This window comes from Actinomadura syzygii (assembly GCF_008085905.1).
In the GTDB taxonomy this organism is placed as follows: Bacteria; Actinomycetota; Actinomycetes; order Streptosporangiales; family Streptosporangiaceae; genus Spirillospora; species Spirillospora syzygii.
This window is the reverse complement of record NZ_VSFF01000016.1, coordinates 173,015-286,260: the sequence shown is the minus strand read 5'-3', so window position 1 is coordinate 286,260 and position 113,246 is coordinate 173,015. Positions and strand designations below refer to the sequence as shown.

At 70.0% G+C, this 113,246-nt stretch carries 111 protein-coding genes, 3 pseudogenes and 3 CRISPR repeat arrays (1 of these 117 cut by a window edge); of the genes and pseudogenes, 43 read left to right on the top strand and 71 right to left on the bottom strand.

Going from position 1 to position 113,246, the window contains the following annotated elements; all coding sequences use genetic code 11:
* Positions 1-21: 21 nt before the first annotated feature.
* Positions 22-759 carry a hypothetical protein gene (locus FXF65_RS38215; protein ID WP_187412748.1) on the top strand — a complete coding sequence of 246 codons (738 nt, stop codon included), beginning with the start codon at positions 22-24 and terminating at the stop codon, positions 757-759.
* A 177-nt stretch (positions 760-936) separates the two neighbouring features.
* Here FXF65_RS38215 and FXF65_RS38210 read toward each other — a convergent pair whose 3' ends face one another.
* The 4 genes from FXF65_RS38210 to FXF65_RS38195 all read right to left on the bottom strand — a co-directional run bounded on the left by FXF65_RS38210 (position 937) and on the right by FXF65_RS38195 (position 4,473).
* A complete protein-coding gene (locus FXF65_RS38210) occupies positions 937-1,407 on the bottom strand; it encodes a hypothetical protein (protein ID WP_222868962.1) in 471 nt (156 codons plus the stop codon).
* A gap of 30 nt (positions 1,408-1,437) precedes the next feature.
* On the bottom strand, positions 1,438-2,166 hold the full coding sequence (locus FXF65_RS38205) for a phytanoyl-CoA dioxygenase family protein (protein WP_148355122.1): 729 nt from the start codon (positions 2,164-2,166) through the stop codon (positions 1,438-1,440).
* A 130-nt stretch (positions 2,167-2,296) separates the two neighbouring features.
* Positions 2,297-3,496, bottom strand: a complete 1,200-nt coding sequence (locus tag FXF65_RS38200; protein WP_148355120.1) for a helix-turn-helix domain-containing protein — start codon at positions 3,494-3,496, stop codon at positions 2,297-2,299.
* Between the two features lie 5 nt (positions 3,497-3,501).
* The gene (locus FXF65_RS38195; protein WP_246199366.1) at positions 3,502-4,473 is read right to left on the bottom strand and encodes a recombinase family protein; all 972 of its coding nucleotides are present in this window, start codon (positions 4,471-4,473) and stop codon (positions 3,502-3,504) included.
* 209 nt (positions 4,474-4,682) lie between these two features.
* On the opposite strand from FXF65_RS38195, the gene FXF65_RS38190 reads away from it, so the two are divergent.
* Both FXF65_RS38190 and FXF65_RS44935 read left to right on the top strand, forming a co-directional pair.
* Positions 4,683-5,396: a hypothetical protein gene (locus FXF65_RS38190; RefSeq protein ID WP_148355118.1), complete on the top strand. Its 714-nt coding sequence runs from the start codon at positions 4,683-4,685 to the stop codon at positions 5,394-5,396.
* A 210-nt stretch (positions 5,397-5,606) separates the two neighbouring features.
* Positions 5,607-6,101, top strand: coding sequence for a hypothetical protein (locus FXF65_RS44935; protein WP_222868961.1), 495 nt, complete (start codon positions 5,607-5,609; stop codon positions 6,099-6,101).
* 17 nt (positions 6,102-6,118) lie between these two features.
* Here the strand turns inward: FXF65_RS44935 and FXF65_RS38180 are convergent, their stop codons facing one another.
* The gene (locus FXF65_RS38180; protein ID WP_148355116.1) at positions 6,119-6,778 is read right to left on the bottom strand and encodes a hypothetical protein; all 660 of its coding nucleotides are present in this window, start codon (positions 6,776-6,778) and stop codon (positions 6,119-6,121) included.
* A gap of 552 nt (positions 6,779-7,330) precedes the next feature.
* Between FXF65_RS38180 and FXF65_RS38175 the strand changes: the two genes are divergently transcribed.
* The 3 genes from FXF65_RS38175 to FXF65_RS38165 all read left to right on the top strand — a co-directional run bounded on the left by FXF65_RS38175 (position 7,331) and on the right by FXF65_RS38165 (position 9,064).
* Complete coding sequence (locus tag FXF65_RS38175; protein ID WP_148355114.1) at positions 7,331-7,981, top strand: DUF4360 domain-containing protein; 651 nt, start codon at positions 7,331-7,333, stop codon at positions 7,979-7,981.
* A 48-nt stretch (positions 7,982-8,029) separates the two neighbouring features.
* Positions 8,030-8,668, top strand: a complete 639-nt coding sequence (locus tag FXF65_RS38170; protein ID WP_246199365.1) for a DUF4360 domain-containing protein — start codon at positions 8,030-8,032, stop codon at positions 8,666-8,668.
* A 96-nt stretch (positions 8,669-8,764) separates the two neighbouring features.
* Complete coding sequence (locus tag FXF65_RS38165) at positions 8,765-9,064, top strand: hypothetical protein (RefSeq protein ID WP_148355110.1); 300 nt, start codon at positions 8,765-8,767, stop codon at positions 9,062-9,064.
* On the opposite strand, the gene FXF65_RS38160 is transcribed toward FXF65_RS38165, so the two are convergent.
* The 3 genes from FXF65_RS38160 to FXF65_RS38150 form a co-directional block, all read right to left on the bottom strand.
* Positions 9,039-9,299, bottom strand: a complete 261-nt coding sequence (locus FXF65_RS38160) for a coenzyme F420-0:L-glutamate ligase (RefSeq protein ID WP_222868960.1) — start codon at positions 9,297-9,299, stop codon at positions 9,039-9,041. The two genes, FXF65_RS38165 and FXF65_RS38160, sit on opposite strands and share 26 nt — an antisense overlap.
* 149 nt (positions 9,300-9,448) lie before the next feature.
* Positions 9,449-10,279, bottom strand: coding sequence for an SDR family oxidoreductase (locus tag FXF65_RS38155; protein ID WP_148355108.1), 831 nt, complete (start codon positions 10,277-10,279; stop codon positions 9,449-9,451).
* A 20-nt stretch (positions 10,280-10,299) separates the two neighbouring features.
* Positions 10,300-10,860 (bottom strand): hypothetical protein, encoded by a 561-nt coding sequence (locus tag FXF65_RS38150; protein WP_148355106.1) that lies wholly within the window; start codon positions 10,858-10,860, stop codon positions 10,300-10,302.
* On the opposite strand from FXF65_RS38150, the gene FXF65_RS38145 reads away from it, so the two are divergent.
* Positions 10,841-11,092, top strand: a complete 252-nt coding sequence (locus tag FXF65_RS38145) for a hypothetical protein (RefSeq protein WP_148355105.1) — start codon at positions 10,841-10,843, stop codon at positions 11,090-11,092. The two genes, FXF65_RS38150 and FXF65_RS38145, sit on opposite strands and share 20 nt — an antisense overlap.
* A gap of 65 nt (positions 11,093-11,157) precedes the next feature.
* On the opposite strand, the gene FXF65_RS38140 is transcribed toward FXF65_RS38145, so the two are convergent.
* Positions 11,158-11,544 (bottom strand): hypothetical protein, encoded by a 387-nt coding sequence (locus FXF65_RS38140; protein ID WP_148355103.1) that lies wholly within the window; start codon positions 11,542-11,544, stop codon positions 11,158-11,160.
* A 251-nt stretch (positions 11,545-11,795) separates the two neighbouring features.
* On the opposite strand from FXF65_RS38140, the gene FXF65_RS38135 reads away from it, so the two are divergent.
* Positions 11,796-12,200, top strand: coding sequence for a hypothetical protein (locus FXF65_RS38135; protein WP_148355101.1), 405 nt, complete (start codon positions 11,796-11,798; stop codon positions 12,198-12,200).
* Here FXF65_RS38135 and FXF65_RS38130 read toward each other — a convergent pair.
* Positions 12,194-13,018, bottom strand: a complete 825-nt coding sequence (locus FXF65_RS38130; RefSeq protein WP_148355099.1) for a glycosyltransferase — start codon at positions 13,016-13,018, stop codon at positions 12,194-12,196. The two genes, FXF65_RS38135 and FXF65_RS38130, sit on opposite strands and share 7 nt — an antisense overlap.
* A pseudogene (locus FXF65_RS46345) lies at positions 13,008-13,427 on the bottom strand (glycosyltransferase); the annotation flags it as partial. The gene FXF65_RS38130 and the pseudogene FXF65_RS46345, both read right to left, overlap by 11 nt.
* Before the next feature lie 93 nt (positions 13,428-13,520).
* Here FXF65_RS46345 and FXF65_RS38120 point away from each other — a divergent pair.
* Complete coding sequence (locus tag FXF65_RS38120; protein ID WP_148355095.1) at positions 13,521-16,004, top strand: tetratricopeptide repeat protein; 2,484 nt, start codon at positions 13,521-13,523, stop codon at positions 16,002-16,004.
* A gap of 12 nt (positions 16,005-16,016) precedes the next feature.
* On the top strand, positions 16,017-16,457 hold the full coding sequence (locus tag FXF65_RS38115) for a hypothetical protein (RefSeq protein WP_148355093.1): 441 nt from the start codon (positions 16,017-16,019) through the stop codon (positions 16,455-16,457).
* A gap of 150 nt (positions 16,458-16,607) precedes the next feature.
* Here the strand turns inward: FXF65_RS38115 and FXF65_RS38110 are convergent, their stop codons facing one another.
* The 11 genes from FXF65_RS38110 to FXF65_RS38065 all read right to left on the bottom strand — a co-directional run bounded on the left by FXF65_RS38110 (position 16,608) and on the right by FXF65_RS38065 (position 25,970).
* Complete coding sequence (locus FXF65_RS38110) at positions 16,608-18,002, bottom strand: hypothetical protein (RefSeq protein WP_148355091.1); 1,395 nt, start codon at positions 18,000-18,002, stop codon at positions 16,608-16,610.
* A gap of 74 nt (positions 18,003-18,076) precedes the next feature.
* Complete coding sequence (locus FXF65_RS38105) at positions 18,077-18,826, bottom strand: hypothetical protein (protein ID WP_148355089.1); 750 nt, start codon at positions 18,824-18,826, stop codon at positions 18,077-18,079.
* On the bottom strand, positions 18,823-19,809 hold the full coding sequence (locus tag FXF65_RS38100; RefSeq protein WP_148355087.1) for a hypothetical protein: 987 nt from the start codon (positions 19,807-19,809) through the stop codon (positions 18,823-18,825). The genes FXF65_RS38105 and FXF65_RS38100 overlap by 4 nt, the downstream gene beginning before the upstream one ends.
* Before the next feature lie 66 nt (positions 19,810-19,875).
* Entirely contained in the window at positions 19,876-20,694 is an 819-nt protein-coding gene (locus FXF65_RS38095) for an exonuclease/endonuclease/phosphatase family protein (RefSeq protein WP_148355085.1), read from the bottom strand.
* On the bottom strand, positions 20,687-21,226 hold the full coding sequence (locus tag FXF65_RS38090) for an HAD family hydrolase (RefSeq protein WP_148355083.1): 540 nt from the start codon (positions 21,224-21,226) through the stop codon (positions 20,687-20,689). Before FXF65_RS38090 ends, FXF65_RS38095 begins: the two co-directional genes overlap by 8 nt.
* A complete protein-coding gene (locus FXF65_RS38085) occupies positions 21,223-22,170 on the bottom strand; it encodes an endonuclease/exonuclease/phosphatase family protein (protein WP_148355081.1) in 948 nt (315 codons plus the stop codon). Before FXF65_RS38085 ends, FXF65_RS38090 begins: the two co-directional genes overlap by 4 nt.
* A gap of 76 nt (positions 22,171-22,246) precedes the next feature.
* Positions 22,247-23,062, bottom strand: coding sequence for an SAM-dependent methyltransferase (locus FXF65_RS38080; protein WP_246199363.1), 816 nt, complete (start codon positions 23,060-23,062; stop codon positions 22,247-22,249).
* Entirely contained in the window at positions 23,049-23,924 is an 876-nt protein-coding gene (locus FXF65_RS38075; RefSeq protein WP_187412744.1) for an SAM-dependent methyltransferase, read from the bottom strand. The genes FXF65_RS38080 and FXF65_RS38075 overlap by 14 nt, the downstream gene beginning before the upstream one ends.
* A complete protein-coding gene (locus FXF65_RS44220) occupies positions 23,921-24,136 on the bottom strand; it encodes a hypothetical protein (protein WP_187412743.1) in 216 nt (71 codons plus the stop codon). Before FXF65_RS44220 ends, FXF65_RS38075 begins: the two co-directional genes overlap by 4 nt.
* A gap of 86 nt (positions 24,137-24,222) precedes the next feature.
* A complete protein-coding gene (locus tag FXF65_RS38070) occupies positions 24,223-24,651 on the bottom strand; it encodes a hypothetical protein (RefSeq protein ID WP_148355078.1) in 429 nt (142 codons plus the stop codon).
* Between the two features lie 134 nt (positions 24,652-24,785).
* On the bottom strand, positions 24,786-25,970 hold the full coding sequence (locus FXF65_RS38065; RefSeq protein WP_148355076.1) for a helix-turn-helix domain-containing protein: 1,185 nt from the start codon (positions 25,968-25,970) through the stop codon (positions 24,786-24,788).
* A 117-nt stretch (positions 25,971-26,087) separates the two neighbouring features.
* Here FXF65_RS38065 and FXF65_RS38060 point away from each other — a divergent pair, with 117 nt between their 5' ends.
* The 4 genes from FXF65_RS38060 (at position 26,088) to tgmC (ending at position 28,642) form a co-directional block, all read left to right on the top strand.
* Entirely contained in the window at positions 26,088-26,642 is a 555-nt protein-coding gene (locus FXF65_RS38060) for a GNAT family N-acetyltransferase (protein WP_148355074.1), read from the top strand.
* Between the two features lie 146 nt (positions 26,643-26,788).
* Positions 26,789-27,199 (top strand): protein-L-isoaspartate O-methyltransferase family protein, encoded by a 411-nt coding sequence (locus tag FXF65_RS38055; protein ID WP_148355072.1) that lies wholly within the window; start codon positions 26,789-26,791, stop codon positions 27,197-27,199.
* Positions 27,183-27,359: a hypothetical protein gene (locus tag FXF65_RS38050; protein WP_222868958.1), complete on the top strand. Its 177-nt coding sequence runs from the start codon at positions 27,183-27,185 to the stop codon at positions 27,357-27,359. Before FXF65_RS38055 ends, FXF65_RS38050 begins: the two co-directional genes overlap by 17 nt.
* Before the next feature lie 5 nt (positions 27,360-27,364).
* The gene (tgmC, locus tag FXF65_RS38045; RefSeq protein WP_148355069.1) at positions 27,365-28,642 is read left to right on the top strand and encodes an ATP-grasp peptide maturase system methyltransferase; all 1,278 of its coding nucleotides are present in this window, start codon (positions 27,365-27,367) and stop codon (positions 28,640-28,642) included.
* Positions 28,643-28,668: 26 nt separating this feature from the next.
* Here tgmC and FXF65_RS38040 read toward each other — a convergent pair.
* The 3 genes and pseudogenes from FXF65_RS38040 to FXF65_RS38030 all read right to left on the bottom strand — a co-directional run.
* Positions 28,669-29,384: pseudogene (locus tag FXF65_RS38040) on the bottom strand (IS110 family transposase); the annotation flags it as partial.
* A gap of 274 nt (positions 29,385-29,658) precedes the next feature.
* Entirely contained in the window at positions 29,659-30,300 is a 642-nt protein-coding gene (locus FXF65_RS38035; protein ID WP_148355067.1) for a fasciclin domain-containing protein, read from the bottom strand.
* Between the two features lie 50 nt (positions 30,301-30,350).
* The gene (locus FXF65_RS38030; RefSeq protein ID WP_342787797.1) at positions 30,351-32,066 is read right to left on the bottom strand and encodes a molybdopterin-dependent oxidoreductase; all 1,716 of its coding nucleotides are present in this window, start codon (positions 32,064-32,066) and stop codon (positions 30,351-30,353) included.
* A gap of 101 nt (positions 32,067-32,167) precedes the next feature.
* Here FXF65_RS38030 and sigK point away from each other — a divergent pair, with 101 nt between their 5' ends.
* Positions 32,168-32,746 (top strand): ECF RNA polymerase sigma factor SigK, encoded by a 579-nt coding sequence (gene sigK / locus FXF65_RS38025; RefSeq protein WP_148355065.1) that lies wholly within the window; start codon positions 32,168-32,170, stop codon positions 32,744-32,746.
* Positions 32,743-33,462 carry an anti-sigma factor gene (locus FXF65_RS38020; protein WP_148355063.1) on the top strand — a complete coding sequence of 240 codons (720 nt, stop codon included), beginning with the start codon at positions 32,743-32,745 and terminating at the stop codon, positions 33,460-33,462. The genes sigK and FXF65_RS38020 overlap by 4 nt, the downstream gene beginning before the upstream one ends.
* An 868-nt stretch (positions 33,463-34,330) precedes the next feature.
* Here the strand turns inward: FXF65_RS38020 and FXF65_RS38015 are convergent.
* On the bottom strand, positions 34,331-34,702 hold the full coding sequence (locus FXF65_RS38015; RefSeq protein WP_246199373.1) for an STAS domain-containing protein: 372 nt from the start codon (positions 34,700-34,702) through the stop codon (positions 34,331-34,333).
* A 791-nt stretch (positions 34,703-35,493) separates the two neighbouring features.
* Here FXF65_RS38015 and FXF65_RS38010 point away from each other — a divergent pair.
* The 6 genes and pseudogenes from FXF65_RS38010 to FXF65_RS37980 all read left to right on the top strand — a co-directional run.
* The gene (locus FXF65_RS38010) at positions 35,494-36,903 is read left to right on the top strand and encodes a DUF4331 domain-containing protein (protein ID WP_246199362.1); all 1,410 of its coding nucleotides are present in this window, start codon (positions 35,494-35,496) and stop codon (positions 36,901-36,903) included.
* Positions 36,904-37,021: 118 nt separating this feature from the next.
* Positions 37,022-38,308, top strand: coding sequence for a tetratricopeptide repeat protein (locus tag FXF65_RS38005; RefSeq protein WP_148355060.1), 1,287 nt, complete (start codon positions 37,022-37,024; stop codon positions 38,306-38,308).
* On the top strand, positions 38,305-39,981 hold the full coding sequence (locus tag FXF65_RS37995) for a High-affinity nickel-transporter (RefSeq protein WP_222868955.1): 1,677 nt from the start codon (positions 38,305-38,307) through the stop codon (positions 39,979-39,981). Before FXF65_RS38005 ends, FXF65_RS37995 begins: the two co-directional genes overlap by 4 nt.
* A 150-nt stretch (positions 39,982-40,131) precedes the next feature.
* Positions 40,132-40,602: a hypothetical protein gene (locus tag FXF65_RS37990; protein ID WP_148355056.1), complete on the top strand. Its 471-nt coding sequence runs from the start codon at positions 40,132-40,134 to the stop codon at positions 40,600-40,602.
* Entirely contained in the window at positions 40,599-41,231 is a 633-nt protein-coding gene (locus FXF65_RS37985; protein WP_148355054.1) for a class I SAM-dependent methyltransferase, read from the top strand. Before FXF65_RS37990 ends, FXF65_RS37985 begins: the two co-directional genes overlap by 4 nt.
* A gap of 153 nt (positions 41,232-41,384) precedes the next feature.
* Positions 41,385-41,897: pseudogene (locus tag FXF65_RS37980) on the top strand (IS5 family transposase); the annotation flags it as partial.
* On the opposite strand, the gene FXF65_RS37975 reads toward FXF65_RS37980, so the two are convergent.
* A complete protein-coding gene (locus FXF65_RS37975) occupies positions 41,894-42,145 on the bottom strand; it encodes an SEL1-like repeat protein (protein WP_148355052.1) in 252 nt (83 codons plus the stop codon). The pseudogene FXF65_RS37980 and the gene FXF65_RS37975 sit on opposite strands and share 4 nt — an antisense overlap.
* Between FXF65_RS37975 and FXF65_RS37970 the strand changes: the two genes are divergently transcribed.
* Positions 42,140-42,937 carry an IS5 family transposase gene (locus FXF65_RS37970; protein ID WP_425458765.1) on the top strand — a complete coding sequence of 266 codons (798 nt, stop codon included), beginning with the start codon at positions 42,140-42,142 and terminating at the stop codon, positions 42,935-42,937. The genes FXF65_RS37975 and FXF65_RS37970 overlap by 6 nt on opposite strands.
* A gap of 22 nt (positions 42,938-42,959) precedes the next feature.
* Here FXF65_RS37970 and FXF65_RS37965 read toward each other — a convergent pair whose 3' ends face one another.
* Both FXF65_RS37965 and FXF65_RS37960 read right to left on the bottom strand, forming a co-directional pair.
* Complete coding sequence (locus FXF65_RS37965; protein ID WP_246199361.1) at positions 42,960-44,567, bottom strand: alpha/beta hydrolase; 1,608 nt, start codon at positions 44,565-44,567, stop codon at positions 42,960-42,962.
* On the bottom strand, positions 44,567-45,679 hold the full coding sequence (locus tag FXF65_RS37960) for a serine hydrolase domain-containing protein (protein ID WP_148355051.1): 1,113 nt from the start codon (positions 45,677-45,679) through the stop codon (positions 44,567-44,569). Before FXF65_RS37960 ends, FXF65_RS37965 begins: the two co-directional genes overlap by 1 nt.
* 143 nt (positions 45,680-45,822) lie before the next feature.
* On the opposite strand from FXF65_RS37960, the gene FXF65_RS37955 reads away from it, so the two are divergent.
* The 4 genes from FXF65_RS37955 (at position 45,823) to FXF65_RS37940 (ending at position 50,350) form a co-directional block, all read left to right on the top strand.
* Complete coding sequence (locus FXF65_RS37955; protein ID WP_148355049.1) at positions 45,823-46,959, top strand: sensor histidine kinase; 1,137 nt, start codon at positions 45,823-45,825, stop codon at positions 46,957-46,959.
* Positions 46,956-47,630, top strand: a complete 675-nt coding sequence (locus FXF65_RS37950) for a response regulator (RefSeq protein WP_148355047.1) — start codon at positions 46,956-46,958, stop codon at positions 47,628-47,630. The genes FXF65_RS37955 and FXF65_RS37950 overlap by 4 nt, the downstream gene beginning before the upstream one ends.
* A gap of 535 nt (positions 47,631-48,165) precedes the next feature.
* Positions 48,166-49,506: a cytochrome P450 family protein gene (locus tag FXF65_RS37945; protein WP_148355046.1), complete on the top strand. Its 1,341-nt coding sequence runs from the start codon at positions 48,166-48,168 to the stop codon at positions 49,504-49,506.
* Between the two features lie 58 nt (positions 49,507-49,564).
* Positions 49,565-50,350: an IclR family transcriptional regulator gene (locus FXF65_RS37940; RefSeq protein WP_148355044.1), complete on the top strand. Its 786-nt coding sequence runs from the start codon at positions 49,565-49,567 to the stop codon at positions 50,348-50,350.
* A gap of 8 nt (positions 50,351-50,358) precedes the next feature.
* Here FXF65_RS37940 and FXF65_RS37935 read toward each other — a convergent pair whose 3' ends face one another.
* The 12 genes from FXF65_RS37935 to FXF65_RS37880 form a co-directional block, all read right to left on the bottom strand.
* Entirely contained in the window at positions 50,359-51,114 is a 756-nt protein-coding gene (locus FXF65_RS37935; RefSeq protein WP_187412742.1) for an SDR family oxidoreductase, read from the bottom strand.
* Positions 51,101-52,828, bottom strand: a complete 1,728-nt coding sequence (locus FXF65_RS37930; RefSeq protein WP_148355042.1) for an IlvD/Edd family dehydratase — start codon at positions 52,826-52,828, stop codon at positions 51,101-51,103. Before FXF65_RS37930 ends, FXF65_RS37935 begins: the two co-directional genes overlap by 14 nt.
* Positions 52,818-53,747 carry a beta-keto acid cleavage family enzyme gene (locus tag FXF65_RS37925; protein ID WP_148355040.1) on the bottom strand — a complete coding sequence of 310 codons (930 nt, stop codon included), beginning with the start codon at positions 53,745-53,747 and terminating at the stop codon, positions 52,818-52,820. Before FXF65_RS37925 ends, FXF65_RS37930 begins: the two co-directional genes overlap by 11 nt.
* Positions 53,744-54,412, bottom strand: coding sequence for a dihydroxyacetone kinase subunit DhaL (gene dhaL, locus FXF65_RS37920; RefSeq protein WP_148355038.1), 669 nt, complete (start codon positions 54,410-54,412; stop codon positions 53,744-53,746). The genes FXF65_RS37925 and dhaL overlap by 4 nt, the downstream gene beginning before the upstream one ends.
* A 14-nt stretch (positions 54,413-54,426) precedes the next feature.
* Positions 54,427-55,422: a dihydroxyacetone kinase subunit DhaK gene (locus tag FXF65_RS37915; RefSeq protein ID WP_148355188.1), complete on the bottom strand. Its 996-nt coding sequence runs from the start codon at positions 55,420-55,422 to the stop codon at positions 54,427-54,429.
* Between the two features lie 461 nt (positions 55,423-55,883).
* Positions 55,884-56,240, bottom strand: coding sequence for a hypothetical protein (locus FXF65_RS37910; protein WP_148355036.1), 357 nt, complete (start codon positions 56,238-56,240; stop codon positions 55,884-55,886).
* A 58-nt stretch (positions 56,241-56,298) separates the two neighbouring features.
* The gene (locus FXF65_RS37905) at positions 56,299-57,189 is read right to left on the bottom strand and encodes a 3-keto-5-aminohexanoate cleavage protein (protein ID WP_148355034.1); all 891 of its coding nucleotides are present in this window, start codon (positions 57,187-57,189) and stop codon (positions 56,299-56,301) included.
* On the bottom strand, positions 57,186-57,944 hold the full coding sequence (locus tag FXF65_RS37900) for an SDR family NAD(P)-dependent oxidoreductase (RefSeq protein WP_148355033.1): 759 nt from the start codon (positions 57,942-57,944) through the stop codon (positions 57,186-57,188). The genes FXF65_RS37905 and FXF65_RS37900 overlap by 4 nt, the downstream gene beginning before the upstream one ends.
* Positions 57,941-58,489: a VOC family protein gene (locus FXF65_RS37895; RefSeq protein WP_148355031.1), complete on the bottom strand. Its 549-nt coding sequence runs from the start codon at positions 58,487-58,489 to the stop codon at positions 57,941-57,943. The genes FXF65_RS37900 and FXF65_RS37895 overlap by 4 nt, the downstream gene beginning before the upstream one ends.
* Positions 58,490-58,646: 157 nt before the next feature.
* Positions 58,647-59,558, bottom strand: coding sequence for an MBL fold metallo-hydrolase (locus tag FXF65_RS37890; RefSeq protein ID WP_148355029.1), 912 nt, complete (start codon positions 59,556-59,558; stop codon positions 58,647-58,649).
* Between the two features lie 26 nt (positions 59,559-59,584).
* Positions 59,585-60,925 (bottom strand): MFS transporter, encoded by a 1,341-nt coding sequence (locus FXF65_RS37885; RefSeq protein WP_148355027.1) that lies wholly within the window; start codon positions 60,923-60,925, stop codon positions 59,585-59,587.
* Between the two features lie 88 nt (positions 60,926-61,013).
* Positions 61,014-61,253, bottom strand: a complete 240-nt coding sequence (locus FXF65_RS37880) for a hypothetical protein (RefSeq protein WP_148355025.1) — start codon at positions 61,251-61,253, stop codon at positions 61,014-61,016.
* 162 nt (positions 61,254-61,415) lie between these two features.
* Between FXF65_RS37880 and FXF65_RS46155 the strand changes: the two genes are divergently transcribed.
* On the top strand, positions 61,416-61,784 hold the full coding sequence (locus tag FXF65_RS46155; RefSeq protein WP_342787795.1) for a histidine kinase dimerization/phospho-acceptor domain-containing protein: 369 nt from the start codon (positions 61,416-61,418) through the stop codon (positions 61,782-61,784).
* Positions 61,785-61,960: 176 nt separating this feature from the next.
* Here FXF65_RS46155 and FXF65_RS37870 read toward each other — a convergent pair whose 3' ends face one another.
* From FXF65_RS37870 to FXF65_RS37790, 18 genes are all read right to left on the bottom strand, one after another.
* Entirely contained in the window at positions 61,961-62,251 is a 291-nt protein-coding gene (locus FXF65_RS37870) for a hypothetical protein (RefSeq protein ID WP_148355021.1), read from the bottom strand.
* 465 nt (positions 62,252-62,716) lie between these two features.
* Entirely contained in the window at positions 62,717-63,103 is a 387-nt protein-coding gene (locus tag FXF65_RS37865; RefSeq protein ID WP_148355019.1) for a hypothetical protein, read from the bottom strand.
* Between the two features lie 1,522 nt (positions 63,104-64,625).
* Positions 64,626-65,963 carry a tetratricopeptide repeat protein gene (locus tag FXF65_RS37860; RefSeq protein WP_148355018.1) on the bottom strand — a complete coding sequence of 446 codons (1,338 nt, stop codon included), beginning with the start codon at positions 65,961-65,963 and terminating at the stop codon, positions 64,626-64,628.
* Between the two features lie 408 nt (positions 65,964-66,371).
* A complete protein-coding gene (locus FXF65_RS37855; protein ID WP_148355016.1) occupies positions 66,372-67,763 on the bottom strand; it encodes a hypothetical protein in 1,392 nt (463 codons plus the stop codon).
* Between the two features lie 285 nt (positions 67,764-68,048).
* Positions 68,049-69,095: a hypothetical protein gene (locus FXF65_RS37850; RefSeq protein ID WP_148355014.1), complete on the bottom strand. Its 1,047-nt coding sequence runs from the start codon at positions 69,093-69,095 to the stop codon at positions 68,049-68,051.
* Positions 69,096-69,305: 210 nt separating this feature from the next.
* On the bottom strand, positions 69,306-69,752 hold the full coding sequence (locus tag FXF65_RS37845; RefSeq protein WP_148355012.1) for a hypothetical protein: 447 nt from the start codon (positions 69,750-69,752) through the stop codon (positions 69,306-69,308).
* Between the two features lie 61 nt (positions 69,753-69,813).
* Entirely contained in the window at positions 69,814-71,052 is a 1,239-nt protein-coding gene (locus FXF65_RS37840; RefSeq protein WP_148355010.1) for an acyl-CoA dehydrogenase family protein, read from the bottom strand.
* Positions 71,053-71,130: 78 nt separating this feature from the next.
* Positions 71,131-71,799, bottom strand: a complete 669-nt coding sequence (locus FXF65_RS37835; protein ID WP_148355003.1) for a GAF domain-containing protein — start codon at positions 71,797-71,799, stop codon at positions 71,131-71,133.
* The gene (locus FXF65_RS37830) at positions 71,796-72,476 is read right to left on the bottom strand and encodes a GTP-binding protein (RefSeq protein ID WP_148355001.1); all 681 of its coding nucleotides are present in this window, start codon (positions 72,474-72,476) and stop codon (positions 71,796-71,798) included. The genes FXF65_RS37835 and FXF65_RS37830 overlap by 4 nt, the downstream gene beginning before the upstream one ends.
* Positions 72,473-72,850, bottom strand: a complete 378-nt coding sequence (locus FXF65_RS37825; protein ID WP_187412741.1) for a DUF742 domain-containing protein — start codon at positions 72,848-72,850, stop codon at positions 72,473-72,475. The genes FXF65_RS37830 and FXF65_RS37825 overlap by 4 nt, the downstream gene beginning before the upstream one ends.
* A complete protein-coding gene (locus tag FXF65_RS37820) occupies positions 72,840-73,433 on the bottom strand; it encodes a roadblock/LC7 domain-containing protein (RefSeq protein ID WP_187412740.1) in 594 nt (197 codons plus the stop codon). Before FXF65_RS37820 ends, FXF65_RS37825 begins: the two co-directional genes overlap by 11 nt.
* A gap of 76 nt (positions 73,434-73,509) precedes the next feature.
* Complete coding sequence (locus tag FXF65_RS37815; protein WP_148354996.1) at positions 73,510-75,054, bottom strand: sensor histidine kinase; 1,545 nt, start codon at positions 75,052-75,054, stop codon at positions 73,510-73,512.
* 220 nt (positions 75,055-75,274) lie between these two features.
* Positions 75,275-75,829, bottom strand: coding sequence for a hypothetical protein (locus FXF65_RS37810; protein ID WP_148354994.1), 555 nt, complete (start codon positions 75,827-75,829; stop codon positions 75,275-75,277).
* Positions 75,826-75,954, bottom strand: a complete 129-nt coding sequence (locus FXF65_RS46065; protein WP_281288996.1) for a hypothetical protein — start codon at positions 75,952-75,954, stop codon at positions 75,826-75,828. Before FXF65_RS46065 ends, FXF65_RS37810 begins: the two co-directional genes overlap by 4 nt.
* The gene (locus FXF65_RS37805) at positions 75,941-76,780 is read right to left on the bottom strand and encodes an SAM-dependent methyltransferase (RefSeq protein WP_148354992.1); all 840 of its coding nucleotides are present in this window, start codon (positions 76,778-76,780) and stop codon (positions 75,941-75,943) included. Before FXF65_RS37805 ends, FXF65_RS46065 begins: the two co-directional genes overlap by 14 nt.
* Positions 76,777-77,622 carry an SAM-dependent methyltransferase gene (locus tag FXF65_RS37800; protein WP_187412739.1) on the bottom strand — a complete coding sequence of 282 codons (846 nt, stop codon included), beginning with the start codon at positions 77,620-77,622 and terminating at the stop codon, positions 76,777-76,779. The genes FXF65_RS37805 and FXF65_RS37800 overlap by 4 nt, the downstream gene beginning before the upstream one ends.
* Before the next feature lie 11 nt (positions 77,623-77,633).
* Positions 77,634-78,482, bottom strand: coding sequence for an SAM-dependent methyltransferase (locus FXF65_RS37795; RefSeq protein WP_148354988.1), 849 nt, complete (start codon positions 78,480-78,482; stop codon positions 77,634-77,636).
* The gene (locus FXF65_RS37790; protein ID WP_148354986.1) at positions 78,479-79,006 is read right to left on the bottom strand and encodes a hypothetical protein; all 528 of its coding nucleotides are present in this window, start codon (positions 79,004-79,006) and stop codon (positions 78,479-78,481) included. Before FXF65_RS37790 ends, FXF65_RS37795 begins: the two co-directional genes overlap by 4 nt.
* A gap of 289 nt (positions 79,007-79,295) precedes the next feature.
* Here FXF65_RS37790 and FXF65_RS37785 point away from each other — a divergent pair, with 289 nt between their 5' ends.
* Positions 79,296-80,654 carry a helix-turn-helix transcriptional regulator gene (locus FXF65_RS37785; protein ID WP_148354984.1) on the top strand — a complete coding sequence of 453 codons (1,359 nt, stop codon included), beginning with the start codon at positions 79,296-79,298 and terminating at the stop codon, positions 80,652-80,654.
* The gene (locus FXF65_RS37780; RefSeq protein ID WP_222868953.1) at positions 80,638-81,219 is read left to right on the top strand and encodes a GNAT family N-acetyltransferase; all 582 of its coding nucleotides are present in this window, start codon (positions 80,638-80,640) and stop codon (positions 81,217-81,219) included. Before FXF65_RS37785 ends, FXF65_RS37780 begins: the two co-directional genes overlap by 17 nt.
* Positions 81,220-81,233: 14 nt before the next feature.
* On the opposite strand, the gene FXF65_RS37775 is transcribed toward FXF65_RS37780, so the two are convergent.
* Positions 81,234-81,809, bottom strand: a complete 576-nt coding sequence (locus FXF65_RS37775; protein WP_246199360.1) for an NUDIX hydrolase — start codon at positions 81,807-81,809, stop codon at positions 81,234-81,236.
* Positions 81,810-81,964: 155 nt separating this feature from the next.
* On the opposite strand from FXF65_RS37775, the gene FXF65_RS37770 reads away from it, so the two are divergent.
* The 6 genes from FXF65_RS37770 (at position 81,965) to FXF65_RS37745 (ending at position 87,030) form a co-directional block, all read left to right on the top strand.
* A complete protein-coding gene (locus FXF65_RS37770) occupies positions 81,965-82,405 on the top strand; it encodes a hypothetical protein (protein WP_148354980.1) in 441 nt (146 codons plus the stop codon).
* A complete protein-coding gene (locus FXF65_RS37765) occupies positions 82,386-82,892 on the top strand; it encodes a DUF6879 family protein (protein ID WP_148354978.1) in 507 nt (168 codons plus the stop codon). The genes FXF65_RS37770 and FXF65_RS37765 overlap by 20 nt, the downstream gene beginning before the upstream one ends.
* A gap of 211 nt (positions 82,893-83,103) precedes the next feature.
* A complete protein-coding gene (locus FXF65_RS37760) occupies positions 83,104-83,808 on the top strand; it encodes an XRE family transcriptional regulator (protein WP_222868952.1) in 705 nt (234 codons plus the stop codon).
* A complete protein-coding gene (locus FXF65_RS37755) occupies positions 83,805-85,001 on the top strand; it encodes a M20 family metallopeptidase (protein WP_187412738.1) in 1,197 nt (398 codons plus the stop codon). The genes FXF65_RS37760 and FXF65_RS37755 overlap by 4 nt, the downstream gene beginning before the upstream one ends.
* 159 nt (positions 85,002-85,160) lie before the next feature.
* Positions 85,161-85,352: a hypothetical protein gene (locus FXF65_RS37750; protein ID WP_148354976.1), complete on the top strand. Its 192-nt coding sequence runs from the start codon at positions 85,161-85,163 to the stop codon at positions 85,350-85,352.
* Positions 85,353-85,458: 106 nt separating this feature from the next.
* Complete coding sequence (locus FXF65_RS37745) at positions 85,459-87,030, top strand: asparagine synthase-related protein (RefSeq protein WP_148354974.1); 1,572 nt, start codon at positions 85,459-85,461, stop codon at positions 87,028-87,030.
* Here the strand turns inward: FXF65_RS37745 and FXF65_RS37740 are convergent.
* Positions 87,014-87,559: a GNAT family N-acetyltransferase gene (locus FXF65_RS37740; RefSeq protein WP_342787788.1), complete on the bottom strand. Its 546-nt coding sequence runs from the start codon at positions 87,557-87,559 to the stop codon at positions 87,014-87,016. The genes FXF65_RS37745 and FXF65_RS37740 overlap by 17 nt on opposite strands.
* Before the next feature lie 145 nt (positions 87,560-87,704).
* Positions 87,705-88,028 carry a hypothetical protein gene (locus FXF65_RS37735; protein ID WP_148354972.1) on the bottom strand — a complete coding sequence of 108 codons (324 nt, stop codon included), beginning with the start codon at positions 88,026-88,028 and terminating at the stop codon, positions 87,705-87,707.
* A 409-nt stretch (positions 88,029-88,437) separates the two neighbouring features.
* Between FXF65_RS37735 and FXF65_RS37730 the strand changes: the two genes are divergently transcribed.
* Both FXF65_RS37730 and FXF65_RS37725 read left to right on the top strand, forming a co-directional pair.
* Positions 88,438-90,375 carry an ATP-dependent nuclease gene (locus tag FXF65_RS37730; RefSeq protein ID WP_148354970.1) on the top strand — a complete coding sequence of 646 codons (1,938 nt, stop codon included), beginning with the start codon at positions 88,438-88,440 and terminating at the stop codon, positions 90,373-90,375.
* Positions 90,376-90,833: 458 nt separating this feature from the next.
* Complete coding sequence (locus FXF65_RS37725) at positions 90,834-92,057, top strand: methyltransferase domain-containing protein (protein WP_148354968.1); 1,224 nt, start codon at positions 90,834-90,836, stop codon at positions 92,055-92,057.
* Between the two features lie 268 nt (positions 92,058-92,325).
* A CRISPR array of direct repeats spans positions 92,326-92,657; the repeat unit is 28 nt; unit sequence GAACCATCCCCGCGTGCGCGGGGCCGAC.
* Positions 92,658-92,750: 93 nt separating this feature from the next.
* Positions 92,751-94,487: a CRISPR direct-repeat array (repeat unit 28 nt; unit sequence GAACCATCCCCGCGTGCGCGGGGCCGAC).
* Positions 94,488-94,944: 457 nt separating this feature from the next.
* Here the strand turns inward: FXF65_RS37725 and FXF65_RS37720 are convergent.
* A complete protein-coding gene (locus FXF65_RS37720; RefSeq protein WP_148354966.1) occupies positions 94,945-96,381 on the bottom strand; it encodes an NsdA family TPR-like regulatory protein in 1,437 nt (478 codons plus the stop codon).
* Positions 96,382-96,562: 181 nt separating this feature from the next.
* Here FXF65_RS37720 and FXF65_RS37715 point away from each other — a divergent pair, with 181 nt between their 5' ends.
* Positions 96,563-97,003 carry a hypothetical protein gene (locus FXF65_RS37715; protein WP_222868951.1) on the top strand — a complete coding sequence of 147 codons (441 nt, stop codon included), beginning with the start codon at positions 96,563-96,565 and terminating at the stop codon, positions 97,001-97,003.
* Between the two features lie 49 nt (positions 97,004-97,052).
* Here FXF65_RS37715 and FXF65_RS37710 read toward each other — a convergent pair whose 3' ends face one another.
* Together FXF65_RS37710 and FXF65_RS37705 are read right to left on the bottom strand one after the other, a co-directional pair.
* Complete coding sequence (locus tag FXF65_RS37710; RefSeq protein WP_148354965.1) at positions 97,053-98,315, bottom strand: MFS transporter; 1,263 nt, start codon at positions 98,313-98,315, stop codon at positions 97,053-97,055.
* Between the two features lie 750 nt (positions 98,316-99,065).
* A CRISPR array of direct repeats spans positions 99,066-99,520; the repeat unit is 28 nt; unit sequence GAACCATCCCCGCGTGCGCGGGGCCGAC.
* 58 nt (positions 99,521-99,578) lie between these two features.
* Positions 99,579-99,926, bottom strand: coding sequence for a lantibiotic dehydratase (locus FXF65_RS37705; RefSeq protein ID WP_378230310.1), 348 nt, complete (start codon positions 99,924-99,926; stop codon positions 99,579-99,581).
* A 691-nt stretch (positions 99,927-100,617) separates the two neighbouring features.
* On the opposite strand from FXF65_RS37705, the gene FXF65_RS37700 reads away from it, so the two are divergent.
* Positions 100,618-101,790, top strand: a complete 1,173-nt coding sequence (locus FXF65_RS37700) for a cytochrome P450 (RefSeq protein WP_246199359.1) — start codon at positions 100,618-100,620, stop codon at positions 101,788-101,790.
* Here FXF65_RS37700 and FXF65_RS44930 read toward each other — a convergent pair.
* A complete protein-coding gene (locus FXF65_RS44930) occupies positions 101,777-103,363 on the bottom strand; it encodes an SAM-dependent methyltransferase (protein ID WP_222868950.1) in 1,587 nt (528 codons plus the stop codon). The genes FXF65_RS37700 and FXF65_RS44930 overlap by 14 nt on opposite strands.
* A gap of 653 nt (positions 103,364-104,016) precedes the next feature.
* Here FXF65_RS44930 and FXF65_RS37690 point away from each other — a divergent pair.
* Complete coding sequence (locus FXF65_RS37690; RefSeq protein ID WP_148354960.1) at positions 104,017-104,871, top strand: AfsR/SARP family transcriptional regulator; 855 nt, start codon at positions 104,017-104,019, stop codon at positions 104,869-104,871.
* Between the two features lie 544 nt (positions 104,872-105,415).
* On the opposite strand, the gene FXF65_RS37685 is transcribed toward FXF65_RS37690, so the two are convergent.
* Together FXF65_RS37685 and FXF65_RS37680 are read right to left on the bottom strand one after the other, a co-directional pair.
* Positions 105,416-106,222, bottom strand: a complete 807-nt coding sequence (locus FXF65_RS37685; RefSeq protein WP_148354958.1) for an AfsR/SARP family transcriptional regulator — start codon at positions 106,220-106,222, stop codon at positions 105,416-105,418.
* Between the two features lie 289 nt (positions 106,223-106,511).
* Positions 106,512-106,877, bottom strand: a complete 366-nt coding sequence (locus FXF65_RS37680; RefSeq protein WP_148354956.1) for a hypothetical protein — start codon at positions 106,875-106,877, stop codon at positions 106,512-106,514.
* A gap of 953 nt (positions 106,878-107,830) precedes the next feature.
* On the opposite strand from FXF65_RS37680, the gene FXF65_RS46060 reads away from it, so the two are divergent.
* Positions 107,831-108,994 (top strand): pentapeptide repeat-containing protein, encoded by a 1,164-nt coding sequence (locus tag FXF65_RS46060; protein WP_148354954.1) that lies wholly within the window; start codon positions 107,831-107,833, stop codon positions 108,992-108,994.
* 378 nt (positions 108,995-109,372) lie between these two features.
* Here the strand turns inward: FXF65_RS46060 and FXF65_RS37670 are convergent, their stop codons facing one another.
* From FXF65_RS37670 to FXF65_RS37660, 3 genes are read right to left on the bottom strand one after another with little or no spacing between them, the layout of a single operon-like run.
* Positions 109,373-110,245 carry a TSUP family transporter gene (locus FXF65_RS37670; protein WP_148354952.1) on the bottom strand — a complete coding sequence of 291 codons (873 nt, stop codon included), beginning with the start codon at positions 110,243-110,245 and terminating at the stop codon, positions 109,373-109,375.
* Positions 110,242-111,375 (bottom strand): alpha-hydroxy acid oxidase, encoded by a 1,134-nt coding sequence (locus FXF65_RS37665; RefSeq protein WP_148354950.1) that lies wholly within the window; start codon positions 111,373-111,375, stop codon positions 110,242-110,244. Before FXF65_RS37665 ends, FXF65_RS37670 begins: the two co-directional genes overlap by 4 nt.
* Positions 111,376-111,390: 15 nt before the next feature.
* Positions 111,391-112,518 (bottom strand): VOC family protein, encoded by a 1,128-nt coding sequence (locus FXF65_RS37660; RefSeq protein ID WP_187412737.1) that lies wholly within the window; start codon positions 112,516-112,518, stop codon positions 111,391-111,393.
* A gap of 555 nt (positions 112,519-113,073) precedes the next feature.
* Between FXF65_RS37660 and FXF65_RS37655 the strand changes: the two genes are divergently transcribed.
* Positions 113,074-113,246: the 5' portion of a hypothetical protein gene (locus FXF65_RS37655; protein WP_148354947.1), read on the top strand. The gene runs 34 nt beyond the window's last position; only the first 173 of its 207 coding nucleotides appear in the window; its start codon is at positions 113,074-113,076; the stop codon falls past the right edge of the window.

The window sequence follows — 113,246 nt, the reverse complement described above, 5'->3', positions numbered from 1 at the left end:
AGCTGCCGTCCCATCGGGGTTGTGCGCAGTGCGGAGTCGACGGTCGGCGAGAGCGAGGGGCGCATCGTGGTTGTTGCAGGGTTGCGAGTGGACGCGGGCACCCGGCAGCGGCAGGGCGGCGGGTTGGCGGAGGTCACCGACTGCCTGTGGGCCAAGGACTGCCAGAGTTGCGGGCAGCCGCTGGCCGACGGGAACCGGGCACCGGCTCTGGCGGTCGACGACATGGGCGAGTTCGCGCTGGCGAGCCTGCACCACGACCGGTGCCGGCGGTCGGGGTGGAACGACTCGGGGCACGTCAGTGGAGCGCCGTCGTCGATGCCGACGCTGAGCAACGCCAGCCAGATGCTGGTGTTGTCGTTTCCCGGCCGTCCCGGCCAGTGGGCGATGATGGTCACCAACCCCGCCCTGGAGGCGATCCCGATCCGCCCAGCCGGTGACGGCTGGGCGGTGAGCCTGCGGCCCCTTACCGACGTCGGTCTCAAGGCCGCAGAGCTGGAGATCGGGGCCGCGGCCGCCGTCCCGGGCGCGACCGCCGCCGCGGGCGCCGGATCGGCCACCGTGACGATGACGGTGCTGCCCTTCGATTCCTACACCGCCCCGGCCGGAGCCCCCGAGCTGCGGCTGGCCCGCGAGCAGGGCGGCCTGGTCTGGGGTGTCTCCTACGCACTGCACCCGGCAAACCTCACCGACGCGGCGATGGGAGCGGAGATGAAGTCCGGACGCCTGATCGCCGGGTGGGTTGCCCTGGGCCGCGACTGAGCCCGCCACCGACCTGATCATCAACGTGATCACCGCCGTCGGGCAAGCCCAACTCGACCTGCACAACTGACCGCCGGAGGGATCGCCGCTGCCGAAGCCGAAGGCCGCTGTAGATAACAGCGAAGACCCCCGCCGGCCCCACGTCGGGGCCGCCGGGGGTCGCGCGCGAGGCGGCTGTCAGGCGGCGGGCTGTGCGTCGGGGACCGCGGTCCAGTGGGTGACGGTGATGTCGTCGAGCGGGATGCCGAGGTCGGCGTAGATCTTGGTGTGCATGCGGCCGAACCAGGCGTCGCGCCGCTCGGCGAAGAACTCGGCGTCGAACCAGGCGACGCCGAGGATGACGGTGCCGCCACCGGCAGAGTTGCCCGGCTCGGGTTCGAGCCAGGTGCATTCCCAGTCCCACAGCATCTGCTCTTCGGGGCGCGAGCGCAGCCGCTCGTCGGAGGCGCGCAGCGCCTCGATGCACGCCTGGGCGGTCTCGGCGTTGGGGCAGTAGTAGGAGCAGTCGGACTTGGCGATCGGGACCTTCCCGGCCAGCCGAACCGGGTCGGCGTCCGACCCGGTCAGCACCCGGACCCGGGTGACCGGGCCCTGCCCCTGCGGGTCGTGGGTGCTCAGGCTCTCGGCCTGTTCCAGCAGATTCATCATCGGAGGTGCTCTCCTTCCATCGTGGGGCGGCTACCAGGCCGTCCCGCTGATCGGATCGAGGATCGGTACGGAACCGTCCCTGGTATCGGCGGCGCCGGGCGCGACGTAGCGGATGTTGAGGCCGATGCGGACGTGCGGGCTGGTGTTGGCGCCCGAGCGGTGCAGCAACGCCACGTCGAAGGCGATCGCGTTGCCCGCCGCGACAGGGACGGGGACGGCGCCCTCCCCCAGCCCGCGTTCGCCGAGTACGGCTTGGCCGGCGCGCCCGCGCCGCCCGCCGTGGTTGTCCTCCAGTTCGTAGGGCAGGTAGCCGAGCGCGTGCGAGCCGGGGACGATCTGCAGGCAGCCATTGGCGACGGTGGCGTCGGTGAGGGCGAGCCAGGCCGACACCGACCGGGCGGGGTCCAGGTGGATGCGCCGGTCGATACCGTCCTGGTGCCAGGGCACCTCGAACACCGCGCCCGGCCATTTGAGGACCAGGAAGGTGTTCTCGATCGCCACGTCCTCGCCGAGCACGCCGCGGACGATGTCCAGCAGCGCGCACGCCGCCGACCGCGCCCACTCCTGGTCCCGGTGCGGGTTCCTGACGACCTCGGTCCGGTCGGTGGCGTGCTCGGCCTCCAGCCGCGCCGCCAGGTCCCGGGCCGTCGCCGCGTCCGCCCACCACAGCGGGTACGTCGCGCCCTGAGAACGCAGATCCTGCACGGCCCAGCCAGCCGAGATATCCGGCTGTGCGGTCTCCGGTGGCGTGTTCGACATGCCCTTTACTGTGAGCGGCGGCTCACCGAAGGTGAAGGCACGTCACGTATCGGTGCCGCGACTGCGGTGCGTGAGGGTGATACGCCGCATAGCGCAATGGCACCCGCTGCAGGTGCCGGTGCGCATTCGCTCAGCGGATCGCCTGCGAGGTGCCCAGGATCGCGGCGAGCTTGCGGTACCGCGAGGTGGTGGTGTTGGCACGGCCCGCACGGCGGGCGATCACATCGGGCAGTGCCTGGTGGCGGGCCCAGTCGGGGTGGGCGGTGCACACCTCCAAAAGGGTGTCCAGGGAGTCGTCGAAGCGTTTGGTGTCGCACTGGGCGAGTGCGACGTCCAGCATCAGCCGGTTACGCGCGGCCGGGGTGAGCACGCTCTGGTCGCCGATGGCGGCGTAGGTCTCCAGCGCCTTGGCGGGCCGCCCGGTCGACACCTGGATGCCGACGGCCTGGGCCTGCACGGTCGCGGGCCCGAACGCGGTCCCGTTGACCGACACGTCCCGGCCCATCCGGGCGGCGACCGCGTGTCCCTGCGACAGCAGATCATCGGCCAGCGCGATGTTGCCGTCGCGGGCGGCGACCACCGCAGCGAACGTGACGTGCCACCCGTAGGTGGCCAGCAGCGGCAGGTCCCGATCGCCGTAGCGGGGCTCGATCATCCGGTAGGACCGCTCGGCGGTCGCCGACGCCTGGTCCAGCCGGGCGTCGCGCAGGTAGATCCAGGACCTGCCCGAGGCGACCATCGCAGCGCGCACGTCGTCGCCGGCCAGGTCGGCCTGCTCGGCAGCGTGCCCGATCGCGGCGTAGGCCAGGTCGCGGGCGCCGAACTGGTTGGCGACATAGGATGCCAGCCGGTAGGCGTCGGTCATCACCACGAACATCGCGGCCTGCCGCCCGTCCGGGGCGGCGCGCTGCGCGGCGGCGTTGTGCCAGATGGCGATCGCGGCGAGGGCGCCCGCCGTCGCGAACTGGCCGCTGCGGTACCGGTCCCACGCGGCCGCAAGGCCCCCAGCCGCGCCCGGCTCCGGTTCAACGTCGGTCCCGACCCCGGCGGCGGTGTCGTGCACGGCGCGCGACAGCTCGCGCAGCATCGCGCGGTCGTCGCGGCGCATCGCCCGCCGTGGTTCCTGCTGCCCGAGCACCACCGACACGTCGGTGTGCAGCGCGGCCGAGATCCGCAGCAGCGACGGCAGCCCGACGCCCAGGTCGCGTTCGGCCTTGCGGATGGTCGCCACCGACAGCCCGGCGGCCTCGGCGAGGCGTTCCTGGGTCAGGCCCGGCCCGCGCAGGATCTTGATCCGCTCACCGGTCGTGTAGTCACTCCACCGAGCCATGATCGTCAGCCTCTCGTGCTGCCCGCCACTGAAGAATCCCAGCCCGCAAGCGCCATGCCTTCATCGATGTCGTCGCCCAGACCGTCGGCCGCGCCGAGCCGCTCGGCGGCGTCGGCGTCGGCCAGGGCGCGGTAGACCGAGGCGACCGAGGGGTTCTTGCCCGCGTTCGCGCCGGTCTTGATGGTGAGCTTCTGGGCGATGTCGGGGACGGCGACGCCCTTGGCGCGCAGCGCCAGCGCGAAGATGAGCATGTCCTCATCGATCACCTTGGGGCGGCCGCCGTGGTTGCCCCGGGCGGCCGCAGCCTGCTGGCCTTCCAGGGTCTTGTCGCGGATGTAGTCGCGGTCGAGCTGCGCGGCCACCGCTAGCACGGCGAACAGCATCGCGCCCAGCCCGTTCGGATCGTAGATCCCGGTCAACGGCCCCGACAGCAACTCCAGCTGGATCCTGGCCCCCTGCAGCCCGGCCGCGAGCGTCATCAGCTCGGCGGCGTTGCGGGCGGGCCGCTTGAGCTCGTGCACGGTGAAGATGACGCTCTGCCCGGGCGCGGCCGACTTGATGTCCCGGCACAACCCCAGCGCCGCCTCCAGCTCCGGCCGCACCCTGACCCGGGTGGAGATCTTCTCGGAGAAGATCCGGCTGCAGCCCGCCGCGCGCAGCGCGAGCACCTGGCTGTCGAGCTCCTGCCCCTTGGTGGAACAGCGCGCGTACCCGATCCGGATCGGCTCGGCCGCCGGGCCCGGGTCGGCGGCCGCCACCGGCGGCAGCGCCTGCCACGGCCGCCCCGGGAACCGCCCGCCGGGAACCGGCACCTCCAGCAGCTCACGCAACGCCGGCACCAGAATGAATCGCGCGGTGTGATACTTGGCGGCGACCTTCCCGCCACGTGTACGGCACGGCGAGGGCGCCATCACCTCACACGTCGGGCAGTCATGACGTTCAACAGCATCGGCGGCCTGGTCCGGTGTGAGCTCCACCCCGCCAGTCTCGCAGAACCCCTTCGCACAACCATCATGTTCTGCGAGACATTCCGAGAACGACCACCTGCGGCGACGCGACCACTCGCAAGGCGGTCGGCCGCCTCTCACAACCGCGTTCATTTCTGCGAGCCGACCGACCAGGGGCCGATCGAGATCACGGCCACACCGCACCGCCGCCCTACCGCTTGCGCTTCTTCTTTCGCTTCTTGTTGGTGTTCGTGGTCGCCGACGACTGGCGGCCCTGTTCCCGCGTGGACATGGTCAGCTCCGCCCTCCCTGACCAGCCACGCCAACGCGCGGGCGACCCGCTGTACGCCCGCTACGCGGGCTTCGCCGACCTCGACGCCCTGATCTACGTCCGCGTCCACCTCGCCCGGAACTTCCCGGCCGCGACCATCCGCGACTTCCACCCCGGCGAGTACTACAACGCCGAACCCGACAGCCTGGTCATCCTCGGCGCCCCCGACCGCAACACCGCCTACGCCGAGTTCGGCCCCCACCTGCCTTACCGCTTCACCCCGCCGCCGGAGCCGGCCATCGCCTTCCCCAGCCACGGCGACCTCCGCCTGGCCCCCCTGTGGGCGCCGGAGGGCGAACTGCTCGCGGACCTCACCGTCATCACCCGCCTGATCCTCGACCAGGGCACCACCGTGATCCTCCTCGGCGGCTGCCTGACCCTCGGCGTCCTCGGCGCCGCCAAATGTCTGCTGAACGGCGAACGCGGCTGGCGCAACACCGCCTACCTCGACGACCTCACCCGCGGCGGCGACCTCATCGCCGTCACCGCCACCCGCAAGATCGGCGGTATCACCGACACCCCCGACCTGACCGCCGTCGAACCGCTGCTGCTGCTCACCCGCGACATCGCGGGCGGCTTCACCACCCGCCTGGACAACACCGCCCGCTACGCAGGCCGGTGACCGTCGTCAGCCGCGCGCGCCGTGGTGACGGCATGGTGTGCGTGATCTTCTGGGAGGGCTCGGTGAGTAGGCGGCGGAGGTGCCCGCTGACAGCCGGCCCGGCGTCGTCCAGGCGCGGCGGCGCGCCCTGCGGGCACTGGTGACGGTGGATGAGATGGGCGAGCGGCTCGCCTAGTCTCCAGCTGGGGTCTTCGGGGGCACCATGGTGGGGTGGCGGTTGACGGCGGGAGGCGGGCGGCGCGGCAGCTCGCCGGACAGGCTGACCAGGTTGGGCGAGTATCGGGGCGGGAGCCCTGGCGCGAGTTTCTGCGGTGGGCGAGCCGGGGCCGCCTAGGACAACGGCGCGGCTGGCCGATCGTGCCCGAGCTGGAGACGCCGTGGCAGGACACGGTTTCGGCTGAGCGGCCCGGATGGCGCCAGCGCGCCGCCCGCCTGGAGGATGAGGCCGAGTTCGTGTTCGCGGTCGATTACCAGGTCTGCCGCCGGTGCCAGCGGGGCTGGGTCGAACAGCCCTACACGCTGCTGGAGTACCAGCGGTGCGGGCTGGCCAGCGCCGGGCTGGCCGCGCTCCGGCAAGAGCAGCCGGGCCTGGCCTGGCACACCCTCGGTGGGCACTTCGCCGAGTCGAAGGCGTTCTGGGACGTGGTCGGCGTTGGCGTGCCCGGTGGTTACCGGCAGCACCCGCCGTGTGCGCACATCGGCTGAGATCTGCCGCTCCGCCTTCACCCGCGCCGAGCTCGGCACCGGGCTCGGCCCTTCCACGACCCCGCTCGCAAGGTGCCGGCCGGGGATGCCGACATGCCCGTGCCGGTCAGGTGGTCGGGCGGCGGGCGGCGGGCGGTGACGCTGGTGCAGGGCTCGTCCTGGGTGTCGGGGGTCACCTGGTATCCGGCACCGGTGAGGACCTGGATGAGCGCGTTTAGTTCGGCGTCGAGGTCGATGCCGGTCATCATGCCGACCAGGGAGATGAGGACGTCGCCGCCGGGGTTGCTGTCGAGGGAGAAGCCCAGGGCGTGGCGGCCGGTCGCTTGCGCCGCGTCCAGGGTCTTGCGGAGGTCGACGGTGCGGGACAGGTGCTCGATCTCGCCGTGGATCTCCTCGACATGGGCGGGCTGGTCGAGGATGAGGGCGAACTGGGTCATGGCCGGCCAGACCAGCGGTGAGCCGTCGTCCAGGTCGGGGTCGGCGGTGACGGCGCCGGCGAGACCGGGGACGCGCTCGGCGAGCCGGTCGAGAGGGCAGACGCGGATCCAGCAGTCCTCGACGTCCTCCTGCAGGAGGTGCTCGACACGCGGATCGCTCGCGACCGTGTGGACCCAGTCCCAGCCGCCCTCCAGGTAGTTGGCGAGGTTCAACCCGAGGTCGGGATTGTCCTGGTCCACGCGGTGCTGCCCGATGGTGTTCTCGCGCGACGGGCGCCTCGGCGAGTCGGTGGATTCCGGAGGCCATCGTGGCGGCGCTAGCCGGGTCGAGCGGACACGGATGCGCTACGGACACGGACGGCTTTCGCTGTCCGGCGGTCCAACCCGAAAGCGACCTGGACTTCAGCCGCCCACTCCGGATGAGCCCGCCGGAATCCTCCGCCGTACACGGCCCCTGTGGCGCGATCACTGTGACATGTCGTGACCGCCCCGCCCCAGTCCGAATCCCTCTCGCGCGGCGAACGTTTCCAGCGGAACGATCGCCATTGAAATTTCAACTGTTTATTCGATTATCGGTGATCAGATGGAAATCTGCATGCCAGTCCGTTGAAAACATCCAGGTAAAGAAGAGTTAAAAATCAGTGATTGACTGTTTCGAATTCGATAGTTACGCTCCCTTCACGCCTCCGGAACCATGCCCCGCCAGTGGCGCCGCTGATTGAAGCCATATTTCCGGGCATCCGCCTCTTCGATCCCCGAAGAAAGCGCCCATTCCCAGCGAAGAGGAATCCCATGCGTAAAGGCATCGCGGTTTCCGCTGCGGCAGCGGCCGCAGCAGCCCTGACCGCCGCGTCGGCCGCCCCCGCGGCCGCGTCCACGCCTCTGCTCGTACCTGGCCCCAATGGCGTCACGGTCGAAATCGCCACCGTCAACGGCTCCGGCTGTCCGATCGGCACCGCCGCGGTCGCCATCTCGGCCGACAAGGAAGCCTTCACCGTCACCTACAGCGACTATATGGCCCAGGCCGGCGGTTCGACCAAGCCCACCGACTTCCGTAAGAACTGCCAGATCGCCATGAGGGTCCACGTTCCGCAAGGCTTCACCTACGCCATCTCGCAGACCGACTACCGCGGATACGCCAACCTGGCCAAGGGTGCCAAGGGCACCCAGAAAGCCAGCTACTACTTCCAGGGCAACTCCCAGACCGGCGCGATCACGCACTCACTCCCGGGCCCGCTGGACGACAATTGGCAGTTTACCGACAAAGTGCCGGTCGCCCAGCTCATCTGGAAGAAGTGCGGCGAGGAACGCAACTTCAACATCAACACCGAGTTGCGTGTCGACAAGGATACTTCGGACGCGTCCAAGACCAGCTTCATCGCCATGGACTCCACCGACGGCACCATCAAGACGACCTACCACTTCGCCTGGAAGAAGTGCTAGCAACCCCATAACCCCCTCCCGGAAGGAGAACGATCCATGCGTAATGGGATGACAATTTCGGCTGCCTGCCTGTCGGGCCTGGCACTGACCGCGGGCCTGGCGCCATCGGCGTCGGCCGCGGCGGACCCGCCGCCCCCCGGCAACATCACCATGAACGTGCTCACGGTGAACGGCTCCGGCTGCCGCGCCGGGACCGCCGCTGTGGCCCCGTCCAGCGATAACACCGCCTTCACCGTCACCTACAGCGACTACCTGGCCCAGGCAGGCGGGAACTCCAACCCGACCGACATGCGTAAGAACTGCCAGCTCAGCCTGGCCGTCCACATCCCGCAGGGCTTCACCTACGCGATCGCCAGCGCCGACTACCGCGGCTACGCCAACCTGGCCAGCGGCGCCACCGGCCTAGAGCAGGCCAGCTACTACCACCAGGGCATGTCCCAGACCACGCCCATCGGCCACACGATCAAGGGCAGGTACTCCAACAACTGGCAGTTCACCGACCGCACGGACTTGGCCGAACTGGTCTGGAAGCCCTGCGGCGAGGACCGCAACTTCAACATCAACACCGAGCTCCGCGTGACCCCCGGCTCCGACAAGTCCAAGACCAGCTTCATGGCCTTCGACTCGGCCGACGGCAGCGTCAAGACCATCTACCACTTCGCCTGGAAGAAGTGCCCCGCACGCTGACCCGGGGAACATCGGGCCGCGCCCCGCCAACACGCGCCGCGCGGCCCGTCTTCCCCACCGCAGGCAAGGTCCCCCCGCCTAGAACGCGGGAGTACTTTGCCTCCCGTCGAGGCCGAAGCCGTCGCGCATCGGCGCGGTGACCCAAGCGGCATACTCCTGCCCGCTCCGGCCACGCGCCCGAACCGCTGGTGGGAAGGATCGCTGAACATCGACACGATCCACGTCGACCAGCCCGAGTCGCACGCCTGGAACGTCGCCGAGCCGCGGTGGGGCTCCCGGTTCCGGTCCGGCGGCCCGGGGAATTGGCCCGACACCGGCCAGTGGGAGGAGGGGTTCGACATGACCGAGGCCGACGAGGTTTACGCCGAGGTCAACCCCTACGCCGACCCCAAGTAGCGGTTCTCGCGGTTGCGGCGGGTCGTGCGCTGTGCCGGGTCATCGTACCGACGTACCGCTTCTCCGCGATGCTCACGACCTTAGAGGCCACTACCACTACGTCCCCGTCCTTCAGCTCGGTGCCGGTGCGGGTGAGAACGTCGGTGATGGTGCCCGCCAGGTCGTCGCCTGGCTGGAGTTCGGGGAAGGGCTCCAAGGCGAAGGCGGAGAAGCCGGAGGTCGGGGCGGCGGTCATCGGCGGGCTCTCAGTTGGTTGCGCGGGGGGGACCAAGGCCGAGCACCGCGCCGACATCGAGCTGGTGGGCGCGGCTGTCATGAGCGATGCCTGGGCGAGCTGTTCAGGGACCTTGCCGAGGCTGTCGCCCGGCATCGGCGCTCCTAGCTTCAGCAGTTCTGGGCCGATGTGAGGAACTCATGCGCGCCTCGTAGGCGGGTGGTGAGTTCTTTCTGCGTGCGTGTCCCGTCGAGGCGGATGTCCAGCGCGCCTGGCCTTGCTGAGTCGGCGCGGCGGCCAGGCCGTAGCAGGCCCGGGTCGATTCCGTCGCGGCGGGCGAGGAGAACGCCGAGTTCATGTCGGCTGACCGCGTCCACTCCGGCGAGATGGACGGTCCCGGCAATGTCGGTGGCGGTGATCTCCAGGAGGGCAGCTGCGAGGTCGTCGGCGTGGACCGGGCAGCGGATGTCGTCGACGAACAGTTCACCCTCGCGCTGCCCGGTCGCGAGATCGCGGACGAGGGTCTCGTGTTTGGAGTCCCCGTCTCCGATGATCAGGGAGGTGCGGGCGATGACCGCTGAGGGGGTGAGCGCGCGGATCGCCGTTTCGGCGGCGGCCTTCGCAGCGCCGTAGGGGGTGACGGGGTCGGGGAGGGCGTCCTCGTCGTAGTGAACGTCGCTGCCGGAGAAGACGGCGTCACTGGAGACGTGCACCAGGCGGCACTCGTGGTCGCCGATCATGGCGGCCAGGCGGGCGGCTCCGTCGGCTGTGGTGGCCCAGTCGGCTGCCCGGACCGCAACGTTGATCACGACCGACGGGCGTGCGGCGGTGAGGGCGGCGGCGATCTGGTCGGGGACGCGCAGGTCGACGGGCAGCCAGTGGACGGAGGCGTCGCCGGGGCGGCTGGCGTAGGTGGCCGCCACGGTGTGTCCGGCCGCGACCGCTTGCCGGACGACGCGGCGGCCCAGGTGACCGTTTCCGCCCACGATCAGGATGCTCATGGGCGGAAACGCTAAGGCCATCACGCTGGGCGGGGAGGGTTCTCCTGGAGATTGAGCAGGCGCAGCAGCCGGGTCAGCGCGGGAACCGCCGCGCTCTTCACCACGATGTCGCCTTTCCTCGCACCCTCAATCGGGTAGGACCGGAATTCGCCGTTCTCGATCAGGCCCTCGGGATCGACGTAGAAGATCTTCAGGCCGCGTTCCCTGGCGCGGGCCTGGACGGCGCGCCGGTCGGCGTGCAGGCCGATGACCAGCAGGGCGCGGGCCTGCTGTGGCGTCGGTACGGGTGGGATCTTCTGGTCGTACCACCGGACGAACGCCTCGTCCAAGCTGACTCGGGCGGGGAGCGCGTCGAAGTTGTGGGTGATGATCGGGCCGATGAGGTGCCCGGCGTCCCGGAGACGGCGCAGCGCGTGGTGGGCGGGTGTCGGCTCGGCCTGGAAGCACTCGCGGTACATGCGGACCAGGTCGGCGGCCTTGCCCTCGGCGTCCAGGAGCAGCTCGCGGATCAGCGGGTCCTCGCCCGGGTCCAGGATGAACCGGTAGGTCTGGCCGAGGGCGTTGTCGGCGCGGTCGGTCACCCGGTACACCTCGTGCCTGGCCGTGCCGGAGCTGTCGCCGGACCTGCGGTTCCTCGACACCGGCGCGGCGGGTCCGACCGAGGCGGAGATCGAGGAGGCCTTCGCCGCCGCCGGGTTCGAACCCGCCCCCCGTCCTCCAGCGGCGCAGCACAGTCTCTCGGCAGAGGAGGTGGAGGCCACCTTGGCCGCACAGGGCACGCCCGACACCCCACCACAGGGACAGACCGAGTAGGCGCGAAACAGGTGAGGCGGCTCGGCCAGGCCGGGGTCGGTCAGGCCGGGGTCGGTCAGGCCGGGTCAGCGCGCGTGCCGCTCGACCGCGCCGGTGAACGCCTCGATCTGGTGCGCGGAGAAGGTGTGCTGGTTGGCCTCGGTCACCATGTAGCCGCACTCGGCGAACGCCAGCAGGTACGCCCGCATCCGCGGGTCGGGCATCCGCTCGGCCGCCCGGCGGATCTCGGCCAGCATCGTGCCCTCGTCGAGTGGGACCGGCTCGTCGGCGTCGGGGTCGAAGAACACCGGATCCCCCGGCCCCATCTGGCGGCCGAACTTGGCGCGGAACAACTCCTCCTGCTGCCGGAGCGCATCAGCGACCTGCGGCCCCTGGCCGGGCATCACCGTGCCCCGCCCCTGCGCATCGGTCGCCTGCTGCACGAACCGCCGATCACCGGCACGCCGGTTCACCAGCGCCGCATGCCGCTCGAACCGCTCGAACCGCTCGAACCGCTCGGCCCGCTGCGCCAGCCGCTTGGCCCGACGCCGCTGCTTTTCTCGCGGTCACAACCACCCCCACCGATGAACTCCAGAGCCACGACACCCTCCACCCTTTGTGCAGGACTCCACACGCCTGTCAGACCCACGAGTTTGTCGGCACCCACATCTCACGTTGAAGGGCGCCGCGGTAGCGCGCAATATCGCGTTGAGAAACTGGTGCATTGTTCATCCAGAGCCTTGATGTCGATGACGAGCTGGAATCCGACTTCCTGAAGAGTCTCCATGATGCACTCGGCATGCATACCTCCGCCGGGCTCGTCGCCGGACAGGCACGCTACCTGCTCTCTGACGGCATTTCGCTCGAGGCCCACTTGATATGCCCCGAGGGGCCATCCAGAAGAGCACACCGGAGCGTGCATGACCAGCCGGCGCGGAAGGCTTCTATTGCCGCATCCACCATCGGCAGGCGTTGGTGTCAAATGAGGAACTCACTCGAGGGAAAGAGATTTCCTTCGTTCGAGCGAGAGTGTGTCACCTACACGACCTACGGTGGCCATGGCTACTTCATTGCCCTCACCTGCGGTCGTGCTGGACCTGCCTGGCACGTGGAAGCAGCACCCTATTGAGGTTCAAGTAGGGACCGGTAGGCGGTGAGGATCTGGTCGGTGACGGCGGGCCAGGAGTAGCGGTGGGCGTTGGTGGCCCCGGCTGTTCCCATGTTGCTGCGTGTGCGGGAGTTGCTGAGGAGGGTGCTCAGGGCGGAGGCGAGGGCATCGGGGTCGGCCGGTGGGGTGAGTATTCCCGTTCGCCCGTGTTGAACATGCTGTTGGAGGCCGCCGACCGCGGTTGCGATGACAGGGATACCACAGGCTGCGGCTTCGAGCGCGGCGGTGCCGAAGGGTTCGTAGTGTGGCGCACAGACGAAGATATCGGCGGAGCGTAGGAGCCCCGGGACGCGTTGGTGGGGTATGCGTCCGAGGAATTCGATTCTGTTGGCGACTTCGTGGTGTCGGGCGAGGTCACGCAGGTGCCGCACGGTGGGGTCGGCGGACAGGGCGTCTCGGGCGGGGCCACCCGCGATGAGCAGTTCGGCATTGAATGCTTCGGCAATTTCCGCGAAGCCTTCGATGACCGTGTTCACGCCTTTGCGCGGGACCAGGCGTCCGATGGTCACCACGCGGAGGCGGTCATTACGGGAGAAGGCGTCACCTTGGGGTGTGAAGTGGTCTAGGTTCACTCCCACCGGAACTGTCGTGATCTTGCTGTGCGGGATGCCGTTCGGGCCGGTGAGGTAGGCGACCTCTTCGGAGGTGAGGGCGACGACGGCGTCGGTGACCTGACCAACGGTGCGTTCGGATCCGACTCTCTCTCTCTCTCTCTCTCTCTCGTTGATCGTTCTTGTGGGGGGCGGGATGGTGGGCGATCCGTTCCAGTCCCAGGGCATGGAATGTGGTGACGACGGGGATCGCGGTGCGGCGTGTTCCGGCGAGAGCTGCGATGCCGCTCATCCAGTAGTGCGCGTGAACCAGGTCGGGTGGTTCTTCCTGCCAATGCAGGGCGAGTTGATCACCGAAGTCGCCCATCAGCGGTGCCAGGTCTTCCTTGGGGAGTTGCCGAGCCGGGCCGGCGGGGACATGGATCACCTGGACACCGGGAGCCATGCGAACGCGTGCGGGTTGATGCGCGGAGGTGCGCCGGGTGAACACCGTGACGTGGTGGCCCTTGGCGGCCAACGTCAGGGAGAGTTCACGGACGTAGATGTTCTGGCCCCCCGCGTCGGTGCTGCCGATGTCCTCGGCGAGCGGGCTGGCATGCTCCGATACCTGGGCGATGCTGAGCGGGAAATCGGGCATGCAGGCAGTATCGCCCACCCTGGACTCAGGAGGCGCGGCCGTCCCGAGCGGATCGCGTAGACAAGGCGTGAGGCGATCGCCGAGACTCGTGCCATGGCGAACCCGGTAGATCCGAACGAGTCCGGTTCCGGTGCGTCAGCGGGCCGCGACTTTCACCAGGACGGGCAGTTCGTCGCGGGCCGTGATACTCACATCGGCACGATGAGCATTCACTACCATCAGGGTGACGGTCCGCGGTCCAGAGGCCCGGCCACTGGGTTACGCCGCGGGCTGACGACGTTCATTGGTCGGACCAGGCAACGCGAGAATCTGCGCGACCTACTGGATTACCAGCGCAACCCGTTTCCATTGGTGAACGTGCTCAACGGGCCGGGGTGCGGGAAGACCTCGCTGGCGATTCAGGTGGCGCAGGACGTAGCCTCAGGCTATCCCGGTGGGCAGCTGTTCTTGGAGTTGAGTCAAGCGGGCCTGCCGGAGCTGGATGCTTCGGAGGCCCTGTTTCGGCTGCTGCTGCAACTCGGCCTTCCCGAGAACCGGATTCCTGAAAGCCTCCCTGGCCGCATCGAAGTCTTCCACGCTGAGCTGCGCAAACCGACGTTGCTTCTGCTCGACAGTGTGACGTCGGTCAGGCAGGTCATGGAGTTGTTGCCTAACCGTCCCGACTGCGGGGTACTCATGACATCCCGGCGAAGCTTCTCCGAGTTGGAGGGTATTCGGGAGATGGATCTGGGGAGCATGCCCGATGACGAGGCCCGCGCCTTGTTGGAGACGCGCATCGGCGCGGATCGTGTCGCCGCGGAGCCGGACGCGGCGGGCAGGATCGTCCAACTATGCGGAGGGCTGCCGTTGGCCCTGCACATGGCCGGGGCTCAGCTCACCAAGCCGGCGAACAAGCGGCTGCCATTGAGTAGATTCGCTGATCGTCTCGCTGCGAAACGGCTGGATCTGCTCAAGACCGACCACCTGGACCTGCGGACGAGTTTCTCGATCAGCCATCAGGAACTCAGCCCGCAAGCTGCCCGGCACTTCCGGCTGTTGAGCCTGATCGCGGTTCCGGACTTCGGGACCGCATTGGCGGTGGCCGTCGACGGCACCGCGGCAGGGGAGGACACACTCGCTGAACTGCTCAACACTCACCTGATCGAACCAGTTGACCAGGACCGTGGCCGTTTCCACGATCTGGTCAAGGTCTTCGCGCAGGAAAGAGCCGAGGCTGAGGAGAGCAACGTTGAACAGGAGGCGGCTCTAGACCGCGCCTTGGCCTGGGCTGTTGACACTGTCACTCACTGGGGCCGCAATATCGGTGTCGATGGTCGGCGTACGGCCGACGATGCCGCATACGAGGTGGCGCTGCGCGAACTCGACACCGAGCACCGGGTCTTGATGGCCCTTGCACGGCAGGCCGCCGCCACCGGGCGTGACGATGTTCCCTGGCGTGTCGTCTCCCACCTGGCGGGTTACTTCGAAATCCGGGGGGACTGGTCGGATTGGCTGGAAGGCGCGGAACTGGCGATCGAGTCGGCGTCCAACCTCGCCGACCCCGTGGCACTTGGCGTTGCGCGGCACATGCGCTCGTGGCCGCTGCGCCAGAATCGGCGGCTGACCGAAGCGATCGAGGAGAGCGTGGCGGCACTGGCTCTGCTGCGACCTGTCTCCGCTGCGGAGGTGCAGTGTGCCGATGTGCTGTCGCACCTGGGCACGCTGTACCGCGAGACCCACCGCTACGACGAGGCTGAGCGCTGCCTGAACCAGGCGGCCGAGATCTTCCGTGCAGTTGCCGACCCCCATGGCGAGGGCCTGGTCCTGCGCACGTTGGGGCACGTCCAATTCTGGCGCCGTGACCTGGACGGTGCGGACGCCACCCTCACCCGCGCGATCAGCCTGCTCCACGACGTGGGAGACCAAGCGGCCCAAGCCTGGACGCACAACAACCTGTGCTCAGTGCGAGGCGCGCAATGGCGCTATGAGGACGCCGAGCACCATCATCGTGAGGCGTTGCGCATCTTCCAGCGCATCGAACACCGGCAAGGCCAGGCATGGGCTCATAACCATCTGGGTCGGATTCTGCGCCAGTACGGCCGGATCAGTGAGGCGATCGAGCACAATAGGCAAGCCTTGGCGCTGTTCACCGAGATCGGCGATCTCTACGGCCAGGGCTGGGCGCTGGCGCATCTGGGTGCGGCGGGCCAGGACGTTGAGGCTTTGCAGGAGGCGCAGCGCATCTTTGCCGCCATGGACGTTCCTGAAGAGGACGGCCTCGGCACCTCCCTGCTGTGGCAGGGGCATGTCCAGCGCGATCCCGCGTTGCTGGAGGAAGCGATCGGTCATTTCGAGGTTGTCGGCAGCCTCCTAGGCCAGGGAAACGCGCTTCGGGAACGCGCCGATCTAGAACGCCGCTGCGGAGACGACCGGGCGGCGGCACGCTCCTATGAGGACGCGTTGGCCTTCCTGCGCCGGGCCGCCGACCCGTACGGTGAGGCGCTCGCGCTGCTCGGCCTCGCCGAGATCGATCCGGCCACGGGCCACGCCGCCGCAGCCGAAGCGATATTCACCCGCCTCGGCCTCAACCGACCCTGATGAGGAAGCATCATGGAACCAGTCACCCTTGCCGCCGCCGCGGTCGGTGCGCTTGTCCCCTACCTCGGCCAGATGGCCGGTGGAGGTCTGGCCCGCCTCGGCGAAGCCGCCTCAGACAGCGCCTCCCAGCACATCGTTGAGCTCTATCGGGCGATCCGTAGCCGGGTGACCGGCGCTCCTTACGAAGAAGCCGTTCTTGACGGTGCCGAGGCCCAACCCGACAGCGAAGGTCGACGGACCGCCCTGCAAAACGCTCTCGCCGAACTCCTCGCATCCGACCCCGACTTCGCCGCCCACCTGGAACAACTCCTCGAACAGGTCGACCAAGCCGAAATCCGCCAACTCCAGATCACCGATTCTGGTGCCGTGGCTGCCAATGACCTCCATCAATCAGGCACCTACGTGGCAGGCCGCGACCTCCACATCGGGGATACGGCTAACCCTGGGGCCTAGCCGCCAACCAAACCGCGGCGCAAGCGGTCACGAGGGCTATTCGAGCGCGTCTTCCTCCGGCGATCCACCGGAACCGCTCTGAACGGGACGGGGCCGCCCGCGACCCGCCGCTGCGCACGCACGGGTGACCTTGCGATGCCTGCTCACAGGTCACGATCGTCCCTCTCCGTTCAACCGTTCGGTCCAGGCGGTGTCAAGTGCCTCGGTGGCCAGAGTCACCGGGCCGGGATGTGGTGTTCGCTCCTTGTCCTCACAGTCGAGGGCGAGGACCAGTTCGCGGCGCCCGAGCGCGAGTAGGTGATGGACGGCCTCTAGCGAGTCGCGTCCGATGCCGAGGCTCACCAGTCCCGAGTCCACGTGCTTTGCTGCCTCTTCGCCGCCCTGGTCGATCAGTTCCCGATGGAGGTGCGCCGCACGGTTGTTCACCGCCGAAACTGTCGGTAGGAGCAGATCGATCGTGTCCGTCAGCGACTCCAGCGCCTCGGCGAGCCCGCTCAGGGGCGCGTCGCTGGCAGCGCCGTCGGCCAGGATCTTCATCGTGTGCTGGGCCTGGTTGGCTAGGGCGTCCAGGGCGCTCAGCATGGCGCGGGTTCGCTCCTTGGCAGCCTGGTCCTTGGCGGAGTGGTCTTCGTCGGTTTGTTTCCAGGCGGCCTGCTCTTGGGGCGAGGGCGTTCTTTTGCGGACGAGTGCCGCTGGGGGAGTGGTGGACAGGTGCTGGATGAGGTGTGTGTCGATGGGGCCGGTGGCGAGGGTCGCGGGACGCGGCTTGAGCTTGTTGAGGGGGGTGCGGACGGTCTTGCTCTGGTCGGGGCCGCAACCGGTCTCGCTCTCGTCCGGTTCGCGGGTGAACAGGTGAGCGGCGCCGGGGGCGGTCAGCAGTGCCCACGAGGCCAGGACTGTTGCCGTTAACGCCAGAAGTTCGGGGTCGAGGTCATCCGCGGGCGCGACGTCGGGCAGGGCGACGGGCGGGACGGCGTCTGGGTGGGGGGCGAGGATCGTGGCGATCTTGCTGAAGCCCAGCGGCCCTAGCCTTCGCAGGAGCCCCTCGTGATGGCGGGCGGAAGAGGCCGATGTGGAGGGGATGGCGATGCGCTGGTCGCACCACCAGTACAGCCACGTCCCATCGGGAGCAGGGCCCCAGTGGCAGGCGATCAGCGGCACTCCCTTGCGGTCGTAACCGACCTCGCTGGCCCACCGTAGGAGCCCGGCCTGGACGGGCGGCTTGGCCGCCCAGGCCCACGCCCGGCTGCTCGGTGCGGCCCTGTCGGTGGGCGCGGTGGAGGTGTCGGCGGCAGCGTGGGCGTGGGCGTGGGTGAGCATGTCGGTGCCGAGGGTGAGGGCGGCGGTGGTGGCCGCCTCGTCCAGAGCGTACAGGTGCGCGTCGGCGAGGCGGGCGGCTTCATCGACCACCAGCGCCTGGGTCTGCTGATCGGCGGGCAGGGCGGTGATGTGCGGTGGTGCGGTGAGCCGTCCCGTGTGCCCCTGCTCCTGCGCATACAGCATGTCGCCCCAAAACTGCACGTAGTGGTGGGCGGCGTCGCGCATGCGGTATAGGCGATCGATCTGCGAGGGGGGATCGGTGACTGCGAACGGGTCGAAGCGGAAAGGGTCGTGTGGAGTCATCGAGCGGCTCCCCCGCGCGGCGGGTGGGGCAGGTCGGGGCGGAGGCTGGAAAGGATGGGGTGGGTGCGGGGCCGGGTGTGGTCCCATCCCTCCACGGTCCAGCCGGGCGGAATCACTGCGGCGGGCCCGTGCTCGTAGTCGTCGGCGATTTGGGCGGCGCCGTCGGCGGTCAGGTCGCCCAGGTCGTGGGGGAGTCCGCCGTCTGGGTGGGCGCGGAGGGTGTCGCGGATGTCGTCTCTTGCGGAGCTGTGCAGGGCGGCGGTCACGCCGTAGCAGGCCGTCCACCGCAGGAAGGCGGCCTGCATCTCGGTGAACCGGGCGGGCCAGTCGGTGGGGGATTGGATGCGGCGGGCGTGGGAGTCGACAAGGTCGGCCAGCTTGAACACCAGGTCCTCCCAGCGCCGCAGCAGCATCGTGTCGTCGCGTCCGGTTCCGCCGAGCAGGTGCCCGGCGGCGCCGGTGAAGGAGTCGGGGGAGCGAACCCACACCACACCGAGTTTTTGGTCACTGCCGAGTTCGTCGTCACCGCCGAGTTCGGTGAGCAGGATCTCGTCGACGGGCTCGGCTCCGGGCTCGGGCGCGGCGCAGGCGTAGGCCCACACTTGCGAGGGATCGTCCATGGCCGGGGCCAGCAGGCGCCGCGCCTGCTGGTCGTCCAGGGCCGTGGTGCCCAACGGCGGGACGGGCCGGTCGCACGGTGGCCGGGCGTCCGGGCCGGGCTGGGGGAGCGGACCGGTGTGGGTCATAGCGCGGGCCCTTTCACCTTGACGGGACGATCACTGCGGGAGGACTTGCGCCGGAGTCGCTTGCGGAGCCATGTGGGGGTGGCGTTGGGGGCGTCTGCCAGGAACAGTCCGGCGATCGCGGGTGTAGCGAGCAGTGCGGCGTTTCCTGCTGGGCCGCCGAACAGGGCGATGGCGTTGAACAGGGTGTGGCCGATGATGACCGGGCCGATGCGGCGGGTGGCCCTATACGTCCACCAGGCCGTCGCGGCGAACACCGCGGAGGTGAGGGCCGGGGTGCCGAGGTAGGCGTGTGGGATCACTCGCAGGACGCACACTACGGCGAGGATCTGCCAGGCCGGGCGGCGTGCGGCCATCATCAGTGCGGCGGGCAGCGCGAGCAGCGGGATCTCTTCCCGCACCCCGGCGGCCAGGGCTTGGGCGGCGAACAGGACCGGGTTGTGCAGGCCGGTCGGGTCGGCCTGCTGGGCTTGGTCGGTCACGGCCGGGCCCAGTCGGGTGACCCAGTCGTCCAACAACATCGCCACCGTGTGCCCGGCCAGCACGACGGCGCAGGCCGCGACCGCGTCGGTGTCCCAGCGCCGGGCGATCTCACCGGCCAGGCGGCCACGCCACAGCGGCGCTCCGGCGTCGGCGGCGAGTCCGGCGCACAGCCACGCACCCGCCGCGGCCAGCAGCACCGTCGCGACGGTGTCGGTGGCCTGGCCGGTCAGCGGCAGCAGCACGGCCCCGGCGACGGCGAGCGCGGCCGCGCCCCCAATCGCAGGCCAGGCCACACGATCGTTTACCGGGTGGCGAGCGCGAACCAGCAGCCAGATCCCGGTGGCGGTGAGGCTGAGCGCCGAGACGTTGACCGAGGCCGCAAGGCCGGGCCCGGCGAGGTCGGCTCCGGCCAGTTCCGCGGCGGCGTACAGGGCGGTGGCCGCGTGCGGGCCGAACAGGACGGCTAACGCCGCGGCACCGCGCCAGAGAGGAGATCGGGTCATCGGTAAGGGGGCTTTCGTGTGAGGTAGATGGACGGGGACGCGGCTGGCCGGGGACGCGGCCGGGGGCTATCCGCCGAGGGTGAATTCGGCCCAGACGATCCGGTGGTCGGACAGCGCGTCGCCGCCGAGTTCGACGCCGTACCCGGTGATCGTCTTGGTGGGCAGCGTCGTGTAGATCCGGTCGCTGCGGAGCGCGAGCGCGCCGTCGTCCTGGTTCGGGGCGCGGTGCCCCGTGGTCGGGGTGGGGTCGCCGACGATGTGGCCGACGTCGTGGAATCCGGCGGCGGCGAGCGTCTCGGCGGGGCGTTTGTCGAGCTTGCTCCCAGCCGTGGCGTTGTCGATCCCGGTGGTGTCGGGGTCGTCGTCCACGGCGGCCGCGTTGAAGTCGGCGAGGTAGATCAGGTCGTCGTGCCGGTGGGCCGTGGCCGTTTCGGCTTCGGCCAGCCGGATGGTGGCGCTGGAGGGGGCGCAGTGCCCGACCAACACATGCACGGGGCGGGGATGCCCGGCGATGGTGAGGGTGACATGGGTGAGGCCGTGGGCGAACGGCGGCCCGGTCAGGTGGGTGACGTCCCTGTCCCCGACGCTGATCTTGTCGCCCCTGCGGATCAGCGTGGCGAGGTTGCAACCGTAGAAGTTGGAGCGGCCCAGGAACCTCCAGGACATCCCGAGGTCGGCGGCCACGTTGTCCAGGCGGTTGTCACCGAACATGCCCCAGGAGGCGTCTTGCAGCCCGATGAGGTCCAGGTTGAGCGAGGCGAGCAGCTCGACCTGTCGGCGGAGGCGGGAGTCGTCGCGGCTGAAGTGCTCGGGGTCGTCGCCGTCCAGGCCCCCGGCGTGCAGGTTGTAGGTGGCGACGCGGAGGGTGGTGGGCTCGTCAGGCATGAAGGGTTCGCTTTCCGGTGAGCAGGTCGGGTAGGTCGCCGATACGGGTGATCAAGGTCGTGTTCGGGGGCAGTTTGTAGCGGGCCGTTTGAGACCCGAGCAGGACGGCGCGGATGCGTAGACGTGCTGGGACAGCGACGTCGGTGCGCAGGTTGTTGCCGCAGACCAGCAGCTCGCCAGGCTGGATTCCGAGGTCGTCCAGCACGTGCCGGTAGAACAGGCGGCTGGCCTTGGTCAGGCCCAGCTCGTGAGAGAGGTAGACCCGGCCCTCGAAGAGGGCGTCGAGTCCGGCGGCGCGGAGGGCGGGGCGCCGGTCACGGCCGGGCCCGGTTTCGGAGACCAGCGCCAGGGTGACGCCGACCTCGTCCAGCGCCCGGACGGCGGCCTTGGCCTGGGGGGTGACCGGCCGCATGCCCGTCATCAGGTCGACGGGGTCGAGGCTGCTGGTCAGCGTGAGGCCGTAGTCCAGGGCGACGTGGGTGATGGGGCCGCCGTACCCGCGGGCATGCCACTGGGCCCGACGCGCGGTCATCGCCCGCCTTCCCGCATCCCTGCGCGCGAGGAGACGATCCGGCGAAGGGCGGCCAGGTTGACGTCGAAGACCACCGCGTCGTGGTCGCTACCGACGCGCACCTGCCAGTAACCGGTGGCGGCCCCGGCCACCTCCGGCGAGGCGTAGAGCCGGTCGACGCGGGCCCCGCCGCGGCCGGTCGCCCGCAACTCGGGCGGGTTGCGCAGTTCGGCGGGCAGGCTGAAGGCCAGGTCGAAAAGCCCGGCTCGGCCGAACACATCATCGACGTCGTAGTTGGCTTCGAGAGCGCCGTCCGCGCCTTCCCGGCACCGGGTCACGCGCAGGTGCGGCGGCAGGCGCTCCAATTCATCGGCGGTGACGGCCGGGCCGCCGCGCGGGTAGCCGTTGAAGTCGCCCCCGACCAGGACGAGCCGCTCGGGGGCGGTGAGCAGGGCGGCGAGCGTCTGGGCTTGGGAGAGCTGCTCCACCGCCGAACGCGCCGGAAGATGCACGCTGTAGCAATCCAGGTCCTGGTCCAGGTCCTCCAGGCCGGGGAGGCGGAGCTGAACGCCGCACCAAGATTCGTGCTGGGTTCCACCGAACCGCGTGTGGGTGTAGGGGACCTCGGCCTCGATGCTCACCCCGGTGGTGCGCGTGTCGACCAGGATCGCGGTGTGCAGGGCCGAGCGGGCACCGGGAGGCACCGGGCCCAGCACCGCCTCCGAGCCGAGGGCGTTGGCGGTGCGCTGCACGTGCCGGGACTGCCGCAGCGCCGGTTGCGCCACCCCGAACTCCTGGCACAACACCACCTGCGCGCCGACCTCGCCGAGCACATCAACGGTCTGGCGCCAGCGCACGTCCGACCCGTCGTCATCGAGCCCGCCGTAGTGCCAGTTGACCGAGGCGATCCGGAGGGTGTCGTCGGCGGCCGCGGGAACGGCCGCGGGCAGGGGAGAGCGGGTCATCGTGCTCGTTTCCGGGGAGGCATCGGGGGAGTCATCGGTGGTCAAGGAATCGCGGCAGCGGCAGCGAAGGCGCGCGCTAGGTCTTGCGGGCGACGCCGCAGAGCTGGAGGACAGGCGCTCGGGGCCGCGGCCACGGTTCGGGCCGCCAGTGCGAGCAGGACACGACACCGGGGTCCAGCAGCTCCAGGCCCTCGAAGAAACCCTCGATCTGCTGCAGGGTGCGGGCGGTCACGGGGGCCCCGCCCATTTCCATCACGGCCCGCATGGCCTGGTGCACCCGGTCGCCGTCCAGCTCGGCGGTCGGGTGGGCGATCACGACGTGGCTGCCCGGTGCCAGCGCAGCGACCAGCCCTTTCACCGTCCCTCGTGCTTCGGCGTCGTCGACGATGTAGTTCAGGACGTCCAGCAGCAGCAGTCCGACCGGGCGGGCGAAGTCGAGCGTCCGCGCGGCCTCGCGCAGGACGATGTGGACGTCGCGGGCGTCGGCGTCGACGACCTCGCAGACCCCTTCCGGGCGGCTTGGGAGGAGGGCACGGGCGTGGGACAGGACCAGGGCGTCGTCATCGATGTAGACGACGCGGGCGTCGGGTGTGACGCGCTGCGCGATCTCGTGGGTGTTGTCGAGGGTGGGCAGGCCCACGCCGACGTCGAGGAATTGCCCGATCCCCGCATCAGCGGCCAGGTACCGGACGGCTCGGTCGAGGAACGCCCGATGGTGGAGGACCGCCTGGAGCATCTCCGGCAAGATCTCAGCGACCTTGTCCCCGGCCTCGCGGTCCACCGCATAGGTCTCCTTGCCGCCCTGCCAGTGCTCCCACATCCGAGCGGAGTTCGGCACTCCCGTGTTGATCTTGTCGGTGCTGGAGACGGCGGGCGCCTCATCCCACGCCACGCGCCACCTCCACCGTCGCGGAGGCTCCGGGGAGAACGGCGGCCATGCCGACGACGCGGACCGTCTCGTACGGCTCGCCGTGATAGGTGCCGTCGACCGACCAGCCCTGCACGGGGACCAGGCCGGGCGGACGCACGATCTCCCACCCGTCCGCGAGGGCCGCTATCTCCTCCTCGGGCCGGAAGACGATCGAGCTGGCGCCGCGCTCGTACGCCGCCGTCATCGCGCCGACGCGGTCCTCGCCGGTGTGCGAGGTGGTCGCGTGCGAGACGATGGCGACACTGCCGGGAGCAAGACGCTCCCGCAGCCCCGCCATCACGGCGGCCGGGTCCTCGACGAAATGCAGGACGGCGGCTAAGACGACGACCGCAGGCTGGCTCAGGTCGATGCGGCCGACCAGATCGGGATGGGCCAGGCCGGGGTTCTGGAAGATCGTGTCGAGGTCGCGGACGTCCCCGCGGAGCACACCGCCGTACCCGCGGCGGAGCGCCCGCGCATGGACAAGGACGACGGGGTCGTTGTCGAAGGCGAGCACCGTGGCGTCGGGGGCGACGGCGCGGACGCAGCTCTCCACCGAGTCCAGCGGCACATCGTCCACGATTCCGACACCGATGTCGAAGACCTGCCGGATACCGAATCGGCGGACGGCCCACGATGCGGCGCGACCGGCGAAGCGGAAGTTCTCGCGCGCCACCGCCGGTGCGTCCGGCGAGGCCGCGGTGATCGCCTGGGCAGTCTCCCGGTCGGCGGCCGTCGCGCTCTTGCCGCCGAGAAGATCGTTGTAGACGCCGGCTCGTGACACCTGACCGAAGTCCAAGGCGAGACCAGGCGGGAAATCGTCTGGGAGATCGGGCGTGGTCACGACTCGACCTTCACGAGCAGGTCGTGCAACTCCAGGGGCGTGTCGGCGTTCACGTCGGTGGTCCGGACGGGGACTGCGTCCTTCCCGCGCTGGTCCATGTCGAGAAAGGCCCACCAGCGGTGCCTGTCCGTTTCGACGATGCTCCAGTGCGGATGCGCTTTCCTCAGCCATGCTTTCCACCGCTCGGCGGCGGGGACGGTCGTAGCGGTCATGACGAATTCCCTGGTGGCGATTCCGATTGCGGGAGTGGTCTGACGGTGGCGAGGATCCGGTGAGGACCGTCTCCCCGCCGCCGCAGTCAGGGGAGGGCGGGGTCGGTCGCGCCGTCCCGTTCGCTCAGGTCGGCGGCCGCTCTGGCCAGGCTCTTGAGGGCTGGCGGGGCGGGAGGCGGCTTGGTGCCGTGCACGAGTTCCAGCGCGTGGACCGCACGGTCGAGGTCATCGACCGGGGCGATCGGCCTCCGCGGGGCGGCGGCGTAGGCGAAGTACGGTCCGTGACCGCGATCGCGGATCACAAGGTCCACGTGGCGGCCTGACTCGACGTCGACACCCGGCGGCCGGAGCCGCAGCAGCGTGTCGTCCCCGTCGGCGACGAGCTCGTATCCCCAGCCGCGCTGTTCGAGACGGCGGGCAAGAGCCCTCAGCGGCAGGGCAGAGGCATCCAGAGGGACAGCGGGCCCGATGGGTAGTGGCGCGCTCAGCCCGCCGGAGGTCTGCGCTTGTGGCATGCGACACAGCGTTACGTCGCGTAGCGACTAGTACCACCGGCGAGGCGTCCGGATCCGCATGTCCGTATTCGGCCACACCCGGACGTGGCGTCCTACCGAACTCAGGACCGCCCATCCCACTAGGACAGGGCGTCCTAGTCGTCGAGGGCCAGAGCCTTCACCAGGGTGCGGGTCTCCGGGCTCAGACGACGCTCATGCTCGCGGATCTCGGCCGTCACCGACCGCGCGATCCGCTGATGCCGGAACCACACCTCGCTCACCTCGCGCGCAGCCAGCAACGTCTGGGACGCCTTCCGCCGGTGCCCCGCGTCCAGGTGCGCCTGGGCCACGTCCATCAGGTGCGCGCCCCACGAGATGCCCTCCAGGTCGCCCGGCCGGATCTTCTTCGACGCTTCCAGGACCTTCCCGGGCTGCTTGAGGATGGCGTAGCCGTAGCCCGCCTGCATCGCGACCTTCGCCGGGCTGAACGACTGTCGATAGAGCGGCACTCGCCGCCCGATCCGCTCGGCCGCCGCCCCCGCCAGCCGCAGGTACTCGCCGGGATCGCGGTCCTGCGCGACCGTCGGAGCGACCGCCGTTGTCAGCAGCGTCCCCCATACGGCGACCTCCTGGTCGCTGCCACGGAACCCCGGCTCGATCTTCTCGGCCACCTTCACCAGCAGGTTCTCAGCATCGGTGTAACGGTCCTGATGGAGCAGCACCCACGAGTAGACGGATTGCATCCACGCCCACAACAGCGGATTCTCGCTCTGGTAGGCGGTAGCGACAGCGCGTTCGGCAGCGATGACGCCCAGGTCGGTCCGGCCGATCTGCGTCAGCAGAGAGCTGGCCACCTCGTAGGTCTGGGCGAGGCACTGCACAGCGGGAGCACCGAGCGCCGAGTGGGTAACGCGTGCCTCGCCGATCAGGCCGGGTAGCGTGGCGAGCAGGGCGCCAAAGTTCCCCGCCCAGTACTGCGTCGACGCCTGGTCGACAGCGCGTTCGAGTTGGTGGATCGGCGTCGGTTCGCCGTCGTCGTCGGCATCCATGCCAGGCAGCAGCGACGGGGAGGTGAGCACGTCACGCAGGGCGAGGACGCTGCCGCCGTCACGGTCGGAGCCGAGCCGGTCCCGCTTGTCGATGAGCGCGGAGATCTCGACGTCGAGGCTGACGGCCAGCTTTGCAAGCGTGGTCATGCGCGCCGTTGCTCGGCGGCCCTGCTCCAGCTTGCCGATCACGTCGACGGACAATTCGGCTGCTTCCGCAAGTTGCTCCTGAGTGAGTCCGCGCTCTTTTCGGAGCTTCTGAAGCTGAGTGCCGATGCTTGTAGACTCGGGCATGGCCCCGTCCTTCCTGGGTTGTCTCGACAGCTCCCAGGCTAGGCGCGGGGCCCGCGCATTTAACCGGTGTTCGCTGAGAAGAACACCGCCGGAACTCTGGCCGCTAGCCTCCTGCCCATGTATCCCTTGTCGATCGCAGGGGACGGCGTGGGCCTGCGCGAGTTCACGGCTGACGACGTCGACGCGATCTTGGCGGTGTACGGCGACCCGGTGGTGGTTGAGCACCTGTCCTTCGAGCCGCGCACCCGCGAGCAGGTGGCCAAGACACTGACTGGTGTGATCGAGGCCGCGGAGCAGGACCCGCGCCGCGAGTACTCACTCGCCGCTGTGGCCGGTGGCGAGGTGATCGGGTTCGCCCGGCTCGCCGTCGATGCCCAGCATCCCGGCCAGTCCAGCGGCCAGCTCGGCTTCGCGCTGCGCGCTGACCGGTGGGGCCACGGCATGGGGTCGGAAACCGTCCGGCTGCTGCTGCGGCTCGGCTTCGAGGAGCTGGGCCTGCACCGGCTTTGGGGCGCGCGCAGTCCCGACAACGCGACCTCGGCGCGGGTGATGACCCGGCTCGGGATGGTCGAAGAGGGCCGGATCCGCGGCCACATCCGCGTACGCGGCGCGTGGCGGGACTCGGTGATCCATTCCATCCTTGAGCATGAATGGCGCCCTGAGCGGAACTGATAATCACAATTCGGTAGGCAACTGCTGATCCTTGACATCAGATAGATGAAGGAACGACGAGATCACGCGCCGAAGGAGCCTCACAATTGGATACTCCAAAGTTAGACCTAATTGCGCATTCGCTGGACGGCGAGTCCAGAGGACAGATGTTCCGGGTGGGGGACTCCGACGCTTCGATCATCACCCAGCGCGAAGACGGCCGTGGCAACCCCTTGCAGATTTCGGACGGGATGGCCTCAAGCTCGATCTCCGCGCCTGGTATCGCCTTTCAATGCCTGGATCTGCTGGCGCCGCGCGACCACGACCGCGTCCTGGAGATCGGGGCGGGGACCGGGTACACGGCCGCAGTTCTCTCGGCGCGCGTCGGCGAGAAGAACGTCACCACGATCGAGGTCGACGCCGGCATCGCCGAGCAGGCCGAGGCCAACCTCGCCAAGGCCGGGTTCGCGCCCCGCGTGATCGTGGGAGATGGCCAGAAGGGCCTCCCGGACAGCGCGCCCTACGACCGTGTGCATGGTAACCCAGTACGGCGAGCGGCGATTGTGGGACGAGCTTGAGGACGCGTTCGAGTGGTGGGTCCGCCATGGCGAGCCGGGCGTCGAACGGCGCACCGGACAACTCGTCTGGATCGAGTGCAACGCTGTCGGCCAGTGGGGATTCCTGCCGGACTCTGACGCCATCGCCGACGCCTTCGCCGCAGTATTGCAGGCAGGATGACACCCATGACCAGCACTGACCACGACGCCGGCCTGGATGACGCCGGCCTGGATGTGGATGCCGCGGCCGAACCGCTGCGCCGCGCCCTCGCCCGGCATCTCGCCGACCATGGGCTGCTGGCTGATTCCCGATGGCGGCGCGCGGTCGAGACGGTGCCGCGGCACCGGTTCGTGCCCGGCTTTTACGCCTCCACCGGCCGGCGTGACGAGCAGGGCCTGCCCGTGTGGGAGCCGGTCACCGAGCAGATCGACCGCGAGCGGTGGCTTGCCAGCGCCTATACCGACACCACGCTGATCACCCAGTTCGATGCCGAGGAGCCCGACTGGGACGATCCGGCCCCGCGCGCTGGCGGCGGCCCGACCTCCTCTTCCACGCTGCCGTCGCTGGTGCTGCGGATGTGGCTGGACGCCGACCTTGAGGAGGGGCACAAGGTGCTGGAGATCGGCACCGGTACTGGCTACTCCACCGCCCTGGCCTGCGAGCGGCTCGGCGACTACGGCGAGATCACCTCGATCGAGGTCGACGATCGACGCCTTCACCAAGCCGCGAACGCGCTGTACGGCATCGGATACGCCGTAAACCTGGCGGTCGCCGACGGCTTGTACGGGTACTGGCCCCACGCCCCTTACGACCGCATCGTCGCCGCCTGCTCGCTCCGGGCCGTCCCTGTCTCCTGGCTCGCGCAGACCCGGCCCGGCGGCAAGATCCTGGCGACCTTGTCCGGCTGGGTGTACGGCTCCGCCCGGGTTCTGCTCACCACCGCCGTGGACGGCACCGCCGAGGGGCCGCTGCTGCCCGGCACCATCTCGTTCATGGCCGCCCGCGCTCAAGAACGGCCCGCACCTGGGAACCCTGCCGACTGGGACGCCCTCACCCGCAGTGCCCCAGGCCGCCCGGCCCGCTACGCGCCTGGACGCCTGGACGAGGCGACCGACGAGGCGTTCTTCGGCCGGTTCCTCGCCCAACTCGCCGCCCCCAACACCCAGCAGCTCACCAGCCCCGACGGCGACACCATGCACCTGATCGACATCACCACCGGGTCGGCCGCCACCCTCACCTCCGGCGGCGACGGCTACACGGTCCGGCAGGCCGGGCCCCTGCGACTGTGGGACGCGGTGGAGACCGCGTGGGACACCTGGGACCGGGCCGGACGGCCGGGTCCCGAGACATTCCGTATGCACGTCCAGCCCGGACGGCAGTCCATCACCCATGTGGGCTCAAACGATCTGGATTTCCTCCTGCCCGTGACCGAACCTGCCCCAACCCGAACCAGCTACCACTAGCCCACTGGCAATGTCCCTCTGGCGGAGCGCAGCGAACGGGCCAGGTGCGGCAGGAGGGTCGCGGCCGCGGTGGTATCGGGAACGATCACGGTCTGGGCGTCCAGCGCGGTCTTGATCGCCTCAACGAGCCGTCCGGCCATGCGCGGTGCGAGAGGACGGGCGGTGGCCAGGAGCTGGTCGGTGGCGGTGGCGCGTAGACCGTCCGGGCCGCCGTGCTGGATGAGCAGGTCCAACGCGGCCGGGTGGTGCAGCTTGGGCCGATCGCCCGCTCCAGGGCGGGGTGGATGGTGACGAGTAGGCCGCGGATCCGGTTGGTCAGCCTGGTCGACTCGGCCGCCAGGTCGTCGTCGAACCCGACCAGCACCTCCAGCTCGGCCATCGCGTCGTCACCGACGTCGACCCGCCGCAACGTGTGCGGCAGAGTGCGAGCTGCGTCGGCGATGACGTAGGCGTCGCGCGCGTCGGTCTTGGCGTTGCCGGGGTGAACGTCGGCCAGCCGCCGCATCGTCAGGCCGGGCAGGTAGGCGACCTGGCAGCCCTCAGCGCGAACGGCCGCGACCGGCAGCGCCCCGATCGAGGCCGGCTGGTCGACCACGACCAGGACTGGGCCGCGCTTGCCGAGCTCGGTGAACAGAGCACGGAGTCGCTGCTCGTCGTTGGGCAACGCCTTGTCGTGGAGCTTCTTGCCAGCGGTGTTCAGCCCGCACGCGTGGTACTCGCCCTTGCCGACGTCCAAGCCCAAAACACCGCCGCGTACTCGATGCTCACGTCTACCTCGATCAGGGGGTTATGCCAGGTCGGCGGTCTGGCCGCGGTGCCCGGCATCCACGTTACGGCGAGACGATCTTCCTCGTCACAGACGGCGCCTTGTCCCTATGAGCGGTCCACCGACGCCACCCGAACCCGGTGACAACACCCCCCGGATCATGCCTACGACAGGGGCTTGAGTCATGCCGGGCCGGGTGACCTGACTCCCCGCCCGGTGTGGGCGGGGACGTGAAAACGGTGACGGGGCGTCACTTGGGCGGCATCAGGACCGAGTCGATGATGTAGACGGTGGCGTTGGCGGTCTGGACGTTGCCGCAGACCACGTTCGCCTTGTCGGTGCCGACCGTGTAGGAGTCGCCCGAACCGCTGGTGGTCAGGGCGGCGCTCTGCAAGGTCTTGAAGCTGCCGGCCGAAAGTCCGTCCGGCGTGATCTTCTGGCCGACGACGTGGTAGGTCAGGATGCTCTTCAGCGTCTCCTTGTCGGCCATCACCTTGTCGAGCGTGCCCTTGGGGATCTTCTTGAACGCGTCGTTGGTCGGCGCGAACACGGTGAGGTTCTGGGCGGAGTTGAGCGTGTCGACGAGCCCGGCCTGCTTGACTGCGCTGACCAGTGTGGACAGCACCGGGTTGTTGGACGCGGCGGTCGCGACGGGGTCGGTGGACATGCCGCTGAAGCTGCCCTTGCCGGACGCGGGGACGGCCGAGCACGCCGGGCCGAACGGCTTGTCCGTCGCGGGCGCCGCGGCTCCGGTGCTGGACGGGGCGGGAGCGGACGTCCCGGCGGACGCGGTGCTGGAGCCGTTGTCGTCGTCTGCGCCGGAGCAGGCTGCGAGCCCGGCGGTCAGGGCCGCCGCGGACAGGACGCCGAGGGCGATTCGGGTGCACTTCATGATGGGTTCCTTCGGGATAGGTGAACTGTCGGTTTCGGCGGCTGCCGCGGTCAGGTCACGGTGACCACCACCGAATGCCAGCCGGTGGCCCCGTCCGGGACGGGGGGCGACCGGTGCTCGGGTTGGGTCGTTCCGGTCTTGTCGGTGGCGCGGACGCGGAGCGTGTGCGAGCCCGGCAGGGCGTCCCACTCGGCGACCCACTGCCGCCAGGTGTCGATGCCGGGGACCGGGGCGAGCCGCGCCGGACGCCAGGGCCCGTCGTCGACCTGCCATTCGACGGCGTCGATGCCGCGGTGCTGAGCCCAGGCGGTGCCGGCGACGGCGATGGGCCCGGCTGTGAGGCGGGCGAACGGCTTGGGGACGTCGATCCGCGAGAAGGTCTTCACGGGCGCGCGTTCGGCATAGCCGCGTTTGGTCCAGTACGCCTGGTCGGTGGCGAACCGGGTGACCTTGAGGTCGACGACCCACTTGGTCGCCGACACGTATCCGTACAGGCCGGGCACCACCATCCGGGCGGGGAAGCCGTGCGCCACCGGCAGCGGCTCGCCGTTCATCCCCACGGCCAGGAGCGCGTCGCGGCCGTCCAGCACGCTCTCCAACGGGGTGCTGAGCGTCATGCCGTCGGACGAGCGGGACAGGATCTGGTCGGCCCCCGGCCGCACCCCGGCCCTGCGCAGCAGCGGCGCCAGCGGTACGCCGAGCCAGCGGGCGTTCCCGGCCAGGACGCCGCCGACCTGGTTCGACACGCACGAGAGGGAGATGTCGCGTTCGATCAGCGGTTGGCGCAGCAGGTCGTCGAACGTCAACTCGACGGGGTGGGCGAGCATGCCGTGGATCCGCAGCGTCCAGTCCCGAGGATCGACCTGGGGCAGGACGAGCGCGGTGTCCACCCGGTAGAAGTCAGCGTTGGAAGTACGAAACGGCGTCATGCCCGGGACCCGGACCTGGGCGCCCGCCGGAACCGGTCCGGCCTGGCTCACCGGTGCTGGCAGCCGCAGCCGTGTGCGGATCTTGGAGACGTTCTCGCGGCGTAGTAGCGCCCGCCCGCCGATGCCGCCGACCGCAGCGACGCCGACCACTCCGGCGCCGGTCAGCAGCACACGCCGCCGATCGATGCCGGCACCGGCCCCGGGAGCCGGCTCGGGGGCGTCTTTGGAGCGGTGTTCCGGCCAATTCTTCCACTCCGACCGGGGACCGGTTGCCTGGTCGCCCCCCAGGGGGGCGGTGCTGTGGGCGACTTTGCCCTTAGCGGTTGTTTCGGGATGTCGGATAGGGGACGCGCGGTGCCTCGGGTGGGGCTTCGGGCGGGGCTTGGGGCGGACGCTGCGTGCCAGCAGGGCCAGGGCGGCCATGCCGGCGAGCGCGCCGACCGCCGATGGCAGGGCGTCGATCGGCTCGGCGACCGGCCGGGTCAGCGCCGCGGTGCCCCCGACGGTTCCGAAGGCGGCGAGCCCGATCAGGCCGAAGACCAGCCGGGGCGTGCTCAACAGTCCGATGACCAGCGCCGCGATGGTGATCCCTGCGCCGAGCCCGATCAGCAGGACGGTCTTGTCGTTGGAGCCGAAGGTGCGGATCGCGAAGTCCTTCAGCCAGACCGGGGTGAGATCGATGAAGCCGGCGCCGATGGCGAGGATCGGGGACGCGGTCGCCCGCCCGAGCGCACCGGCCGCCAACTCCGCGGTACCCATGGCGGCGGCTGCGGCCAGCAGGCCGCGCACCGCGGCGGTGACCCACTGCGGTGGCCCGGTCGCTCTATCGCTTGTCACACCGGGTGTTCGGTGCCCTACGGTGAGCGGATGGGCCGAACTTTCCGGGACGAGGATTCACCCATCCGATCCCGGTTCGGCGCCGAACACGTGGTGTGAAGATGACTGACCCGCTGAGCGGCGGTGCCGCGCCGTCCGGTGTCTCGGACCTGGGCGCGCTTCTCGTTCTGGTCGCGCGGGGCGACCAGGACGCCTTCGAGGTGGTGTACCAGCGGTTGTCGGGGCCGGTGTACGGGCTGGCGTTGCGCGTGGTCCGCGACCCGGCGCAGGCCGAGGAGATCGCCCAGGAGGTGCTGGTCGAGCTGTGGCGCAAGGCGTCGCACTACCGGCCCGGCAAGGGCGCCGCCACCGCGTGGGCGCTGACGATGGCGCACCGCCGCGCCGTCGACCGGGTCCGCTCCACCCAGGCCGACCGCGACCGCGAGGAACGCACCGCCGCGCCCTCGCCCGACTACGACGAGGTCGCCGAAGAGGTCGGCACCCGGCTGGAACACCAGCAGGTGCGCCGCTGCATGCGCGGCCTCACCCAGACGCAGCGCGAATCGATCACCCTGGCCTACTACGGCGGCTACACCTACCGCGAGGTCTCCGAACTGCTCGGCGTCGGCCTCGCCGCCGTCAAGACCCGGATGCGCGACGGACTCATCCGGCTGCGCGACTGCCTGGGAGCGCAGCCATGACCCACGACCCCCACGACCTGGCCGGCCCCTACGTGTTGGACGCGCTCGGCGACACCGAACGACGCCGCTTCGAACACCACCTGCCGCGCTGCGCCGCCTGCGCCGACGAGACCGCCGGACTCCGCGAGACCACGACCCGGCTGGCGCTCGCCGTCGCCCACCCCCCGCCGCCCGAGCTCCGCGCACGCGTCATGACCGAGATCGCCCGGACCCGCCAGTCGCCGCCACCACTGCGCCGCCGCCTGCCGTCCCCCCGCGGCCGCGGAGGGAACTGGCTCGCCGCCGCGGCATGCCTGGTGCTCGCCGTCGTCGGCGCGATCACGGCCGCCCACTTCCACGGCGACGCCGAACACGCACAAGACCTCAACCGGCGGATCGCCGCCGTGATGACCGCCCCCGACGCCCAGACCTCCACCGCCCAGACCCGGGACGGCGCCACGGTCACCATCGTGTCGTCCCGGTCGCTGGACAAGGCGGTGATCACCTCCTCCAGGCTGAAGCGGTTGCCGACGGCCAAGACCTACCAAATGTGGTTCCTGGCCACGTCCGCCGCGCCCCGCTCGGCGGGCATCATGCGGCCGCCGGCAGACAGGCCATCCTGGCCCATCATCGCCACCGGGCTCGGCAACGCCCAGCAGATCGGTATGACCATCGAACCCGCGGGCGGCTCCCCCCAGCCGTCCAGCGCCCCCTTCCTCACCCTCCCCCTGGCCTAAAGCGCTGGCCTGAAGGGCTGGCAAGCCGGGGTGCCCGACGGCCAACCGCGGCCGACCCGCGGGGCTGCCTGGTTCCTTCTCCCGCACATGCCTCAGCCGGGCGTGTCGCCCTCAGTGATGGCGGACGGCGATGAGGTAGGCGACATCGATGATCTTGTCGCGGTAGTGGCCGGTGGAGCGGTTGAAGGTGCCGCCAGGTGATCAGGCGCCACAACGGCCGTGCGCTGGCCGCCGGCGGTACCGACGACAGCGATCACGGCGACCTTGCGACGAACGTGCCCAGTTAACGGGAGCTTCGGAAGACTGGAGAGCAGCGGTTCTGACAACGCTCACCATGCCCTCAGCAGTCCCGGTGCAGGCGACGGCGCGGGTGTGTCGTGGGACGTAGGGAGACTGTGGCTAGGGAGGGTCGCGAAGACGACGGGTGCGGTCGGTACAGCGGCGGGTGCGGGGTGTTGAAGTGGCCGCCGCAGGTGATCAGGCGGAGTGAACCCGCGGCCTGAGTCCCCGGTGCCGACAACGCCCGGCCCACCACCACAAACCAGACCCAAAGACCAAGGCTCCTGCCGCGCGTCTGTCCCCTTCGGCCCCTGCGGTCACAGAAGACTGGCCTCTGTAACGACGAAGAGCCCGAAGCTTGCTAGCTTCGAGTCGTCACTGCGGGGCTAGGACTCTCGTCTGTACCCCAAGGCCGTGAGGCCGTCCACCGCGGCGGCATATTTCTCGCTGGAGCGCTTCGCTTGCGCCGCCGCTGCGACCCGCACGCGGGCGAGCAGTATTCCGCGACAACCGCGCCTTCCGGCACCAGCCCGCGGTTCACGCGCGACCGCACATCCCTACGCGCGCCCACACCCACGATTCTCCCCAGTCACGGCAAACCGTCGGAAGCCGCGGGGAGCGTGTCACGGACGCGGATGTGACGATCTAGACCGGTCCGATCCAACGACGCGGCCAGCCGCGGAGGCGGGCGCAACAGCACCAGTTCCCCGCTGGCGGCGGCCGCGCGCTTCCACAGCCGCACGAACGCGTTCAGCCCCTCGGAGTCGCAGAAGGCCACTCGGGACAGGTCCAACGCTATCCGCGGCGGGATCTCCTGGGCGATCAGCGCGCTGGCCCGGCCGAGCAACGCCGGAACGTGGAATCTGTCCAGCTCTCCGCACAGCTCGACCGTCAGCCACTGCCCGACCGGCACCACATACACGCTGAGCCTCGGCCCGGACGGCGAGATATCCGGCGTCATGGGCACCCCCGCACCTTGGTCTGAAGACGTCCAGACTATGCCCACAACCGCTTGGGAACGGGTACCCGGCTCGGCCCGGCATCAGATGAGCGTCCCGGACGTCGTCGCGCACCCCGCCGCCGACATCCCAGGCGTCGAAGTTCAGCAGCCACTGCATGCCCCCGGCCCGGCATCCCCGCCACCTCCGCCATCTGCGTCAACGTCCACCCGTACTTCCGCTCGGTCTCACTCAGCAGAGCCCGCAGGTAGGACACCATCCGGCGGCAGCGGCACTAGCGGCACGGTGCCGAGCACCGACGTCAGCCACGGCCCGCGCAGTGGGCTGCGCCACGCGCCGCGCCGGCCGAAACCGGGCGGGCAGGCGCGTGCCAACCCGCGCCGCAGCCCGGCCGGGAAGCCGTACGCGCTGGTCTCGTCCGGTCCGGCGCCGTCCGGACGAGGGGCGGGTGGATGCGATCGTGATGCGCTTCCGGTCAGCGAGCCCGCGATCGCACGGCCGGTCGGATCGGCGGTCTCCTGCGCTCATGACGTCCTCCTGATCACTGCGGCCGAACCGCGCTCGTACCCCGCTCGACGGCCCTGGAGATCCCCGGTCGGCCGCAATCGCGCAAGCCGCGGTGCGGCCGCACGGCTCTACTTTTAATTCGTTTGCCAAATAGCGAATCTTCTTTACGGCTATATGCCCGTCCGCGTGGCGGTGATTCTCGAATGTTGGGGGACGACACCCGTGCAACGGCATCGAGGTCTGTTTCAGGGTGATAGTGAAAGGAATTTGCGACATCGTGATCAGAGTGAGAAGACCGGTGGCCGTGGTCGCCGGTATGGGACTGCTCGCGGCCAGTGGAATGGTCGCCGCGCTGGGGCCGGAGGCCTCCAACGCGTCCAGCCACCGCGAGGCGCCGCTCATCGCGGGCGACCCGCAGGCCGACAACACCGACCTGTACGCCTTCACCAGCCCTGACAGGTCCGACACGGTGACGCTGGTGGCCAACTGGATCCCGTTCCAGGAGCCCACCGGCGGACCGAACTTCTATCCGTTCGCCACCGGAGCGCGTTACAACATCAAAATAGACAACGACGGCGACGCCGAACCCGACATCACCTACCGGTGGACGTTCCGCAACGAGGACCGCCGCGGCAACGCCACGTTCCTGTACAACAACGGGCCGGTGACCTCGCTCAGCGACCCCAACCTGCTGTTCCGCCAGCACTACACCCTGCAGCGGATCACCCGTAAGGGCACCCGTACGCTGATCCGCGACGCCGTTGCCGCGCCGTCGCAGACCGGGGCCGCGTCCATGCCCGACTACGCCAGGCTGCGCAGCCAGGCGATCACCCGGGTCCCCGGCGGCGGCCGGAGCTACGCCGGCCAGGCCGACGACCCGTTCTTCCTCGACCTTCGGGTCTTCGACCTGCTCTACGGCGGGAACCTCAAGGAGACCGGGAACGACACCCTGCGCGGCTACAACGTCAACACTCTCGCGCTGCAGGTGCCGAAGACCGACTTGGCGCTGGGGCGAGACCCCGGCCGTAACCCGGTCATCGGGATCTGGTCGACCACCGACCGCCGAGGCGCGTCGGCCAAGCTCGGCCACCACAGCGCCGACGGCTACCACCAAGTCTCGCGGCTGGGCAACCCGCTGGTCAACGAGGTCATCTCGCCGGCCGGGCTGAAGGACGCCTTCAACCGGCTCGCCCCGGCCAAGGACCACACGGTCGAGCCGCTGGTGCAGCGGGTCCTCAAACCGGAGGTCCCGGAACTGGTGCAGAAGATCTACGGGATCAAGGCACCGCCGGCCCCGCGCCGGGATCTGTTCGAGATCTTCCTGACCGGCCTGGCCAAGAACTCCGGCGGGCCGCTGGGCACCGACCTGAACTCCCAGCTGCTCAACAAGGACGTCCACCGCAAGCGGTTCACGCCCGCCGAGATGCTGCGGCTGAACATGGCCGTCCCGGTCACCCGGGATGCGAACCGGCTCGGGGTGCTAGCCGGTGACCTGCAGGGATTCCCGAACGGGCGGCGGCTGAGCGACGACGTCGTCGACATCGAGTTGCAGGTCCTGGAGGGCGCCGCCCAGACCGGGCGCCCCGTCCCGGCCCTGGCGGCCGGCGACCGGGTGAACTACAACGACGCGGCGTTCGGCCGCTGGTTCCCCTACGTGGCACTGCCGCACACCGCCGCGGTCAACCAGGCCGGCTGAACAACCAGGCCGGCTGAACAACAGGGCCGGCTGAACAGCCAGGCAGGCCGGGCAGGTGGGGTGCGGGAGACGGCCGCCGTCTTCCGCACCCCTGTGACAACAGACCGAAAGGAAACGCGTGCTGTCCACACCCCCGCTGAAACGCACCGCCGTCCTGCTGCCGGCGGCCGCGGCGCTGGCCATCGCCTCGATCGTGGTCGTCGGGGTGTTCCGCGGGCCCCAGCCGACCGAGCCCGATCCGGTGCGCCCAACGGCCGCCCCGTCGGGGGTCATCGCCCGCTACCAGCGGATCCTGCGCGACACACCGGGCGACTATGCAACGTGGGCCGCGCTCGGTGCCGCCTACGTGCAGCAGGCCCGGATCACCGTCGACCCCGCCTTCTATCCCAAGGCCGAGGGCGCGCTGCGCCGTTCCCTGCGGCTGGACGGCGGCGACAATTACCAGGCGATGATCGCGATGGCCGCGCTGGCCAACGCCCGCCACCAGTTCGGCGACGCCGTCCGCTGGGGGAAGCGGGCCGAGCGGATCGCCCCGTCCAACCCCCAGCTGTACGGCGCCCTCAACGACGCCTACACCCAGCTCGGCGACTACCCCGCCGCAACCGCCGCCGTCGCGCGGATGAACGAGCTGGGGCCCGGAGTCGCGGCGTTCACCCGCGCGTCCTACGAACTGGAGACGCACGGGCACCCGGCCGGGGCCCGCCGGGTCCTGCGGCAGGCGCTGGACAGCGCCTACACCCCTTCCGACGTCGCCTACTGCCGCTACTACCTGGGCGAACTGGCGCTGCACTCAGGCGGTCTCGACGAAGCCGCCCGCCAGTACCAGGCCGCCCGCACCGCCGACCCCGCCTACGTCCCGGCACTGCAGGGCATCGCCAAGACGGCCGCGCTGCGCGGCGACCTCACTGCGGCCATCAGCGGCTACGGCGAGGTGGTGAGCCGCGTTCCGCAGCCGCAGTACGTCGCCGAGTACATCGAGCTGCTGGGCGCCGCCGGACGCACCCGCGAGGCCGCCGCCCAGCGGCGGCTGCTGGCATCAGAGCGCAAACTGATGGCCGACAACGGTGTCGTGGACGACCTGGGCGCGGCCGAATACGCCGCCGACACCGGCGACGCTGTCGGCGCGTTGCGGCATGCCCGCGCCGAATGGGCACACCGCCACAGCGTCATCGTCGCCGACGCCCTCGCCTGGGCCCTGCACTTGAACGGCCACGACCGTCAGGCCCTGCGATACGCGCGGCAGGCGACTCGGCTGGGTTGGCGCAACGCGCTGTTCTACCGGCACCGCGCTGACATTCACGCCGCGCTCGGCCAGGGCGCCGCCGCCCGCCGCGACCGCGAGACCGCCCACCGCATCAACCCCCGCCTCGACCCGAGGATCCCCGCGATCGGAAGAGCCTCATGACCCGAACCGACCCCGCCCCGCAGCGGTGGCCGATCCGACCCCGCCGGCCCGCCCGGCGACGGGCTGACCACGGCCGCCTCGCCACGGGGCGAGCAGGCGGCTTCCTGTCAGCCGTCCCGGCCTTGCTCGCCGGGCTCGTCGCGGTGATCTGCTGGGGACCGGCCGTGCCCGCCCACGCCGGCGGCATCCACACAGGCGGCATCCACACAGGCGGTGTCCACACAGGCGGTGTCCACACAGGCGGTGTCCACACAGGCGGTGTCCACACAGGCGGTGTCCACAAGAGCGCCGTCGGCACCACCCATCCGCTGGGCAACTTCACCGTCAACCACTACGACGGGCTGCGGCTGACGGCCGACCATGTCACCGACACCGCGATCGTCGACTCCGCCGAAATCCCCACACTGCAGGAACGTGACGCGGTCGACACCGACCAGGACGCGACGATCAGCATCCCCGAGGCAAGCCGCTACGCCCGGCAGCAATGCGCGGCCCTCACCCAAGCCGCGCGGCTCACCGTGGAAGGTGAGCCGGTCGCCTGGCGGACCACAGCCTCCTCCTACACTCGGGCCCCCGGCTCGACCGGACTGCCGACCAGCCGCCTGACCTGCAGGCTCTCAGCCCCGGTCGTGCTGACCAAGGCCACTTGGATCCACTTCGCCGACACCTTTCGCGACGACCGCATCGGCTGGCACGAGATCACTGCCGCCGCCGAAGGCGTGCGCATCGACCAGTCGCCCGTCCCCGCGCGCAGCGTCAGCGACCAACTGCGCCACTACCCCGGCGACCTGCTCACCTCACCCTTGGACATCCGTTCGGCGACCCTAAAGGTCCGGCCCGGCAACGGCTCGACCATCGCGCGGCTGCCCGGACCGCCTACCGCCGGGCCCTTCACCAACGCTCTCGGAGACCTCACCGCCCGCTTCAACTCCCTGGTCGGCGCCCGGCACCTCTCCCTGGGCGTCGCGCTGCTCGCCGTCCTGCTCGCGGTCGTCCTCGGCGCCGGGCACGCAGCGCTCCCCGGCCACGGCAAGACCGTCATGGCCGCCTACATCGCCGGACGTCGGGGCCGCACCCGCGACGCCCTCATCGTCGGCGCCACCATCACTCTCACCCACACCGGCGGCGTCCTGATCCTCGGGCTGCTGCTTTCGGCCTCGGCGTCCCTGGCTGGCGAATCCCTGCTGGCCTACCTCGGCGTCGCCGGCGGCTTGCTGGTCACCGCCATCGGCATCGGCCTCCTCCGCACAGCCCGGCGACCCCACCCCGGCCACGAGCACGGGCACGGCCACGGCCACGGCCACGGGCACGGGCACGGCCACGGGCACGGGGGAGGGGGAGGGGGCGGGCGGCTCGGCAAGGCCGGACTCATCGGACTGGGCCTATCCGGTGGCCTGGTACCAAGCCCGTCCGCGCTGGTGGTCCTGCTCGGCGCGATCGCACTCGGCCGGACGATCTTCGGAGCCTGCCTCGTCCTGGCCTACGGCCTCGGCATGGCCGCCACCCTCACCGCGGCCGGCGTCGCACTCGTCCGCCTCCAAGGGATGCTGGACGGAACCACCCTCGCCCGCAAGGCCGACCGCCTGGGCCGGCTCACCCCGGTGGCCACCGCCGCTCTGGTCATTGTGGTCGGCCTCGGGCTCACGCTGCGCGGCCTCAACGGTTCGGTCTGATGCCCCAACAACACACAAACCACCGTCAGAGTCCAGTTCATCACAAATAGTAACGTCAGGGCTGGTGATCGACGTGATTCTCCCGTGCCCCAACGAGGCCGAAGCTTTGCCGCAGCGCTGTCACGGATCCTCGCGGGCCTACCTCCCCGAGTGGTCGGCAACGCCTCCACCGACGGGTCCGCGCGCATTGCCACCGACTACGGCGCCGACGTGGTGTTCCCCGCGGCCCCGGCGCCGCCTGCCGCGCCGGGCTGCCGGCCGCGGACCGCGTCGGTGGGGTGCGCCATGAATGCCGACGCCTCGCCGGACCCTGTCGAGCCGCCGCTTCTGGTCGCCGAGCTCGACCGGCTCACCGCCGCCGACGACGGGCGAGAACTGGTGCTGCCTCGCCCTGACGCGCGGCCGCTGCTGGACGAGCCGGTGTCGTGTCCCAACACTGGACCACGTCAGCCCGCCCGCCTGCACCCCGACCGCCTCACCGCCGCGGTGATGCCGGTGCCGGGCGACATGGACACCCCACACGCCGCCGAGGCCGTCGCCGAGCAGGTGCCCCGCGGTCGATTCACTGCAGCAGTCTGCGTCCTCGGGAGCAGGAGCGCCAAAGGGAACGTCTCGGCATGATCGGCGAACTGTACGAGGAGGCGTTGCGCGGCACCGCGCCGGTGGAGATCGAGCACGCCGACGGCCGCCGACGGCCGCTGCCGGTGCAGGACTGGCTGGCCCTGCGCCCCGGCGACGCCGGGGTCCTGGACCGCTGCCGGGGCGCGACGCTGGACGTCGGGTCGGGCCCGGGACGCCTGACGGCAGCGCTGGTCCGCCGCGGCCTTCCGGTGCTGGGCATCGACGTGGCACCGCGCGCGGTAGCGCTGACGATCGCGGCGGGCGCGCCGGCCCTGTGCCGAGATGTGTTCGGGCGGGTGCCGGGTGCCGGGCGGTGGCGGACGGTGCTGCTGGCCGACGGCAACATCGGCATCGGCGGCGACCCCGCCGCGCTGCTGCGCCGCGTCCTGGCGCTGCGGACGCAGGGCGGGCGGGTGCTGGTGGAGGTGGACCCGCCTGGATCGGGGTCGCGGACCGAGCCGCTGCGGCTGCGGTCGGGCCACGCGGTCGGCGAGTGGTTTGCCTGGGCGCACGTGTCCGCCGACGGCGCCGACGCGCTGGCCGCCTCGTGCTCGGCGGCCGTCACCGAGCGGTGGGAGGAGGCCGGCCGATGGTTCGTCTCCCTTGGCCGTCCACCTTCGCTCTCATGAGCCCACCACCTCTGCTGCCTGGTGTGGACACCGGACGTGCTCGACGCGGCGCCGGTCCGGCAGCGGAGGTGCAGCCCCTCGTCGTCGAGCGGAAGACGGGAGCGGAAGAGGAGCCATTGACCAGATCAGCGAGCACGCAGCGACAGGCCCACCGAGTCGGCCGATCATGCGATGGGATGCTCGCGCGGCGGGTTGTCAACCAAGGTGCATCTGGCCTGTGCGCAAGGCCAGATGCCGTTATCGCTGGTGGTGACCGCCGGGCAGCGCGGGGACGCCCCGCAGTTCCCAGCCGTGATGGCCGGCGTCGGTGTCGCCCGCGCCGGGCCGGGGCGTCCCCGGACCCGCCCGGATCGGGTGCGGGCCGACAAGGCGTACTCGTCCCGGGCGATCCGGGCCCACCTGCGTCGTCGCGGTATCGCGAGCACGATCCCGGTTCCGGCTGACCAGGCCGGGCACCGGTCCCGGCGGGGAAGCCGCGGTGGTCGTCCACCCGCCTTCGACCCGGTCGACTACCGCAGCCGCCACACCGTGGAGTGCGGCATCAACCGCCTCAAGCGCCACCGGGCCGTAGCCACCCGATACGACAAGCTCTGCGTCCGCTACCAGGCCATCCTTGAAATCACCGCCATCAACGAATGGCTCCACTTACTCCGAAACACGCCCTAGGTCCAGGGTTCCTCGACGTCTCCGGCGGCGGTCAGGCCGAAGCGGCGGAGCCGCTCGGCGCTTGCGATGTCGTCGGTTGCCTCCCGCAGTCGGGCCAGGCCCTGCAGCGCGTGGGTGTGTCCGGCGTCGACGGCCTGTCGGTAGAGCTGCGCAGCGCTCTCGCGGTCACCGGCCCCGTTTCGGTGCTCGGCCAGTAAGAACAGCGCGTCAGCGTCCCCGGCGGCACTGGCCCGCTGGTAGCAGTGCACGGCGTGGCGGTAGCGGCCTCTGATCTCTGCCTGCCGTCCCAGGGCGGTGAGCTCGTCGGGAGTGCGGGCGTGCTGGGCGGTGGTCGGCGCCGGTACGGGGGTCGTGAGGTGCTGGCGGCGATCATCTTTGTGGCGACCACTGGTTGTACGTGGCAGCAGTTGCCGCCGGTGTTCGGGCCGTCGGGTCCTACCGCGCACCGGCGTTTCACCGTGGAGTGCCGCGCGGGTGTGGGCCAGGCTGCACCGGCTCGTGCTGGACGAGCTGGGTGCGCGCGGCGAGCTGGACTGGTCGCGATGCGCGATCGACTCGGTCAGCGTCCGGGTCGCCAAAGGGGGGAGCTGACCGGCCCGAATCCTGTCGACCGCGGCAAACGCGGGTCGAAGATCCATCTGCTGACCGATCGTGCCGGACTGCCGCTGTCTGTCGGGATCTCAGCGGCCAACACCCACGACAAGCTCGCGCTGCAGCCGCTGGTGCGGGGCATCGCGCCGGTCCGTTCGCGGCGCGGGCCGCGCCGGCGCGGCCCGGCCAAGCTGCACGGCGACAAGGGCTACGACTACGCCGACCTGCGGCGCTGGCTGCGCAGCCGCGGCATCACGCCGCGCATCGCGCGCCGCGGCATCGAGTCCTCCGACCGGCGGGGCCGCTACCGCTGGGTGGTGGAACGGACGGTGTCGTGGCTGAGTGGCTGCCGCCGACTACACCGCCGCTACGAACGCACGCCCGAGCGCTTCCTGGCGTTCGTCGGCATCGCCGCCACCCTGATCTGTCACCGCCAGCTAGCCAAATGAGATGACGTCTTCGCTGACCCAGTCAGGGTTCCCGGTCGCAGGTCACGTCAGTGTTGGGCTGCCTGCCGGACGCCAGGTAGGCGTTGACGGCGTCAGTGACGCAGCGGTTCGGGTACAGCCCGTAGAGGCCGTGGCGCCGGACGTTCCGGAGCGTGACCATGCGGGAGGCGGGCAATGCGCGGTGCAGGGCCATGGCTCCCTCGTACACGGTCCGGGTGTCGCCGGTCGACTGGACGATCATCGCTGGGTGGCCGTTGCCGACCCTGGTCGGGGCCTCCAGAGGCTTTCTCGGCCAGAAGGCGCAGGGGAACACGGTGTTGGCGAGCGGACCGTAGACCGGCTGCGTCGCCCGGCTGTGCTGGACGTTCCGCCAGTACCAGCCGAGGTCACGGGGCGCGGACGCGTCGCCGCAGAAGATGGCGATGTTCATCGACAGCGCGTTGTCGAGCTCCCCGTCGGGCGGGCTGAGGTACTCGCGCAGCAGCTCGGACGGCTCGAACCGTTCGCCCCGCGCGGCCCGGTGCAGCTCGCGCACGATTCCGGCCTGCTCGGCGAAGTAGCGGTCATCGGCGAGGATCCCGGCCAGGAGTGAGGGGATGATGTGCTCGTCCGCCTGGTACTTTCCGATCTGGAGTGGCCGCCGGGCCGCCCGCGCGATGATCCGCTGCACGGTGGCGCGGACCTCGTGTCCGGTGCGGCCGAGGCCGTACTCGGCGTTGCGGCCGGCCGTCCAGCGGGCCCAGTCATCGAGGTACCGCTCATTGGCCGCGCCGAGGGCGGGAAAGGCCTGCGCGGGGGTCCGGGCGGGGTCGAGCGCGCTGTCGAGCACGACGCGGTCGGCCCTGCCGGGGAACATCTGCGTGTACACCGCACCCAGGTAGGTGCCGTAGGAGATGCCGATGTAGGAGATCTTCGGGGTCTTCAGGAGCGTTCTGATCAAATCCATGTCGCGGGCGGTGTTCCGGGTGGTGAAGTACGGCAGCAGGTCGGGGTACTTCCGCTGGCAGCGCTCGACCTGCTGTTTCTCGTAGGTGACCGATTCGTCGAAGCCCGCGCGGTCGAGCCCGGCCGACCTGAACCATTCGCCGGTCAGGCCGCAGTTGATGCGCGTGCTGCGGCCGACGCCGCGCGGGTCCATGCCGATCAGGTCAAAGCGTCCGGCGAGCGCGGGGCCCATCGCAGCGGAGGTGAGCAGCGGGCCGTTGAGCCCGCGTCCGCCGGGACCGCCGCCGGTGCCGTGCAGTAGCACGCCGAGCCGGTCCGGGCGGGTGGCCGCGAGCCGCGAGACGGCCACCTTGATCGTCCGGCCGCGGGGGTGCCGGTAGTCGAGCGGGACGGAGATGTCGGCGCAGCTCAGGCCCGCCTTGGCGAGATCCTGGTCCGGGCAGGCCGCCCAGCGGACGGGCTGATGGGTGAAGCGTGCCAGCGCCGCCGGGGCGGCGGCACCGGCGGACGGACCGGGCGCGGGCGCGGCGGCGAGGGCGCCCAAGGCGAGCGCCGAGACGAGCGCGGCGGTCAGCGCGGCGCTGCGGGCGGTGGAGCGGGCGGGGCCGCGCGTCGCCTTGCCGGCGGTGGCACGTGCGGCGCTGGGAGTCGCGTTGCGGGCCATCTCGTGGTGGGCGTTGTGCATCAGTGGCTCCTCAAGATGGTGGCCGCCGCGTCCAGGAGGTGCTGTGATCCACGCGGATCGGCGGCGATCTCGTTGACCGCGACGGTGACGGCCAGGCCCGTGCCGGTGACGCCGCCCCGTGTGCGGGTGCCCTCGATCGTCCCGCCGTGGCCCCAGAAAACTCCGCCTCCGGGCAGGGGGAAGCCGGCGAGGCCGAGGCCGTATCGTGCGCCTTCGGCGATGTCGGCGGGAACGGTACGGCGCATCTCGGCGAGCATCGCGGGCGGCAGAAGGCGCCCGCCGAGCAGGGCGCGGAAGAACGTGTTCAGCTCGCGGCCGGTGGAGACGAGCGCTCCGGCGGTCCCGACGACCGAGGTGTTGATCCAGTTGACCTCGGTGTGGCCGGGCGGCATGTACGCGTGGGCGTGCGGGCCGCGCAGGCCCTGCTCCGGGTAGCGCGGCCAGAAGGTGTGCCGCAGCCCGAGCGGGCGGATGACCCGCCGGGTGATCTCGGCTTCGGCCGGACGGCCGGTCACGGCCTCGATGAGCAGTCCGGCGAGGACGTAGTTGGTGTTGCAGTACTCCCAGCGTTCCCCCGGCTCGAACCGGGACGGACGGCGCAGGGCGTCCCGGGCGAGGTCACGGGCGCGGTAGTGGCCGCGCGCGTGCTCGTTGACGTCTTCGGTGAAGTCGTGGAAGCCGCTCTGGTGCCGCAGGACCTGCCGGACCGTCGCCTTTCCCGGCACCCGCGGAAGGTGGCGGGAGATCGGCTCGTCCAGGGCGAGGCGTCCCTCGGCGACCAGTTGCAGGACGGTGGTCGCGGTGAACGTCTTGGTGTTGCTGGCGATCCGGAGCCGCGCGTCATGCGGGTACGGCCGCCCGGTGCGCAGGTCCCCGGCTCCGGCGACGACCTGCGTGGTCCGTCCTCCGGGACGGGTGATGACGGCTTGAGCGCCGGGCAGGCCATCGCGTGCGATCAGGCCCGTCAGAACACGCCGGGCTCCCTGCTCATCGTCGACCGCCCGTGTCGCGGCGCCGTCAGTGGCCCGTGCCGGGGCGGCGGACACCGCGAGTATCGGCAGGGCCGCCGTGCCGGCGAGGAACCGCCGCCGTTCGATCAGAGGTGTGCGCAAGACGCCTCCCTGTGGTCATCCATGCGAGATCGGACCTTGCCGACGTTAGGGACGCGCCCTCGCCCAGGGCGTCGAGCGCGAGGACCAACCAGCGCGCGACTTTGGTCGCGCCCGCCCGTCCGTCCCGTGATAGACCACCAACGATGACGAGCCACCCTTTTCGGACCGACGCCGCGCTGGCCGTGGCCTGCTCGGCCTGGCAGATCGTGGGCTGGCTGGCGTCCGGATCGGTCCCGGTCGGCTGGGGGGCGCTGCCGGTCGGCGTGGCCATGTGCCTGCCCGCCGCCCCGCTGGCGTGGCGGCGCACGAGGCCGTGGGCGTCGTTCTGCGGGGTCGCCGCCGGTTACTGCGTGTGGCTGCCGACCGTCGGGCACCGCACGTCGGTCCAGATCGCGACGGTCTTCGTGCTGATCTCGCTGCACTCGGTCTCCCGCTGGGCGGTCCCGCGGTGCGGCCGGGCCGCCGCCGGGGTCGCCGCGGCCGTCCTGGCCGTCCCTGAACTCGCCCGGACGTTCGGGCGCGACCGGGACGCCGTGGAAGGCGTGGTCCTCACACTGTTCCTGGCCGGCATCCCGCTCTGCGTCTGGCTGGCCGGGGACGGGCGGCGGCGCGCCCAGGAGGACGCCGCGAGGCTGCGCGAGTTGGCGGCCCGTCTGCGCGCCGAGCGGGAGCGCAACGCGCGGCAGGCGGTACGCGTCGAGCGCGCCCGCATCGCCGGTGACCTGCACGACATTGTCGCGAGCCAGGTCAGCGCGATCGCGATCGCCGCCCGCACCGGCCCGCCCGGCGAGCACGCCCGGCTGATCGCGGCCACCGCCGACCAGGCCCTCGCCGAGATGCGGCGCATGATCGGCCTGCTCGCGGACGGCGCGGAGCGGACCGAGCCCGCCGCCTCGCTCGCCGACCTGGACCAGCTGATCAAGGTCGTGAAGGCGTCCGGTTGCCGGGTCGCCGGACCGCCGAGCCTGCCGACCGGGCTCGGCCCTGCGACGGAGACCTCGGTCTACCGGATTCTCCAGGAGGCGCTCACCAACGTCGTCAAGCACGCGGGACCCACCGACGTGGAGATCACGATGACCGAATCCCCGCTCACCGTCACCGTCACCAACGGCCCCCAGGCCCCCGGCCACCGGCCCGAGCCCGACTCCGCACACGGCTCAGGGCTCGGGCTCATCGGGATGAGGGAGCGTGCGGCGCTGTACGGCGGGATACTGGAGGCGGGCCCGCACCAGGGCGGCTGGCGCGTCCGGGCCATCCTGCCCACCGCGGGGACGCCGTGATCCGAGTGCTGATCGCCGATGACCAGGAGATGGTCCGCAGCGGCCTGCGTATGGTCGTCGACCGCCACGACGACCTGCGCGTGGTCGCGTTCGCCGGCGACGGCGAGCAGGCCGTCGCCGCCGCCTTCACGCACCGCCCGGACGTCGTCGTCATGGACGTGCGGATGCCGCGCCTGTCCGGCGTCGAGGCCACCGGCCGCCTGCTGCGCGACTGGCCGCACCCCGGACCGCCGCCGCGCGTGATCGTGCTGACCACCTTCGACCTGGACGAGTACGTACACGCGGCGCTGCGCGCGGGCGCGAGCGGATTCCTGCTCAAGAACACCTCACCCGACCACCTCGCGGGCGCCGTCCGCGCGGCCGTCCAGGGCGAGACCACGCTCGCGCCGTCGATCACCGACCGGCTGGTCCGCAGCTACGTCGCGTCCCCGCCACCCGTCGAGGACGACCCGCTGGAACTGCTCACCGCCCGCGAGACCGACGTCCTGCTGCTGATCGCACGGGGCCGATCGAACGCCGAGATCGGCGCGGAACTCGGCCTGTCCGCCCCGGCCGTCAAGAGCCGCGCGAACCGGATCTTCGCCCGCCTCGGCGTCACCAACCGCGTCCAGGCCGCGCTGCTCGCCCACCGGGCGGGCCTCTTGGACCACGACGACGGCCCGGCACCCTAATCGAGACCGGAGGGGAGGCGGCAATGTAGTGGGTGAGGCCGTCGCCACGGTCATGGCCGGACGCGGGCGGCTGGTAAGGGCTGCGAGTGCGGTCACCGCCGTGGCGCCTCGCCGAACCATCCCCGCGTGCGCGGGGCCGACAAGAAACGGCCCTTGTGGGGCATCTGGGTGCCGGAACCATCCCCGCGTGCGCGGGGCCGACACTTTCTGACCTGCGACGTTATCGGCGAGAGGTGGAGTTTTCGTTCGGTTGGTTTGTGATCATGCTCGGTGAGAGGGCCTGGGGTCGGCGGTGTTGTCGTGGGGTGGGGTTGGTGGGGCGGGTGGTTCTGTCGGTGGGTGTGGCCAGCTTACGTTGTGTGAGTACCGGGTGATCGGGTCGAGTGCGGGGAACCCGCGGGCGGTGCTGTGGGGTAGGAGTGCGGGCAAGGCCCGAGTGGCGCGACGTTCCCATCCCAGCAGATAGGACACCAGCGAGGCCACAGCGCGGCGAAGCCGCCGCTCGGAGACATCGCCGATGGCCATGAGGTGGTCGATGAGGACGCTAGCCGCGCCGACCTTCGGTCCGGCCCAGATCGCCTCGATGGAACCGGTGATCGCGCGAATCGCCCGATCATACCTGGACTCCGCGCTGGAGCGCGGCACCTTCGACTTCGTCACCGACCTGGCCGCGAAAGTGCCGATGGACGTGGTGTCCGAGGTGTTGGGCATCCCGCCCGCCGACCGCGAGACCGTACGCGACCTGGTGCTCCTGGCCGCGGACCGGCCGCCGGGCTCCCGCGACGTTCCCGCGGAGGGGACCGAAGCGCTGGCGAGGTTGATGGAGTACCTCCTCGACCTGATCGCTGACCGGCGCCGCCGCCCCCAGGAAGACCTGACCAGCGTGCTGGTCGCATCCCAGGTCGGTGGGCAGCCCCTCACTGACGCGGAGATCATCCCGTACCTGGTGCTGCTGATCGCCGCCGGGTACGAGACCATCACACGCCTCCTGGCCGCCGCCTGGTACTGGGCGTGGCGCAACCCGCTGCAGCGGGAGATCGCCTTCTCCGGCCGGATCGGAGCCTGGGTAAATGAAACCCTCCGGTACGACGGCCCGGTGCAGTACGAACTCCGCACGACGACCCGGGCCGTGAAGGTCGCCGGGACGGTCCAGAACGGCGACCGGCGACCCGTCCGACAGATCCAGTCGGGCGTCGAGCGCGGCCAGCCACCGGGTCGTCGGCGCCTCGCACAGCTCCTGACGCGTGCGATCGCCAGCACACGCCTTGGACACGACGAGGACGAACTCGTCGTGCTGGCCTGCCAGCACCGCGCAGCGTTCAGCGATCAGCAGCGCGCCGAGCGGATCCACCATGGGCTTCTCCGGTGCGCGGTGCCGCGCCTTGCCCGTTCGGCTGCCTCGCCCCCGAGGACGGGGCACCGGGTTGAAGTCGATCTTCTTCTCCGTCGGATCGGCAGCGTCGCTCATGACGACGCTCAAGACCTCCCGCTAGGTGCGTATGGAGTCGGGCTTGTAGCCGTCCCCGGCCAGCTTCCGCTCCCATTTCCGGACGCGGTCGGCGTCGATCTCGCCGAGGGCGATCGTCCTGGAATTTCGGGAGCAGGATCGTCTCCAGCGTCAGCTTGTAGTCTCCCATCGTCTTGGGCGCGAGATCCTGAGGTGCGTACCAGCCTCACCCTGTCCACCAGGCGTCAGCATGCGGCTACGCACCGGTGTCGGCGTTCGGTGGCGCGCCGAGGATCTCGATGGCGGTCGATTCCTGTTCAGTGGGAATTGCTGCTTCTCGTGGACGTGGTATGCCGCGCAAGCTCACATCGCAGGCCGAGTTGGAGGGATGCATTGTGGGTTCAACAGGTGGCGCGACGCATGCGATGACAGCGGCAGACCCGGATTCGACCTGGACATTCATGCCTTCCGTGAGCAGAATCCCGGCATGAGCCCCGCTCATCGGGACACCGGGGAGATCACCGCGGTCGGCCGCGCGGCCGAGATCCTCAAGCAGTTCGCGCGCAGCCGCGGGGCGCTGAGCGCCGCCGCGCTGACGCAGCGGACCGGCCTGCCGAAGACGACGGTGTACCGGATGGTGGGCGAGCTGGTCCGTGTCGGACTGCTGGAGCGGGACGGGCAGGACTACCGTCCGGGCCTGCTCTTCTTCGAGCTCGGCGAGACGCTGCCGCAGCAGCGCGACCTGCGCGAGGTCTCGAGGACGCACCTGCTGACGCTGCATGAGGCGACCAGGCAGAACGTAGGGCTGGCCCTGCTCGACGGGTTCGACGTCGTGCACTTGGAGGTCTTCCGCGGCGCGGAGGGACCGCGGCTGCCGCAGCACTCGGGCGGACGCTGGCCCGCGCACGCCAGCGCTTCGGGCAAGGCGATGCTGGCGTTCATGCCGGAGGAGAAGGTGGTGATCCCGGACATCCTGCAGCGGTTCACGCAGCACACGATCGTGGAGAGCGGCGCGCTGCGGGACGAGTTGCGGCGCGTCTGGCGGCGCGGCGTGGGGTTCGACCGGCAGGAGGCGCTGAACGGCATCGTCGGCATCGCCGCCCCCATCGTCGGCCCGGACGGCGAGGTGCTGGCCGCGGTGTCGATGTCCGGGGTCTTGGGCCGGATCGACACGGCCCGGATGGACGTCGCTGTGCGGACGACCGCCCTGACGATCTCGCGTGACCTGGAGCAGGCGCGCTCGATCGTCCGGCCGGTCCTGCGGCGGCGCTGACCGGCGCCTCAGCCGCGGCCCGCGTAGGGCATCGCCCGCGCCATCACCGTGAGGGACGGGACGTTCACCTCCAGCGGCAGCGACACGACGTGCGTGACGGACCGCGCGACGTGTACGGGGTCGATGGTCGGTTCGGCGCGCCGCGTGCCGTCGGGCTGGAGGGCCTGCACGCCGATCCCGGCGGTCATCGCCGTCGCGGCGTTGCCGACGTCGAGTTGGGTGCAGGCGATGCCGTGGTCGCGCAGGTCGAGGTTCAGCGCGGCGGTGAGCCCGCTGATCGCGTGCTTGCTGACGGTGTAGGCGACGCTGCGCGGGCGCGGCACGTGCGCCGACAGCGACCCGTTGTTGATGATCCGGCCGCCGGGCGGCCGCTGGTCCTTCATGACGCGCACCGCCTCGCGCGCGCAAAGGAACGAGCCGGTCACGTTGGCGGCGAGCACCTCACCCCACGCCTGGTCGCTCACTTCGTCGACGGCACCGTGCGGTCCGAACACGCCCGCGTTGTTGACCAGGACATCGACCCGTCCGTGCAGGTCACGTGCGGCGGCGAACAGCGCGCGGACCGACGGCGGGGAGGTCACGTCGGCCTGAACGACGTAGGCGCGCGGACGGCCCGCCGCCGTCTCCTCCAGGGCCGCCCGCGTCCGTCCGGCGAGGACGACCACGTGACCGGCGTCGAGGAGCGCGTGCGCGATGGCCCGGCCGAGTCCGCTTCCCGCGCCGGTCACCACGGCCACCGAGGGCGGCGGGTCAGTGGTTGTCACCGTGCACCGCCGCTCCGCGCCGTCCGACCAGGAAGTCGAAGTCAGCGCCCCGGTCGGCCTGCAGGACGTGCTCGACGTACAGGCTCGCGTAGCCGGTCGTCGGCGGGTTCGGCGGCGTCGCCGCGGTGAGCCGCCGTTCGATCACCTCCGCGTCCACCAGCAGGTTCAGCGTTCCGGCGGCGACGTCGAGGGCGACGAGGTCGCCGTCGCGCACGGCCGCCAGCGGACCGCCCGCCGCGGCCTCGGGCGCGACGTGCAGGACGACCGTGCCGAACGCCGTCCCGCTCATCCGGGCGTCGGAGATCCGGACCATGTCGCGGACGCCCGCCTCCAGCAGCTTCCGCGGCAGCGGCAGGTTGCCGACCTCGGGCATTCCGGGGAAGCCGCGCGGCCCGGCGTGGCGCAGGATCAGGACGGTGTCCGCGTCCACCGGCAGGGCGGGGTCGTCGACGCGGGCGCGGAAGTCGTCCATGCCGTCGAAGACGAGCGCGGGACCGGTGTGGCGGAGCAGGTGCGGCGAGGCGGCCGCGGGTTTGACGAGGGCCCCCGACGGCGCGAGGTTCCCGCGCAGCACGGCGATGCGGGCGTCGGGCAGCAGGGGCTCGTCGACCGTCCGGATGACCTCGCGGTCCCAGGCGACGGCGTCGGCCGTGTTCTCGCGGAGAGTCCGGCCGTTCACGGTCGGGGCGTCCCCGTCGAGCAGGTCGCCGAGTTCCTTCACCACGACGGGCAGGCCGCCCGCGGCGTGGAAGTCCTCCATCAGGAACTTTCCGGCGGGCATCAGGTCGACGAGGAGCGGCACGTTCCTGGCGACGCGGTCGAAGTCGTCCAGGCCCAGGTCGATTTCCAGCCGTCCGGCGAGCGCGAGCAGGTGCAGGACCGCGTTCGTCGACCCGCCGATCGCCGCGTTGACCTTGATGGCGTTGTCGAAGGACGCGCGGGTGACGATCCGCGACATCCGGACGTCCGCGCCGACCAGCGCGACCGCCCGGTGCCCCGACTCGCGGGCGAGCAGCCGGCGCCGCGCGTCGACCGCCGGGATCGCGGCGTTGCCGGGCAGGGTGAGGCCGAGCGCCTCGGCCATGCACGCCATCGTGGACGCCGTCCCCATCGTGTTGCAGTGCCCGGCCGAGCGGGCCATCGCGGCCTCGGCGGCGCGGAACTCGCATTCGCCGATCCGGCCCGCTCGCACCTCCTCGCTCATCTCGAACAGGGACGTGCCGCTCCCGACCGCCCTGCCCTGCCAGCGGCCGTTCAGCATCGGGCCGCCGGACACCACGATCGTCGGCAGGTCGCAGCTCGCGGCGCCCATGAGCAGCGACGGTGTGGTCTTGTCGCAGCCGCACAGCAGCACGACGCCGTCCAGGGGGTTGGCGCGGATGGACTCCTCCACCTCCATCGAGACCAGGTTGCGGTAGAGCATGCTCGTCGGCCGGATGATCGTCTCGCCGAGGGACATCGCCGGGAACTCGACGGGGAACCCGCCCGCTTCGAGCACGCCGTTCTTCACATGGTCGGCGAGTTCCCGGAAATGGGCGTTGCACGGGGTGAGGTCGGAGAAGGTGTTGCAGATCCCGATGACGGGACGGCCGTCGAACATCCGGTCCGGGACGCCCTGGTTCTTCATCCACGAGCGGTGGATGAAGCCGTTGATGTCCGACCCGCCGAACCATTCCCGCGAGCGCAATGTCGCACGATCCTTGTCATGCGGCATGTGAAGGGTCCTTTCGCGTGGGCAGGCCGAGGATCTCGCGGGCCTCGGCGGGGGTGGCGGGTTCGAGGCCGACGCTCTGGACGAGCGCGACCGCGCGCTCCACGAGCCGGACGTTCTCGGCGGGCTCCCCAGGGGCGAGGCAGGGATTGTCCTCGATGCCGACCCGGATGTGCCCGCCGAGCGCGAGCGCGTGCGCGAGGCCCCTGAACTGCTGTTCGCCGTTGACGGTCACGGTGAACACCGAGCCGCCCGGGAGCGCGTCCGCCATGTGCTGCAGGTTGGACGGCGTGTAGGGCAGGGCGTTCTGGAACGCGCCGTCCAGGCCGAGCACCAGGTTTACCTGGTAGGGCTCGGTGTCGAACCCGAGAGCGGTCAGCCGGGCGACCTCCCGCACCAGATGGGACGGGTTGAACGCCTCCCATTCGGGCTTGATTCCGCGCTTGAACATCGCCGCCGCGAGCTCGATGGCGCGCTCCATCGGCGTGTCCATGAGGACCTCCCGACCGCCGGGCCCGCTGATGTAGGCGGTGATCGCGTCCAGCGTGCAGGTGTCGGCGCCGCCGTCCACGCCCGCCATCCGGGCGTCCCAGTCGATCACCCTGGAGCCGTCCGGGCGCACCCGCAGCAGGTCGCCGTCGATCCCGCCGCCGGTCGAGTTGTTGACCACCACGTCGCACGCGGCGCGGACCCGCGCGTTGATGTCACGGTAGATCGCGGCAGAGCAGGTGGCCCGTCCGTCTGGGCGCCGCGCGTGCAGCGCCGCGACGCTCGCGCCCGCGTCGGCGCACCGTGCGACGTCGGCGGCGATCTCGTCCGGTTGCGTCGGGACGTACCGATGCTCGACCCGGGTGAGGAACCCGCCGGTGGGTGCGACGGTGACGATCACCTTGCCGGTGTGACCGGCGGCCGGGGCGGTCACGCCGCCGTCCGCTCGACGTTCGCGGCGGACTCGAAGAACCAGGCGACGGCCAGCGCTCCCGGGTCGACGACCCCGCGGGCGTGCTCGCCGACGTAGCTGGCCCTGCCGCGGCGGGCGAGCATGCTCCGGGTCGACTCGGCGCCCTCGGCGGCGGCGCGGGCTGCTCGGGCGACCGCGGCGCGCCACTCCGGTTCCGGCTGTTCGGCCTCCAGGGCTTCCACCGCGGGGACCATCGCGTCGACCATCGTTTTCTGGCCGACGTCGGCGCCGCCCAGGCGACTGACGGCGTCCACCGCGTCCCGGAATGCGCGCGCGAGCTCGCGGCCGGTCCACGGTTCGCGCGGGCCCTTCGCCAGCCGTCCGAACCAGAGCCCGAACAGCGGGCCGCTCGTTCCCCCCGCCCCGAGGTGGGCGTCGGAGACGGTGGCGAAAACGTCGGGTGGACCGGCGGTGCGGTCAAGGTCGAGTAGTGCCGTCCTCGCCTTGCCGAGTGCGGTGGCGACGTTCCAGCCGAAGTCTCCGTCGCCCGCTCTGCGGTCGAGGTCGGTCAGCTCGTCGGCGTCGCGCAGGACCCGGTCGGCGTACGCCAGGAGCCAGGCGCGTGCGTCCGCGCCGGTCAGGAGCGTCCTTTCGGCAGGCTTTTGGGAGGGGTTGTCGGCGGTCATCGTGAGTTCCCTTCTCACCAGGTCAGCGCCGGTGTGCGGACCGGTGCGTCCCACAGGTCGACCAGGTCGCCGGTCAGCGCCGTGAGGGTGACCGACAGGCCCCGCATGTCCAGCGACGTCACGAACGAGCCGGCGAGGGCGCGGACCGGGACGACGCCGTCCCCGGCGAGCACCCGGCGCACCTCCCGCAGCGCGACCCCGAGCTCCAGCGCGTGCGTCGCCCCGAACCCGTTCACGATCGCCAGGACCTCGTCGCCGCGCCGCAGCCCCAGGTGCCCCAGCAGCGGGCGGACGAGCGACGCCACCAACTCGGCGGCGGACCCGGCGGCACGGGTGCCGATGCCCCGCTCGCCGTGGATGCCGACGCCGAACTCGACCTCGTCCGGCCGGAGGTCGAACGAGCGCCTGCCGGTCATCGGATTGGTGCACGCCTCCAAGGCCAGGCCCAGCGTCGCCGAGCGGGCGGCCACCTCGCGACCGAGCGCGCCTACCCGGCCCAGCGGGGCGCCTGCTTCGGCTGCCGCGCCGCAGATCTTCTCGACCGCGAGGACGGCGGCGGTCCCGCGCCGCCCAGGTCCGTCTTCGTCGGTGGACGCGGTCGCCAGGTCGTCGTCGACGACCACCGTTTCCAGCCGGTGGCGGTCCGCGAGCAGGTCGGCCGCGATCCGGAAGTTCAGGACGTCGCCGGTGTAGTTCTTCACGATCAGGAGGGCGCCCGCGCCCGTGTCGACCGCCGCCACCGCGTCCCGCACTTGCAGGGCCGTCGGGCTGGTGAACACGGCGCCCGGCACGGCGGCGTCGAGCATCCCCGTGCCGACCATGCCGGTGTGCAGCGGCTCGTGTCCGGAACCGCCGCCCGACACCAGCGCCACCTTGCCTGCGACGGGCGCCCGGCGGGTGACGAACAGCGGGTCGGCGTGTACCCGCACAAGGGCGGGGTGCGCCGCCTCCAGCCCCTCCGCCGCCTCCCGGACGAAGGCGTCGCGCTCGTTCAGCAGATACCGGTTCACGCGCCCGCCTCCGCGATCCGGGCCTTCGCGTCTCGGGCTCTTCGGGCTTTGGGTTTCCGCGATCCGTGCCTCCGCGAAAGCGATCAGGGCCGGCGCGGCGCGGACGCCCGGCGCGACTCCCGCCGCGCGAGCGGCTGTGTTGACGTGCGAGATGACGCCGTTCTCCCACGTGTCCGCGCCGTCGGAGATCTCGGCGGTGTCGTGTCCTACCGCCACCGCCGGGATCCCGGCCGCGTCGAGGACGTCGAGCCCGGCGATCCCGGCCCCGTCCTTGCCGACCCCTGCGTCGTTGAGCAGCACGAATCCGCAGCGCGCCGCCGCGCCGACGCGTCCGGACTCCTGGCCCCCGTTGGACGCGGCGACGACGATCGCGCCCGCGTCGCCGTCCTCGACCTGGGACATGCTGTCCATCACGACGACGCGCACGCCGTCCCGCGACCACACCGTCGCTCGGTACACGGTCAGATTTCCTCTCGCTCGATGAGCGCCACGAGCTGGTCCTTGAGCGGCTCGCCGACGCGGACGCCGAGCGCCCGGCCGCGCTCGTTCACGAAGCTGACGACGCCGTTCTCCCAGGTGTCGAGGCCGTCGCCGATCCGCGCCGAGTCGTGCGCGACGCCGATGGCGGCGATGCCGGAGGCGTCCAGGCCCCGCAGCCCGGCTATGCCGGCGGCGTTCTTGCCGGAGCCCGCGTCGTTGCAGGCGACCACCGCGACGCCGTAGGACGCGGCGTACTCGGCCGCGCTGGTCCCGCCGTGGGAGCCGGTGACGATGACCTCGCCGCGCAGCGCGGGCGACCCGAAGGCGATGGAGTCCATCGTCCAGATCGTCCGACCCGCGGACCGGTGGACCGGCTCAGGCGCCGTCGCGTTCCCGTCAACGATGCGCATGCGCGGGCACCCCCAGGATCCGCCGGGCGGCGGCCGCGGTCGCGGGACGGCGGCCGTGCCGACGGCCGATGGCGGCGACGCGCTCGACCAACTCGGCGGTCGTCGGATGCCCGAGCCCGGTGTGCGGATGGTCGCCGATCCCGATCAGCAGATGCCCGCCAGCGGCGATCACGTCGTCGGCGACCGCCAGGACGTCGCCGCGATGGCTGGAGACCAGCCATTCGACCTCCAGCCCGGCAGGCAGCGCGTCCAGGTGGGCGCGCACCCCCGCCCACGTGGTGGGATGCGCGGCGACGAACTCCTCGCCGCCGAGCACGAACGCCACGATGAGCGGCGGCATGAGCCGTCCGGCGCGCTCGTGCGCGATGATCGCGCGGGTCCAGCCGAGGTTGAACGACGCCAGGTAGGGGCGCATCCCCAGTTCCGGCGCCCGTTCCAGGAACGTCCGCTGGGTGCGGACGTCGTTGACGAAGACCCGGTCGTCGGAGGCGTACTCGCCTGCGCCCGGATCGAACAGGTCCATGTTGGCGCAGCCCATGTCCACCGGGAGCAGGTCCGCCGCGGTCTCGGGATCGCCCTGGTTCGGGAGGAGGTTGGACAGCCGCCGCTCGGCGTCGTATCCGGGGACGTTCGCCATCGACGGCGCGAGGAGCAACGAACTCGTCTGGTGCGTCCGGCGCGCTATGGCGGCGTAGGTCGCGGCCGTGTGGTCGGCGCGCCCGTCCGGGGTGCGGCCGTGGTAGTGCATGAGCGAGGCCCCGACCCGCTCGCAGTCGCGGGCGACCGCGGCGATCTCGTCCGGGGTGAACGGGACGTGCGGGTTCGGGTCCCGGCCGGTGCCTTCGTTGACGTTCACGCCGATGATCAGCGGCTTCATCGGACCGCCTCCGGACGGTCCCAACCGGCGCCCGCCATCTGCCCGCCGTCCACGCCCCACACCTGCCCGGTGACGAACCCCGCCCGCTCGCCCGCCAGGAAAGCGATCACCTCGGCGATCTCCCAGGGTTCGGCATGGCGGCGCAGCGGGATCGCCGCCAGCACGGCGCGGCGGACCCGCTCGTCTCCTTGCACGGCCTCGACCAGCGGTGTCCGGGTGGAGCCGGGCGCGACGCAGTTGACGCGGATCGCCTCGGCGGCCAACTCGAACGCGAGCTGCCTGGTCAGCGCGACGACGCCGCCCTTGGACGCCGAGTACGCCGCCCGGTCCGGGCTGCCCCGCAGCCCGGACACCGACGCCACGGTCACGATCGACCCTCGCGCGGCGGCGAGGTCGTCCACGAACAGCTGGCACAGCGCGAACGTGGCGACCAGGTTGACCGCGAGGGTGTGGGTGAAGCGGGCGGACGTCACCTGGCGGAGCGGTCCGTTGTCGGCGATGCCCGCACAGGTCACGACCGCGTCGACGCGGCCGAAGCGGTCGCGTGTCCGCCGGGCCAGCCGATCGAGGGCCGCGTCGTCGGTGACGTCGGTGCGCACCGACAGCCGGACGGCCCCGGAGGCGTCCTTCGCCTCGCCGTCCGCGCTCTGGAGGTCAGCGACGACGACGTCCCATCCTCGTGCGAGGAACAAGCCGGCGGTGGCCGCGCCGATGCCCGAGGCTCCGCCGGAGACGACGGCGGTCCGCGCGGTCATCGGGTCACCAGCGCGGTCATGTCGCGGACCGGGCCGGTGCCGTCCCAGGCCGCGGCGGCGGCCGCGACGGCCTCGAACAGTGCCGCCTTGCGCCCGGCGACCTCGGAGATCTCGACTACCGTGCCGGCGTGCCCGCCCGCGGTGAAGTAGGCGAAACGCTCGTCCGGCCCGCCGCTGCCGGAACGGCCGCGCTGCAGCTCCGCGTATCCGAGCGCTGCCGCCCGGCCGGTGAGGGCGTCGAAGGCGTCCGTCCAGTAGGCGATGTGCTGGAGGCCCTGGCCGCCTGCATCGGTGAACTCGCGGAACGCCGACGGCGCGTCGTTGTGCTGCTGGATCAACTCCACCTGCACGTGACCGGCCTGGGCCAGAGCGACGCTGAACTCCGGCGCGCTCGGCGCACCGCGATAGGTGAAGTCGGCGACGGGCTGGCGCTCGATGTAGAAGAACGGCCCGACCTCCAGCCGCTCGGTCCAGTGGGTGATCGCGGACGCGATGTCCGGGACCACGTAGCCCAGTTGCCGGATGACGCCGAAACTTCGGCTCACTTATCCTCCTTGGATGCGGTCGGTCGGCCCGGTGGCTTCGGTCGGCCTGATATCGGCGTCGATCGTGCCGCGCCGACCGCGAGCCGCCCACGCCTTAGACCCGTTGATCGGGAAGACCGGTCGGCGGGGCGCGCCGCGCCCTCGTCCCGCCGACCGCTCACGGACGCTCCACGGGCGCGAGCCGGAAGCGGCCGCCCTCGCGGGCCACCGCGAACGGACGGTCGGCGGGGAAGTGCGCGGGCAGCAGGAGCAGCCCGTCGCGCGCGCAGCGGTCCAGGAGGTCGTCGCGGGTCCGCCGGGCCAGCGCGGGATCGGCGTCGCCAGCCTGGCTCAGCTCGGGACAGCACTGTTGGATCGGGTGGTGGACGACGTCGCCGCAGATGACCGCGCCGCCGTCGCGCGACCGGATCTCGGCGACGACGTGCCCGGCGGTGTGGCCGGGTGCCGCCCGCAGGACGAGCACGGTGTCGCCGTGCTCCGCCAGCACGTGCCCGTCGTCGGCGGCCTCCCAGCGCCCGGTCTCCAGCACCGGACGGACGCTGTCGTCGTACGCGCGCACCAGGTCCGCCGGAACCCCGTCGGCCGGGGACTTGGCGGCGAGGGCCTGCAGGGACGCCAGTTCGGCGCGTCCGAACAGGTACGTCGCCCGCGGGAACGTCGGCCGCCAGCGGTCGCCGTCGAGTCGCGTGTTCCAACCGCAGTGGTCGGGATGCAGGTGGGTGCTGACGACGACGTCCACGTCGTGGAGCGCGGTGCCGGTCCCGACGAAGCGGTCCAGGAAGTCGGTGTCGAACCGGTGGTGCGGCAGCAGATTGGGACGTTCCTTCTGGTTCCCGTTGCCCGCGTCCACGACGACCGTTGTGTCGCCGAGCCGCACGACGTAGCTGTGGATGGCGAGCACGAGTTCGCCGGTGGCCGTGTCGGCGTAGCCCGGCCCCAGCCCGGCCGCGTCCCGGACGGCCCGCTCACCGTCGACGCCGGGGAACAGGTCACGCGGCGGGAACGGCCAGGCCGCCAACTCGGTCACCTGGGCGACGCTCGCCTCGCCCACCGTGATCTGGAAGGTCATCATTGTGCCCTTCGGGGTCGTGGCGATCAGGACTCGGTGGCCGGTTTGACGGCGGCCGCGGCGCGGACCGGCGGCGGCGTGCGCAGGACCGTGGCGCGGAGCGCGAGGACGATCGCGGCGGCGAGACCGAGGGCGACCGCGTATCCGCCGATGGCGGCGGTGAACCCGCCGGTGGTGTCCCGGACCCAGCCGGTGACCTGCGGTCCGAAGTAGCCGCCGAGGTTCCCGGCGCCGTTGATGACGCCGAACCCGGCGGCCAGCGCCGTCCCCGTGAGGAAGGACGACGGCATCGTGATGAACACGCCCATCGCGCCATACAGGCCGACGCCCGCCACGCAGAACCCCGCGATCGCGAGGGCGGGCACGGAGAAGGAGACGGCGGCGAGCCCGAACCCGGCCGCCGCGACGGCGGCGGCCACCGCGAAGTGGACCATGCGTTCCTGCTGCCGGTCCGAGCGTCGCATCCACCACAGGACGGGCCCGATCGCGGCGAGCGCGGGCAGCGCCGCGACCCAGCCCACCTCGTTCCGCGACAGCCCGAACTGCGCCAGGATCTGCGGTATCCACAACTGGAAGCCGTTCAGGCTGAAGGTGACGCAGATGAACACCGCCACCAGCACCAGCACGCGGGGATGCACCAGCGCGCGGGCGAACCCGTGCTCGCCGTGCGCCCCGGTGGTCTCCCGGTCCTCCGCGCGGAGTTCGGCGACGAGCCAGTCCCGCTCGGCGGCCGTGAGGAACGCGGCGTCCTTCGGGCTGTCCTTCAGGACCTTGACGCAGACGAGGCCGAGGACGACCGCTGGGATTCCCGTCAGCACGAACACCCAGCGCCAGCCCGCGAGGCCGAGCAGGCCGTCCAGGTCGAGGATCCGCGTCGTCACGGGCGTGGTGAGCGACGACAGGCAGATGAACGCGACGATCCACGCCATCGCCTGGCCGCGCTCCCGCCGCGGGACCCACCGCGAAACGAAGTAGAGCATCCCCGGTGAGAACCCGGCCTCGGCGACGCCCAGCAGGACCCGGGCCCAGGCCAAGGTGGTCGTCCCCTGGACGGCTGCGGTGGCCATGGTCACGACGCCCCAGGTCACCATGATCCGGCCGAGCCACCGCCGGGCGCCGACCCTGGTGAGGATGTAGTTGCTGGGCGGCTCGCAGACCGTGTAGCTCCAGAAGTACACGCCCGCCGCGAACCCGAACGCCGACGCCGAGATCCCCAGGTCGCCGTTCATGGTCAGCGCCGCGACGCCGATGTTCAGGCGGTCGAGATACACCACCACATAACACAGCCCGACCAGCGGCATGAACCGCGTCATCACCTTGCGGACGGCACTCCGGCCCACGTCCGCCCGGGTCGACAACTCCTGCATCCTTCGCACCTCGATTCCGCGACGGCGTCCTGTGACGCCGACCACAGAATGAGGCGGTCCTACATCCTCCACCACGGCCACGTGCCGTTCATCGGGAATCTACCTGCGACTTCGCGCCGCAGCTCACACACCCCTGAATGGTCAGGAGCGCGCTCTCCTCGTGCGCGACGCCGCAGTGCGCGGCGAACTCGCGTTCCAGGGTGTGGACCTTCTGGGTGAAGCCGGGGTCGTCGCCGGAACCGTACCGGGAAAGGTGCCCGCCTCTGAGGACGTCCTCGACCTCGCGCCTCTCCTCGTCGCCGAACACATAAGCCCCTGGACCTGCCATGGAGCGCCTCCGCATCCTCCAATGACCATGATCCACAAGGTTTCCTGATCTTTCGGTAGGAGCCGGATAGGTACCTGGATGGGTAGTCCTCCCGGTGTCGTGGGTGCTGGCGGACGTGAGAGTGGGTGATGTAAGGACTAACGCCCATGTGGAAAGAGACTGATGATGTCGACTAGTTCGACGATCGAACCGGGGCCGGGAGCCTGCTGTTGTGCCGAGAGTCCCGCTCGTGAGGCCGGTCCGGGTGCCGGAGAGCGGGTAAGGGCCGAGAGGCGGCGCCGATGCGCCGGTCAGGCCGCGCACGAGATGCGCACGCCGCTTGCCGCGCTCCGACTGGAGTTGGAGGAAGCGCTGATCCACAGGGACACCGCTGACCCCTTCGCGGCCCTGACGGAAATGCTGCGCAGCGTTGAACGCCTGGAACACGCGGTGATCGCTCTGCTCTGGTTGCTCCAACGGGAGGCTTCCGGCCAGACGCGCGGGCGGCACTGCGGGCTGGAGCATCGGGAACCAGGCCCGACCGGCCTCTGAGCGGCACGAGGTGACGACGTCTTGTCCTCTCGGCGGTACTCGCCGCCGGACGCGGACCTGGCGTGGGCGCCCGGCCGCCGCGCCTCGATGAGGGGGAAGAACGTGCCGGGTGAACAACTCCTCCTGCTCCAGGGGGGGTCAGGAAGTGGTCGCGGTGGTCGCGACTGGGCGGGGCGTCAAGGCCGGTGCTGGGTGAGGTCGCGGAGGCGGGCGGGGTAGTCGGCCAGGATCTGTGCGACCTCGGCCCGGTCCACCACGCGCAGGCGCTGGCGCTGTTGGGCGTAGCGCAGTTCCTCGGCACGCAGCCGCTCGGCTTCCTCACCCGCGCGCGCTCTCGACAGCGCCGCCAGCGCGGTGACGAGTTCGTTGAGCAGGTGCACCGCACGGCCGAACTGGTCGGCGTCGGTTCCGTCCCACTCCGCGTCGCGGTCAGGTGGGCGGGGGTTTGTCGGGTCCTGGTCCATCATGCTCCGAATCTGCCGGCGAACCGGAGGTGCGCGGTCGACCATCTCGCCGAGGGTCGGCCCGCTGGCCTGGGCGGTGGCGCTTTCGAGGCCGGAGGAGGCCGTCTTCGATCGCTACCGGGATGGCTTTCTCGTGCGCTGTGATCTTCTGCGGGCCCGCAGCGCCGCCGGCCAGGTGGAGCCGGACCGCCACCCGCGTTTCCCCGCCACGGCGTGGCTGGCTGTCGGCCGGGCCGTCGACCCGCGGGTGAGCCTTCTCCCACCGCCTGCGTGCAACGTCATGGTCCCTTCATCAGCGTTTCGATCCAAAGCGGGCTCCACGCTCGCGGTAGCAGAGCCGGGGGTCTTGGGCCGTCGACGCCGCAGCGCCGCATGTCCGGGGCGACCCCGCCCCACAGGCGCCACCTGCGGCTTGCCTCGGCTACTGGCGCGCGAACGCCGGTTGCTGGTGTCCGCGGCGGCGGGGGTTCATCCGCCGGTGATGGCGCTGCCGCCGACCTGGTTGGAGCACCGGTTGGCGTCCTCGCGCACTTTGAGGAGCTGCTGCCGGCTCATGCCGTTGGCGTTGCTGGGGGCGAAGTCGAAGCCGGGGCCGGAGGGTTCGGACATGTCGTAGCCGAGACCGCGCATGCAGGCCACGAACCTGGCGGCGATCTTCAACTGGTCGGGGTCGAGGGTCTGGTTGCCCTGGACGCTGCCGCCGCCTCCGGGTTTGGTCGACACGCTGGCGCCCTCGGGCACCTTGACGCCGTTGACCGTGTCATCGGAGCCGCCGCAGGCGCTCAGACCCAGCAGCAGGCCCAGCAGGACGACGACGGCGGTGGCGGTGGCGGGAACGGCCGGGAGCTTGGTCATGATCCTCGTCTCATTCGTGTCGGTCTGGGAGGCGTTCGGGGGGCGTTCGGTTCGGTCGTGCATCGGCGGGGGCCGCCGCCGACGCCGTTCATCGCGGCGGCGGGTTTTGTGCCCTCAGCGTGAAATGTAGAGGAGGCGGTGTCACCGCGAATGTCATCGACAAAAAGGCGAATTCGCGGTGCCCGGATCCGCGGCCGCGTTCGAGCCCGCCGCGGGTCGCGCGCGCCGGCAAGCTCGCGCAATCACGCCACGGCCCCCCTTTAAAAAAGGGGGGCCGGATCGTGATTGCTTGCGGTGGTGATTGCCCGTGATTGCGACCGTGATGGTGTGACCTGCAGAAACACCGGGCCCGTGATTGCCGTGGTTGGCGCGTGATTGGCGGGCCGTGTGATTGTCCGTGATTGCGTGCGTGATTGGCCTGACCAGGCACTTCTTGTCAGACAGTGGTGCGGGCGGGGACCGGGGGCGGGCTGCTGTCGGCGCAAGGAATCATGTCTTCTCTCGCCTCTGGTGGTCGCCGAAAAACGCGCGCCAAGTACCGCCAGACCGCCACGGTGAGGTGTCCCAGAGTGGTCTTCACCTCCGCCAGCCGGGCCGCCAGCCGGGCCGACGGGCTGTCGGGCTGTCGGGGAGGGCGCGGTGGGCGGTGCCTGACGGCGGAAGACACCGCGATCCCCACCCGCCGGCCGCTGCCCCGGCCAGGCCGCCCCCAGCCCGCCCTGCAGTGCTCTCCTGGCGGCTGGGGGCCTTCGCACAGTCGCACGCTACACACCGACTCGGTGCCCCTTCCGGACCGGCCAACCTCGCTGCCGCCGCAACCGGCTGCCGACACCTCAAGATCCACCGAATTTGCAGAGTAAGTCTGAACAAAATCAGCAACCGACGCCCGGACCTACTTTTCAACCCGCAGGTCTCCACATCAGGTGAGTACAACGTTCACACGGAAACGGACACACGGCACGGTCGACATACGCCACTAGAGGGCCTGCGGAACCACGCGTACGCGGCAGATCAAGCGGCACGCCCGAACCGCCGCACGAGTTCCACCACCAGACCGTCCGGACGCCGGAGGAAACCGCGCGCCCGCCACGCCAAACGAATACGGCACAGTCGAATACGGCAGGGCACCGGTCTCGACGCGCTCAGATGTCGGACTCACCTGTGACTTTACGGCAGCGCAGCTCGCGGCTGGCGATCGCGGCGATTCCGTTCCCGGTGTTGATCAGCGGGGGCAAACATCCCGGGGATGTTCCCGGCGAACTCCACGAACCCCTCCCTCGGGGCCGGCCGCCCATCGGTAGAAGATCTCCAACGCGGTCTCCCAGGCCGGACGCTCGGACAGGTGCCGGTCGTCAGGGGCTTACCCCACCGGCCCCCCCGCCCAGTCCGCCTCACACGTGCCGCGACCTGGTGCCGCTCGTCCTGGCGAGCTGGACGGAGTACCGGAACTCGCTGGTCATGCTGACGCGCGCGCCGCTGTGCGCCGTGACTGCGGGGGCCTCCAGCGCCTGGGGTGCGGTGTTCAGGATGTGGTGGGTCTGTCGTCTGGGCCCGGCTCGGGGGCGGGGGTCGTGCTCGGGGCTGGGGACGCGGCGGTTCGGCGGGATCCTGAGGCCATCGTGTCCACGAGCAATGCGGTGGGGTGGTCGTCGGGCAGGTGGCCGCGGTAGTCGAGCGCGATGGTCAGGGCGCGGTCGGCGGCATCGGTGTGCCCGGCCTGCCGGTGCACCTTGGCGTACAGGTAGTGCAGGTGGGCGTCGTCGGCGGAGGACCGGTCGGGCAGGACCCGAGCGGCCTTGCCCAAGTGCTCCAGCGCCTGGTCCAGGTCACTGCGTGCGATCGCGGCCTCGGCGAGGTCGAGGGCCAGGCGGGCGATCAGATACGGCTCGCCGAGGTCGGTGAACACGCCCTCAGCGGCGTCGAAATGAGTGTAGGCCTGGGTGTGGTGCCCGAGTCGGGCCAGCGCGATGGCGAGTTGGCGTCGCAACAGCGCCTGTCCGCGGGGGTGCGGCGGCGCAGCGCGGTACAGGTCGAGCCCGCTTTGCAGCACCGTGACCGCCTCGCTCGGCTGGCTCAGCGCCAGCAGCGTCGCGCCGAGGTGTTCGGCGGCGGCGGCCGAGCCGAGGGTGTCTCCGCTGCGCTCGAACAGCTCACCGGCCTGGTCGTGGTGATCCATCGCTTCGGGGAGGTGGCCCTGGCGGCGCGCCAGCGCGCCGGCGAGCATGTGCGCGCGAGCCTGGGCGACCAGGTCGGCGCAGCGGTAGGCCGAGTCCAGCGCGGTGGCGCAGACCTGCTGCCCCGCAGCGTAATCCTGCCGGCGGAGCACGTATCCCCACAGCGCCTCGGCGAACTGCCAGGCCAGGGCGTGCAGGCCGGCGTCGGCGGCCGCGGCTTGCGCGGCCAGCAGCACCGGAACCCAGGGCTGCATCATGGTGATCGCCGCCTGGTCGTCGGCCGCAGCCGGGGGGAGTTCGGGGTGCCAGGCGAACACGGCGGCGTAGCGGCGGCGGCCGGGCGCGATGACGGTGTCGAGCCGGGCCGCCCACATCAGATAGTGGTGGACGGCGCGGGCCAGCACGGCGGCGCGCTCGCCCGCGCTGTCGCCGACCTCGCTCAACGCGCGGGCGTGGGCGGCGGCCGGTTCGGGCATCCGCCACTGGTCCAGCTCGGGCCCGAACTGCACCAGGTTCACGTCGCTGAGCCGCGCCAGGAAACTGTCGATGGCGGTGTCGTCGGCGGCGAGGGCGGCGGCCGCCGCGGCCGCGCTGAACATCGGCCCTGGCAGCAGCGCCAGGTGCCGGTAGGCCCGCTGGAGAGGGTCGGGTAGGTCGGCGTAGACGGCGTTGAGCGTGATGGTCACGATGGTGTCCTCCTCGGTGCGGAACCTGGTGCTGCCGGTGTGGAGCCGGGCGTCATCGAGCTGGTTGTGGTCGTGAGGCCGGGCCTGCGGGAGTTGGGTGGCGAGCGCGCCGATGGGGCGGTGAGGGCGGGCGACCGCATCGGTTGCTGCGGCGGCCCTGGGCCTGCCAGGAGGGAGGTCGGCGGTGGCAGGGGTGGTTCGTCGGCGGAACGGTGGGGGATGCGGTGCGGCCGATCACCCCGGGGGGAGTGACCGGCCGCACCTGGCGTCCTCGCACGGCGCAGACGAGCGCGGCCACCAGACGGCCCGTATCAGCGACGCTTTCGAACCTGGACGGCAGGCCTTCACTGAACTCGATCACCTGTGAGCTCTCGTGTTCCGGTTGCCCGCTATGGGGTCGATGACTGATCAACGCGGCTTCGTGCGGGCGCCTCGGGTGGGCGGCCGGGTCGTCGGTCTGGGTTTGGAGCGGTCGCTGCGGCGCTGGTTTCCGGCCAAGCGCATGAGTGCGCATGCCTGGAAGAGCCCCAGCGCCCAGAGCAGATCAGTCGGGGAGATGGCGGGGGACGGCAGCATCGGTTCTTGGCGCTGGGATAGCAAGAGGTGTCGCAGCGCGGGCCATGCCCGGTCCTCGAAAGGCATGTCCCTGCCGGGTGCAAAGGTCTTCAGGATCTGGGCGAGGACCTTCTTGCGAGTGGTGCCGGTTGCGACGGTCAGCGCGCGCAGCACCTGCTGGCTGGCGTGGTAAGAAGCCATCATCGCCACCTCGGGTTCATATCGGGCCAGCAGATCGGCGATCACTTCATCGGGCGAGGGGCCCTCGGGCGCGTCGGGCGCGACGAGAGCGACGATCCGCATGCGCAGGCGATCGAGGTCGTCGTCCACTCCCTCGGTGCGGAGGGTGGGGGCGCTGACCACCGTGACGTGGCGTGCGGGCGGTAGCCCGGCCTGCCGGTCGGCCTCGGCCTCCCGCGCGGGGACGGGGAGCCGGGCAAGGTGCGGCGGCCTGGTCGGCTCGTCTGGGGCGGGGGTGAGCATCGCCCACGACGCCAGGACGAGGTAGGTCAAGGTGGTGCCGGGATCGAGCCGGTCGGCGGTCAGCGAGGTGAGCGGCAGAAAACGCAGCATCGTGAACGGGAACGTGGCGGGGGACGGATCGGCGGTGGCACCGGGACCTGGCGGCATGTCGAGGTCTCGCAGGAAGCATGACCCGTCGTAGTAACCCGGGCCATGCTCGGTCAGCATGTCGTTGGCGAGCTGCGGGGTGAACCAGCGCGGTGCCGCGACGTCGGCAAGTCCACGTACGAACAGGCCGGACAGATCGCCCCAGAACGCCAGCCACACTCCGGAGGTTTCCGGGGTGGTGACGCGGCCCCAGTGCACACCGGTGATCGGCGGTTCGTCGCTGCCGCGGGTGATCGGTGTTGCCCAGCGCAGGAACCCAGTCGCGGCGGGCGGGACGATGCCGTCGGGGTGGATGATCGTCGCGCTGTCTGCCGGTGCCTCCGCGGCGGCGCGGGCCTGAAGGCGGGCCCCATAGGAGATCGCGGCCACGGTGGCGCCGGGGTCGAAGGCGAACAGTTCGGCGTGCCCGAGCCGCTTGGCCTCGTCGGCCGCGAGCGCCACCGAGCGCTCCATCGGCTCGGCGTCCGGGACCAGGGGCAGCGATGGCGGCGTGAGCATCGGCCCGGTGGAGTCCTCCTGCGAGGCGAACCAGAGCGGTCCGTAGCCGACCAAGAACTGGTGCGCGCGGCGGCGTATCCGCAGCGACTCCGCGATCAGCTCGCCGTTGATGGTCACGTGATGCTCCCGGTGCGGCCGTTCCTCGGTTCGGGGCGGCCAGGTCGCGGTCGGTGGTTCACAGTTGGCTGGGTCTGGAAGGGCGTAGCCGAGCGGAAGCCGCGCCATGGCCGGAGCCGATAACCCCGCTCCGCCGCCCCTGGCGGTGCCCCCGTTGCGGGTGCAGCGCTGCGGCCAGGTGTTACCGCTGGCCGGGTCCCTGGTGAGCACGTGCGAGGGCGTCCAGCAGCCGACTGGCGTCACCGATGGCGCCGACACCCGAGATCGAGGCTTCAATGAACTTGATCACTGTTGTTCGTGCCCGTTTCTGGGTTGAGAGAGGGCCGCGCGGCTCGTTGGGCTCGACGCCGGTGATCTGGGGGTACCTGCTGCCGGGCGTGGCCTAAGTGCTTCCTGTGAAGCGTCTCGGCTGCCCCGGATCCACCTGCGGAAGTATCGGGGGGCGGCGTTGGGCGCGTTTGCCAGGGCAACGCAGGCCCAGACCGATGCGCTCAGCAACGCTGCGTACCCCACCGGGCCGCCGAATATGGCGATGGCGTTGAACAGGGTGTGGCCGACGATGATCGGGCCGACCCGGCGCGTGGCCCGGTACATCCACCAGGCCGCCGCGGCGAAAGCGACCGACGAGAGGGCCGAAGTACCGAGGTAGGCATGCGGAAGGACGCGCAGCACGCAGACCGTGAGGAGGATCTGCCAGGCCGGGCGGCGGGCGACGAGCATCAGCGCGGCGGGCAGCGCCAGAAGCGGGATCTCCTCACGCACCCCGGCCGAGAGTGCCTGGACGGCGAACAGCGCCTGGTAGTGCAGGCCGGTCGCATCAGCCTGCGCGGCCTGGTCGGTCACGGCGGGGCCCAGCCGGGCAACCCAGGTGTCCAGGATCATCGCGGTCGAGTGCCCGGCCAGCACGACGGCGCAGGCGGCGACCGCGTCGGCGTCCCAGCGCCGCGCGATCTCGCTGGGCAGACGGCCCCGCCACAGCGGCATTCCGGCGTCGCGGGCGATGCTGGAGCATAGCCACGCGCCTGCCCCGGTCAGCAGCACCGTTGCGGCGGTGTCGGCGGCCTGGCCGAGGAACGGCAGCAGCACCGCCCCGGCGACGGCGAGGGCGGCCGCGCACCACACCGCGCCGCCGTACCGGCGGCGGGCGCGTAGCAGCAGCCAGATCCCGGCGGCGGTGAGGCTGACAGCCGAGACGTTGACCTGTGCTGGCAGTCCGAGCCAGTCGTTGTCGGCGCCGACCAGTTCGGCGAAAGCAATGAGGGCTGTGGCGAAGCTGGGGCCGAACAGCACGGCTAACACGGCCGCGCCGCGCAGGAGAGGGGACTTGGTCATCTGGGGCTTTCTAGTCTCGGGGGTTGGTGGGGGGCGTGATTGATCTGCCGGTCGGCGGTGACCGGGGTGACGGCCCTCGCGGTGCCAACCGGGGTGAGCACGGCTGGCCCGTTGGGGACGGCGACGCGCCGTTTCGGAGTGGAGAGTAAGGACACGAAGACCTTTTTTGACCAGGGGAGGGGGCGAACTGGCACGTGAGGAGCGCCGGAGTCAGAGGGACCGAGAGCTGGTCGGCGGGTGCCATGCGGTATCGATCAGCGCCGATAGCTCAGGGGTGTCGCACACCAGGTTCTGAATGCGTCGACCCTCGACGTGGGCAAGCACGCACAGGGAGTCGGACGTCGGCCGGATCCGGGTGATCATCTGGAGGCAGGAAACGACTAGCACGGCACCGAATCGGGTTAGCGTGATCGCGACCGGCGGTGCCGGGTCGCGCGCGACGTCGAGTTGCTGCAACCGTTTGGCTTCGGCGAGCAGCCGCTCCCGCAGACGAGGGCCAAGGCCTGGGCCGTCGGCCAAGATCGGCAGCGCCTGCCCGATCGCGTCCGCGAGCAGCGGATGCACCTCGAAACTCAGATCAGGCAGTCCTTTCCAGCGTCGTCGTGCTTCGTCCAGAAGGGGGCTGGCGGGCTCGAGGCCGCCGAGTACAGGGGTCACGAAGCGCTCCAGAAGGAGGTGATCGGCCGTCCCCGGTGGGCTTGGGGACGGGGCGGATGGTCTAGGCGGCGTGCTCGCGCGCGGTTTTCGATGGCGGCGCGGGCGGTGGGGGCAGCGCGACCCGGTCGGCGAGCCGGACCGAGTAGGGGAGGTGGCCGTTGCCGGTGGCGTCCTGGGCCAGCTTGAGGAGCTGGATGTCGGATGTCCCGGCGGCCGCCTCGACGCACCAGGCGTCCTGGGCGAGTTGCCCGACGCGGCGGTCGGTGCGCATCCGGGCCGCGCCGTGGGCCCGCATGGCATCACCGGCCGAGTCCAGCGCCGCTTCCGATGCCTCCAACTTGGCGTGGATCAAGTCGATGTCGCGGCCCTGCCCGTGGTCGAGCAGGTGCGCCGCGGTGTAGGCGGCGGTCCGGGACCTCATCAGCCGCGCCGTGATCCACCCGATCCGCTGCTGGATGACCGGAAGGTCGCTCAGCGCTCCGCCGTAGCGGTGGCAATGCGTGGTGTAGGTGATGGTGTCGTGCTTGAGGGCGTGCTGGATGCCGATTCCGAGCCCGGCCAGGCACAGGCGGCCGGCCAGGATCGACGCGGCGTAGGCGACGTGCATGCCTTCGCCCTCGGCCCCGATCATGTGCGCGGCGGGGACGGCGACGTCCTCGAAGATCACATCGCCGAACGAGAACCCATGCAACCCTCGGGCGGGCGCATACGGGGCGAGCCGGACACCGGCCCGCTTGGTCTCGACCGCGAACGCCGACAACGAGCGTGAGGAGCGGCCGGAGTCGGGGGCGGTGCGGACCACGACACCGAACACGTCCGCGAGATGGCTGTTGCCGATGAACGTTTTGCGGCCGTTGAGGATCCACCGGTCGCCGTCGCGGTGGCCGGTGGCCCGCATTCCCAGGACGTGCCCGCCGGACTCGGTCTCGGTCACCGCGATCGTCGCAAGCCGCTCGCCCAAGCTGAACTGCGGCATCCATTCAGCCAGCAGTTCGTCGCTGCCGTAGTGCAGGAACATCTCCGCACCGAGTTGAGATGCCTGCAGCGCCGCGCCCATCGCGGGACTGGCCTGGGAGATCTCCTCCAGCAAGACCAGTTTGGCGACGTGCCCAAGACCCGCCCCGCCCCGCGCGGCGGGGACGGCGGCGGTGAGCCAGCCGGGGCGGGCCATCGCCTTGACGATCTCGGTCTCGACCCGTCCCGGGTGGGCGTCCAGGCGGGCGGCGTGCGGGGCGATCTCGGCGTGGGCGAAGTCGCGGGCCTGCCGGCGCAGGTCCCGATGATCGTCGGTCTCGAACACGATTCCCCTCTCCTCGTGCTGGGGCTGTTCCGTCGAAGGTCGGTCCGGCAGAGGCCATCGCCACCTGTGCGGAGGCGGCTAGCCCGACGCCGGATCGAGTTCCTGGCCCTTCTCGGCAGCGCCGGGCGCGCGGGAAGCGGGCCAGCCGGGAGGCGGGGCAGGGGCGCCGGTGATGGCGTGGCCGGTGCGTTCTTCGATCAAGGCCGCAAGCTGTGCGGCACGGGCCTTGATGAGCGCATGGGACACCGTTGCGGTCGCGTCGGGTAGTTCGCGGGGGCCGATGACGCACACCGTGCCGAACACGGTGCCGGTGGACTGCTCGGCGACGGGGGCGCCGGCGTAGGCGCGAATGCCGATTTCGGATTCGACCGCGGGGTTGCCGGAAAACCCTCGCCAGGCGAGGACGTCCGGCAGGACCAGCGCCAGTCCCCGATCCACCACGTCGGGGCACCATCCCTGGTCAAGGCGCATGGTGCGGGGCGCTGGCCGCTGCCCGTGCGGGCTGTGCAGCCCGATGAACACCTGCCGGTCGGTGACGAGGTTGGCCATCGCGTACAGGCCCTGGGCGACCGGGCCGAGTTCGGCGGCGAACGCGGCGGCGGTCTGCGCGGCGAACGCGTCGAACTCGGCGTCCTGGCCCAGGCCGCCGACGCCGAGCCGGGCCACCACCTTGGCCCGCTGCCCCGCCTTGGCGTTGTGCTCTGCGCGGACCGGTGCGTGCAGCCGTAGCGAAGGGTCGTAGGTCATGGCAGCATTCCGGTCGGCTGGTCGGGACCGGCGGCCGATCGCCCGGCCGGGAGGGGAGTTGTGAGCTCTTGCAAGGCGTGCAGGACAAGCGCCCTCAGCACGCCGAGGGCCGAGCGGAAGTCGCGGGCGTCGCAGGTCTGCACCGGCACCCGCGTCGGCAGTTCCAGGGCCTGGCGGACGGCCTGGACCGAATGCCGGTGGGCGCCGTCGAACTGGTTGACCGCGACCACGAACGGCGTGCCGCGGTCTTCGAAGTAGTCGATGCAAGGGAAGCAGTCGGGCAGTCGCCGCGTGTCGGTCAGCACTACCGCGCCGACCGCACCGAGCGCCAGGTCGTCCCACAGCAACCGGAACCGGTCCTGGCCAGGCAGCCCGAACAGGTGCAGCGCCGAGCGCACCGGGACGGTGAGGGTGCGGATCCCGAAGTCCATCGCCACCGTCGTGGTCGTCTTGCGGTCGATCCCGTCCAGGGAGTCGATCTGCTCCCCTTCGGCGGTGAGGATCTCCTCGGTGCTCAGCGGCGCGATCTCGCTCAGACACCTGACCAGCGTGGTCTTGCCCGCGCCGAACCCGCCGCCGATCACGATCTTGAACTGCACGTCCGGTGCGGGAATCTCCACCGCGGACCTGGGCAGGGGCGAGAGTTCGCGCGGGGAGGCGCCGGGGGGCGCGCTCATGAGACCTCCAGTGCTTGGAGGCCGTCCAGCAGGTGCCGCAGATTGTGTGGGCTGTGCGGGTCGGTCGGCGGCCGTTCGGCGGGGTCGGCCAGGACACCCTGGTCGATCAGCCCCGAGGCGATGATCTTGGTGACCAGGACCGGGAGGCGAAGCAGCCCCGCGACCTCGACCACGGTCCGGGCCCGCTGCCGGCACAGGTCGAGGGTCGTGGCGGCCTCGGGCTGCAGCGCGCCGGACCGCCTGCCGGTGGCGTTCAGCACGGTGTCGTAGCGCATCGGGTGCCGGGGCCGGGTGCCGCCCATGGTGAGCATGTAGGGCCGCAGCACCTCCGGGTCTCGCTGGGTGATCCACACCGCGCCCGGCTCACCGCTCATCGCCGGTCCCAGCGTCGGTACGGGCAGTGCCGAGCCCCACTCCGGAACCCGCATCGCCCCCCGAATCGACTCCCGCATCGAGGGGCGCGGTGCGGGCGGTGGTGCCCAGGTGCTCGGCGACGCTGGCGATGAGCGCCGACATCTCTCCACTGAGCAGGCGGGCGTCGGCGGTCTTGTCGGCCAGCACCACCAGCAGGGCCCCCACGGCGCTCAGCCCGGCATTCTGGCCGGTGTCGCGGCCGGGGCCCTGGCCGTGGTGGGTGCTTTTGATGAACAGGACCTTCTGGTCGAGATCGACGATGATGTGCCGGATCCGGCCGCCGGGCGGGGCGCTGATGTTCCCGGCGGTCCGGGCAGTGGAGTGCAGCGAGGCCGCCGCAGCCGCGAGGCTGGCCGTCTCGTCCTTGGGCAGGCGCGCCGAGGACATCGGCAACCCGTCCGGTGACGCCAGGACCGCGGCCAGGGTGCGCGGCGCCCGGGACAGGAAGCTCTCCAGCAGCCACCCCACCTCGCCCGTCGTGTCGGAGGGAGGAAGCAGCGCAGCACCTGGCCCGGTGGGCTCGGCGAGCGGGGGGAAGCTCATCGGTGTTACCTCCTGGAGCAGACGCCGGTGTGCACAGCCGCACGACCAGCGGATCGGGATGACAAAGAGGGGAGGGTCACTCCACGGGCCGCTCGCCGGGAGAGCCGCCTGCGGGCCGGTCGGAACTGCAGCCGCGGGCATGGTCGTGAACGCCCTGAAGGAACTCGACTGCCGGATCGACGTCCGGATCGACGTCCGGATCGACGTCCGGATCGACGTCCGAGGTGAGGTGGGGACCGGCACGCGGACCGGCTTCGGTCGCGGCGCCCGGCACCCTCGATGGTGCCGGTGCCGGTGCGCGGTCTGTCGGGCGCCGGGGGAGCGGGAGTGGTTCACCTGCCGGGGCGCCGTCCCCCGGGCCGGTCGGCGGGGCGGCCGCCTGATCGCTGGTGGGGTCGGGGCGCTGCGGCCAGTCGGGCGGTGGGGAGCCCGGTCGTGGTGCTCGCATGCCAGTAGGTCCCGCCATGGGTCCGGGTGCGATCGCGGTCACAGTCGGAGCCGGGGCGGTGGTGAGTGCGGGCGGCGGCTCCCGCAGTAGAACCGCGGGCAGGTCGACCACCGCGCGGGTGCCGCCATCGTGCGGGTGCAACTCGACCCGCACCTGGTGGCGCTTGGCCAGAAACGCCACCACCAGCAGCCCGATCGGGCCGGTCACGATCTGCTCGCTGACGCGCACGGCCTCCGGGGCAGCCAGCATCTGTTCCAGCGCCGCCCGTTTGTCCGGCGCGATCGGTAGTCCACGGTCGGCGACCTCGATCCGCACCCCGGACGCGGTGCGCGTCGCGGTCAGCAGCACATCGGTGTCCGGCGGCGACCAGCGTGTCGCGTTCTCCAGCAACTCGGCCAGCAGCACCATGATCTCCGCCGCAGCCTCCGGGACCAGGTTCACCTCGATCTGCGTCGGGGGGACACGCACCCGCCGGTAATCTCCCACCCCGGCCGTCGCCTGCCGCAGAGCCAGCGACAGCGGCAGCGGCTCGGGCAGTTGCCGCGCTGTCGCGCCGCTCAGCACCGCCAGCCGTTCCAATCCCCGCAGTGCCCGCATCACCAGATGGTCGATCCCGAACAACCGGTGCAGCAGCACCGGGTCTTCCACTGTTCGCAACGTCTCGGTCAGCGCCTCCAGCATTCGCCACACCAGCGTGTGCTGTGGCCGGGCGATGCTGTCGAGCAACTGCTGCTCGGTCACCTCACTGCCTGGTCCGAACCCGGCGCCCGGACCCGGCCACCAAGCCGACTCCACGGGTTGGTGCGGTGCGTGCGGGACGTGCGCCTGGCGTGCCAGCCTGGCGGCGACCGCCGCAGCCGCACGCTCGTCGTCACCGGCTGCTGCGAACGGCTGATACCACCGGTACGAACGATCGCTGTACCCCACCAGCGGCCGTTCCCAATGCCACTGCAACCCGCCGCGGGTGGGCAGCAACACCACGGCGCGCCCCTCGGCGACATCGGTACGCCACGCCCGGACCGCGAGCGCGCCACGCGCCACGCCGTCCTGCCACCGCAGGGTGATGGCCCGCAGACCGTGGCAGGTAAGCCGGTCGATCAACGCGCCCGCGTGGTCGCTGGCCGGTCGACCGTCCGGCGCGTCGAGGACGGTAGGCCACTGGGAAGGCGTCATGACATCGCTCCGTAGCTCGCAAGGGGCCGCCTCACCGGACCGCGGTGGCTCCGGCCGCCGATCACGACCGCGCCCGCTGAAGCGTCCCGCCCCCGACACTGCAGCTGTCCGTTCACGGTGCTGAAGGGCGCGGTCAGAACCGGTGCCCGATCGGCGGAGCCAGAGTTGGATCTGGGCGTGACACTGGGCGATGTGAAAGCGCCGCGCGCCAGGACATCGCTCATCTCGCCCTCCCCGGCGAGCCGGTGAGAAGAGCGGGAAGCTCCAGCAGATCCGTGATCAAGCGCGCACCGGCAGGAACTTCCGAGCCGGTCGCAGGCCGCTGACTTTGCTGCCCGACCGATACCTGTGGGTCGTGCTCGGGCGGCGCGACCACCACCACCCGCATTCTCGCCGCCATCGCCGGGCCGACATCGACCAGGCCCTCCGGGCCTACGTAGCAGACCTGCTCGGTGGGCCGCCCGGCGGCTGCGGTGATCGTCTGGACGGGGACCGTACGCGCCGGGTCCGCGCTGTCGCCGGAGGGCACCACCACCACCTCCAGTCCCGCCTCCCGCAGCTGGGCCAGCACCGGCAGGACCGCTGGATCGGTGATCAAGGCGGTGTCCAGCAGTCGCGCGACGACACCGAGGTTGAGTGTCAGGAACCCCTCATAGCCGCTGGGCACCACACGCTCCAGGCGCGTCCAGTTGGTCGTACTGGTCACCAGCACTTGGTGGTCCACCGCGACGCACCGGATCTCCGGCCAGCCCGCGATCAGCGATCGCCCCCTCACCGCGCCACCTCCCGGACCGGGATGTGGGCGACAACGCACCACAGGCGGGCGCCGCTGGTGGGTGACGGCCCGCGCTCGACCAGGCCCGCGGCGACGGGCCCGATCCCGGTGTCATCGGGGCGCATGCACCCTCCCCACCCCGGCGCGGGCTTCGACCGCCTCGCCCCAGCAGTCCACGTCCGGGTGCTCGGGACGCCAATGGTTCGGCGCGACCAGGCCGGGCCCCGCCGGACCCGGGTCCACCAGCTCCAGCCCGGTGAAGGTGAACAATTCCGCGATCTGCGCGGGCTCGCGCAGCACGTATGGGGCGGCGCCGGAGGTGTTATAGGTCTTCTGCGCGGCGCCGCGCCCGCACGTCAATTCGACGCCGTCGCAGATCGCGATATACGAGCCGTCCGGTAGGTAGTGGGCCCACCAGTCGACCAGGCCCCGCGCATCACCGGATTCGGGGATGTGGCCCAGGATGCCCAGCATCATCACCGCGACCGGACGCTGGAAATCCAGCGTGCGGGCCGCCCGCCGCACGATGAGGTCCGGGTCGCGGGCGTCGGCCTCGATGTAGTCGGTGAGGTCCTCGGGAGCAGAGGTCAGCAGCGAACGGGCGTGGACGAGCACCAGCGGATCGTTGTCGACGTACACGGTCCGGGCGCCTGGGGCGGCGCGCTGGGCGACCTCGTGGGTGTTGTCCACCGCGGGCAGCCCGGTCCCCAAATCCAGGAACTGGCCGATGCCCCGCCCGGCGGCCAGATGACGGACGGCACGTTGCAAGAAAAGCCGCTGCGCCTTAGCGAGGTCCACAATATGCGGATAATCACGGAAGTAGCGGTCGCCGGCCTCGCGGTCGACCGGATAATTGTCTTTTCCGCCGAGCCAGTAATTCCAAATCCGTGCCGAATGCGGAACCGTGTCGTCAATTCCGGCGTTATCGCGATTAGCGGGATTGCGGGTCATGCGCCGCCTCCGATCGGCATGGTGGCCGACCACACCGCGGTGTCGATCGGACGGCGGAAAACGCGCTCGTGCACGCCGGTCAACTCGCCGTCGCCCAGCAGCGCGGCGACGTCCGCAGGGCCGCGCAGGTGCGGCGTGGGCACCTGGTGCGCGGCGCAGACCCCCTTGAGGGCCACCGCCGCATCGGGAGTGCCGGTCAGGTGCACGACGCCCAGGTGGCTGCCCGGCGCCAGCACGGTGCTGAACGCCGCGACCATGGCCTGGGCCGCCGGGGCGTCCAGCAGTTCCCAGGCGTCGATCATCACCACGGCGACCGGGCGGGACAGATCCAACTCGCGCGACACCCCGTCCAAGATCGCGACAGGGTCGTCCGGGGCCGCCTGGATACATGGGCAGGTGGGGCCGGACTCGGTGCGAAACAGCGCCCGGGCGTGGGCCGCGACCACCGGGTCGGGCGAGACGTACACGGTCTTGGCCTTCGGGATCGCCTGCTCGGCGATCACCTGAACCTCCTCCAGCGCCTCGTCGACCACCCTCGGACGCTGTGGGCCATGACGCAGCTCAGGCCGCGGGAAGTCCGCGCACATCACAACGAACTGATCAACACCGTGGCGGTCGGCCGACTGCTCGACCAGGCGGCGACGTGCCAGCAGGCGAGCCCGCGCCAGTTCGCCGTCCCACGCGACCGCCTTACGCAGCGCCTCAGCGAACACCCGGTGGCTCTCGAAATAGTCGCCACCGCCGAGGAGGTAGTTCCACACCCACGGCCAGGGGTTCTCCTCCAGCGGGTCTTCGCCGGCCTGCCAGCCACCGGCGGCCACGCCGCCGGTCCACCCGTGCACTGTCGAGATGGTCACCGCGCCGTCACCGCCCCAGCCCGAAGGTCGCGGTCATCGACGCTGCGGCCATCGGGGCGGCGGGCGACCAGACCGACGACCCGGGCGTACTCACCCACCAGGCCGTCGTGCGGGCGTGGCAGCCCCCACCTGGCCACATCGCACAGGCCGGGCGGATCGACCACCTCCCAGTCGGCGACCAGCCCGCGGATCTCCGACTCAGTGCGCAGGCGGATCGGGCTGGTAGCGCCCTGATAGACCTGCTCCACCCCGGAAACCCGACGCGCCTGGCTCGCCACCGCCATCGCGTGCGACATCACCAGCGCGCTGCCCGGCGCCACCCGCTCCCACAGGCCCCGCAGCACCCCGCCGACCAAGTCATCGGGCACGAAATGCGCCACCGCCGCCAGCACCACGACCGTCGGAGCATCCACGTCCAGCACCCTGCGCAGGGCCGGGTTGCCGAAAATGCCGTCAAGGTCGGTGACGTCGCCCTCCAGCACGCCGTAGCCGGGCCGCGTGCGAGAGTGCGCGAGAACCACCGAGTCGTTATCGGCCCCGACCACCACGGCGTCCGGGCGCACCCGGCGGACCTGATCCTCCACACTGGGCAGCGGGACGTCATCGACGATCCCCGGACCGATCTCCAACACCTGCCCGACGCCGTAGGCTCCGACCGCCCACGCCGCAGCGCGCCCGGCGAAAAGAAAGTTCTCCCGTGCGACCTCCACGGCGTCCGGGAGAAGCTGCTTCACCCGTTCCCCGGCGACCCGATCCACCTCGAACCACGACTTCCCGCCGAGAAGATAGCTGTAGACCCGAGCTGGGCTCGGCCGCTTGAACGACAGGTCCGGCGCGGCGCTCATGACTGCACCGCCCCGACACTGGAAACGGCGGCGGGCCTGGCGGTGTGGGGCGCGGCCCGCCGCCGTGCTCGTGAGACCGCACGGCCCGGAACCCCCCAGCCCGTAGAGGGCCCCCGGGCCGTGCGGTCAGCCCCAGCGCTCACGGTCTGGGGCAGGGAGAGGGTGGCGGGGGGCGCTGGACGGAGAACGCGCCCTCCCGCCCCCCGAGGACTGGTGTCGGTGGCGAGGGCGTCGTCATCGATGAGCAGGGATTCGCAGACCTTGGCGAAGGCGGCATCCAGATCGTCGGCCGGGCCGAGGATGTCACCGGCAGACCAGCGCAAGAGTTCCACAACTCCGCCCCGGAGGATGTGAAGATCGCTGGCCAGCAGTTCTTGTCCTGCATGGTTTAGGTAGTCGCCGTTGGCCACGTGCAGTGTGATGGGGTCGGCGCTGACGATGAGCTGAGTTCGGAGCCGGGTCTGGCCGAGTTGGCGCGCCAGCGCGGTGAGGATCATGACGTCCTCGTGTTGGGTGCCGTTCACAGCCACCTCCTCCTCCGGAGTTGAGGACTGTTAGCCAAGCCTGCGGGAACGACGCCGCAAACCGCCCGATCGACGACTGGCCAAGCGATTGCTTGTTGCCAAATTGGAAACCAGGCTGGCGGCACCGTCCGGGGCGCTGCCTTACTGTGATGGAAACAATGAGAAATCTCTGCCGACAACGAGTGGCCGGAGAAGCGGGATGTCCCACAAGCGGCCTCTGTGCCCGAGGTGTAAGGCCACCCGGCTCAGCCGGTACAACCGCGAGGCGCTATGTCTGTCTTGTTCCTCCATGGCGCCGACGTTTCGCGGTCAGGCCCCGACATGGCTCTGGGATTCTCCGAGGCTGCGTCAGGCGTTGGTCGACCACGAACTGGGCGAAGCGGTACGACTCGTCCGCGAGGCCGCCGGCCTCACTCAGGAGCAGATGGGTGCCCTCGTGCCTGGTTGGAACAAACAGATGGTCCATCGCGTCGAGACCGGGGCACGCGGCACGCTGTTCGACATCCGCGGGCTCCTGGCCTGGGCAGATGCGGTTGCGATGCCGCGCGAGGCGCTCTTGCCGGTGATCCTGGGTATCCCGGATGCGACAGTGGAGATCTCGCCCTCTGGACATTGTGATGAGGAAGATGTGGACCGTCGCACGTTCCACGGCACCGCCCTCGCGCTGACGGCCGGTGCCCTATTCCCTGCGGCTGTTGCGCCTGTCGACCGTGTGGGGTACGCCCACCTGCACTACCTCCAAGCGTGTACCGAGGAACTCTATGCCCGCGACTGGGCCATCGGTGGAGCCTCACTGCTGCGGCAGGCCACATTACTGTTCCAGCAGACCAAGAATCTGATCGGCGAGGCTGAGTACCCAAACCGCCTGGCCCCTGATCTTCTCGGGGTCTGCGCGAACCTGGGGGTGTGCGCCAGCTTTATCGCCTTCGACGCCGGCGACCTGGCGACCGCGCGACGCTTGATACAGGACGCGCGTGAGTTGGCTGACGGCACCGAGGACGGAAGCCTGAGGGCGCATGTCTACGCCATCATGGCGTTGCAGTCGACATCGCTGGCCCGATTGAGCGGCCGCCGGGGACCCGCCCGCGAAGCCCTGCGATTCTTGGACCGCGCAGAAGAGGCCGCCCGGTATGAGATGTCCCCGAAGCTACGCGCCTTGATCAATATGCGGCGCGCGACCGCAGCGGGACTGCAGAATGAGGAACACACCGCTCGGACCGCGTTGCGAACCGCCTACCGGGACCTTGACCGCGGGCCCCACCCTGACGACCGGCCATGGTTTGGGTTTGTCACTCATGCTGAGGTACGGGGGCATGAGGCGCAGATGGCGGTCGACACCGGAGACTTCGTTCGCGCCGCGAGCCTTTATCAGGCCACCCTTCAGGAACCGATGCTGCCACAACGGAATCGGACCTTCTATCAGGCGCAACTGGCGAACGCCCAACTGAAACAAGGAGATCGCCGCGGAGCCTTCAAGAACGGCAGGTCGGCGTTGACCACGCTGGAGGAATCGGTGGGTTCTGTTCGGGCCCTCAACATCCTGCGACCACTCCGTGATCTCGGTGACGAGGAGTTCGCCGACCGATTCGCCACGGTGGCCGTCGCCATGAGCCGGGAATATCGTGCTTTTCATGATGAGTGGGTATGAGTTGAGCTTCCAACGGTTTGACGCGCGGCAGGCACGCGCTCTCCGCGACATGGTCGAATCCATCTACATCGACGCCTACGCAACCACCATCGCGTCCGGACACGAGTTCGACTCCGTCGAGCAGTTCATGCGTCGATTCGACGCCTACACCAAATCGGACCGGGGATTCGAGTTGGTTGTCGCCTACAATCAGGACGGTGAGGCGATCGGGCAGGCGTGGGGCTGGCCGCTGGGTCCCGATGCCGCATGGTGGGACGGACTGGTTGAGGAGGAGCCCGAGCCGGGTTTCACCCGGGAGACCGGATCCCGGACCTTCGCCCTCAGCGAGATCATGGTGCGGGCGAACTGGACCGGCCAAGGTGTCGCACACCGGCTCCACGACGAGCTGTTGGGGCCTCGCCCGGAGACCCGTGCCACCCTTCTGGTCGAGCCTGATAACGAGAGGGCCTACCGCGCGTACAAGGCGTGGGGCTGGCGACAGATCGGCCGCCTGCAGCCCCGATGGGAGAACGCGCCCACCTTTCACGCGCTGATCCTCCCGCTCCCGTTGAGTAGAAGGACATAGCGGACCGTTGGACCTCATGGACTATGCGGAGGAGCGACTACCTGCGCTGTGAGTGCGTGGAGAACGGCCATGACGGTTGCTGCGCCAATGATCTCGCCGCGCTGGATCCTCTGATGAGCTTCCGCCAACGGCATCCAGCGGACCTCCTCGGCCTCATCGACGTGGGGCTGGCCGACCAGATCTGCACCGTGCGCCAGATACAGATCCTGGGGAGCGTCCGCAGACCCGATCATCGGCTGGAACGAGAGCAGGAACTGCAGGTTCTTCGGCCGCCATCCGGTCTCTTCCTCGGCCTCGCGCACAGCAGCAACAGCCGGGTCCTCGCCCGGCTCGGCGTATCCGCCCGGCACTTCCCAGTCCCACTGGTCGACGATGAACCGGTGTCGCCAGATCAGCAGGATGTTCTCGCCGGCCTCGTCGAGCACGGCCGTCATGACGCACCGAGGGACTCGGAAGACGTACTGGTCGAACACCACCCCATTGGGCAGTTCAACGTTGGCGATCGAGACCCGAATGTGGGGGTTCTCGTCCACGAGACGTTCGCCGTGCACGACCCATTTGGTCCGTTCGCTGTGGCTCTCGCGCGTCACCGGCATGACGGTACCAACCTGAACCGGATGACCATCCAGTCGCGGCAGGCTGGCCGAGGTTGCGGCGACCGCAACTGAGCACCAAGCCGGGACCGGCCGCGGTGCGCCACCCGATCACTCGGGCGCCATGCGCCCTAACAGAGGAAGGCTTCGGTGTGACCATGCTCGGACTACCACAGTTCCCCCCTCGACCACAGGGCACCGGACCGGTTCGCTTTACTGACGGCCACCATTTCGTCTCGGATCCCGACGCCGACATCGGCCGGATCGCCGAGGAGGTCATGGCGCCTCTGTCGGTAATTGTGCAGGTCACCAAGCGCTGCGACTCCGACTGCAACTTCTGTAGCGAGACCCTCCAACTGCCCGATCCGTCCCTTCAGGAACTGGAGTCGGCGGCAGCGAACCTTGCCGGGGTACGGCGGGTCTTCTTATCGGGCGTGAGCTGCTACTGCGACGTAACCTGGTCGACGTCGTCGGATTGTTCTCCGACTTCATCATCGGACTGCTCACCAACGCCAGTGGAGGTAGGCGGCGATCTTGTGGATATGTTCGTGCGCGCCGACGCGAAGGAGAGGTATGGAGTCGATCTCGGCTGAGCGGCGCAACGAGCTCGTCGCGGGCGCGACCGCGAGCAGGTGGAAGCTTGAGCTACGGGATCGGTACGGCATCGACATCAGCCGGCGTGCCGCTGATCCGGAGGCTGCGAACGTGGTGCGGGCGAAGGCTGTGGAAGCGACCGCAGCGCGGGCTGCCGCGGGGGTCGAGATGCGCCGGATCAAGGCGATCTCCGAACCGGTTTCGGAGTACATGCGCGGGGCCTATGAGTTCTCCTCCCAGCTGGTCGAGGCCGGGGAGGACATCCGCTGGCTGCCCCGCCGCCTGGCGTCCAGTCTGTTCCTGCCGGGCAACGACATGTTCGTCATCGACGGCGCGTTCGTCATGTTCAACCTGCACGGTGGCGAAGACGCCCCGGCCGGGCAGCAGTGGGACGACGTCCCGGCGTTAGTAGCGCAGTGCCGGGAGGCTTTCGAAGCGGCGTGGGCGGTCGCTGTGCCGCACAAGGACTACACGCCCCCAGCCTGAACCGTTTTCCGACCACAGCCCCACAGGCCGTCCCGTCGCTCGCGCATCCCATCGCCAGATCGGCCAAGCACACGACATCATCGAAGCGGTGCCCATGACCCCTTGAGCAGCGAGGTGATCGGTAATGGCACGCCGCGGATCACGGGCGGCAGATGAGGAACCGTCACCGCTGCGCCGGGCTCGGCGGGCCCGGAACTGGACGCTGGAGGAGGTGGTCGAGGAGATCGACCTGCGCACCCCAGGCGGCCATTCCGGCGTCACGCCGAGCATGGTGTCGGGGTGGGAGCTCGGCCGGCACACCACGAGCATCGGCCACCGGGCGACCTTGTGCGCGATCTATGAGCTGCCGCCCGACGCTCTCTTCGCGCACCAGGACCACAAGCTCACCCAACGGTCGACGCTAAAGCTCCTGGCTGGATTCCCCTCCCTTCAGCAGGCTCTCCTGGCCACCGTGCAGGGCGCCCGGGAATGTCTGGTGGTGATGGGGTCCAGGTCCCGGGACGCCGACTACCTGGCAGCCATCGAGATGGCCCTCACGGAGCGGCCCGCGCTGATCCACTACCGGGTGCTGTTCGGTCTGCCGCACCACCAGGTACTCCACGAGCATCTGCTGAGGCTGTTGCGGCTTCGGGACCCGGCAGACCGTAGTCTCGGGGTGAAGACGCTGCATGTCGGGCTGATCGACGACGTGGCAGCGCCGGAACGGTTCTTCTGCGCCAGCGAACGGCAGGCGGTCGTGCCGATACCATCGCTCACCTCCCACGAGGCGTTCGACTCCGGAATAGCGCTGGGCGCGCTGGAGGCCGCACGGCTGCTGGACCACGGCCGGCAAGCCTACGCCGCGGCCCGGAAAGTGGAGACGGCCCAGGACGTCGAGGTCTTGGACGTCCTACGGAAAGGAGGCGCACCGGCGTGACCGGCACCGAGTTCACCGAAGCCCTCAAACTCGCCCTGGACGACTACGACAGTGTCATCGCCCTCACCCGCGACCTGATACGCATCTCGAGCCGTGGCGGCATCGACCCCTACGAGCCGGTCTTGGCCGCGATGGAATCCTGGTTGGCCGACCACGACCTGCCCTATCGGCGGCTGAACGGACCGGAGCAGACCCCGGTCGCCCTGGTCAGCGAGATCGTCGGCGACCGTCCCGGCCCCCGATACGTGCTGGATGCGTGCCTGGACACCGCTCCGTTCGGAGACGAAACTGCCTGGACCTTTCCGCCCACCTCCGCGGAGATCACCGACGGGTGGATGCATGGCAGGGGGAGCGCGGACTCCAAAGTGGGTGCGGCGACCTTCGCACACCTGGCCGCCCGGCTCCATGTCGCTGGTGGCTTCGCCGGGTCGCTGGTGCTGCTGTTCGACGTGGATGAGCACTCCGGCGGATTCGGCGGTGCGAAGTCCTACTTCGACGGCCCCGACGCACCCGCCCACGTTGAGGGAGTGATGATCGGCTATCCGGGGGCCGAGCACGTCATTGTCGGCGGCCGCGGTGTCTTGCGCGCCCACGTTCATGTCCGTGGCATCGCTGGGCACTCCGGCGGAAGCAAGACCGTGCCCAGCGCGATCGCCAAGGCCGCCGATCTGGTCACCGCTCTGCACGCCGCACAACTACCGGCAACGGGTGGGGGCGACTTCCCGCTGCCCGGAAAGGTGACGGTCACCGCGATCAACGGAGGTGAAGGCTTCTCCGCCGTCGCTGACCTGTGCGTCTTGAACGTCGACCTGCGGCTCACCCCCAGCTTCCCCGACCAGATGGCAGCCGGGCTGCTCCAGGCGCAGACCAGCACCGTCGACCGGTCCTGGCCAGGTACCCCGGCGACGCGGATCGAGATCAGCACCCGCTGGCCGCAGTACGCCCTTCCAGCGTCATCGCCTCTGCGCACCGCATTGCTGGATGCCGCTCGCGCCGTCGGGCTCGCACCCACTGCGAAGGTCGCCGGTCCGTCCAATATTGGGAACTACCTGGCCGGGTTGGGTATCCCGGCAACCGCCGGGTTCGGTGTCGACTATCTCGCCCTGCACGGCACTGACGAGCGCATCCGCCTGGACACGATCCCCCAGATCCAGGCCGCCTACCACCAGGCGCTGCTCGCCCTCCTCACCTGATCCGAACGGATCGGTCAGCCTGCTGAGTAGGGCGGACATCGCTGGCGTCGACAACCGATCGACAAGGTGTCGACAACGGCACGACAACCTGCGCGCTGGAACCCTGTTGCGCGCCGGGTGATGGTTCAGGCAACAACCCACATCACCTGGGAGGCGCTCATGAGCACAGCCACGCTCGATCCCGCCCTGGCCGATCTACAGCCGCCCGCCGCGGCTGCGACGCCAACCAGCGGCGGACTGTTCACCGGCCGACTCGTCCTGACGGTCCAGACCCCCGCTGAGGCGCACGAGACCAAGAAGCGTTCGGGGTCCTCCGACGGCGCCCAGACCTACGACACCCCGGTCACCTGACCAACACCTGAAGCTCAACTTCAGGCCCGCCGCTCGGTCCGGGCCCGGCACCCCTGCGGGGCCCGGATCACGCCCATCCCATTCGCCCCTCTCGGAGGAGCACTTCGTGCTGACCCTTCGCCTGACCCCCTACGCCTCGGCGACCTGGTCGTGGACTGGTGCCAGCTACGTCACAGCCGAGGAGACCAGCAGTGTCACGCCCTACAGTCACCCGATGGTCGAGCAACTCGCCGTCACCGATCAGACACGGACCCTGCTGATCGTGCGGGAACGCCTCGCAAGCCGGGCCTCGGCAACGCCAGAACTCCGCACCCTCACCCCGGCCGCCTACGACCAGGCGGTGGAAGCCGCCGAACGCTGGCCCGCCGACATCGTCATGATCGAGACCGAATCCGACCGGCCCGTGCGGATCACCGCCGGAGCGGCGCGGACCACACCCTTGTACCTCGCCCATCAGGGCGGCACCCTGCACGGGTCCTGGGACATGGCCAGCCTGAAGTCCTATGCGACCGGGATCAATCCGCGGGAGGCGGCCCGCCTGCTGATCTACCGGCCTCGCTACGGCTGCGAAACGCTGTTCTCCGGCATCACGCGGCTCACTGAGCGGGCCACCGCGATCTTCGGCGGAGCGCTGCACCTGCACTACCCCGAGCCCGCACTGCACTCCGCACCTCGCGAACTGGCCCCCGATGGCGACGTACTGGCTGCGCTCACCGAGAGCATCGACCTCGCCCTAGACCTGCGTCCACTGGAACCCGCCATCACGGTGTTCCACCTGACCGGCGGGTTCGACTCCGGCGTCATCGCCACCCACGCCGCTCAGCGCTGGCCCAGCCAGCTCACCACCGCGGCTCTGCTGGTCATCGGCACCGGCCGCGAGCAGCAGGCCCGGCGCCGCACCCAGATCCGGGACCATTTGCCGTTCGGCCAGCATGACCTGCTGATCGACTGCGCCAAAGCCGCGCCGCTGCACCCCGACTGCCCGCGCGTCCGCGGTGAGCTGATCAGCCCCTACGAGGAGCCGCTATTCCTGCCGTTCTCCCGCCTGGCAAGCCTCATCGCCGACCATGGTGCCCAGACCCTGGTCACCGGGCTGGGCGGGGACGAAATGGTGGCGTTGTCGCCGACCGAGTCAGCCGTGGTGGCCACCGCGAACGACCACATCACCGACAAGCTGCCCTGGCTCGGCCCATTCGCACGCTCCGCCCTGGTCTTCTCCGAGGACGGCATCGCCCCGCCCGCGGCGGTGAACGCGATCACGCTGCTGTCGCTGGAGACCACCGCGCCGCCGCTGCTGCGCGCCGGGATCTGGCCGATCCACCCCTTCACCCACCCTGGCATGATCAACCTCGGGGAGCAGCTTCCGCTGGACTGGCGCGAGTTCAAGAACCTCCAACGCCGCCAGCTCGCCTCCCTGGGCCTCAGCCAGGACGTGTGCAACCCTGTCGAACGCGAATCGTTCGTCTGGCTGGTCGAACACTCCCTCAAGACCTACGGCATCCCGATCCTGGAGAACGCCCTCGCCGATGGGTCACCGTTGTTCGACGCCGGTCTCGTCGACCCAGACGTCCTCAAGTCCACCATCAGCGAGATCGAGCACCAGCCCTACGACGAGGAATTCCACGCCAAGCTGCTCCAGGTCATCGACCTGCACCTGGCCGCTACCGCATTCCTGTAGCAGCCCGGGCGAACCTCTCGGTCAACTCCAGCCGCTCGGCAGCGCGGGCCATCATGTACAGCCGGTGCCGCCCGCGCTCGACCTCCCGCACCAGCTCATACCCCTGGGATTGGTAGTACTTGGCCAGCTCAGGGAACAGGCAATCGCGCCGCACCCAGCAAGCGCCGCGCTGCGCGGCCTGATCCACCGCCCACCACGCCATCAACGTCCCCGGCTTCACCTCGCGGAAGCACGGGTCGGTCACCGACGTCGTCATATACAACGCCGGCTCGGTCTTCTCCGCCTCGGTCCACCCCCACGGCGGGCCCTGCTCCTGCAGCGTCGTACGCCCTAGGACCCGTGACCCGTCCAGCTCCAAAACCCACACATCACCGCACGGGTTGTCGCACTGGGACACCAGATCGTCGATGCTCGGCCGCCAGCTCGGCAACCCGCGCTCTTCCATCCAGTCACACCGGGCAGCGATCAACTCCCGCACCGCGGGCCCATCAGCAGCGCTCGCCGACCGCATCACCAACACGCGCTCCATCCTGCCCTCTCGCACGGCCTACAGTAAGAGCCCAGCCGAACCTGGTCAGCTTCTACACGAACGCCCGCAACTCAAGGTGTCGGCAGGAAGACAGAGGTCCGTCGCGCCGAAATCGCTGCCCACGCGCCAAACTCAGTGCAAACTCTCAGGCGGCGCACGGTCCCGGGTCATGGCCGACCAGCCGGTGCCACCGCTCGGTGAAGGCGGGGCGCTGCTTGTCAACGACACCGTCCGGCGCGACGACAAGGCGCCGTTCGGGCAGCTGATACCGGTCCCCGGCCGGTTCGAGCAGCGCGGCGCGGGCGATGTCGAAACGGTCGTTGCCGAGTTCGGCTCCGTGCCCGGATGCGAGCCGACCGAGTTTGCCGAGCATCTGGGCGCGGGTGCCGGTCGCCAGGCAGGTGACGCTGCGCCACACCATGTCGCGCCGGGTGGGGTCATCGCGGCGCGGGTGGTGGATGCGCCGCACGTCGTAGACCGCCCAATCGCTTGCTGCCAGCAGATCCGGCTCCGCTGGAGGAACCCGAGACGGTCGACGACCGCCGCGCTGCCGTGGGGCTCCCGCCATTGGCCGACTCCCTCCAAAACGGTCCGCGAACACAATCAATGACAGCCTGATCGCGACCTATACGGGCCAGTTTGAGACCCCTTATCGGGATGCCGGGAAACGGGGCCGAAAGTGTCCGCCGGGAAGAGTAAGCTCGTCCTTTAAACGCGAAGACCCCGGCGCATGCGGGTTAGCGCGAGCACCGGGGTCTGTCTTTGATTCGCACCCAGACCATATCCCGAGGCATTCAGCCGAGCCACACCGGGCTACCGGGCTGTTACCTGTTCGAGCCCAACCTCATGCGCCGGGCCCCATCCTCAAGGAGGTCTGGATGCAGCTCGTCAACGCCCACATCACCTACTACCGGTCGATCGAGGACTCCGACCGGCTGGACGTCGAACCGGACGTCACCTGCCTGGTCGGCAAGAACGAGTCCGGCAAGACCACCGCGTTGCAGGCCATTTATCGTCTCAACCCGGTCGAGTCCTCGGCCAGGTTCGACGAGGTGATCGACTTCCCGGCGCGCCTGACCCGCAAGCGCAAGGAGTTCCCCGGCGACCGCATGATCCCCGTGGTGGTCGCAACGTTCCGCTATGACGACGAGGAGATGGCCGAGATCGAGAAGGATCTCGGTGCCGGTGCCCTCCGCACGCCGGAGTTCACCGTCACGATCGGCTACCGCGGCAGGTCGTCCATGACGTTCGAGCACTCCTACGACGAGAAGAAGATCGTCGAGCACCTGCGGTCCCGGCTCGATCTCTCCATGGGAGCCGCCAAGGACGTCGACGCCGCGACGACCGTGAACGGCCTTCTGGAAGCGCTGGACGGTCTGCAGGAGCCGCCGTCGTCCGCCCAGCGGCTCGCCGAGCGGATCCACGGCTGGCGGGACGAGCGGATCGGGTGCCACCTGCTCGACACCTACGCCATGCCGAAGATGCCGAAATTCGTCTACTTCGACGACTACGACACCATGCCCGGCAAGGTCTCCATCCCCGCCCTGATCCGCAAGCGCGACACCGAGGACCTCACCCGCGGCGAGCACGCGCTGCTGAGCCTGCTGGCCATGGCCGGCGTCGAGCTGGAGGACTTCCACAACACCGACCAGCACGAACACCTGATCCGGGAACTGGAGAACTCCGGCAACGTCATCTCCGACGAGGTGTTCGACTACTGGACGCAGAACGACCAGCTCGAAGTCAAGCTCAGCGTCCTGCCCATCGAACAGGGCGCCAGCCCGCCGTTCAACGAAGGCCCCATCCTGCAGATCCGGGTCCACAACCAGCGCCACCGCGCCTCGGTTCCGTTCGACGAGCGCTCGCGCGGCTTCGTCTGGTTCTTCTCCTTCCTGGCCTACTTCACCGACCTGGAAGAGGCGGCCACCAACGATCTGATCCTGCTGCTGGACGAGCCGGGCCTGTCCCTGCACGGCCGCGCGCAAAAGGACCTGCTCCGCCTGATCGACAGCCGCTTGGCCCCCAAACACCAGGTCCTCTACACCACGCACTCGCCGTTCATGGTCGCGCCCGACCATCTGGACCGCGTCCGCACCGTAATCGACCGCGACAAGGTCGGCACCAAGATCTCCTCAGAAATCTTCAAGGCCGACAGCGACACCGTCTTCCCGCTACTGACCTCCATGGGCATCGAGATGACCCAGACCCTGTTCGTCGGCGACCACACCCTGCTCCTGGAAGGCCCCAGCGACCTGATCTACCTCGACATCCTGTCCGACCAAGTCGAAGCCAACGGCCTAGAAGGCATGGACGCCCGCTGGGTCAAGACCCCGATCGGCGGCTCGGGGAAACTGTCGACCTTCGTCACCCTGCTGGGCGCCAACAAGGTCCACGTCGCCGTCCTCGTCGACTCCAGCACCAAGGACGTCGGAGCCGTCAAGCACCTGCGCGACAACGACCAGCTCGCCGCCAACGGCCTCATCGAGATCAGCGAGTTCACCAGCACCGCCGACGCCGACATCGAGGACCTCTTCGAACCAGACTTCTACCTCGACCTGGTCAACCGCGCCTACGCCAAGCAGCTCGACACCCCGATCGCCGCCACCGACCTCAACACCAAGGACCCGCGCATCGTCCGGCAGGTCGAGGCCCACTTCCGTAAGCACGACATCGCCGGCGGCAAGCTAGACCACTTCAAGCCCGCCGCCGTCCTGCTCCGCCAGCAACACGACGTCCTCGACCAGCAGCCCATCAGCCAGACCACCATCAACCGCGCCTCCCAACTGTTCACCCGACTCAACGCGCTGCTCCCCTAGAGCAGATGCGGGGCCCGCCTGACCTGGCGGGCCCCGCACCCTTCCTGGCCCGGCCATCGCCCGCGGCGCTGGCAATCAATCGCGCGTTACTCTCGGCCTCGCGAGCTCCAAGAACACACCATTTCCGCCAAAGCGCACCCGGCAGCCCGGTTGAAAAGGTGAACTTGACAGGGAACTGCGGTGAAGCGCTGATCCAGGGCCGTCCGGCGTGTGCGTTGGAGGCGCGATCATGTTCGGTGGGGAACCCAGGCAGCCACCCGGCTGATCGTGGCCGAGTCCGCCTCCTGTTCCGCTGAGGTCACTGGCGGTCGGGGCGCGGCACGTCTACCTTCGAAAGCGTTCCGAACCGACGAGGAGGACATCTTGGGGAAGCGCGAGAAGCCGCCGCCGCCTGATCCGCCGCCTCCGCCTCCGCCCAGTCCGGATAAGCAGCCTGACGGCGGCGGGAAGCGTGGGAAGTGACCGCGTCGAACGATCGGGACGAGCGGCTCGACATGCTGATCGGCCGGGTTGAGGCGAAGGGGTACCTGCCGCCGCCGGCCGAGGACTGGAAGCGGGCGCTGCGGGCGGTTCCCCGGCACCAGTTCGTGCCGGATCGGGCGTGGGTGCTCGCCGATGAGGCGCATCCTGCGCACGCGATCGACAAGGCCGCCCGCCCAGACGAATGGTGGGAGGCGGTCTACCTCGATACGCCGATCATCATCCAGGCCGATGACGGGGCAACCGACCACACGACTGGGCAGGGCACCGCCAGTTCGTCGTTGTCGGCTCTGTCCGGAGTGCTGTACAACTTCGGATTCGTCGACTTGGACGAGGGCCATCGGGTGCTGGAGATCGGCACCGGGACCGGGTACACGGCAGCGCTCACCGCGCGGATTGTCGGGAAGGCCGGCGAGGTCGTCTCGGTCGAGGTCGACGCCGCGCTCGCAACCCAGGCCGGGGAGAACCTCGCGGCCGCGGTTCCTGGGCGCGGCGCGCCGACGGTGATCGTGGGGGACGGCGCCGACGGATACGCGCACGCCGCGCCGTTCGATCGGGTTCACGCGACGTGCTCAGTCCAGTCGATTCCGTACGCGTGGATAGAGCAGTGCAGGCCCGGCGGCCGGATCGTCACGCCGTACGGGGAGTGGTTCGGGCACGGGCTGATCGCCCAGGTCGACGTGATGCCGGACGGCAGCGGGCTGGGCCGGTTCCCGGGGACCAGCGGCTACATGCATCTGCGGTCGCAGCGACCGGTGGACGGCCACGCCGCCGCGTGGTCGTCCGCCGGTGCGCGAGTCGGCCAGACGCGGGTCAACCCGCGCACGATCGCGTACGCGCCTCCTGCGGCGGATCTGGTGATCACGCACCTGGCGCCGGGGGTGACGGCCCGCCGTCCGGCCGACGCGTTGTGGCTGTTCGACGGGTCCGACCCCGACTGCTGGGCCGTCGCGACGTACGCCGAGTTCGACGACGCCTTCGAGGTGCATCAGCACGGCCGCCGCGATCTGTGGGACGAGGCGGTGGAGGCCTACTTCCAGTGGCAGCATTTCGGCCGTCCTGGCCTGGACCGTTTCGGGCTCACGGTCACTCGGGGTGGCGGCGAGCTTTGGATCGACCGGCCGGGCAACCCGATCATGCTCCAGGCGGCCGGTAGGGAAACCACGCCTCTCCCGGCCCCGTCACGCGCAGCGGTGGGGTGAACGGCGGGGGCGGGAATCGGGCTGCACAGTACTGGGTGCGGACCAGTTCTCCCAGCGCGCGGCGCCGGGGCTGAACCGGGGATCGCCAGGGATGCACTCGAACCAATGCGCGACAATCTCGGCGCACCGCACACGACCAGCACGAAAATGCCATGAGATGTGACCCACACCATGGACGCGGACGACTGGCCGGCACTTGCAGCCCGCATTCTCGACAAGGGTCCGTGACGTTCGCTGGGCTGCTATCCCTGAGCGCGTGCGGGGATCGGAACCATCCCCGCGTGCGCGGGGCCGACACCACGGCAGCCGTGGTCTATTCGATCTACCAAGAACCATCCCCGCGTGCGCGGGGCCGACGGTGATGTACAGGTGCTGGTCCGGGCCCAGGACGAACCATCCCCGCGTGCGCGGGGCCGACCACCGGCCGCCCTCTTCCCATACCCCATCGCGCGAACCATCCCCGCGTGCGCGGGGCCGACGACCGAGCCCAAAGGAACGCGCTTGTGCGAGCGAACCATCCCCGCGTGCGCGGGGCCGACTGAGGCCACGGATCTCGGTCATGACCGCCTCGCGAACCATCCCCGCGTGCGCGGGGCCGACGCTGGGGTGAGCGCCAGGGCCAGGTGACCGCCAAACTATCCCCCACGTGCGCGGCGCCGAGTTCGCCGCGTGGAGAGGTCTGACGACCACGAGTGAATCATCCCCACGTGCGCGGGGCCGACAACGAACGCGCCCTCGGCACCGACGGGAACCTGGAACCATCCCCGCATACGCGGGACCGACTGGGCAACGCGGTCGACCGCAAGCTCCGCAAGCGAACCATCCCCGCATGCGCAGGGCCGACGACCAACCAATGATCAACAGGCTTCGGTCTGCGGAACCATCCCCGCATGCGCGGGGGCGACTGCAGGGCACGGGCAGCTCGCTGACACTCGTTCGAACCATCCCCGCATGCGCGGGGCCGACTCCGCCACATCGGCGAAACCCGCCGACCCCGAAGAAGCATCCCCGCGTGCGCGGGGCCGACGGCTTCGCGTACCTCCGCGTAGAAGCCGCCCTGGAACCATCCCCGCGTGCGCGGGGCCGACGACACGGCCGTGCGGACGTTGCCGCGGTTGAACGAACCATCCCCGCGTGCGCGGGGCCGACCTACTCGAGGTCTACCACCTCGGCCGGACGGCGGAACCATCCCCGCGTGCGCGGGGCCGACTTCATGCAGAACACCGTCGCCCTGGGATCGCGCGAACCATCCCCGCGTGCGCGGGGTCGACAGGATTGGGGTGTCGGCCAGAACGTGACCGCCAGAACCATCCCCGCGTGCGCGGGGCCGACGTGGTGTCCCATGAGGGGGACCCGGATCGGGTGGAACCATCCCCGCGTGCGCGGGGCCGACACAGGAGCCCAGTAGCTATCCCCGTAGGCATCCGAACCATCCCCGCGTGCGCGGGGCCGACCTCGGCTCTCACACCGGCTGGGTGAACCTCACCGAACCATCCCCGCGTGCGCGGGGCCGACCGACCACGCCGGGCGCGCCTATGAGGGGCGCGGGAACCATCCCCGCGTGCGCGGGGCCGACACCCCGGGAGCCTCCTATGAAGATCATCAGCCGGAACCATCCCCGCGTGCGCGGGGCCGACCGCAAGCGCCCCACCACACCCGAGACCGACCAGGAACCATCCCCGCGTGCGCGGGGCCGACTGGCCGGAACGCCCGACAGGAGACCCGCGCATCGAACCATCCCCGCGTGCGCGGGGCCGACAACCTGCGCGTCCTGATCCCGGTGCTGACCGGGGAACCATCCCCGCGTGCGCGGGGCCGACCGCGGTCTCGACGGCGTCCGCCGGGGTGACCGGGAACCATCCCCGCGTGCGCGGGGCCGACTGGTCGACGACGGCTTCGGCGATCTCCCGCTGCGAACCATCCCCGCGTGCGCGGGGCCGACGTCCCGGCCGCCGTGCGCTCGGCGCCGCAGCCCGAACCATCCCCGCGTGCGCGGGGCCGACATGTCGTACGCGACGGCCGAGGAGCTGACGGCGGAACCATCCCCGCGTGCGCGGGGCCGACGTGCTCCTGACCCTGCCGTCCGGGAAGACGCAGGAACCATCCCCGCGTGCGCGGGGCCGACGCGGGCACGTCGATGACTGCGGCACCGACCTGGGAACCATCCCCGCGTGCGCGGGGCCGACGTGCTCCTGACCCTGCCGTCCGGGAAGACGCAGGAACCATCCCCGCGTGCGCGGGGCCGACGCGGGCACGTCGATGACTGCGGCACCGACCTGGGAACCATCCCCGCGTGCGCGGGGCCGACGACGCATACGAGGGCCGTGGGCGGCCGCGCCCGGAACCATCCCCGCGTGCGCGGGGCCGACGCACCTGCCCGATGTGCCGGTTGACGTCGGAGAGAACCATCCCCGCGTGCGCGGGGCCGACACTTTGTGACCTGCAACGTTATCGGCGAGGGGTGGGGTTTTCGTTCGGTTGGTTTGTGATCATGGTCGGTGGAGGCGTCTGGGGTCTGTGGTGTTGTCGTGGGGTCGGTTTGGTGGGCGGGTGGTTCTGTCGGTGGGTGTGGCTAGCTTACGTTGTGTGAGTATCGGGTGGTCGGGGTCGAGTGCGGGGAACCCGCTGGCGGTGCCGGCCGCGACTCTCCGATTCATCGGGAAGGACACGTTTCAAGGGACCGAGGAACGAGCCAGGGTGGGCGCGAGCGCAGCGGTAGGGACGTTCTTGCTGAGCTCTTGGGTGGGCCGACTGATGCTCGCTCAGGCGGACAACGACCTGCCAGAAGCATCTACCGTGGAAGTGGTCCCGGCAACGTGACGGTGAACGTCTACACCGGCGAGTGCTCCCTGTGCACGCGGGAATGGTCCCCGCGCCTGATCTCGGCCTATGCTCCGTTGGGTTCTACGCTGGGCCGTGCTACAGGGACCAGTGGCGGCAGTGTTGCAACTTGCTCGCGCAGTGACCGCACGGACGCGGTCTCTACCCGGTCGAGGTCGTCGATGAGCGCCGCGAGCCGGTCTCGGCTGTTGGCGCGGAGCCGCCCGCCGGGCAGGGTGTCCAGGACCGTGGTGGCTCGTGCGGCGGCGTCGCCGCCGAGGCCGCGAGCCGCCTCGGCCCGTGCGAGGACAAGGCTGGCGGCCGCCCAACCGGGCCGGCCGTGCGGGATGTGGTCGATGCTCGCCTGTGCGTGGGTGCGCGCCTGGCCGGTGTCGCTGATGAGCAGGCTAGCCTCGGCCAGATGAAGTCGCAGTTCAGCGGTGTCGAACCCGAATCGGCCCGGAAGATCCCCGTCAGTGGCGGCCATCTCATCCTGTGCCAGTCCGGCGACCCGGGCGGTCTCGTCCCGGTCACCTGTCGCGGCGGTCGGTCTCAGCACGGTCCAGGCGAGCATCTGCGCCTTTCGCAGGCGAGTGTCGGCGAGTTCGTGTGCGCGCCATCCGAGCGCGGCCGCGTCCTCGTGCTGGTCGTCGTCGTAGGCGAGCATCGCGCGAGCACCCAGGGACCAGCACTCCAGCCACCGGTCACCGGTCGCTTCGCCCAGCCGCCTGGCCGTGGCCAAATGCAGTGCCGCAGCCACCTCGTCGCCGAGGTGGAAGGCCAGATTGCCCACTAAGGCGGACAACCAGCCGGCGGAACGCCGCAGTTCGGACCGTTCGTTGCCGCGGAGAGCGCCGTCGCCGAGCATCCCGTTTACCATGTGGCGGACCTGGTGCACCTCGAGCGCGAGTTCACCCGGGGGCACTGCCGAGTAGTGACGGCTGTAGTAGTCGACTGCGGTCAGCAGGGCCGCGTGGGTGTCCGGCCCGCCGCCGGGCCCCTCGGTCTCCAGCGCGAGAGAGATCGAGTCCCGCAGGGCTTGCAGAGCGCCGGAGTTGCCGTTGGCCATGAAGTGTCCATCCCTCGCGGTCGTGACCATCTCCCACGCCGCACCGTACTCTGCTCTCCCTCCCCTGACAGCCCAGGGCGGGTAAGAGCTCTCCAAGCCCAGATCGGGCGGACGGGCCCGGTACACCCCGCAAAAGGCGTCGGCGTAGTCGGGACCCGGCACGATGTCGCCGTGTTCGTACCGGCACAACATGCTCGTATTAAGCCTGGGAGTGCCCAGGTCGCGGTCCCGGTAGTACAGCGCGACTTGCCGGACGGTCTGGGCACGCGACCATCCGTAGGCCCACCGCCACGCCTCTAACGGCAGTACCTCGGGTAACTCGCGGCGAATCTGCGTGGCGATGCGCGGCACCGGCCAGTCGGCGCGCTGGCCCCGCTGCCGGATGATCTGTGCCGCTCGCGCGAGCTCTGCCCGGCGCCGCCGGTCGACCTTCATGCGCTCCTCCGCACCGAGCGGACCTCACCCACCGGAGCGTAACCCCGTTGTCGCAGGTCCAGCATTGCCGTGCCAGGCAATGACCGGGGCAATGTCCTGACCGGAATGCGGCATTGAGGTGTTCGTGCCCTGGAACCGACCGTGGAGGCATGGCCACCGCACCCGAAAGGAGTAAGGGAACATGACCGCCACCCTGACGATGGATGAGGTCCCCGACCAGGTCGTGACCCGCATCCGCGTTCTGATCGGCGAGGACGCCGACACTGACCGGCGCGGCGACAAGACGCCCGTCGCCCGCTCGGACTGCCGCTACTACTGCCCTGACGCCGGCACCGTCGAGCGGTGCGTCGAGGCGATCCGCGAGTCCGACGAGCGACTCCGCCGGCGTCCCGAGGAGATGATGCTCTGGGACTGGCAGAGCACCTACTTCGAGGCCGACCCCGACAATGAGCACGGTGGCGGGATGATCCTTCTCGGCGTCGCCTGGTACGACTCCGAGTTCTACACCGAGCGCCGCGACGCCGGATTCGGCTACATGCACAAGCGGATCTACGCCAAGATCGGCGTGCCGCTGGAGAACGTCGAGGTCGTCCACTGGTGCCTCGACCAGACCGCCGCCTGATCACCCCATTGGCCCTCCCCGCGGCAGCGCGGGGAGGGCTCTGGAGCGTTCACGGCTGCGACGGCTCGGCCACGGGGGCCGGAGAAGCCGTCACGACACGTCGCCGGAGGGCGACGGTCGCGCCCCACGCCGACACCGCTACGACGATCATGCCGACACCGCACGCGGCGAATCCGGCGGCCGGGTGCCGGGCGGCCAGCACCGGCAGCAGCAGCGTCCCGACCGTGCCCGCCGCGCGCAGCGCGGTCTGGTCCAGTGTCATCCATGCCGCCCGCTCATCCCGCTCGAACCCGCCCAGGTGCGTCCGCAGCCCGACCGCGGCGAAGGGGCCGACCGCCCCGGCCACCGCCGACAGCGCGACGATCTGCCATGTCGCCGCGGCGGCGCCGGTCGCGACCAGCACTAGCCCATAGGCGCCCCACGCCAGGCAGTACGCGCTGGGGAACACGACGCTCCGCCGCCAATGCCCCGCCACGGTGTTCGCCGCGACCGCGCCGACACCGGTCGCGGTCACCGCCGCGGCGTAGGTTTGCGCGCCCGCGCCGCCGCGTGCGGCCAGCAACGCCGGCAGCACCAGCATGACACCGAGCAGCAGTTGCCCGCCGCCGTGCAGACCGATCATGCAGCCCGTCACCGGCCGGGCTCGTACCAGCGTCCGCGCCCGTGGCCGCCGTCTCGGTCCTTGCGGAACCGAGACCTTCTGTCCCGGTGAGGACGTCCCACGCGCCAGCACCGCCAGCACCGCCAGCACGGCCAGTGCGATCGCCGACACCGCGAACGTCGCGGCGTCGATCAGGTAGAGCTGGACCTCCGTCACCACCGTCAGCAGCACCCCGGCGGCTGCCGGGCCCGCGATCCGCGCGATCCGGCCCATCAGGTCCATCAACCCCGTCACCTGCTGCACCTGATCGGCAGGCACCATGTCGGGCACGAGGGCCCCCATGGTCGGGTCGAACAGCGCGCCGGCCACGCCGAGCGCCGCGGCGACGATCAGCAGCAGTGGCAGGCTCGGCCCCCGCGTGGCCCACACCACCGGCAGGACCGCGACCGCCACCATCCGAGCCGCGTCCACCGCAGCAAGGCTTCCCAGCCCGCCACAACGCGCCAGCAGCCGCCCGCCGAACAACCCCAACAGCACGTAGGGGACGGACTCGGTGACCGCGACCAGCCCCATCCACGCCGCAGACCCGGTCGTTTCCCACACAAGCCACATCACCGCGAGCGCGTACATCCGATCGCCCAGCACACTGACGGTCTGCGCCACCCACAGCAGCAGGATCCGGCGCCCCCGCAGCAGCCGCAGGTATCCCACAGATCCCCCAAGCCGTCATCGACACGATGCGGATCACCTTGCCGCATCAGGCCGGGCAGCCACACGAAAACCATCACCTCTTGTCGAAGTAGAACGCAGCGGCCACGTTCGCCGTCCACATGCGTCATCACATGCCAGCCCCCGACTGGAGAGTGGAGCCAACGCAGAGGCGACAGCGTTGGGCGCGCGCTACGCGCAGTGTTCCCCATGAACGGCATCGCGGTGTGATCTCGCCAGGGGGTTAGCGGCGGTTGTCGTGCTTGACGGTCGATGACGTACTTCTGAAGCAGTTGCCGTTGTACGTGCAGCGAAGCGCGTCGCGGGGGCGGGGCTGGTGGAAGGGCAATGAGCCTGAGCGATTCAAACAGGCCCTAACAGCGACTAAGGGCAAGCGGGAAGCCTGCGGAGAGATTCTCGCAGCGCGCCTCAGGGGTGAAGACGGCCTCTCGCCCCGAGCGCCAGGAAGACCCGGCGTTCGCCAGCAGAGCCGCTCGCGCACTGGCGGCCGTGCCCGGCCCCCTAGCGACTCCATAGCTCTGAATGAGCGGTCGTGCGCCGGCTTGAATCCGGTACGGGTCTGCCTCAGACGGGCGCTCGTCCCACCTCCAGCCAGCGCCCGCCTAACCATCCCGTCCCGCTTCACAGTCCCGCGATCATCCGGATCGGCAGTGCTGGAGCGCCCCGACTGACAGGTCCACGCTGTGCGCGGGACCCAGCCTCAACTCAGCGACCGTACCGGGACTGAACCCGGAACCATCCCCGCGTGCGCGGGGCCGACACTGAGCAGACCCTTTCATGCGGGCACGGTGGAGAACCATCCCCGCGTGCGCGGGGCCGACGCCCCAAAGTGCGCCTGCCTGGCGGCACGCTCAGAACCATCCCCGCGTGCGCGGGGCCGACTCTTCGTTATTTCGCGTGTGGAGACTCGCACGAGAACCATCCCCGCGTGCGCGGGGCCGACTGATCGAAGGGGCCCCGTCCAACTCCCCGCAGAGAACCATCCCCGCGTGCGCGGGGGCGACCCGCACATCCGATAAGGCCGTATGCGGTCGCCCGAACCATCCCCGCGTGCGCGGGGCCGACTGGTACCAGTGGGGCGGCAACGGGCCTGAGCGGGAACCATCCCCGCGTGCGCGGGGCCGACGACTGCCCCGGAGCCGGTGTCCGCGTCGGCCGGGAACCATCCCCGCGTGCGCGGGGCCGACACTTTCTGACCGCGACGTTATCGGCGAGAGGTGGATTTTTCGTTCGGTTGGTTTGTGATCATGCTCGGTGAGAGGGCCTGGGGCCGGTGGTGTTGTCGTGGGGTGGGGTTGCTGGGGCGGGTGGTTCTGTCGGTGGGTGTGGCCAGCTTACGTTGTGTGAGTACCGGGTGATCGGGTCGAGTGCGGGGAACCCACGGGCGGTGCTGTGGGGTAAGAGTGCAGGCAAGGCCCGAGTGGCGCGACGTTCCCATCCCAGCAGATAGGACACCAGCGACGCCACAGCGCGGCGAAGCCGCCGCTCGGAGACATCGCCGATGGCCATGAGGTGGTCGACGCGGGCGGCCAGAACCGGGCTGGCCATCGCTACAGCTTCGCGGACCTGGCGGCTTGCCCAGACCCGGTCCAATCAGGCCCGGCCTTCGATGCTCACAGCCATCGGATCGGCCAGGTCTAGGCCGGGGGCACGACCGCTTCGGCGGGGAACGTGGTCGCGCGGATCAGGACCAGGCCAGCGTGCCGGAAACGGCGGTGGACCGTCATCCCATTCCTTCTTTCGCGCCGGGTTTCCGCGTACTCCAGGGCACCTGGCGGGGGCAGCGGCGCACTGAGCGACGCGCCCCACACCAGTTGTGCGGGTAGGGGGCAGGCAGGGGCAGCCGGAGGCGGTCGACCTGATCAAGCAGTTCGAAGGCAGTCTTGAGCAGATCTGCAAAAGCAAGAAGTCCGAGCGAGCCGAGCGGGTCGAGGCTGCCCCACCGGACGATCTCAGAAGTGCCGAGAGCTGATGGCCCCGGACCAACGCCGGAACGTCACCAGTGCGGTGTGCGGCACGGGGCCAGATACTCCAAGCCACGCTTTTGCGCCTCTGTGCGGTGGAGTTTCGCATGCTGGAAACCTGGCGGGCTGGACTGCAGACAATCAACTCGATGCGCGGGCCACTGGCCGGTCGGCATCGGCTACGAGCCCGGCCTTTCAGGGTGTCGACCTGCAAGTCAGGAGTGCCGCCGCAACCGTCGTGGCGAGCCGGGTCGGTGACAGAGCGGCCGCTCGCCGCTCTGATGACTGCTTGATGACCAGGCCCCGCTAGCTTGCCTGAGGTGGAGTTCGATCCTTATAGCGAACAGTCCCGCATCGACCCGTTTCCGATCTATACCCGGATGCGGAAGGAGGCGCCGGTCTACCGCAACGACGAACTGGACTTCTGGGCGCTCACCCGCCACCGGGACGTGGCCGCAGCGTTGCGCGACCCCACGCTGTACTCCAGCGCCAACGGCACGTTGCTCGACCCGTCGTTGTACGGCCCGTCCGCGCACACGATCTTGTCGATCGTGGCGATGGACCCGCCCCGGCACGGGGCGATGAGGGCGCTTGCCGCGCCGACCTTCGGCCCGGCCCAAGTCGCCTCGCTCGAACCGGTGATCGCGCGGATCACCCGGTCCTACCTGGACCCTGTGCTGGAGCACGGCAGTTTTGACTTCGTCACCGATCTGGCCGCGAAGGTGCCGATGGACGTGGTCTCCGAGGTATTGGGAATCCCGCCCGCCGACCGCGAGACCGTACGCGACCTGGTGCTCCTGGCCGCAGACCGACCGCCGGGCAGCCGCGATGTGTCCCCAGAGGGAACCGAAGCGCTGGCGAGACTAATGGACTACCTTCCCAGCCTTATCGCTGAACGGCGCCGCCGACCCCGGGAGGATCTCACCTCAACTCTGGTCGCCTCGGAGATCGATGGACGGCCCCTCACCGACGCGGAGATCATCCCGTTCCTGGTGCTGCTGATCGCAGCCGGATACGAGACCGTCACACGCCTCTTGGCCGCCGCTTGGTACTGGGCCTGGCGCAACCCGTCGCAGAGGGACGTCGCCTTCTCCGGCCGGATCGGAGAGTGGGTAGCGGAGACGCTGCGGTACGACGGCCCTGTGCAATATGAGTTGCGGACGACGACACGTGAGGTGGTGGTCGCCGGGACGGCTCTGCCCCGAGGGGCGCGGGTGCTGCTGATGCTCGCGGCAGCCAATCGGGACCCGGCGGTGTTCCCTAACCCGGACCGCTATGACCTTGACCGTGACACCAACGGTGCCATCGCCTTCGGGCTCGGCCCGCATTTCTGCCTGGGAGCGCCGCTGGCTCGGCTCCAGAGCAAGGTGGTCCTGGGAGAGTTGGTGGCGCTGGTCGAGGACTACGACATCAACCCCTCTCGCGCGAGGCCTGTCTACACCACCAACGTCCGCGGGTTCGCCACCCTGCCAACGACGGTCAGGCCCCGGTGAGCGGTGCCGTATCTTTTCGTCCGACGCCGACCCAGTAGTTTCCTAGGCCCTTCTCGACTTTGTCGATGGCCAGTTCAGGGTGCCAGTCGGGTGCGTCGACCAGTCGCCCCGGCTCCATCAGGGTGAGTCCGTCGAAATAGCGCGCGATCACGTCATGGTCGCGCGGATGGATACCGGACCCGCCCCAGATATCGGGAGCGGTCTGCGCCTGGGCCTGCTCGGCGCGTTCGGCAGGGACCGTGCAGTGGGAGATGGCAAGGTAGCCGCCAGGGGGCAACGCTTCAACGTAGGCCCTCACGGCCGCAGAGGGGTCGTCTCGGTCAGAGATGAAGTGCAAGACGGTGGCCAGCAGAATCGCCACTGGCTGGTCGAAGTCGATGAGTCGCTGCGTCGCGGGGTCCTCCAGGATCTCCTGCGGGCGGGCGGCATTCGCCTCGATCATGGCGACCTTCTGATTCTGCTGCAGGAGCGCGCGACCGTAAATGCACACCAGCGGGTCGGAATCGACATACACCACAGGGCTGCCAGGTGCCTTCCGTTGCGCGACGTCGTGTACGTTCTCCAGGGTCGGCAGACCGCTCCCGAGGTCGATGAACTGGCGGACTCCAGCTTGAAGCAAGAAGCGCACGACACGGATGACCCAGGCGCGGTTCACCCGAGCCGTCTGTGGAGCGAACGGAAATCGCTTGGTCAGCCGTCCGGCCGCCTCATGGTCGACGGCGAAATTGTCTTTGCCGCCCAACAGGACATCGTAGACGCGCGCCGGGCTCGGCGTTGTGGTGTCGATACCGCCCGTTAAGCGGTGCTCGTCGGTGGCGAGGTGGACTGGCCGCGGGCCCCAGTCATCGTCGCGGTTTTCGCTGATCTGCACGGCGACGCCGTTCAGCCATCCGCCGGGTTTGGCGCGCGGACCGAGCAGTGTGAGAAATTCACGGTAGACCCTCAGCGCTTCAGCCGTCCGGCCTGAGCGATAGTGGGCCAGCATCAGCAGTCCGACCAGGTGTTCGCTGTAGGGGTGCTCCATTAGCCAGAGGGTGACCGAGTCGATCACCTCTCGAAATTTGTGCAGGCGCAGCAGCGCTTCGGCCAGCTCCTCCCGCGCATCCAATAGACCGCCGAGCAGGCTCTGCCGGATCGGCTCCATCCCGGTGGTCTGCGGCAGGTCCCCGAGCGGCGCTGTACCCCCCAGGTCCAACGCCCGCCGGTACAACTCGACAGCGGTCTCCGGCGCGGTGCCGTGGACGGAGCGGGCCTGATCGGTCAACTGCTGAAACTCGCTAAGGTCGAGGTAGTCGGCGTCGGTCAGGTGGAGACGGTACCCGCCGTCCTTGCTGCGGAGTCGATCTGCGGGCAGCACCCGGCGCGCGTTATAAATGACCTGTTTGGGGCCTCGGGTCCGGTGCGCGTCCTCCGGATCCCACAGCAACTCGGCGAGTCTGGCGGCAGACACCAAGGCACCGCGCTCGATCGCCAGGACGCATAGCAGCTCCCGGACCTGCCTACGGGAAATGACAATCGGCGCACCGTCGTCGTCTCTGACCCCAAGCCGATGCCCGAGGACCCGTATCTCCACTCCGTCATCCTCTCTCGCCTGCATGATCTTGAACAGTTGGACGCGGCCACGCCAGCCGCCGGATCCACGGCCGGATCAGGACACGGTTGCGTTCAACCGCAACACGATGAACGTGATGACCGAGCGATGACTTGACTCCACTACCTTTCCGGGAGTGACAGTCTCGCTAACCTATCAACAGCCGTCTCCTGTGCGATGCCGACCGATCTCCAGAAAAAGTCCGTTCGGGTCGGGCAACACCCCTCTCGGAACGCGCGGGGTGGCGAATGAGCGTATCGCGTTGACCTGGGTCGACCTCTTTTCAGAACCTATGCCGCGTGCACTGCTGAGAGCACGGATACGACGAGCTTCGGCAGGTCACGCGTCCCCCGGAGTGCACATTGCTGTCACCAGTGCACGCGGCTCCCCCCTGATCGACATCGAACTATTTCCGTCCCCCGGAGCCCCTTAAACGAAGGAAGTTAACTACCGCGAATAATGAACAGCAGGTAAATCAGTTTCGCTGCTGAAGCTCATACTGCGATGAGCCCACGTCATGACCGTGAAGCACCCAAACGCGCGTAGTCGCAGATAATCGAGCACCCGGCTTTGCGATGCCCCTCGGGCCCCACAGCCGCATCCCGCCAGCAGCCCCTGGACTAAAGGATGCCTCAATGGAGATCTCGATCCTGGGCCGACTTGTGCTCAGGGACGATCACGGGAATGCGGTCGTCCAAACCTACGGAGGGCCGCATCTGGTCCCCGCACTGATCTGCATACTCGCACTCAAGGACGGGGCGTGGTCGGGCCCTGAACTCAAGACGCTCCTGTGGGAGCACGACCGAGACCTCACCTCCTCATGGACGAGCCTGACCAGACGGGCCCGACTCGTGCTGCCCGATCGGCGGCTGGAGACCGAGCGGGGCAAGGTGCCACCGCACTACCGCCTCAAGCGCCTGCGGGGCGACGTTTTCGACGTGGCCGACTTCCGCACGGCGATGGCACACGCGACACGCTCCCACAAGGCCGGCGACCTGAGAGCCGCGGCGAACTCCTACGGCGCAGCACTGCGTCTGTGGCGCTCCGACGGCAGCGAGCCTCTGCTCCCGGACTTCCCCGAGACCTATGCGATGCGGCAGAACGAGCACTACGTGGACCTGTTGCGCGAGTACCAGAGCGCCACCGAAGGCTATGCAGAGACCCGGCTCGAACTCGGCGAGCACAGCGTAGAACTGGCCGATTGTCTGCACGGACTGATCACCCGCCAGCCAGGCAACACGCGCCTGCACCTACTCCGGATGATCATCCTCTATCGTTTGGGCCGCAAAGGTGAGGCGCTCCGAGCCCATCACGAGGCGCAGGCCATGTTCGATCACCACTTCGAGGCCGCGCCGCCACCAGTCCTTGACCACGTCCGCGAGCAGATCGCTCGCGATGATCCACGACTGTGGACGACACGGGAATACCGTGCTTGGACGACGCCAGCGGCAACTGGCGCATCGAACAATCGGCCACCGCCGCACAGGTGACCTGGGGAAACACGGGCTCTGACGACTCGGAATCTGACGAATGTGTCGTCGTCCCCGGTCGGTGTTTGCTCCAGCGCCTGCCACCGGTCACAGGTCGCGCGGCGCCGGCCTGCGCTGGCTTCGGCGTCGATCCGGCCGAAGCCGGGTGGCGCGACGCCGATCGAGGCGGCCCATATCGCGATGAGGCCGGCGGCCCGGAGCAGGGCGTCGTCGAGGCGACCGTGGAAGGAGGCGACGAGGAGTGCGGCGGTGGGATGGTCGGCGTCCATCTACCGGCTGCCCGCCGTAACCAACGGCTTTGGCCCGTCCTGCCCGACCCGGTCCGCGCCGACCTGACGCGCCGCCGCTGTTCTGCCGCGCACGGGGCCGGTCCACTGCGACCGTCGTCACCTTCGCCTGGGCCGTTCCCTGCGTAGTGCTGACGGTGTGGTGTCCCGTCGTGCCAGACCCGCAAAGGACACTGAACCCGCGGTAACACCACGTGGGTGGTGAGCCCGTCCCGACGGACGGGACGGGCTCACCGTGTGATCACCGGGTTGGGAGGTCAGTGGGAATCGATCGAATCAAGCGGGCCCCATAGTCGCCGATCATCATGAGCGATCTGCTCACGGACCCGATCGAGAGCCGGCGGGGGAGGAGCCTCAAAGTGGTGTTGGAAGATGGCGCATGCGTCTCGATGGGCCTGAAGTGCCTCCCCCTTACGTCCCGCACGATAGAGGGCGATCATCCGGAGCTGGTGGAGACGTGCGTCGTCCGGCTGCCGCGCGATGAAGTGACCAAGGGCGTCGGCCAGGCATTGGCCGTGGCCGCCGAGTTCAAGGATGGTCTCGCCGTAGCCCTCGGCGGCATCACGATATTGGCGCAGCAATTCCAGGTACTGGTCATTCTGTCGCATCAGGTAGGTCGCGGGGAAGTCCGGGAGCAGAGGGCCGCTGCCGTCGGAACGCCACAGCCGAAGTCCCTCGTGGTAGCGCTCTGCGGCCGTGGTCAGATCGCCAGCGTTGCGGGAGCGCGTCGCGTGGTCCATCGCGTCACGGAAACGTTCCACATCGAAGACATCGCCGGGGAGACGCTTGAGGCGGTAGTGCGGTGGCACCATGCCCCGCTCGGTCTCCAGCCGCCGATCGGGCAGCAGCAGACGAGTTCGGTAGATCAAGGTCGTCCACGATGAGGTCAGGTCCCGCTCACGTTCCCACAGGAGCGTCTTGAGTTCGGCGCCTGACCAGGACTGCTCCCGCAGCGCCAATATGCACAGCAGCGCGGGGACCAGATGCGGCCCTCCGTGGGCCCGGACGACCGCTCTCCCGTGCTCGTCTGTGATTTCAAGCGGGCCCAGGATCGAGATCTCCACTGAATGAGGCTTCCTTTACTTCAGATCTGCCGGCTGTTCGGTTCTCCCTTGTCCAATCCCAGTGGTCGGGAAAGGAAGGCCATTAGGTGTCCTGCGCGACTGATCTCGGCGAACCTGGTCGCCGCCGCCTCGCCGTCGCGGCGCCTACACGGTGACCTGGCCAGCGGCGGGGGCGCGCGCTGGCCGATGCCGGCTGCGCGCGGGATGGTTCGGTAGGTGAATGGTTCGATGTGCCGCTTGCGGCTCTTGATATGGGCGCCGGCAGCTGGGCGGTGACGACTGAGCACGGCTATCGGGCGGCCTGGGCTGCGCATTCCTGGGCATCTCGGTTGACCTTCGTCGGGTCCATGCCGTCTATATTCTTCGGGGCGATGACGGGTGAGGTGGGCTCGGGCATGGTGTAGCCCTTGTTGCGCATGCATTCCACCGCTTTGGCCAGGGCCCTCTTCTGTGCCGGCGTGAGCTCTCCACCCTCATCGGCGCCTGGCCCGTCGTCTTCGTTGGGGGTGTGGCCGCGTGAGGTGTTCGGCGAGGTTCCCGCCGCCGACGGTGCTAGGCGGTGACCGCTGATGCTTTTCCTTGAGTCGCTTCCGCAGGCGATGGAACCCAATACCAGCACTGCGGCAGCGGCGGATACAGCCATGGCTCTCTTCATGGATTGCTCCCTGTCATCTCGGTCGCGCCAAGGGCGATCGAACACGCGGCGGGGCCTGCCGTCGTTGTTCTCTGGTGCCTGAGACTGCGCTCCACAGTGAGTGTAGGGATGACAGTGTCACGGCGATTGTCTTACGCGTTCGCTGTGCGCGGCTGGATGCCTGAAACGCCCAAGTACTCCCTCATGACGTCAGACCGTCGCGACATTCCCTATGACATTACCGGTGACATTGCTGGTGACGAGGAGTGTCCTATCGTCGAGTGCGGTATTCGGCTATTAGTTCGAGGGGGAGATGAGGGTGGATCATGCGGATTCGTTCTAGATTGATGTTGGTGGTCGCCGCTGCAAGCGCTGTAACTGCTGCACCTCAAGCGATAAGGGCAACGGCTCTTCGGCGACCCCGCCGCCGATCGCCCCGTTGACCGGGAAACCGAGCCTGCCTCATCCGCCGTGCATTCGCGTGCCCGCCGATTGGGACAGTTCTCATCGACAGATCGGTAGGTAGCGCGGGCCGCTGCCTCATCCCCAGGCGGCTGAAACGGTTCCGGATAGGGGTGGGCGGTACCGGCAACTGTCGGTGATCGCGTCGGAGAGACTTCAGACGTTCGATCGTCTGCAGCCCGAGCCAGTGCTGATGGGGGTCGGGTCGACGGCTGTGTTGAGGGGCGGTCCGGCGGCGTACGGGAGCCTGGAACGCCGTGGAGGGGCTGACCGGGCGCAGCGCCAGATGCTAGAGATGCGGTTCGCCGATCGCGGGACGGTCCCCGGAGTCCGCCCCACGGACTCGTCCGGGCTGGCCCCGGAGGCGGTCGCCGCCTTCGATCGCATCGATGGAGGTCGTCGCGTCCCCCGCGTGGGTGCAGGAGGCGCCGTCGCGCTCTTCTGGCGATCCGGATGTGGCCAGTATCGGCGCGATAGGGGCAAACGCCCGTTGACTGGTCGCCGTGGGGTGGATGACGCGGTTGCAGCGGTGGGGTCAGTACACGGCCGCGCGGCCGGGCGTGCGCGGTGTCGGGGTGGTGCTGGCCGGGCTCGGCCTGGTCGGACTGGCGGTCGTGTACGGGATGGCGTTGTGGAAGATGCCCGCGTGGATGGGGCTGGAGGGCAAGGGCGGGGATGCCAAGGACCGCCACAACGCGCGCCTGCTGGTGGTGTCGGCGGGTGGCGCGGTTGTGGTGGCGGTCTCGCTGCTGTACACCGCTCGCAACTACCGGCTCTCCCATCGCGGGCAGGTCACCGACCGGTTCACCAAGGCGCTGGAGCGGCTCAGTTCGTCCGACGTCGACGCCCGCCTGGGCGGCATCTACACCCTTGCCCAGGTGGCCACTGACTCTCGCCCTCATCACAACGACGTCGTGGAGGTGCTGGAGGCGTTCGTGCGGCGCTGCGCCCCAGCCGTCCGTCCCGACAACGACGGCGGTCCTAGCCTGGGCCGACCGCGCCGCCTGCCCGATGAGCCCGACGCGGACGTCCAGGCCGCGCTCACCGCTCTCGGGAGCCGACCACACCGTCCAGAACGCCGCACTCTCAATCTCAGCCGCCTTTACCTTCACGCGGCTCGCCTGGAGAGCGCGGACCTGCGGGCTGCGAACCTGGTAGGCGCGGACCTGGTGCGCGCGGACCTGGTAGGCGCGCACCTTGTGCGCGCGGACCTGATGGGCGCGACTCTGGCGCGCGCGGACTTGGTCGGCGCGGACCTGGTGGGCGCGGACTTGCAGGGCGCGAGCCTGGAGGGCGCGGATTTGCGGGAGGCGGACCTGCGGGATGCGATCCTGGTGGGCGCGAGCCTGGCGCGCGCGGACTTGGTCGGCGCGGACCTGCGGGGCGCGAACCTTTGGGGCGCGTACCTGCCGCTCGCGCGCATGGAGGGCGCGGACCTGCGGGGTGCGAACCTGCGGGATGCGACCTTGAGCAACGCGAACTTGAGGGAGGCGCACCTGGTGGCCACGACCCTAAAGGACGCGACCCTTAGGGACGCCGACCTGGAGGGCGCGGACCTTCGGAACGCGAACCTGGAGGGTACGAACCTGGAGGGCACGAACCTGGAGGGCATCACGGGCATGCCAGCCGCCCAGATCCGCGCGGTGACGAGGGTGAACGAGCACACCCGTTTCTGAGCTGGACCGGTTCCGAATTCGTGCACTGCCCTGGTGTGTGGTGCCGGGGCAGAAGCCGGGCTCGTGATCTAGGTTGACCGGGTTCAGCCCCACCCTCGTACTGGGACCGGCGAGCGTGTCGTGGCCCAGCTCAGCCACCCGCCTGTGTGCAGGGCGGGTCGTATTCGGCGCGCGCTGACCGGCTCATGCAGTCGGCGCTGCTGCCCGCGCAGCGCAGTCAGGCATGTTGTCGCCGCGGTGCGGGGTGTTCCCGTCCGGGACCGCGGGACGGTTACAGGGGTGATATCGCATGCCTGACCGTCGGAACGCTGTGCTTCTGGCGAGACGGCCCTCCTGCACAGCGGTGATCGGCGCGGTTTTGGATGGGATGCGTGCGCGTCATGCGATGAGAGCCTGAGTCGTGGACGCCACACCGACGGCCACGATCAGAGCGCGCAGCAGGAGGGGCGGGAGGCGTTGCCCGATACGTGCGCCGCCCCAGCCGCCTAGGAGGGTGCCGGTGCCGATCATGGCGATGGTGGGCCAGTGCGCGACCCCGCTGGCGACGAAGACCGCGGTGGCTGCGGCGCTGCTGGCCGTGCTCAGCAGCATCCGGATCGCGTTGAGTTGCTGGACGCTGGCGTGGGGGAGCGCTCCGCCGACCAGGCCGATGATCACGGTGCCCAGACAGACGCTCAGCCATCCTCCGTACACTCCCGAGGCCGCGGCGGCGGCGATCAGCCTGCCCGTGGGATAGCACTGGTCGGCCGGGTGGGGCGCGGGCCGGTTGTCCTCGCGCAGGGCTACGCCTGCTTCACCGGCCGGGGGACAAGCCTGTGAACGGCATGCGTCAGGGGGATCGGCGAGAGCCGCACCAGGGCGGGTGCGGCGGTGCCGGCCACGGGCGCGCAGCAGCGGCTGGGCGGCGATGAAGGCGGTGGCGGCGGCGATGGCGCAGGGGATGAGGTGGTCGAGCCAGTCGGCGGGGACGGTGACCAGCAGGACACCGCCGAGGGCGGATCCGGTGGTCATGGCGGCCAGCAGGAGGGTGAGCAGGCGGCGGTCGCGGGGGAGTTGGCGGCGGTAGCCGTACAGGCCGGTGAGGCCGCCGGGGGTCTGCCCGATGATGGTGGACACGCTCGCCGCTTGCGGGGGGAGGCCCAGCGCCAGCAGCGCGGGCAGGGTGATCAGGGTGGCGGCGCCCATCAGGCTGCCGCCGACCCCGGCGCACACCCCGACGATGAGCAGAAGCCCTGCCGTTGCGGCGCTCATCGCAACACCCGTGGAGCAGGCGGCGGTACGGTGTCCGCGCTGAGGAGCGCGGGATCGGGAGCCGGGTGGATGGCCGAGCGGTCCACGCTGTCCAGGGTGGGGTGCCCGGACTGGGCCATCGCGTCGGTGAGTTCGGCGCGCAGGATGCCCAGCACCATCGCGGCGCCGTGCTTGCCGGCCACCGCCAGCCCGTGCAGCACCGGGCGGCCGACCAGGACCGCGTCCGCGCCGAGCGCCAGCGCGATCATCACCTCGGCACCGGTCCGGACACCGCCGTCCAGCAGCACCGGGTACCCGCTGGGGACGGCGGTGCGGATCTCAGGGAGCGCGTCCAGCGTCGGCCGGGCCCGGTCGAGCTGCCGGCCGCCGTGGTTGCTGACGATGACCCCCGCCGCACCGGCCCGCCGGGCGTGCTCGGCGTCTTGGCCAACCTGGATCCCCTTGACCAGGACGGGCAGCGCGCTCAGCTCGGTGAGCCACTGCACGTCCTCCCAGGTCACCGAAGGGTCCATCGCTTCGGCCGTGTGCGCGCTGGGGGAGGAGACGTCCGGGGCCCTCCCGGTCGAGGCGGCCAGGTTGCGGGCCTGCACATGCGGCGGAAACCGCAACTCGTTGCGGATGTCGCGCAGCCGCCGCGCAGGCCGAGGCACATCGACGGTGACGACGATCGCCTGGGCGCCGGCTGCGGAGGCCCGCTGAACCAGCGAGGCGGTGACTTTGCGGTCCCGGAACAGGTACACCTGCTGCCACAGCGTCGCCTCGGGGGCGGCGTCGGCGATGTCCTCGATCGTGCGGGAGGACAGGGCCGAGACCACCATCGGCACGCCCAGCGCGGTCGCGGCGGACGCGGTCGCGGCCTCTGCGTCGCGCGTGCATACCTCGTGCAGGGCGGTGGGCGCGAACGCCACCGGCAGGTCCCAGTCACTGCCCAGGACCGTGGTGGAGGTCTCGACGACGGAGACGTCCACGCAGACGCGGGGCATCAGCCGCCAGCGTGCGAAGGCCTCACGATTGGCGGTCACGGTGGACTCGGTACCGGCGCCTCCGGTCAGGAAGTCCCACACACCAGGCGGCCACGCTGCCAGGCTGCCAGCGGTGCTCTCGTAGTCGGCCAAGGTCAGCAGCGCCATGACGTCACCGTCCTGTCAGTCGTCCGTCGGCGACGCCGCCGATCGCGGTGAGGCCGACGAGGGCGGGGAGCCTTGTGCACCGGCGACGCGCGCTTGAGCTTCGCGCGCTTCGAACAGGGCACGGACGTTGCGCCGACCGAACCCGGTGGAGGGTGCCTCGCGCTGGATGAGTTCGTAGAACAGGACGCCACCTTCGTGCGGTGACCGGGTGAAGATCTGGTAGAGCAGCCCGCCGCTGTCGTCGTGGTCGACCAGCACCCCGCCAGCGCGCAGGTCGTCCATCCGGGCCCGGACCTGCGGGCGATCGGTCAGGGAGGTGGGCAGCCGGTCGTAGTAGGCATCTGGGACGGGTAGGAACTCAACCCGGCCGCGGGCGTGCATCCGCACAGCGGTGACCAGGTCGTTGGTCGCGAACGCCACGTGCTGCACGCCCGCCGACCCGTGCGCCTTCAAGAAAGCGTCGATCTGCCCGCTGGACTCGGGCTGTCGTCGCCGGTCGGGCGCGACCAGCACGAAGACCAATCCTGGTGCCGACAGCACGTAGCTGTTGGTCACGGTCGGGCCCGCGGTGATCTGGTCGCTGCTCAGCATGTCCATGCCGAACGCCTGCCGGTAGCGGGCGGTGACAGCCTCCAAGTCTTCGGCGGGCAGACACCAGGCCACGTGATCGACCGACTGCGGGCGGACACTGGCCGCCCGCGATTCGGCCGGTACCGGGAAGGTGACCTGTTCCGACTCCCACGCGAACCCGGGAGGAAGCCGACCCAGCAGATGCGAGGTCGTGCTGATGAGGGTGTGGTGCGCCGACCCGGCGCCGGACACTCGCGCGGTCACCGGCCCGTGCGGCGTTCGCGAACCGACGGGCGCGAGCACCGACAGCCCGGCCGCATGGGAGTCGGCCAGCAGGGCGGGCAGATCGTCATGATACAGGGCGATATCGGCGACGCTGTCGCCATGGCGGGCCAGGTGGTCGGCCAGCGGGCCGTCCGGGTCGGTGGGCGCACTAATGATCACTTCGGCGGCGTTGCTGCGCAACAACGTGGACCGCCGGTCACCGGAACGGGCGAGGGCGATCTGGTCGAAGAACAGACCGCGAGTGAAATACTCCACGACCAGTCGGTCGTCGGCGACGACGAGTTCCACATAAGCGATTCCCGGAGTATATGCAGGCACGGAATACCTTCTCTTGAATCAGGAATGGATCGCGAACCCGGCCGGGCTCGAGCGGCTCACACTCTAAACACCGCAATGTCACTGCGGTTGTCACTGCGGCGGGCGGTGGTGCCTCGACTACGCCCTGCAATGGAGAACAAGGTTCGCCCACCATCGACAGCGAAACGGATAGCGACCACTGCTTGACCGCCTCATCCTGCAACCCCGACTCATCCTGGAAACGCGGTGCTGGTCGGACTCGCCGGGCTAAAAAACACACCCAGGCATGCCAAGCCGGCGCCCGTCACCGCACGGGTCTCGCACCCCGACCGCTGCAAGGTCGGGTGGTCCCTTCATGTCCAGACTGCCCGTGGCGCAGGGCGCAGGGCGCAGGGCGCAGAGCCGGACCGCCATCCTTGAGCGCACCCGCACCATCGACCCCGAAAGCTCATACAAAGCCGCGTCCAGCGATGGCTGAGACCCGCCTTCGGCGAGGTCCGCCTGGCCGATGATAAGCACCAATCCGTTCGGTGGGAGGTTGGCCTAATGGAGGACGATGCCGTGCCCGCGGAGACTGAGGTCCTCGGTGCCGCCGCATGGGAGCCGAACGGCTCTGTGATGGACTCGATGTCAGCGGCGGCAAAGTTCGGCCTGATCGACGAAGAAACCGGCAAAGGATTTGCGTGCAGACCCAAGCCGTGCGACGAGGCCACATCGAC

Excerpts from the sequence above, each read along its gene's own strand:
- FXF65_RS38210 (WP_222868962.1), bottom strand. The coding sequence starts at position 1,407 with ATGATGAATCTGCTGGAACAGGCCGAGAGCCTGAGCACCCACGACCCG.
- FXF65_RS38205 (WP_148355122.1), bottom strand. The coding sequence starts at position 2,166 with ATGTCGAACACGCCACCGGAGACCGCACAGCCGGATATCTCGGCTGGC.
- FXF65_RS38200 (WP_148355120.1), bottom strand. The coding sequence starts at position 3,496 with ATGGCTCGGTGGAGTGACTACACGACCGGTGAGCGGATCAAGATCCTG.
- FXF65_RS38175 (WP_148355114.1), top strand. The coding sequence starts at position 7,331 with ATGCGTAAAGGCATCGCGGTTTCCGCTGCGGCAGCGGCCGCAGCAGCC.
- FXF65_RS38170 (WP_246199365.1), top strand. The coding sequence starts at position 8,030 with ATGACAATTTCGGCTGCCTGCCTGTCGGGCCTGGCACTGACCGCGGGC.
- FXF65_RS38160 (WP_222868960.1), bottom strand. The coding sequence starts at position 9,299 with ATGACCGCCGCCCCGACCTCCGGCTTCTCCGCCTTCGCCTTGGAGCCC.
- FXF65_RS38155 (WP_148355108.1), bottom strand. The coding sequence starts at position 10,279 with ATGAGCATCCTGATCGTGGGCGGAAACGGTCACCTGGGCCGCCGCGTC.
- FXF65_RS38130 (WP_148355099.1), bottom strand. The coding sequence starts at position 13,018 with ATGCCCTGGGACTGGAACGGATCGCCCACCATCCCGCCCCCCACAAGA.
- FXF65_RS38120 (WP_148355095.1), top strand. The coding sequence starts at position 13,521 with ATGGCGAACCCGGTAGATCCGAACGAGTCCGGTTCCGGTGCGTCAGCG.
- FXF65_RS38115 (WP_148355093.1), top strand. The coding sequence starts at position 16,017 with ATGGAACCAGTCACCCTTGCCGCCGCCGCGGTCGGTGCGCTTGTCCCC.
- FXF65_RS38110 (WP_148355091.1), bottom strand. The coding sequence starts at position 18,002 with ATGCGCGACGCCGCCCACCACTACGTGCAGTTTTGGGGCGACATGCTG.
- FXF65_RS38105 (WP_148355089.1), bottom strand. The coding sequence starts at position 18,826 with ATGACCCACACCGGTCCGCTCCCCCAGCCCGGCCCGGACGCCCGGCCA.
- FXF65_RS38100 (WP_148355087.1), bottom strand. The coding sequence starts at position 19,809 with ATGACCCGATCTCCTCTCTGGCGCGGTGCCGCGGCGTTAGCCGTCCTG.
- FXF65_RS38095 (WP_148355085.1), bottom strand. The coding sequence starts at position 20,694 with ATGCCTGACGAGCCCACCACCCTCCGCGTCGCCACCTACAACCTGCAC.
- FXF65_RS38090 (WP_148355083.1), bottom strand. The coding sequence starts at position 21,226 with ATGACCGCGCGTCGGGCCCAGTGGCATGCCCGCGGGTACGGCGGCCCC.
- FXF65_RS38085 (WP_148355081.1), bottom strand. The coding sequence starts at position 22,170 with ATGACCCGCTCTCCCCTGCCCGCGGCCGTTCCCGCGGCCGCCGACGAC.
- FXF65_RS44220 (WP_187412743.1), bottom strand. The coding sequence starts at position 24,136 with ATGACCGCTACGACCGTCCCCGCCGCCGAGCGGTGGAAAGCATGGCTG.
- FXF65_RS38070 (WP_148355078.1), bottom strand. The coding sequence starts at position 24,651 with ATGCCACAAGCGCAGACCTCCGGCGGGCTGAGCGCGCCACTACCCATC.
- FXF65_RS38065 (WP_148355076.1), bottom strand. The coding sequence starts at position 25,970 with ATGCCCGAGTCTACAAGCATCGGCACTCAGCTTCAGAAGCTCCGAAAA.
- FXF65_RS38060 (WP_148355074.1), top strand. The coding sequence starts at position 26,088 with ATGTATCCCTTGTCGATCGCAGGGGACGGCGTGGGCCTGCGCGAGTTC.
- FXF65_RS38055 (WP_148355072.1), top strand. The coding sequence starts at position 26,789 with ATGTTCCGGGTGGGGGACTCCGACGCTTCGATCATCACCCAGCGCGAA.
- tgmC (WP_148355069.1), top strand. The coding sequence starts at position 27,365 with ATGACCAGCACTGACCACGACGCCGGCCTGGATGACGCCGGCCTGGAT.
- FXF65_RS38035 (WP_148355067.1), bottom strand. The coding sequence starts at position 30,300 with ATGAAGTGCACCCGAATCGCCCTCGGCGTCCTGTCCGCGGCGGCCCTG.
- sigK (WP_148355065.1), top strand. The coding sequence starts at position 32,168 with ATGACTGACCCGCTGAGCGGCGGTGCCGCGCCGTCCGGTGTCTCGGAC.
- FXF65_RS38020 (WP_148355063.1), top strand. The coding sequence starts at position 32,743 with ATGACCCACGACCCCCACGACCTGGCCGGCCCCTACGTGTTGGACGCG.
- FXF65_RS38015 (WP_246199373.1), bottom strand. The coding sequence starts at position 34,702 with ATGACGCCGGATATCTCGCCGTCCGGGCCGAGGCTCAGCGTGTATGTG.
- FXF65_RS37995 (WP_222868955.1), top strand. The coding sequence starts at position 38,305 with ATGACCCGAACCGACCCCGCCCCGCAGCGGTGGCCGATCCGACCCCGC.
- FXF65_RS37985 (WP_148355054.1), top strand. The coding sequence starts at position 40,599 with ATGATCGGCGAACTGTACGAGGAGGCGTTGCGCGGCACCGCGCCGGTG.
- FXF65_RS37965 (WP_246199361.1), bottom strand. The coding sequence starts at position 44,567 with ATGCACAACGCCCACCACGAGATGGCCCGCAACGCGACTCCCAGCGCC.
- FXF65_RS37955 (WP_148355049.1), top strand. The coding sequence starts at position 45,823 with ATGACGAGCCACCCTTTTCGGACCGACGCCGCGCTGGCCGTGGCCTGC.
- FXF65_RS37945 (WP_148355046.1), top strand. The coding sequence starts at position 48,166 with ATGAGGACGCTAGCCGCGCCGACCTTCGGTCCGGCCCAGATCGCCTCG.
- FXF65_RS37940 (WP_148355044.1), top strand. The coding sequence starts at position 49,565 with ATGAGCCCCGCTCATCGGGACACCGGGGAGATCACCGCGGTCGGCCGC.
- FXF65_RS37930 (WP_148355042.1), bottom strand. The coding sequence starts at position 52,828 with ATGCCGCATGACAAGGATCGTGCGACATTGCGCTCGCGGGAATGGTTC.
- dhaL (WP_148355038.1), bottom strand. The coding sequence starts at position 54,412 with ATGACCGCCGACAACCCCTCCCAAAAGCCTGCCGAAAGGACGCTCCTG.
- FXF65_RS37910 (WP_148355036.1), bottom strand. The coding sequence starts at position 56,240 with ATGGACTCCATCGCCTTCGGGTCGCCCGCGCTGCGCGGCGAGGTCATC.
- FXF65_RS37905 (WP_148355034.1), bottom strand. The coding sequence starts at position 57,189 with ATGAAGCCGCTGATCATCGGCGTGAACGTCAACGAAGGCACCGGCCGG.
- FXF65_RS37900 (WP_148355033.1), bottom strand. The coding sequence starts at position 57,944 with ATGACCGCGCGGACCGCCGTCGTCTCCGGCGGAGCCTCGGGCATCGGC.
- FXF65_RS37890 (WP_148355029.1), bottom strand. The coding sequence starts at position 59,558 with ATGACCTTCCAGATCACGGTGGGCGAGGCGAGCGTCGCCCAGGTGACC.
- FXF65_RS37885 (WP_148355027.1), bottom strand. The coding sequence starts at position 60,925 with ATGCAGGAGTTGTCGACCCGGGCGGACGTGGGCCGGAGTGCCGTCCGC.
- FXF65_RS37880 (WP_148355025.1), bottom strand. The coding sequence starts at position 61,253 with ATGGCAGGTCCAGGGGCTTATGTGTTCGGCGACGAGGAGAGGCGCGAG.
- FXF65_RS46155 (WP_342787795.1), top strand. The coding sequence starts at position 61,416 with ATGATGTCGACTAGTTCGACGATCGAACCGGGGCCGGGAGCCTGCTGT.
- FXF65_RS37870 (WP_148355021.1), bottom strand. The coding sequence starts at position 62,251 with ATGATGGACCAGGACCCGACAAACCCCCGCCCACCTGACCGCGACGCG.
- FXF65_RS37865 (WP_148355019.1), bottom strand. The coding sequence starts at position 63,103 with ATGACCAAGCTCCCGGCCGTTCCCGCCACCGCCACCGCCGTCGTCGTC.
- FXF65_RS37850 (WP_148355014.1), bottom strand. The coding sequence starts at position 69,095 with ATGACCAAGTCCCCTCTCCTGCGCGGCGCGGCCGTGTTAGCCGTGCTG.
- FXF65_RS37835 (WP_148355003.1), bottom strand. The coding sequence starts at position 71,799 with ATGACCTACGACCCTTCGCTACGGCTGCACGCACCGGTCCGCGCAGAG.
- FXF65_RS37830 (WP_148355001.1), bottom strand. The coding sequence starts at position 72,476 with ATGAGCGCGCCCCCCGGCGCCTCCCCGCGCGAACTCTCGCCCCTGCCC.
- FXF65_RS37825 (WP_187412741.1), bottom strand. The coding sequence starts at position 72,850 with ATGAGCGGTGAGCCGGGCGCGGTGTGGATCACCCAGCGAGACCCGGAG.
- FXF65_RS37820 (WP_187412740.1), bottom strand. The coding sequence starts at position 73,433 with ATGAGCTTCCCCCCGCTCGCCGAGCCCACCGGGCCAGGTGCTGCGCTG.
- FXF65_RS37815 (WP_148354996.1), bottom strand. The coding sequence starts at position 75,054 with ATGACGCCTTCCCAGTGGCCTACCGTCCTCGACGCGCCGGACGGTCGA.
- FXF65_RS46065 (WP_281288996.1), bottom strand. The coding sequence starts at position 75,954 with ATGCGCCCCGATGACACCGGGATCGGGCCCGTCGCCGCGGGCCTGGTC.
- FXF65_RS37805 (WP_148354992.1), bottom strand. The coding sequence starts at position 76,780 with ATGACCCGCAATCCCGCTAATCGCGATAACGCCGGAATTGACGACACG.
- FXF65_RS37795 (WP_148354988.1), bottom strand. The coding sequence starts at position 78,482 with ATGAGCGCCGCGCCGGACCTGTCGTTCAAGCGGCCGAGCCCAGCTCGG.
- FXF65_RS37785 (WP_148354984.1), top strand. The coding sequence starts at position 79,296 with ATGGCGCCGACGTTTCGCGGTCAGGCCCCGACATGGCTCTGGGATTCT.
- FXF65_RS37780 (WP_222868953.1), top strand. The coding sequence starts at position 80,638 with ATGATGAGTGGGTATGAGTTGAGCTTCCAACGGTTTGACGCGCGGCAG.
- FXF65_RS37765 (WP_148354978.1), top strand. The coding sequence starts at position 82,386 with ATGGAGTCGATCTCGGCTGAGCGGCGCAACGAGCTCGTCGCGGGCGCG.
- FXF65_RS37750 (WP_148354976.1), top strand. The coding sequence starts at position 85,161 with ATGAGCACAGCCACGCTCGATCCCGCCCTGGCCGATCTACAGCCGCCC.
- FXF65_RS37740 (WP_342787788.1), bottom strand. The coding sequence starts at position 87,559 with ATGGAGCGCGTGTTGGTGATGCGGTCGGCGAGCGCTGCTGATGGGCCC.
- FXF65_RS37730 (WP_148354970.1), top strand. The coding sequence starts at position 88,438 with ATGCAGCTCGTCAACGCCCACATCACCTACTACCGGTCGATCGAGGAC.
- FXF65_RS37720 (WP_148354966.1), bottom strand. The coding sequence starts at position 96,381 with ATGAAGGTCGACCGGCGGCGCCGGGCAGAGCTCGCGCGAGCGGCACAG.
- FXF65_RS37715 (WP_222868951.1), top strand. The coding sequence starts at position 96,563 with ATGACCGCCACCCTGACGATGGATGAGGTCCCCGACCAGGTCGTGACC.
- FXF65_RS37690 (WP_148354960.1), top strand. The coding sequence starts at position 104,017 with ATGGAGATCTCGATCCTGGGCCGACTTGTGCTCAGGGACGATCACGGG.
- FXF65_RS37680 (WP_148354956.1), bottom strand. The coding sequence starts at position 106,877 with ATGAAGAGAGCCATGGCTGTATCCGCCGCTGCCGCAGTGCTGGTATTG.
- FXF65_RS46060 (WP_148354954.1), top strand. The coding sequence starts at position 107,831 with ATGACGCGGTTGCAGCGGTGGGGTCAGTACACGGCCGCGCGGCCGGGC.
- FXF65_RS37670 (WP_148354952.1), bottom strand. The coding sequence starts at position 110,245 with ATGAGCGCCGCAACGGCAGGGCTTCTGCTCATCGTCGGGGTGTGCGCC.
- FXF65_RS37665 (WP_148354950.1), bottom strand. The coding sequence starts at position 111,375 with ATGGCGCTGCTGACCTTGGCCGACTACGAGAGCACCGCTGGCAGCCTG.